This window comes from Novosphingobium organovorum (genome assembly GCF_022832435.1).
Lineage (GTDB): Bacteria > Pseudomonadota > Alphaproteobacteria > Sphingomonadales > Sphingomonadaceae > Novosphingobium > Novosphingobium organovorum.
Window position 1 is genome coordinate 1 of record NZ_JALHLF010000003.1, and the last position, 109,020, is coordinate 109,020.

Annotated in this window: 83 protein-coding genes, 1 tRNA gene, 1 pseudogene and 2 riboswitches; of the genes and pseudogenes, 47 read left to right on the forward strand and 38 right to left on the reverse strand. The window is 66.6% G+C overall.

Annotated elements, in window-relative coordinates:
* From MTR62_RS01495 to lpdA, 4 genes are all read left to right on the forward strand, one after another.
* On the forward strand, nucleotides 1-952 hold a 952-nt coding region (locus MTR62_RS01495), incomplete at its 5' end, for a 2-oxo acid dehydrogenase subunit E2 (protein WP_244016505.1).
* Between the two features lies 1 nt (nucleotide 953).
* The gene (locus MTR62_RS01500) at nucleotides 954-1,373 is read left to right on the forward strand and encodes an acyl-CoA thioesterase (protein WP_244016506.1); all 420 of its coding nucleotides are present in this window, start codon (nucleotides 954-956) and stop codon (nucleotides 1,371-1,373) included.
* A 28-nt stretch (nucleotides 1,374-1,401) separates the two neighbouring features.
* Nucleotides 1,402-1,740: an acyl-CoA thioesterase gene (locus MTR62_RS01505; protein ID WP_244016580.1), complete on the forward strand. Its 339-nt coding sequence runs from the start codon at nucleotides 1,402-1,404 to the stop codon at nucleotides 1,738-1,740.
* 4 nt (nucleotides 1,741-1,744) lie between these two features.
* On the forward strand, nucleotides 1,745-3,157 hold the full coding sequence (gene lpdA / locus MTR62_RS01510) for a dihydrolipoyl dehydrogenase (protein WP_244016507.1): 1,413 nt from the start codon (nucleotides 1,745-1,747) through the stop codon (nucleotides 3,155-3,157).
* A gap of 105 nt (nucleotides 3,158-3,262) precedes the next feature.
* Here the strand turns inward: lpdA and MTR62_RS01515 are convergent, their stop codons facing one another.
* The 5 genes from MTR62_RS01515 to MTR62_RS01535 form a co-directional block, all read right to left on the reverse strand.
* A complete protein-coding gene (locus MTR62_RS01515) occupies nucleotides 3,263-4,039 on the reverse strand; it encodes an SIMPL domain-containing protein (protein WP_244016508.1) in 777 nt (258 codons plus the stop codon).
* Nucleotides 4,040-4,167: 128 nt separating this feature from the next.
* On the reverse strand, nucleotides 4,168-4,440 hold the full coding sequence (locus MTR62_RS01520) for a PilZ domain-containing protein (protein WP_244016509.1): 273 nt from the start codon (nucleotides 4,438-4,440) through the stop codon (nucleotides 4,168-4,170).
* Between the two features lie 241 nt (nucleotides 4,441-4,681).
* Entirely contained in the window at nucleotides 4,682-5,197 is a 516-nt protein-coding gene (locus MTR62_RS01525; RefSeq protein WP_244016510.1) for a GNAT family N-acetyltransferase, read from the reverse strand.
* Between the two features lie 121 nt (nucleotides 5,198-5,318).
* Complete coding sequence (locus MTR62_RS01530) at nucleotides 5,319-6,995, reverse strand: MFS transporter (protein WP_244016511.1); 1,677 nt, start codon at nucleotides 6,993-6,995, stop codon at nucleotides 5,319-5,321.
* Between the two features lie 63 nt (nucleotides 6,996-7,058).
* The gene (locus MTR62_RS01535; RefSeq protein ID WP_244016512.1) at nucleotides 7,059-8,477 is read right to left on the reverse strand and encodes a DcaP family trimeric outer membrane transporter; all 1,419 of its coding nucleotides are present in this window, start codon (nucleotides 8,475-8,477) and stop codon (nucleotides 7,059-7,061) included.
* A 238-nt stretch (nucleotides 8,478-8,715) separates the two neighbouring features.
* Between MTR62_RS01535 and acs the strand changes: the two genes are divergently transcribed.
* On the forward strand, nucleotides 8,716-10,665 hold the full coding sequence (gene acs / locus MTR62_RS01540; RefSeq protein WP_244016513.1) for an acetate--CoA ligase: 1,950 nt from the start codon (nucleotides 8,716-8,718) through the stop codon (nucleotides 10,663-10,665).
* Nucleotides 10,666-10,688: 23 nt separating this feature from the next.
* Nucleotides 10,689-11,333, forward strand: coding sequence for a LuxR C-terminal-related transcriptional regulator (locus tag MTR62_RS01545; protein ID WP_244016514.1), 645 nt, complete (start codon nucleotides 10,689-10,691; stop codon nucleotides 11,331-11,333).
* Here the strand turns inward: MTR62_RS01545 and MTR62_RS01550 are convergent.
* Nucleotides 11,310-14,657 (reverse strand): PAS-domain containing protein, encoded by a 3,348-nt coding sequence (locus MTR62_RS01550; protein ID WP_244016515.1) that lies wholly within the window; start codon nucleotides 14,655-14,657, stop codon nucleotides 11,310-11,312. The two genes, MTR62_RS01545 and MTR62_RS01550, sit on opposite strands and share 24 nt — an antisense overlap.
* A gap of 338 nt (nucleotides 14,658-14,995) precedes the next feature.
* Here MTR62_RS01550 and MTR62_RS01555 point away from each other — a divergent pair, with 338 nt between their 5' ends.
* Both MTR62_RS01555 and katG read left to right on the forward strand, forming a co-directional pair.
* On the forward strand, nucleotides 14,996-15,832 hold the full coding sequence (locus MTR62_RS01555) for an alpha/beta fold hydrolase (protein ID WP_244016516.1): 837 nt from the start codon (nucleotides 14,996-14,998) through the stop codon (nucleotides 15,830-15,832).
* Nucleotides 15,833-16,135: 303 nt separating this feature from the next.
* Entirely contained in the window at nucleotides 16,136-18,331 is a 2,196-nt protein-coding gene (gene katG, locus MTR62_RS01560; protein ID WP_244016517.1) for a catalase/peroxidase HPI, read from the forward strand.
* A 172-nt stretch (nucleotides 18,332-18,503) separates the two neighbouring features.
* On the opposite strand, the gene MTR62_RS01565 is transcribed toward katG, so the two are convergent.
* Nucleotides 18,504-18,593: transfer RNA gene (locus MTR62_RS01565), tRNA-Ser, on the reverse strand.
* Nucleotides 18,594-18,871: 278 nt separating this feature from the next.
* Here MTR62_RS01565 and MTR62_RS01570 point away from each other — a divergent pair.
* The 9 genes from MTR62_RS01570 (at nucleotide 18,872) to MTR62_RS01610 (ending at nucleotide 27,294) form a co-directional block, all read left to right on the forward strand.
* Nucleotides 18,872-19,921, forward strand: a complete 1,050-nt coding sequence (locus MTR62_RS01570) for a lytic murein transglycosylase (protein ID WP_407672568.1) — start codon at nucleotides 18,872-18,874, stop codon at nucleotides 19,919-19,921.
* Nucleotides 19,905-20,984 carry a septal ring lytic transglycosylase RlpA family protein gene (locus MTR62_RS01575; RefSeq protein ID WP_244016518.1) on the forward strand — a complete coding sequence of 360 codons (1,080 nt, stop codon included), beginning with the start codon at nucleotides 19,905-19,907 and terminating at the stop codon, nucleotides 20,982-20,984. Before MTR62_RS01570 ends, MTR62_RS01575 begins: the two co-directional genes overlap by 17 nt.
* Nucleotides 20,985-21,089: 105 nt before the next feature.
* Nucleotides 21,090-22,301: a D-alanyl-D-alanine carboxypeptidase family protein gene (locus MTR62_RS01580; RefSeq protein ID WP_244016519.1), complete on the forward strand. Its 1,212-nt coding sequence runs from the start codon at nucleotides 21,090-21,092 to the stop codon at nucleotides 22,299-22,301.
* Nucleotides 22,302-22,317: 16 nt separating this feature from the next.
* The gene (gene tmk, locus MTR62_RS01585) at nucleotides 22,318-22,977 is read left to right on the forward strand and encodes a dTMP kinase (protein WP_244016582.1); all 660 of its coding nucleotides are present in this window, start codon (nucleotides 22,318-22,320) and stop codon (nucleotides 22,975-22,977) included.
* Nucleotides 22,931-23,944, forward strand: coding sequence for a DNA polymerase III subunit delta' (locus MTR62_RS01590; RefSeq protein ID WP_244016520.1), 1,014 nt, complete (start codon nucleotides 22,931-22,933; stop codon nucleotides 23,942-23,944). Before tmk ends, MTR62_RS01590 begins: the two co-directional genes overlap by 47 nt.
* 32 nt (nucleotides 23,945-23,976) lie before the next feature.
* On the forward strand, nucleotides 23,977-25,536 hold the full coding sequence (gene metG / locus MTR62_RS01595) for a methionine--tRNA ligase (protein ID WP_244016521.1): 1,560 nt from the start codon (nucleotides 23,977-23,979) through the stop codon (nucleotides 25,534-25,536).
* Nucleotides 25,536-26,327: a TatD family hydrolase gene (locus MTR62_RS01600; protein ID WP_244016522.1), complete on the forward strand. Its 792-nt coding sequence runs from the start codon at nucleotides 25,536-25,538 to the stop codon at nucleotides 26,325-26,327. Before metG ends, MTR62_RS01600 begins: the two co-directional genes overlap by 1 nt.
* Complete coding sequence (locus tag MTR62_RS01605) at nucleotides 26,324-27,103, forward strand: MBL fold metallo-hydrolase (RefSeq protein WP_244016523.1); 780 nt, start codon at nucleotides 26,324-26,326, stop codon at nucleotides 27,101-27,103. The genes MTR62_RS01600 and MTR62_RS01605 overlap by 4 nt, the downstream gene beginning before the upstream one ends.
* Nucleotides 27,100-27,294 (forward strand): hypothetical protein, encoded by a 195-nt coding sequence (locus MTR62_RS01610; RefSeq protein WP_244016524.1) that lies wholly within the window; start codon nucleotides 27,100-27,102, stop codon nucleotides 27,292-27,294. The genes MTR62_RS01605 and MTR62_RS01610 overlap by 4 nt, the downstream gene beginning before the upstream one ends.
* A gap of 181 nt (nucleotides 27,295-27,475) precedes the next feature.
* Here MTR62_RS01610 and MTR62_RS01615 read toward each other — a convergent pair whose 3' ends face one another.
* Together MTR62_RS01615 and MTR62_RS01620 are read right to left on the reverse strand one after the other, a co-directional pair.
* On the reverse strand, nucleotides 27,476-29,095 hold the full coding sequence (locus MTR62_RS01615) for a bifunctional aminoglycoside phosphotransferase/ATP-binding protein (protein ID WP_244016525.1): 1,620 nt from the start codon (nucleotides 29,093-29,095) through the stop codon (nucleotides 27,476-27,478).
* Between the two features lie 154 nt (nucleotides 29,096-29,249).
* Nucleotides 29,250-29,636: a c-type cytochrome gene (locus MTR62_RS01620; protein WP_244016526.1), complete on the reverse strand. Its 387-nt coding sequence runs from the start codon at nucleotides 29,634-29,636 to the stop codon at nucleotides 29,250-29,252.
* A gap of 345 nt (nucleotides 29,637-29,981) precedes the next feature.
* Here MTR62_RS01620 and mazG point away from each other — a divergent pair, with 345 nt between their 5' ends.
* Nucleotides 29,982-30,773, forward strand: a complete 792-nt coding sequence (gene mazG / locus MTR62_RS01625) for a nucleoside triphosphate pyrophosphohydrolase (RefSeq protein WP_244016527.1) — start codon at nucleotides 29,982-29,984, stop codon at nucleotides 30,771-30,773.
* On the opposite strand, the gene hflX is transcribed toward mazG, so the two are convergent.
* The 7 genes from hflX to dusB all read right to left on the reverse strand — a co-directional run bounded on the left by hflX (nucleotide 30,750) and on the right by dusB (nucleotide 40,186).
* Nucleotides 30,750-32,105 carry a GTPase HflX gene (hflX, locus tag MTR62_RS01630; RefSeq protein ID WP_244016528.1) on the reverse strand — a complete coding sequence of 452 codons (1,356 nt, stop codon included), beginning with the start codon at nucleotides 32,103-32,105 and terminating at the stop codon, nucleotides 30,750-30,752. The two genes, mazG and hflX, sit on opposite strands and share 24 nt — an antisense overlap.
* A gap of 7 nt (nucleotides 32,106-32,112) precedes the next feature.
* Nucleotides 32,113-32,712 (reverse strand): RNA chaperone Hfq, encoded by a 600-nt coding sequence (gene hfq, locus MTR62_RS01635; protein WP_244016529.1) that lies wholly within the window; start codon nucleotides 32,710-32,712, stop codon nucleotides 32,113-32,115.
* A gap of 135 nt (nucleotides 32,713-32,847) precedes the next feature.
* Complete coding sequence (gene ntrX, locus MTR62_RS01640) at nucleotides 32,848-34,245, reverse strand: nitrogen assimilation response regulator NtrX (RefSeq protein WP_244016530.1); 1,398 nt, start codon at nucleotides 34,243-34,245, stop codon at nucleotides 32,848-32,850.
* Nucleotides 34,246-34,309: 64 nt separating this feature from the next.
* Nucleotides 34,310-36,526: a sensor histidine kinase gene (locus MTR62_RS01645; protein WP_244016531.1), complete on the reverse strand. Its 2,217-nt coding sequence runs from the start codon at nucleotides 36,524-36,526 to the stop codon at nucleotides 34,310-34,312.
* Between the two features lie 101 nt (nucleotides 36,527-36,627).
* Nucleotides 36,628-38,049 (reverse strand): sigma-54-dependent transcriptional regulator, encoded by a 1,422-nt coding sequence (locus tag MTR62_RS01650; protein ID WP_244016532.1) that lies wholly within the window; start codon nucleotides 38,047-38,049, stop codon nucleotides 36,628-36,630.
* Nucleotides 38,046-39,173 (reverse strand): two-component system sensor histidine kinase NtrB, encoded by a 1,128-nt coding sequence (locus MTR62_RS01655; protein WP_244016533.1) that lies wholly within the window; start codon nucleotides 39,171-39,173, stop codon nucleotides 38,046-38,048. Before MTR62_RS01655 ends, MTR62_RS01650 begins: the two co-directional genes overlap by 4 nt.
* Complete coding sequence (dusB, locus tag MTR62_RS01660) at nucleotides 39,170-40,186, reverse strand: tRNA dihydrouridine synthase DusB (RefSeq protein WP_407672571.1); 1,017 nt, start codon at nucleotides 40,184-40,186, stop codon at nucleotides 39,170-39,172. The genes MTR62_RS01655 and dusB overlap by 4 nt, the downstream gene beginning before the upstream one ends.
* A 92-nt stretch (nucleotides 40,187-40,278) precedes the next feature.
* Between dusB and MTR62_RS01665 the strand changes: the two genes are divergently transcribed.
* Genes MTR62_RS01665 through MTR62_RS01675 form a run of 3 tightly spaced genes read left to right on the forward strand, consistent with a single transcriptional unit; the run spans nucleotide 40,279 to nucleotide 42,616 of the window.
* A complete protein-coding gene (locus MTR62_RS01665; RefSeq protein WP_244016535.1) occupies nucleotides 40,279-41,478 on the forward strand; it encodes a bifunctional 2-C-methyl-D-erythritol 4-phosphate cytidylyltransferase/2-C-methyl-D-erythritol 2,4-cyclodiphosphate synthase in 1,200 nt (399 codons plus the stop codon).
* Between the two features lie 36 nt (nucleotides 41,479-41,514).
* Nucleotides 41,515-42,114 carry a hypothetical protein gene (locus tag MTR62_RS01670; protein ID WP_244016536.1) on the forward strand — a complete coding sequence of 200 codons (600 nt, stop codon included), beginning with the start codon at nucleotides 41,515-41,517 and terminating at the stop codon, nucleotides 42,112-42,114.
* Nucleotide 42,115: 1 nt separating this feature from the next.
* Nucleotides 42,116-42,616: a CinA family protein gene (locus MTR62_RS01675; protein ID WP_244016537.1), complete on the forward strand. Its 501-nt coding sequence runs from the start codon at nucleotides 42,116-42,118 to the stop codon at nucleotides 42,614-42,616.
* Between the two features lie 152 nt (nucleotides 42,617-42,768).
* Here MTR62_RS01675 and MTR62_RS01680 read toward each other — a convergent pair whose 3' ends face one another.
* Together MTR62_RS01680 and lipA are read right to left on the reverse strand one after the other, a co-directional pair.
* Complete coding sequence (locus MTR62_RS01680) at nucleotides 42,769-43,215, reverse strand: type II toxin-antitoxin system RatA family toxin (RefSeq protein WP_244016538.1); 447 nt, start codon at nucleotides 43,213-43,215, stop codon at nucleotides 42,769-42,771.
* Between the two features lie 74 nt (nucleotides 43,216-43,289).
* The gene (gene lipA, locus MTR62_RS01685) at nucleotides 43,290-44,216 is read right to left on the reverse strand and encodes a lipoyl synthase (RefSeq protein WP_244016583.1); all 927 of its coding nucleotides are present in this window, start codon (nucleotides 44,214-44,216) and stop codon (nucleotides 43,290-43,292) included.
* Nucleotides 44,217-44,373: 157 nt separating this feature from the next.
* Between lipA and MTR62_RS01690 the strand changes: the two genes are divergently transcribed.
* Nucleotides 44,374-45,027 (forward strand): carbonic anhydrase, encoded by a 654-nt coding sequence (locus MTR62_RS01690; RefSeq protein WP_244016539.1) that lies wholly within the window; start codon nucleotides 44,374-44,376, stop codon nucleotides 45,025-45,027.
* A 224-nt stretch (nucleotides 45,028-45,251) separates the two neighbouring features.
* Here MTR62_RS01690 and MTR62_RS01695 read toward each other — a convergent pair whose 3' ends face one another.
* Nucleotides 45,252-46,577 (reverse strand): hypothetical protein, encoded by a 1,326-nt coding sequence (locus MTR62_RS01695; RefSeq protein ID WP_244016540.1) that lies wholly within the window; start codon nucleotides 46,575-46,577, stop codon nucleotides 45,252-45,254.
* A 374-nt stretch (nucleotides 46,578-46,951) separates the two neighbouring features.
* Between MTR62_RS01695 and gyrA the strand changes: the two genes are divergently transcribed.
* Together gyrA and MTR62_RS01705 are read left to right on the forward strand one after the other, a co-directional pair.
* Nucleotides 46,952-49,738: a DNA gyrase subunit A gene (gene gyrA / locus MTR62_RS01700; protein ID WP_244016541.1), complete on the forward strand. Its 2,787-nt coding sequence runs from the start codon at nucleotides 46,952-46,954 to the stop codon at nucleotides 49,736-49,738.
* On the forward strand, nucleotides 49,735-50,103 hold the full coding sequence (locus MTR62_RS01705) for a DUF952 domain-containing protein (protein WP_244016542.1): 369 nt from the start codon (nucleotides 49,735-49,737) through the stop codon (nucleotides 50,101-50,103). Before gyrA ends, MTR62_RS01705 begins: the two co-directional genes overlap by 4 nt.
* A 52-nt stretch (nucleotides 50,104-50,155) precedes the next feature.
* Here MTR62_RS01705 and MTR62_RS01710 read toward each other — a convergent pair whose 3' ends face one another.
* On the reverse strand, nucleotides 50,156-50,842 hold the full coding sequence (locus MTR62_RS01710; protein ID WP_244016543.1) for a hypothetical protein: 687 nt from the start codon (nucleotides 50,840-50,842) through the stop codon (nucleotides 50,156-50,158).
* A gap of 201 nt (nucleotides 50,843-51,043) precedes the next feature.
* Between MTR62_RS01710 and trmFO the strand changes: the two genes are divergently transcribed.
* On the forward strand, nucleotides 51,044-52,405 hold the full coding sequence (trmFO, locus tag MTR62_RS01715; RefSeq protein WP_244016544.1) for a methylenetetrahydrofolate--tRNA-(uracil(54)-C(5))-methyltransferase (FADH(2)-oxidizing) TrmFO: 1,362 nt from the start codon (nucleotides 51,044-51,046) through the stop codon (nucleotides 52,403-52,405).
* A 90-nt stretch (nucleotides 52,406-52,495) separates the two neighbouring features.
* Here trmFO and MTR62_RS01720 read toward each other — a convergent pair whose 3' ends face one another.
* Nucleotides 52,496-52,972, reverse strand: coding sequence for an EF-hand domain-containing protein (locus MTR62_RS01720; RefSeq protein ID WP_244016545.1), 477 nt, complete (start codon nucleotides 52,970-52,972; stop codon nucleotides 52,496-52,498).
* 66 nt (nucleotides 52,973-53,038) lie between these two features.
* Complete coding sequence (locus MTR62_RS01725) at nucleotides 53,039-53,752, reverse strand: hypothetical protein (protein WP_244016546.1); 714 nt, start codon at nucleotides 53,750-53,752, stop codon at nucleotides 53,039-53,041.
* A gap of 296 nt (nucleotides 53,753-54,048) precedes the next feature.
* Here MTR62_RS01725 and MTR62_RS01730 point away from each other — a divergent pair, with 296 nt between their 5' ends.
* Genes MTR62_RS01730 through MTR62_RS01740 form a run of 3 tightly spaced genes read left to right on the forward strand, consistent with a single transcriptional unit; the run spans nucleotide 54,049 to nucleotide 57,208 of the window.
* On the forward strand, nucleotides 54,049-55,920 hold the full coding sequence (locus MTR62_RS01730; RefSeq protein ID WP_244016547.1) for a pilus assembly protein TadG-related protein: 1,872 nt from the start codon (nucleotides 54,049-54,051) through the stop codon (nucleotides 55,918-55,920).
* A complete protein-coding gene (locus MTR62_RS01735; RefSeq protein WP_244016548.1) occupies nucleotides 55,917-56,534 on the forward strand; it encodes a TadE/TadG family type IV pilus assembly protein in 618 nt (205 codons plus the stop codon). Before MTR62_RS01730 ends, MTR62_RS01735 begins: the two co-directional genes overlap by 4 nt.
* On the forward strand, nucleotides 56,531-57,208 hold the full coding sequence (locus tag MTR62_RS01740; protein WP_244016549.1) for a TadE/TadG family type IV pilus assembly protein: 678 nt from the start codon (nucleotides 56,531-56,533) through the stop codon (nucleotides 57,206-57,208). Before MTR62_RS01735 ends, MTR62_RS01740 begins: the two co-directional genes overlap by 4 nt.
* Before the next feature lie 108 nt (nucleotides 57,209-57,316).
* Here MTR62_RS01740 and MTR62_RS01745 read toward each other — a convergent pair whose 3' ends face one another.
* The 8 genes from MTR62_RS01745 to MTR62_RS01780 form a co-directional block, all read right to left on the reverse strand.
* Nucleotides 57,317-58,684, reverse strand: a complete 1,368-nt coding sequence (locus tag MTR62_RS01745; RefSeq protein ID WP_244016550.1) for a pyruvate dehydrogenase complex E1 component subunit beta — start codon at nucleotides 58,682-58,684, stop codon at nucleotides 57,317-57,319.
* Nucleotides 58,684-59,772, reverse strand: coding sequence for a pyruvate dehydrogenase (acetyl-transferring) E1 component subunit alpha (pdhA, locus tag MTR62_RS01750; protein ID WP_244016551.1), 1,089 nt, complete (start codon nucleotides 59,770-59,772; stop codon nucleotides 58,684-58,686). The genes MTR62_RS01745 and pdhA overlap by 1 nt, the downstream gene beginning before the upstream one ends.
* A gap of 179 nt (nucleotides 59,773-59,951) precedes the next feature.
* Nucleotides 59,952-60,257, reverse strand: a complete 306-nt coding sequence (locus MTR62_RS01755; RefSeq protein ID WP_407672573.1) for an FtsB family cell division protein — start codon at nucleotides 60,255-60,257, stop codon at nucleotides 59,952-59,954.
* A gap of 180 nt (nucleotides 60,258-60,437) precedes the next feature.
* The gene (locus MTR62_RS01760) at nucleotides 60,438-61,958 is read right to left on the reverse strand and encodes an efflux transporter outer membrane subunit (RefSeq protein ID WP_244016553.1); all 1,521 of its coding nucleotides are present in this window, start codon (nucleotides 61,956-61,958) and stop codon (nucleotides 60,438-60,440) included.
* Between the two features lie 66 nt (nucleotides 61,959-62,024).
* The gene (locus tag MTR62_RS01765) at nucleotides 62,025-63,137 is read right to left on the reverse strand and encodes an ABC transporter permease (RefSeq protein WP_244016554.1); all 1,113 of its coding nucleotides are present in this window, start codon (nucleotides 63,135-63,137) and stop codon (nucleotides 62,025-62,027) included.
* A gap of 12 nt (nucleotides 63,138-63,149) precedes the next feature.
* Nucleotides 63,150-64,286 carry an ABC transporter permease gene (locus MTR62_RS01770; RefSeq protein ID WP_244016555.1) on the reverse strand — a complete coding sequence of 379 codons (1,137 nt, stop codon included), beginning with the start codon at nucleotides 64,284-64,286 and terminating at the stop codon, nucleotides 63,150-63,152.
* Nucleotides 64,283-66,130, reverse strand: coding sequence for an ATP-binding cassette domain-containing protein (locus MTR62_RS01775; RefSeq protein ID WP_244016556.1), 1,848 nt, complete (start codon nucleotides 66,128-66,130; stop codon nucleotides 64,283-64,285). Before MTR62_RS01775 ends, MTR62_RS01770 begins: the two co-directional genes overlap by 4 nt.
* Nucleotides 66,127-67,137: an efflux RND transporter periplasmic adaptor subunit gene (locus MTR62_RS01780; protein WP_244016557.1), complete on the reverse strand. Its 1,011-nt coding sequence runs from the start codon at nucleotides 67,135-67,137 to the stop codon at nucleotides 66,127-66,129. The genes MTR62_RS01775 and MTR62_RS01780 overlap by 4 nt, the downstream gene beginning before the upstream one ends.
* Before the next feature lie 201 nt (nucleotides 67,138-67,338).
* Between MTR62_RS01780 and MTR62_RS01785 the strand changes: the two genes are divergently transcribed.
* Nucleotides 67,339-69,219 carry an ABC-F family ATP-binding cassette domain-containing protein gene (locus MTR62_RS01785; protein ID WP_244016558.1) on the forward strand — a complete coding sequence of 627 codons (1,881 nt, stop codon included), beginning with the start codon at nucleotides 67,339-67,341 and terminating at the stop codon, nucleotides 69,217-69,219.
* 139 nt (nucleotides 69,220-69,358) lie between these two features.
* On the opposite strand, the gene MTR62_RS01790 is transcribed toward MTR62_RS01785, so the two are convergent.
* The 5 genes from MTR62_RS01790 to MTR62_RS01810 all read right to left on the reverse strand — a co-directional run bounded on the left by MTR62_RS01790 (nucleotide 69,359) and on the right by MTR62_RS01810 (nucleotide 80,005).
* Nucleotides 69,359-71,185, reverse strand: a complete 1,827-nt coding sequence (locus tag MTR62_RS01790) for a DEAD/DEAH box helicase (protein WP_244016559.1) — start codon at nucleotides 71,183-71,185, stop codon at nucleotides 69,359-69,361.
* Between the two features lie 291 nt (nucleotides 71,186-71,476).
* Entirely contained in the window at nucleotides 71,477-73,546 is a 2,070-nt protein-coding gene (locus MTR62_RS01795) for a glycoside hydrolase family 97 protein (protein ID WP_244016560.1), read from the reverse strand.
* Nucleotides 73,546-75,210, reverse strand: coding sequence for an alpha-amylase family glycosyl hydrolase (locus MTR62_RS01800; protein WP_244016561.1), 1,665 nt, complete (start codon nucleotides 75,208-75,210; stop codon nucleotides 73,546-73,548). Before MTR62_RS01800 ends, MTR62_RS01795 begins: the two co-directional genes overlap by 1 nt.
* Nucleotides 75,211-75,259: 49 nt before the next feature.
* Nucleotides 75,260-77,125, reverse strand: a complete 1,866-nt coding sequence (locus MTR62_RS01805) for an alpha-amylase family glycosyl hydrolase (protein ID WP_244016562.1) — start codon at nucleotides 77,123-77,125, stop codon at nucleotides 75,260-75,262.
* 192 nt (nucleotides 77,126-77,317) lie between these two features.
* Entirely contained in the window at nucleotides 77,318-80,005 is a 2,688-nt protein-coding gene (locus MTR62_RS01810; RefSeq protein ID WP_244016584.1) for a TonB-dependent receptor, read from the reverse strand.
* A 400-nt stretch (nucleotides 80,006-80,405) separates the two neighbouring features.
* On the opposite strand from MTR62_RS01810, the gene MTR62_RS01815 reads away from it, so the two are divergent.
* From MTR62_RS01815 to MTR62_RS01825, 3 genes are all read left to right on the forward strand, one after another.
* Entirely contained in the window at nucleotides 80,406-81,449 is a 1,044-nt protein-coding gene (locus MTR62_RS01815) for a LacI family DNA-binding transcriptional regulator (protein ID WP_244016563.1), read from the forward strand.
* 139 nt (nucleotides 81,450-81,588) lie between these two features.
* Entirely contained in the window at nucleotides 81,589-83,136 is a 1,548-nt protein-coding gene (locus MTR62_RS01820) for an MFS transporter (protein ID WP_244016564.1), read from the forward strand.
* Between the two features lie 198 nt (nucleotides 83,137-83,334).
* Complete coding sequence (locus MTR62_RS01825; RefSeq protein ID WP_244016565.1) at nucleotides 83,335-83,886, forward strand: nucleoside 2-deoxyribosyltransferase domain-containing protein; 552 nt, start codon at nucleotides 83,335-83,337, stop codon at nucleotides 83,884-83,886.
* A 10-nt stretch (nucleotides 83,887-83,896) separates the two neighbouring features.
* Here MTR62_RS01825 and MTR62_RS01830 read toward each other — a convergent pair whose 3' ends face one another.
* A complete protein-coding gene (locus MTR62_RS01830; protein WP_244016566.1) occupies nucleotides 83,897-84,916 on the reverse strand; it encodes a 2-hydroxyacid dehydrogenase in 1,020 nt (339 codons plus the stop codon).
* Nucleotides 84,917-85,055: 139 nt separating this feature from the next.
* Between MTR62_RS01830 and MTR62_RS01835 the strand changes: the two genes are divergently transcribed.
* The 7 genes and pseudogenes from MTR62_RS01835 to fabI all read left to right on the forward strand — a co-directional run bounded on the left by MTR62_RS01835 (nucleotide 85,056) and on the right by fabI (nucleotide 94,531).
* Nucleotides 85,056-87,758, forward strand: a complete 2,703-nt coding sequence (locus MTR62_RS01835) for a cation-translocating P-type ATPase (protein WP_327194365.1) — start codon at nucleotides 85,056-85,058, stop codon at nucleotides 87,756-87,758.
* 143 nt (nucleotides 87,759-87,901) lie between these two features.
* Nucleotides 87,902-88,567 (forward strand): glycoside hydrolase family 15 protein, encoded by a 666-nt coding sequence (locus MTR62_RS01840; RefSeq protein WP_244016567.1) that lies wholly within the window; start codon nucleotides 87,902-87,904, stop codon nucleotides 88,565-88,567.
* Between the two features lie 57 nt (nucleotides 88,568-88,624).
* A pseudogene (locus MTR62_RS01845) lies at nucleotides 88,625-88,882 on the forward strand (M91 family zinc metallopeptidase); the annotation flags it as partial.
* Between the two features lie 361 nt (nucleotides 88,883-89,243).
* Nucleotides 89,244-91,121, forward strand: coding sequence for a PHA/PHB synthase family protein (locus MTR62_RS01850; protein WP_268739608.1), 1,878 nt, complete (start codon nucleotides 89,244-89,246; stop codon nucleotides 91,119-91,121).
* Between the two features lie 11 nt (nucleotides 91,122-91,132).
* Nucleotides 91,133-92,560: a bifunctional enoyl-CoA hydratase/phosphate acetyltransferase gene (locus MTR62_RS01855; protein ID WP_244016569.1), complete on the forward strand. Its 1,428-nt coding sequence runs from the start codon at nucleotides 91,133-91,135 to the stop codon at nucleotides 92,558-92,560.
* A complete protein-coding gene (locus MTR62_RS01860; protein WP_244016570.1) occupies nucleotides 92,557-93,753 on the forward strand; it encodes an acetate/propionate family kinase in 1,197 nt (398 codons plus the stop codon). Before MTR62_RS01855 ends, MTR62_RS01860 begins: the two co-directional genes overlap by 4 nt.
* A gap of 4 nt (nucleotides 93,754-93,757) precedes the next feature.
* Nucleotides 93,758-94,531: an enoyl-ACP reductase FabI gene (gene fabI / locus MTR62_RS01865; RefSeq protein WP_244016571.1), complete on the forward strand. Its 774-nt coding sequence runs from the start codon at nucleotides 93,758-93,760 to the stop codon at nucleotides 94,529-94,531.
* A gap of 23 nt (nucleotides 94,532-94,554) precedes the next feature.
* Here the strand turns inward: fabI and MTR62_RS01870 are convergent, their stop codons facing one another.
* Nucleotides 94,555-96,360: a diguanylate cyclase gene (locus MTR62_RS01870; protein ID WP_244016572.1), complete on the reverse strand. Its 1,806-nt coding sequence runs from the start codon at nucleotides 96,358-96,360 to the stop codon at nucleotides 94,555-94,557.
* 179 nt (nucleotides 96,361-96,539) lie between these two features.
* A riboswitch (cobalamin riboswitch) is annotated at nucleotides 96,540-96,800 on the forward strand.
* Between the two features lie 224 nt (nucleotides 96,801-97,024).
* Here MTR62_RS01870 and MTR62_RS01875 point away from each other — a divergent pair.
* The 4 genes from MTR62_RS01875 to cobO all read left to right on the forward strand — a co-directional run bounded on the left by MTR62_RS01875 (nucleotide 97,025) and on the right by cobO (nucleotide 104,432).
* Nucleotides 97,025-98,953, forward strand: coding sequence for a TonB-dependent receptor (locus MTR62_RS01875; protein ID WP_244016573.1), 1,929 nt, complete (start codon nucleotides 97,025-97,027; stop codon nucleotides 98,951-98,953).
* 85 nt (nucleotides 98,954-99,038) lie between these two features.
* Nucleotides 99,039-100,076, forward strand: coding sequence for a cobalamin biosynthesis protein CobW (cobW, locus tag MTR62_RS01880; RefSeq protein WP_244016574.1), 1,038 nt, complete (start codon nucleotides 99,039-99,041; stop codon nucleotides 100,074-100,076).
* A gap of 1 nt (nucleotide 100,077) precedes the next feature.
* Nucleotides 100,078-103,824 (forward strand): cobaltochelatase subunit CobN, encoded by a 3,747-nt coding sequence (gene cobN, locus MTR62_RS01885; protein WP_244016575.1) that lies wholly within the window; start codon nucleotides 100,078-100,080, stop codon nucleotides 103,822-103,824.
* Nucleotides 103,821-104,432, forward strand: coding sequence for a cob(I)yrinic acid a,c-diamide adenosyltransferase (cobO, locus tag MTR62_RS01890; protein WP_244016576.1), 612 nt, complete (start codon nucleotides 103,821-103,823; stop codon nucleotides 104,430-104,432). The genes cobN and cobO overlap by 4 nt, the downstream gene beginning before the upstream one ends.
* 32 nt (nucleotides 104,433-104,464) lie before the next feature.
* Here cobO and MTR62_RS01895 read toward each other — a convergent pair whose 3' ends face one another.
* On the reverse strand, nucleotides 104,465-105,355 hold the full coding sequence (locus MTR62_RS01895; protein ID WP_407672574.1) for an ABC transporter substrate-binding protein: 891 nt from the start codon (nucleotides 105,353-105,355) through the stop codon (nucleotides 104,465-104,467).
* A gap of 125 nt (nucleotides 105,356-105,480) precedes the next feature.
* Between MTR62_RS01895 and MTR62_RS01900 the strand changes: the two genes are divergently transcribed.
* The 4 genes from MTR62_RS01900 to cobT form a co-directional block, all read left to right on the forward strand.
* Nucleotides 105,481-106,494: a FecCD family ABC transporter permease gene (locus MTR62_RS01900; RefSeq protein ID WP_407672576.1), complete on the forward strand. Its 1,014-nt coding sequence runs from the start codon at nucleotides 105,481-105,483 to the stop codon at nucleotides 106,492-106,494.
* Nucleotides 106,488-107,297 carry an ABC transporter ATP-binding protein gene (locus MTR62_RS01905; protein WP_244016577.1) on the forward strand — a complete coding sequence of 270 codons (810 nt, stop codon included), beginning with the start codon at nucleotides 106,488-106,490 and terminating at the stop codon, nucleotides 107,295-107,297. Before MTR62_RS01900 ends, MTR62_RS01905 begins: the two co-directional genes overlap by 7 nt.
* Nucleotides 107,298-107,318: 21 nt before the next feature.
* Nucleotides 107,319-107,513: riboswitch (cobalamin riboswitch) on the forward strand.
* A 234-nt stretch (nucleotides 107,514-107,747) separates the two neighbouring features.
* On the forward strand, nucleotides 107,748-108,155 hold the full coding sequence (locus MTR62_RS01910) for a DUF1636 domain-containing protein (protein ID WP_244016578.1): 408 nt from the start codon (nucleotides 107,748-107,750) through the stop codon (nucleotides 108,153-108,155).
* On the forward strand, nucleotides 108,152-109,020 hold an 869-nt coding region (gene cobT / locus MTR62_RS01915; protein WP_244016579.1), incomplete at its 3' end, for a nicotinate-nucleotide--dimethylbenzimidazole phosphoribosyltransferase. The genes MTR62_RS01910 and cobT, both read left to right, overlap by 4 nt.

Sequence of the window (109,020 nt, forward strand, 5' to 3'; positions counted from 1 at the left end):
CGCCGCGCCGGCACCCGCCGCGCCTGCCGGTGCAAGCGGTGAGCGTATCGCCGCCTCGCCGCTCGCGCGCCGTCTCGCCGCCGGCAAGGGCATCGACCTTGCCAGCGTCACGGGCTCGGGCCCCAAGGGCCGCATCGTCAAGGCCGATATTGAATCGTTCCAGCCGGGTACGGCCCCCGTGGCCGCTCCGGCTGCGGCGGCCCCCGCGTCTGCGCCTGTCGCCGCTTCGGCCGGTGCCGCTGCGATCCTCGATGCGCGCGTGCCGCACACCATCGAGACGCTTTCGGGCATGCGCAAGACCATCGCCAAGCGCCTCACGCAGTCCAAGCAGGAAGCGCCGCATATCTACCTGTCGGTCGACGTCCAGCTCGATGCGCTCATGGCGCTGCGCGTGCAGGTCAACGAGACGCTCGCCAAGCGCGGGCTCAAGGTCTCGGTCAACGACATGCTGGTCAAGGCGCTCGGCCTCGCGCTGATCGAAGTGCCCGAGTGCAACGTCTCGTTCGCCGGAACCGAACTCATCAAGTATGAACGCGCGGACATTTCGGTTGCGGTGTCGATCCCGGGTGGCCTGATCACCCCGATCGTGCCCGATGCGAACAACAAGTCCTTCTCGCAGATCGCCACGATGACCAAGGACCTGGGCAAGCGCGCCAAGGAAGGCAAGCTCAAGCCCGAGGAATACCAGGGTGGTACGGCCTCGATCTCGAACATGGGCATGATGGGCATCAAGTCCTTCTCGGCGGTGGTAAACCCGCCGCAGGGCATGATCCTGGCGATCGGTGCGGGCCAGAAGCAGCCCTGGGTCATGGAAGATGGCTCGCTCGGCGTTGCGACCGTGATGAGCGCGACCGGCAGCTTCGACCACCGCGCGATCGACGGTGCCGACGGCGCGCGCCTGATGGCCGCGTTCAAGGAACTGGTCGAGAACCCGCTGGGGATGATCGCCTGAGATGACCACAGGGTCGGTGGAGCGCGGTGCGGGTGACCTGGTCATTCGCGTCACCGCGATGCCCACCGACCTCAACCCCTACGGCGGCGTCTTCGGGGGCTGGCTCATGGCCCAACTGGCGCTGGGTGCGGCTTCGCTGGTGACCCGGCGCACGCGGCTCAAGGCGGTCGTCGTGGGGGCCACGGATTTCGCCTTTCCGGACACGATGCAGGTCGGCGACGAACTCAACGTGTTCGCCGAGGTGCAACGGATCGGGCGCACTTCGATGACCGTGCGCACGCGGGGCTTCGGGCGCGCGCGGGCTGGCGAGACACAGCGCGAAGTCGCCAACGGGACATTCACGTTCGTGGTGCTGGGAGACGATGATCGCCCTTGCCGCATCGTGGACGGGACAAAGGAGAGTGCGGGTGACAGAGGATAATCGCGAGCCGACCATTCGCGTGTCGGCGATGCCGGCGGACACCAACGCCTATGGCGATATTTTCGGTGGCTGGCTGGTCAGCCAGATGGACATGGCGGCCGGTCTCATCGCAGCGCGCTTCTCGCGCGGGCGTGCGGTAACGATCGCCATGGATTCCATGCAGTTCCACAAGCCGGTCAGCATCGGTGACGAAGTGACCGTCTATGGTGAAATCAAGAGGGTGGGGCGCACGTCGATGACCATCGCGGTCGAGGCCTGGCGCCGCCATCGTTACGAAGAAGAGCGGGTGAAAGTGACCCAGGCGGTCTTCACCTTCGTCGCCATCGACGACGAGGGCAGGCCCCGCGCAATCGAACAGGAGAGTTAAGACAGTGGCAGCTTCCTACGACGTCATCGTCCTCGGTTCCGGTCCGGGCGGCTATGTTGCGGCGATCCGCAGCGCGCAGCTCGGCCTCAAGACCGCCATTGTCGAGCGCGAGCTGCTCGGCGGCATTTGCCTCAACTGGGGCTGCATTCCGACCAAGGCGCTGCTGCGCTCGTCGGAAATCTTCCACCAGATGAAGCACGCCAAGAACTACGGTCTGGCTGCCGACAACATCACTGCCGACCTCGACGCCATCGTCAAGCGTTCGCGCGGGGTTGCCAAGCAGCTCAACCAGGGTGTCACCCACCTGATGAAGAAGAACAAGATCGAGGTCCACATGGGCACCGGTACGCTTCTGGGTGGCGGCAAGCTTGAAGTTGCGGGCGAGAAGGGCAAGGAAACCCTCACCGCCAAGCACATCATCGTCGCCACCGGCGCGCGGGCCCGCGAACTGCCGTTCGCTCCGGTCGACGGCAAGCGCGTGTGGACCTACCGCCACGCGATGACCCCGACCGAGATGCCGACCAAGCTGCTGGTCATGGGCTCGGGCGCGATCGGTGTCGAGTTCGCGAGCTTCTACAACGATATGGGCGTGGACGTGACGATCGTCGAGATGCTCGACCGGATCATGCCGGTGGAGGACAAGGACGTCTCCGCGTTCATGAGCAAGGCGCTCACCAAGCAGGGCATGAAGATCCTCACCGAAGCGGCGGTGCAGGAGGTCAAGGCCAGCGCGAAGGACGTCAAGGTCACGATCAAGGCCAAGGACGGCTCGGTCAGCACCGAAAGCTACAGCCATGTCATCTCGGCGGTGGGCATCGTTCCCAACACCGAGAACGTCGGGCTCGAGAAGGTCGGCGCCAAGATGGACCGCGGCTTCATCCAGATCGACGATTTCGGCCGCACGGGCGTGGCGGGTTTGTGGGCGATCGGCGACTGCACGCCCGGACCCTGGCTGGCGCACAAGGCGAGCCACGAAGGCGTCACCACCGCTGAGGCGATCGCCAAGGAACTGGGCAACAAGGACGTCCACCCCCACGGCCTCGATCGTGCCAACATTCCGGGCTGCACTTACTGCCACCCGCAGGTTGCCTCGGTCGGGCTGACCGAAGCCAAGGCCAAGGAAGCGGGCTACACCGTCAAGGCGGGGACCTTCCCGTTCATCGGCAACGGCAAGGCGATCGCGCTGGGTGAGCCCGAGGGCTTCGTGAAGACCGTGTTCGACGCCAAGACCGGCGAACTGCTCGGTGCACACATGGTCGGCGCGGAAGTGACCGAGATGATCCAGGGCTTCGTGGTGGGCAAGACGCTCGAGACGACCGAGGCCGAACTGATGCAGACGGTCTTCCCGCACCCCACGATCTCGGAAGCGATGCACGAATCGGTGCTCGCCGCTTACGGGCGCGCGCTGCACATCTGACCGGTCTTGGGTTCTATCCCAGGCAGTGAAAGGGCGGGCCTTGCGGTCCGCCCTTTTGCGTTTGCGGGCACGCGCTTCACCGCCTGCGCCCCCCCGATGGCCGGTTCAGTTAGCCAGAGCGTAGGCGACCGAGATCTGGACGCTGGTGGTGATCGGTGCGGGGCGCAGCGCGATGGCCACGGCCGGAGGCGCTGGCGGCGCGGGCGGGGGCGGGGCCGCGCGGGCCGGCTCGATCATGGGCCTTTTCACCTCGCGGTAGTTGGCATCCTGGATGCGCAGCACCGGGCCGAGCTTCGCCCCTGTGCCTTGCGCAATCAGGTCCGCCTGCTCATGCGCATCGCCAAGGGCCTTGCGCATGGCCTCGCGCTGCGCAGCGCTGGTGTCCGAAAGCTCGAAGCGCACGATGCGCGGGTTGAGCCCTTCGTGCCGCCCGATCAACCCGGTCAGCGTGCCCGCCTGATCGACCCGGTCCGTGCGCAGCGTCATCGCCAGATCGGCGACATAGCCCTGGATGGCGCAGGCGTCCGTCGAGAGCCGGGCTGGTCCGTAGGTGGTGAGCGTACACTTCTCTCCGCGGACCGCCCGGATCGAAAGGTCTCCCGTGTGCAGGTCGGGCTTGGCCTTGAGAAAGCGGGCCAGCGCGCCCTCGATCGCGGTCGCGCGTTGCTGGAGGTGGGTCAGCGCGGCGTCCGAGGTCTGCCCCTCGCCGTGGAGGGTATACGTCACGATTGCGAGGTCGGGCGGCGTCTCGACGCTACCCCTGGCCGAAACCAGGATGCGCGCGGAGGGTTCGTCCTGTGGCGTGTCACGGGCCTGCGCCGCCGCAGCAACGGAAAGGCCCACCGCGCCCGCCAAAGCCATGCTCACCATGGTTCGCTGCATCGTCTTCCCCTTGTGTTCCGCCAGGGTGTGGCGGCATCAGGCAGTCTTGCGAAGACGCGCCGCGATGGCAAGGGCGCGTTCATTACGCTGTTGGCCTGCGGCGAGAGGACGCCCGATGGTGAAAGGGCTCAGACGCACGCCTGGCGCGCGATATGTTCGAACACCGCGACATGGAGCGGTTCGGCGAATTCGCAGCCGATGGCACCGTCGCGCTGCCAGCATATCCGCGCGCTCAGCAGGTGCATTCCGGGGATGCGGATGCGCAGCGGCACTTCGCGCCGCGCCTCGGGCATGGCGGCAATGCGAAAGCCGCCGACCGAAAGATCCTCCAGCTGCACGCGCTTCCACGGTCGCGTGCCCTGACGCACTTCGCATAGCAGCGCGACATCGGCGCGTGGCATCCGCATCGTCTGCGCCGGATGGGCTGGGGCGTCCCCCGTCGCGAATGGAGCGGTGTCGAATGGGGGGCGATAGGGCAAGGGGCTCTCCGCTTTGCGCGAAGAGCCCCTTGCGATCAAACATCTTGCCGCCCGGTTAGGGCGATCCTGCGTAGAGTGTCTCAGCCTGCGGGGAAGGCGCAAAAAGCGGGGTGGACCACGTCTGGCCCACCCCGTTTTTTCCGCTCGTGTGCAAGCCAGCGGCCTAGCGGAAGCTCTTCGACAGGATGACCAGCGTGGGATCGCCTTCGAAGGCTTCGGGGACAAAGCCCTTTTCGCGTTCGAGTTCGATCGCGGCGTGGTTGTCGCGGCTTTCAATCGAGATCGCCCGGCGGCATCCCCGCTCCTGCGCCTGCTTGGCCAGGAAATCGAGCATGGCCCAGCCGATGCCCTTGTTGCGATAAGCGCTGCTCACCGAAATCGCGATCTCGCCGGTGTCGAGCGGACCGTCGCAGGCGAGCAGGCCCGAGGCGACGAGTTCGCCGGTCCCGGTCGCGAAGCCGAGCCAGGATTCGGTACGAAAATGATCGGCCTGGACCATCGGCGCGAGCTGGGCCTGGCTGACGTGTTCCGCCGCGGCCAGGAAGCGGAAGCGGCGGTCTTCCTCGCTCACGCGATCGAAGAAGGCAGCCAGCAGAGCCTCGTCGGCCTCGCTGGCGGGGCGTACGTCCAGTTCGATACCCGAACGGGTGGGAAGGGTCACGGTGGTCGAAAGGGTCATCGTGGGTACTCCGATGGGAGAAGGAATTGACAGGGGGCTTAAAACAGCGGGCCCCGCCGCGCCTTGATTGAGATCAGGCGGGCGGGGAGCATTTCGAAAGATCATCCAGGTGGCGGGGCGCTCATGCGTCGATGTTCCGGCGGAAGGTTTCGGGCAGGAAGAACACGCCCACGAGCACGGTCACCAGCGCCACCACGACAGGATACCACAAGCCGTAGTAGATATCGCCCGTCGCCGCGACCATGGCGAAAGCGGTGGTCGGCAGGAAGCCACCAAACCAGCCGTTGCCCAGGTGATAGGGCAGTGACATCGAGGTGTAGCGGATGCGGGTCGGGAACAGTTCGACCAGCATTGCGGCGATCGGCCCGTAGACCATCGTTACCAGCACCACGAGGTAGAACAGCACCGCGACCACGGTCACGGTGTCCATCTGCTCGGGATCGGCGGCGGCGGGATAGCCCGCATCGGCAAGGGCGGACTTGATGCTCTGCTGGTAGGCGGTGATGGCCGCCGCGCGCGCCTCGCCCGAGACTTCGGCCGGGTTGGGCGCGACGAGCGCAACCCCGCCGATCGATACCGAGGCGATCGTGCCTGCGGGCGCGGCCCGGTTGGTGTAGTTGATGCCGTTCCTGGCGAGAAAGGCCTTGGCGATGTCGCAGCTGGTGGTGTCGAAGGTGTTCTTGCCGATCGGGTCGAACTGGAACGAGCACTCGCCCGCGTTGGCGCTCACCACGACCGGAGCGGTCTGGCCCGCGCGGGCAAGCGCCGGATTGGCCGCTTCGGCAAGCGTGTGGAAGGCCGGAAAATAGGTCACAGCGCCCAGCAGGCAGCCGCCCAGGACGATGTATTTGCGCCCGATCTTGTCCGACAGCCACCCGAAGAAGACGAACAGCGGGGTGCCCAGCGCCAGCGCGATGGCAATCAGGTAATTGGTCGTCGCCCCGTCCACCTTGAGTATCTTTTCAAGGTAGAACATCGCGTAGAACTGGCCCGTGTACCAGACCACCGCCTGGCCGGCGACCGCGCCGAACAGCGCGATGATGACGAACTTGAGATTGCCCCAGGTCCCGAACGCCTCGGTCAGCGGCGCCTTGGAAGTCGTGCCTTCCTCCTTCATCTTCTGGTAGACCGGGCTTTCGTTGAGCTGGAGGCGGATCCACATCGAGACCGCCAGGAGGATCGCCGAGAGCAGGAACGGCACGCGCCAGCCCCAGCCCGCGAAGCTGTCCTCGCCCATGCCGGTGCGCACGCCCAGCACCACCAGCAGCGCGGCGAACAGACCGAAGGTCGCGGTGATCTGGATGAAGCTGGTGTAGAGCCCGCGCCGGTTGTGCGGGGCGTGTTCGGCGACATAAGTCGCCGCACCGCCGTATTCGCCGCCCAGCGCCAGCCCCTGCACGATGCGCAGCGCCACCAGGATGATCGGCGAGGCGATGCCGATGCTGTCATAGCCCGGCAGCAGGCCCACGGTGAAGGTGGACAGGCCCATCAGGCCCATCGTCACCAGGAAGGTATACTTGCGCCCGACCAGATCGCCCAGTCGCCCGAACACCAGCGCCCCGAACGGGCGCACCGCGAAGCCTGCGGCGAACGCGCCCAGCGCCAGAATGAAACCCGTGGTCTCGTTCACGCCCGAAAAGAAGACTTTCGAGATGAAACTGGCGAGCAGGCCATAAAGATAGAAGTCATACCACTCGAACACCGTCCCCAGCGAGGAGGCGGTGATGACCAGCTTTTCGTTCCCGGTCGCCTTGTGGTGTTTGGGCAGCTCGTCGTACGGTTCGTAAGTCGTTGCCATTGCGCACTCTCCCAATGTGCCCCGTGCGACGTGCGCGCGCGCGGGGTGTTTTGAACGTTCCTATCAGAAGCTGTACCGCGCGGCGAATTCGAGGCGGTCGAGCGCGCCGTCATCGCCGTTGACGAGCTGGCGCGTGCCGTGGCGGATCTCGACCCCGAGATCGACGCTGGGCACGGGCGAGTAGAACAGGTTGGCCGCCACGCTCCAGGCCTGCCTGTTGTACGTGCCGATCATCGCTTCGGAGAGCGCGTCGGCGTAGAACACGCGCTGGTAGCTCGCCATCACGTTCGTGCGCAGCGTCCCGCCGAGCGGGACCTTCACGGCGAGCAGCCCGGCCAGCACGTCGACATCTTCGAGCCGGTTGGTCGCCGCGACGTAAACCGCATCGGGCGCGAAATTGAGCCCGATGTAGCGGCTCGCGTTGTGCCCGTAGGTGACCATGGCGCGCAGGTCCGCCGAGCGGGCGGGGTTGAGGAAGAGCTTGCCGCCCGCGCTCACGCCCCATCCAAAGGCCGTGTCGCCAAGCCCGGCATCGTCCACCCGCACCTGCCGGGCGAGCACCGCAAGCGACGCCTCGCCCGCCTTTCCGGCGAGCGCGAGGCGGGCGGCGAAATCGGGCAGGCGATCGTCGCCATTTTCGGTGAGCGTGGCCGAACCCGCGTTCGCGGTGCCCGATTCCGGTTCCTCGAGCGCGGCGTGCAGCGTCAGCGCGCGAGAAAGCGGCGCGCTGTAGCGTATGAGAGGCTGGCGCACGAACACCGTCCCCTCGGTCGTCCCGACGAAATCGGTGCTTTCGGGCAGCGCGCCGGTGTACTGGAAGGTTGACCAGTCCTGGCCCATGGTCACTCGTCCGAGCTTGATCCAGGCGCGGCGCAGCGCGAGGTTGTAGCCGTTGGTGGTGCGCTGCGAGCCTTGCGATCCCGGCGAGGTCTGAAAGTCGACCTCGATGTAGCTGTTGAGCGAATGGCCCGCGACGAGCGTGTCGAAGTTGAGCCACAGGCGGGTCTGCTTGGCGGTAAAATCCTCGACCCGCTGCGCCGATCCGCCACCGGTCGGGATGGTCTGGGGCAGGTAGAAATCGCGTCCCAGCGAATTGGTCGCCACTTCGCCGTCGCTGAAGCGGCTCGTGCTGGCGACCATCTTGATGAAGCCGCCGAGCCGAATGCGCGTCGCGCCGTTGCCCGCGGTAAAGCCGTCCGTTGCTGGCGGCGGACTTGCCGGCGGTGTGGGGGGCGGCGCCAACGACACCGCCGATGCCACCGCGGGGGCAGACGACGCTGGCAGGCTGGGCGGCGCAGCGCCGGGCGTCTCCTCGCGCGCAGCAGCAAGATCGGCGCGCAAGGCGGCCATTTCGCTTTCGAGCTTGGCGAGGCGCGCCTCCAACACGGCCTCGCGATCGCTTGCCTGCGCCAGGGCGACGTGCGGGACGACAAGCCCGCTCGCGGCCAGAAGGGCGCAGGACAAACGCCGTTGGTTCGACATTTTCCCTCTCCTAATGTCGTCCCGACCAGCTCCATTCTCTTGGGCCGAACCAATGGAACGGCCCCTTGGGATTGTCCCGGGACACGCCTATATTCGAAGAGCGTTCCGCCGCGCACTATCCCGACCATCGGCGCAGGCATTCGACCATTGTCTAATGTCGTGACGCCGCGCGGGATGTGTTAGGACCCGTCCAAACCCGGGTTAACCGGAGCGCAACACACCGGAGAGGAGTTTACTGATGGTCGAGGCCCTTTATCCCGTCCCCGCAGACTGGGCCCAGAACGCGCTGATCGACGAGACGCGCTATCAGGAAAAGTACGCCCGTTCGATCGACGATCCCGAAGGCTTCTGGGCCGAGGAAGCGCAGCGGATCGACTGGATCAAGCCGTTCAGCGTGGTCAAGCAGACCAGTTTCGATGAGGCCGACTTCGGCATCTCCTGGTTCACTGACGGCACGCTCAACCTCTCGGCCAACGCGCTCGACCGGCATCTTGCGACGCGCGGCGATCAGGTCGCGATCCTGTTCGAGCCTGACGATCCAACTACTGGCGAGCGCCGCATCACCTACCGTGATCTGCACGCGCAGGTCTGCCGCTTCGCCAACCTGCTCAAGGCACGCGGGGTCAGGAAAGGCGATCGGGTGACGATCTACCTGCCGATGGTGCCCGAAGCGGCGGTGGCGATGCTCGCCTGCGCGCGGATCGGCGCGATTCACTCGATCGTCTTTGCCGGTTTCTCGCCCGATGCGCTCGCCGGACGCATCACAGACTGCGACAGCTCGATCGTGCTCACCGCCGACCAGGGGCTGCGCGGCGGCAAGCGCGTGCCGCTCAAGGCCAATGTCGACGAGGCGCTCAAGGACTGCCCTGGTGTCGGTACCGTCATCGTGCTCGCCCACACCGGCGCGGACGTGCCGATGGTCGAAGGGCGCGACATCGACTGGGCCGCGGGCGTTGCCGGGCAGAGCGCGGACTGCGAGCCGGTCGAAATGGCGGCCGAGGACCCGCTCTTCATTCTCTATACCTCGGGCTCGACCGGCAAGCCCAAGGGCGTGCTGCACACCACGGGCGGTTACAGCGTCTGGGCCTCGATGACCCACGAATACGTGTTCGATTACCGTCCGGGGCAGATCTACTGGTGCGCTGCCGACATCGGCTGGGTGACGGGCCATTCCTACGTCGTTTACGGCCCGCTGATGAACGGCGCGACGACCGTGATGTTCGAAGGCGTGCCCAGCTATCCCGATGCGAGCCGCTTCTGGCAGATCGTCGACAAGTTCGAGGTCGAGATCTTCTACGGCGCGCCGACCGCGCTGCGCGCGCTGATGCGCGAGGGCGATGATTTCGTGAAGGCGACGAGCCGCAAGAGCCTGCGGCTGCTCGGCTCGGTGGGCGAGCCGATCAATCCCGAAGCCTGGTCCTGGTACTACAACGTGGTGGGCGAGGGGCGCTGTCCGATCGTCGACACCTGGTGGCAGACCGAGACCGGCGGCGTGATGATCACCCCGCTGCCCGGTGCCACCGCGCTCAAGCCCGGTTCGGCGTCCAAGCCGATGTTCGGGGTGAAGCCCATGCTGCTCGACGGCGAGGGCAAGGAAATTACCGGAGCGGGCGAGGGCTGCCTCGTCGTTGCCGGCAGCTGGCCCGGACAGATGCGCACCGTGTGGGGCGATCACGAGCGCTTCTTCCAGACCTATTTCAGCACCTTCAAGGGTTTCTACTTCACCGGCGATGGATGCCGCCGCGACGAGGACGGCTATTACTGGATCACCGGCCGGATCGATGACGTCATCAACGTCTCGGGCCACCGCATGGGCACGGCCGAGATCGAAAGCGCGCTGGTCGCGCACCACAAGGTCGCCGAGGCAGCGGTGGTCGGCATGCCGCACGAGATCAAGGGGCAGGGCATCTACGCCTTCGTCACCACCAACGTGGGGGTCGAGGCCGACGAGGACCTGCGCCGCGAGCTGGTCAAGTGGGTGCGCCACGAGATTGGCCCGATTGCCACGCCCGACGTCATCCAGTTTGCACCGGGACTGCCCAAGACGCGCTCGGGCAAGATCATGCGCCGCATCCTGCGCAAGATCGGCGAGAACGACTTTTCCAACCTCGGCGATACCTCGACGTTGGCCGACCCCTCGGTGGTCGACAACCTCATCGCCAATCGCCCGCAGCCCGCGACGGCCTGAAGCCAAGCTGCTAAACCCGGAGGATGACTCGCAGCATCCTCATCGCCGATGACCACCCGCTCTTCCGCCAGGCGCTTGCCCTCGCGGTCGGGCAGGTGGCGCCCGACGCGACCGTGCTCGAGGCCGGGACGCTTGTCGCCGCCTCGGGGATGGTGGCCGAGCGCGGCGATCTCGCGCTCATCCTGCTCGACTTGAAGATGCCCGGAGCGGTGGGCTTCTCGGGCATCGCGCTGCTCCACGCCGAGCGGCCCGACGTGCCCATCCTCGTCGTTTCGAGCGCGGAAGGCGACCACGCGGCCGACGAGGCCCGCGCCTTCGGGGCGCGGGGCTTCCTGCGCAAGGACGCCGATCTGGCTGTAATCGAAGACGCGATTTCCGCTGCGCTCGCCGGACGCACTCCCGCCACGCGGCGAAGCGTGTCCTCGAGTGATGGCGCGTCCGATCTCGACCCGATCCGCGAACGCGTCGCCGATCTGACACCCACGCAGCTCAAGGTGCTGCTCGCCGTGCTCGACGGTCAACTCAACAAGCAGATCGCGCATAGCCTCGGCATCAGCGAGGCGACCGTGAAGGCGCACATGACCGCGATCATGCGCAAGCTCGACGTCAGCAACCGCACCCAGGCCGCGCTCGTCGCGCGCTCGCTAGGATTGCATCTCAGACACTGAGATCGAAGCCAGAAAGCGCTCGATCGCCTCGGGCGGGACCGGCTTGGCGTAGATGCGCACACCCAGCGCCTCGGCGCTCTGGCGGACCTCGCCCTGTGGCTCTGCGGTCAGGATCGCGGCGGCTAGCCCCGGCCGCCGCGCGCGCAGCGCCTCGATGAGAGCGAGGCCGGTTTCGCCATGGTCGAGCCGGTAGTCGGCCAGCACCGCATCCGCCGTATCGGCCACCGCCAGCGCCTCGGCCGTGGTGCGCACGCCGATGGCGCGGTGTCCGAGCTGTTCGACCAGCGCACCCGTCGCCTCGACGATGCGCTGGTCGTTATCGACCACAAGGACCGTCAGGCGATGCGTCCGGGAAGCCGGAGCGGCGGGCAGCTCGACCGCCGCCGCGCTGGGAGCCCGCGTCGCGTGCGCGCGAAGCAGCAGGCTGAACCGGCTGCCGCGTCCCTGGTTCGAGGACACCTCCAGCCGCCCGTCCAGCAGGCGCACGATCCGTTCGACCAGCGCGAGGCCGAGCCCGAGACCTTCCGCCTCAATGGTGCCGAGCCGGGTGAACTCGCCGAAGATGGTCTCGGCCTCCTCGGGCGCGAAACCGACACCGGTGTCGACAACGTCGACACGCAGCCAGCCGCCGCGCCGCCGCACGCCCAGCACCACGCCGCCCTTGCGGGTATAGCGCAAGGCGTTCGACAGGAAATTCTGCATGACCGACCGCAACAGGCCAGGGTCGGTCTCGACCGTGCCGAGCAGCGATCCGATGGTCAGCCGCAAGCCCTTGGCCTCGGCGCTCGGCCGGAAGCTCTCGGCCAGATCCTTGAGAAACGGTGCGAGGTCGAGCACTTGCGGCTCGGGGACGATCCCGCCCGCATCGATGCGCGAGATGTCGAGCAGGGCGCGCAGCAATTCCTCTGCCGCGACGATGGCGTTGTCGACACGGGTGACGAGGCCGAGCGCTTCGGGTGTGGCCTTGCGGCCCAGTGCGGCGGTGAACAGGCGCGCGGCGTGGAGGGGCTGGAGCAGGTCGTGGCTGGCCGCGGCCAGGAAGCGCGTCTTGTCGCGCGTGGCCCGCGCCAGCTGCTGGTTCGCCTCGCGCAGTTCGCGGGTGCGATCCTCGACCCGCTGCTCGAGTTCGGCCAGCGTGCGGCCCAGTTCGTCGCGCACGGCTGCTTCCTCGGTCACGTCGGTGAAGGACATGACGTAGCCGCCGCCCGGCATCGGGCCGCCCACGGTCTTGATGACGCGCCCGTCGTCGCGGCGGCGTTCGAAACTGTGGGGCTGGCGCGCGCGCAAGTGGTCGAGCCGGCGCGCGATGCTGGTCTCGACGTCATCGCCGCCAAAGTCGCCGCGCAGCGCGTTGTGGCGGATCAGCGCCTCGATCGGCATTCCCGCATGGACCAGGCCGGGCGGGTACTTGAGGATCTCCTCATAGCGTGAGTTCCACGCGATGAGGTTGAGTTCGGCGTCGACCACGCTGATCCCGGCGTCGATGTTCTCGAACGTGGCGGCGAGCAACTGGCGCGAAAAGCGCAGCGACTGGCCCCCTTCGTCGAGCAGACGGGTCACGTCGGCAAGGTCCATCTGTCCACTCGCCAGCGCCGAGGCGACGAGCGTACGGGCCGAGGAGGCACCGACCACTTGCGCGATCCGTGCCTGAGCGCGAGTGGCGGCGCGCCGATCCACCGGCAACCCGTGGAGTTCTTCGGGAAACTCGCCCCGCGCTGCGTCCTGGCCAACGAAACTGGCAAGGAAACGCTCAAGTTCTCCCAGGTTCGTCACCCGTCGCGACCCGCCAAGACGCCGCGGCGCGTTGGGCGCGGGCATCGTGCGCGCGGCGACGAGGGCGTGGACCGCAAGGTTGAGCCCCAGGCTCCACAGCACGCCATGGACAAAGGGGCCGGCGGCGCCGATGCCGAGCAGATGAACCGGGTCGAGCTGGGTATGCGCCAGGGCGGCGAGCCAGGGCGCGGGCAGGATCGGGGGCAGGGCCAGCGTGTAGGCCCAGGCGATGAGCCCCACCGTCAGGCTCGCTCGGGCGGCCACCGGATCGCGGTCGCGCCCCAGCGTCGCCAGGATCAGGTGCGGGGTGAACTGGGCCATCGCGGCAAAGGCCACGAGCCCCATCGAGGCAAGCGATTGCTGCCCGCTCACCAGCAGGGCAAAGGCAAGCGCGAGCGCCATGATCCCGGCGATCGACAGGCGACGCGTGAACAGCAAGCGCCGTCCGATCGTGCCCGAGCGCGACCGTTCGGGCGCACCGATCACGGCCCGCGCGAACAGGTCGTTCGAGACCATCGTGGCAAGCGCCGTCGTATCGACGATGGCCATCGAGGCCGCAGCGCCGATCCCGCCGAGCAGGGCAGCGGCCAGCGCCAGGTTCGACCCTGCCCAGTCGGGCAGGCTCAGAACGTAGAGATCGGGCGGCGTGGCGTCGGGCAGCAGCGCACGCCCGGCCAGCGCGATAGGCACGATGAGCAGCGCCATCGCGCCCAGATACGCGGCGAGACCGAGCCGCGCGCGGCTCATGTCTTCCTCGTCGAAGGCTTCGACCAGCCCCATGTAGAACTGTCGCGGCAGCGCGATAATGGCGAACGTGGAGACGAGCAACGTGGCGAGCACGTCGAACGAGAGGTGCTGCGGGGCAAAAGTCTGCGCCACCGCGTGAAGGCCATGCGCGATGCGTTCGTTATCGCTGGTGACGAGCAGCACACAGGCCAGCACGGCGACGATGGCCATCGCCGCGAGCTTGATCAGCGAATCAAGTCCGACGGCGTAGAGCAAGCCTTCGCTGCGCCCCGCCAGTTCGAACCGGCGCGCACCGAACAGCACCGCGAAAAGTGTCAGCAAGCCCGCCGAGACGATCATCGCCGGGGTTGCGATGGTGCTTCCCGAAACGATGGTCAAGGCGCTGCCGATCGAGCGCAGCTGGAGCGCGAGATAGGGGATCGTGCCCAGCAGCGCGATCAATGTGACGAGCCGGGCGACTCCGGCGTCGTGCCCGAAACGCGCGGCGATGAAGTCCGATACGGTGGTGGCCCGCTCGTGCGCGACCGCTTGTCCCAGACGCTGGAGAAAGCGCGGGGCAAGCACCAGCAGCAGGATCGGCCCCAGATAGATCGGCAGGAACGACCAGCCCGCGCGCACGGCCGTCCCGGTCGAACCGTAGAACGTCCAGCTGGTGCAATAGACGCCGAGCGCAAGGGTATAGGCGCGGCGGCGCAGCCGCGAATTCTGCCGCCGCCGGTGGCCGGTCCGCTCGACCAGTGCGGCCACCACGAAGAGCAGCCCCACCAGTGTGAGCGCGGCGAGGATCGACATCGGCAGGCTCATCGCGGGACACCCTCGCGTTCACGCCTCATGGGCCACCTTGCGTGCCACTCTGCCCCTTCCTCTCCTGTCCCTTGCACCGCGACCCTAGCTGCGTGCGAGGCGTCTGTCATGCCCGCAGACATCGGGCTGGCTATACTCATGGATAGTTCCGCGCGCCCATCGCGAAAGGGCGCCTAAGCGCTGGCACGGGCCCGATGCGAACAGGGGTCGTTCGAAAGCTTTTCGAATCGATCGAAAAGATGGGATGAAATTATCCCTCTGAACAGAAAGGCTCGACCCACGCAAAAGGGGGGCATCGGCCTGTCCCGGCCTTGCCATTCGATGAAAGGACTTTTCCCATGCCCACCGTCACCACCACCGATGGCGTCGATATCTTCTACAAGGATTGGGGGGCGAAGGATGCCCAGCCGATCGTGTTTCACCATGGCTGGCCGCTGTCGTCGGACGATTGGGACACGCAGATGCTGTTCTTCCTTGCCAAGGGATACCGCGTCGTCGCGCATGATCGCCGGGGCCACGGCCGCTCGGCGCAAGTGAGCGAAGGCCACGACATGGACCACTACGCGGCCGATGCCGCGGCGGTCATGGAACACCTCGATCTCAGGAACGCGGTCCACATCGGTCACTCGACCGGCGGCGGCGAAGTTGCCGCTTATGTCGCGCGTTACGGCATCCCGCAGGGCCGTGTCGCCAAGGCCGTGCTGGTGAGCGCGGTGCCGCCGATCATGCTCAAGACTGAGGCCTATCCCGGCGGCCTGCCGATCGACGTCTTCGATGGCCTGCGCGCAGGTCTTGCCGCCAACCGCGCGCAGTTCTTCCGCGACGTGGCGGCAGGCCCGTTCTACGGCTTCAACCGGGACGGCGTGGCCCCCATCGAAGGCGTGATCCAGAACTGGTGGCGCCAGGGCATGATGGGCAGCGCCAAGGCCCATTACGAGGGCATCAAGGCCTTCTCCGAGACCGACCAGACCCAGGACCTCAAGGCCATGAGCGTGCCCACGCTGGTGCTTCATGGCGATGACGACCAGGTCGTGCCTTACACGAATGCGGGCGTGCTCCAGGCCGAGATCCTGCCGGATGCAACGCTCAGGATCTACGAGGGCTTCTCGCACGGGATGCTCACTGTCAACGCCGACGTGATCAACCCCGACCTGCTCGCCTTCATCGAGGCCTGAGCGCACGACCGGCCAGCATGGATCGCGCGCAGGCGGCGCTTGCCGCTTGTGCGCGGTCCGTGCCCGGCCTATCCTGTGCGGCGTGTCAGCGCGCCGTTCGTTCCGCGGTGTGGAATGCGCCCCTTGCAGTGCCCCCGCGCGGCAGACCTCCTGGCCTTTTGCCCCGCGCGATCACCCCAGAGGGACGTGCCCGCGCCGCCTGTTCGCCGCGTCGCCCCTGGCATGCCCGCCGTTCGTTCCCAGCTCTGCTCGCGCCGCGCCGAACGCTCCGAAGCGGGAAGAACAAAAGACTGGAGAGCCAAGATGAATGCCGAAAGTCCAAAAGGCCAATGCCCGTTCCACGCCAACCCGGTCCGCGCGCTGACCGGGCGCACCAACCGTGACTGGTGGCCCCAGCAGCTCAGCCTCGACATCCTGGCGCAAGGCGGCAAGGACCCAAGCCCGATGGGCGCCGGGTTCGACTACGCGCAAGCCTTCAAGACGCTCGACCTTGCCGCCGTGAAGGCCGATCTCACCGCGCTGATGACCGACAGCCAGCCCTGGTGGCCGGCCGACTACGGGCATTACGGGCCCTTCTTCATCCGCATGGCCTGGCACTCGGCCGGGACCTATCGTTCGGGCGACGGGCGCGGCGGGGCAGGGGCGGGCCAGCAGCGTTTCGCGCCGCTCAATTCCTGGCCCGACAACGGCAATCTCGACAAGGCACGCCGCCTGCTCTGGCCGATCAAGGCCAAGTACGGCGCCGCGCTCAGCTGGGCGGACCTGATGATCCTCGCGGGCAATGTCGCGATCGAGAGCATGGGCGGGCCGATCTTCGGCTTTGGCGGCGGGCGCGAGGATGTCTACGCGCCCGAGACTGACGTTTACTGGGGCACCGAGGAACAGTGGGTCGGACAGGGTGCCGAAACACGCATCCAGCCCGACAAGCAGATGGATCTCGAAAATCCGCTTGCCGCGATCCAGATGGGCCTCATCTACGTCAATCCCGAAGGACCGGGCGGCAACAGCGATCCGGTCGGCTCGGCGCGCGATGTGCGCGAGACCTTCGCGCGCATGGGCATGAACGATGAGGAGACCGTGGCGCTGACCGCAGGCGGCCACACCTTCGGCAAGACCCACGGCGGCGGTGATGCCGCGCTGGTCGGCGCCGAGCCCGAAGGTGCGGACATCGCGCAAATGGGCCTTGGCTGGGTTTCGACGGCCGGCAGCGGCATGGGCGACGACACGATTACCTCGGGCCTCGAAGGCTCGTGGACGCCCACGCCGATCACGTGGGACATGAGCTACTTCGACATGCTGCTCGACCACGAGTACGAGATCGTCACCAGTCCGGCGGGCGCGCACCAGTGGCAGCCGGTGGGCAACCCGGCCGACACGCAGGCCCCCGGCGCGCACAGCCCCGAGCGGCGCGTGCCAACGATGATGACCACCGCCGACATGGCGATGAAGGTCGATCCCGAATACCGCCGGATCATGGAGGATTACCGCGCGAACCCCGGCAAGTTCGCCGATGCCTTTGCGCGCGCGTGGTTCAAGCTCACCCACCGCGACATGGGCCCCAAGGCGCGCTATCTCGGCCCCGACGTGCCTGCCGAGGACCTGCTGTGGCAGGACCCGCTGCCCGCACCGCGCTTCGCGCCGCTGGGCGATGCGGATGTCGCGACGCTCAAGGGCATGATCGCGGCGAGCGGGCTGTCGGTCGCGGATCTGGTGGGCACCGCCTGGGCCTCGGCCTCGACCCACCGCGTGACCGACCATCGCGGCGGCGCCAACGGCGCGCGCATCCGGCTGGCCCCGCAAAAGGACTGGGCCGTCAACGCGCCAACCGAACTTGCCCGCGTGCTGGCGGTCTATGAAGGCATCCAGGCCGGGTTTGGCGACGTCTCGATCGCCGACCTCATCGTGCTGGGCGGCGGCGTGGGCATCGAACTGGCGGCCAGGGCAGCCGGGCGCGACCTCGAGGTGCCCTTCACGCCGGGGCGGGTGGATGCCAGCCCCGAGCAGACCGATGCCGAAAACTTCGCCTGGCTCGAGCCCAGGGTGGATGGGTTCCGCAACTACCTTGGTGCCAACTATCCCGTCCCGGTCGATGAGCTTCTGGTCGACAAGGCGCAGCTCCTCGGACTGTCCGCACCCGAAATGACGGTGCTGATCGGGGCCTTGCGCGTCCTGGGTGTCAACCACAAGGGCGATGCCCGCGGGGTGTTGACCGAACGTCCGGGCGCGCTCACCACCGACTTTTTCGTCAACCTGCTCGACATGGGGACCGCCTGGACCCGCGATGAGACCTCCGAGGCCGAAACCTATCTCGGCCACGATCGCGCCAGTGGCGCGCCCAAGTGGACCGCGAGCCGCGTCGACCTGGTGTTCGGCTCGAACGCCCAGCTCCGGGCGCTGTGCGAAGTCTACGCCTCGAGCGACGGCGAAGACCGCTTCCTTGCCGATTTCCTCGAAGTCTGGACCAAGGTCATGAACGCGGATCGTTACGATCTGGCGTAAGGATCGGACACCAAGGGGCGTGCCCCTTGCGTCCGACAGGGCAAACCGCACGCTTTCGCCACCGCAAGGTGGCGAAAGCGTGCGGTTTTCCGTGGGCGCCGTAAAGGGCGCTGCCTTGCGCAAGTCGAGCCTGTTTCCGGTTGCCTTAAACAGCGCTAAAATGCGCACGATCTGGCGGAAGCGGTGGGATTCGAACCCACGAACGAGTTACCCCGTCGCTAGTTTTCAAGACTAGTGCCTTCAACCACTCGGCCACGCTTCCATACCCGATCGGGCCCGTACCGCGAGCGCGTGCGAGGGTGGTTTTGGCCCATCGCGGCGTTTTCCTGCGGCGTTGCCCTGCGCATAGACAAACCCGCCGGGAGTGCAAGCGTCTTTGCGCCCTGGGCAAACGAGGGGCCAATGGGGAGCCCGACCCGCGGCCGGGCGCAAGCGTGGCGCCGCCCCATCGGCCAGCGGGCCTGTGAATGCGGCCATCCGCAAGGCCTTGCCCTTGCACCCGGTTTGCAAGGCCGCGCGCATGTGCGAGAACCATCGGCGATGAATTTGCGATTCCATGTCCCGCTCCCCCGTTCTGTGCGTCACGCGCCGACGCTCCTGGCCGCGATGGCTGCCGTGCTGCCGCTCACCGCCATGCACGCCTGCGCGCAAGGGGAGACCTTTGGCAGTTACATGACGACCGTCGCCGCCCACGCCCGTCAGCAGGGTGTGAGCGAGGCGACAATCCGCAGCACGCTCTCGGGGCTCACGCCCAACCAGCGGGTGATCGAGCTCGACACCGCGCAGCCGGGCCGTTCGAACACGCCTCCGCCGATGTCGGGGTATCTCTCGCGCCATCTCCAGCCCTCGCTGATCGCGCGCGGACGGGCCAAGTACCAGAGCCTTGCCTCGATCCTGCCGGGCATCGAGCGGCGCTTTGGCGTTCCGGCCTCGATCCTTTTTGCAATCTGGGGACATGAGACCAATTACGGCGGCTATACCGGGGATTTCGACACCGCGCGTTCGCTGGCCACGCTGGCCTGGGAAGGGCGCCGACGCGATCTGTTCGAAGGCGAACTGATCGCGCTGATGAAGATGATCGATCGCGGGGTTCCGGCCAGCCAGATCAAGGGCAGCTGGGCGGGGGCTATCGGCAACCCCCAGTTCCTGCCCAGCGTGTACCTGCGCCTTGCCACCGATGGCGATGGCAACGGAACGACCGACATCTTCAACAGCCCGGCCGACACCATCGCGTCGATCGCGCATTACTTCCAGGACGCAGGCTGGCGGCCCGGGCAGCCCTGGGGCGTTCGCGCCAGCGTTCCCGCCGGGCTCGATCCCGATCGCTACGCCACCAAGCTCAAGGCGCCGTCGTGCGAGCGCGTTCATGCCCGCCACTCGCAGTGGAAGACGGTGGCCGAATGGCGGGCGCTGGGCGTGCAGCCGCGAGGCTACCTTGCGGACGATGTCCTCGCCTCGCTGTTCCAGCCCGACGGGCCCGGTACCAACGCCTATCTGTTAACCGGGAATTATCGAGTGATCCTGCAATACAACTGCTCGAACTATTACGCGTTGTCGGTGGGATTGCTTGCAGATGAAATTGCCCGTTAGGCCCGCTCTGGGGCTGATTACCGCGCTTGTCCTGATTTCGAATTCAGCCCCCGGCGCACTTGCGCGCGAACGCGCGAAGGACGAGCCGGCCCTGCCGCGCACCGGTCCCGCTGCCGACTATCCCGTGGTGATCGGCGATCCGTTTACCATCGATGGTACCGTGTGGACCCCGCTCGACCAGATGAACTACGATGCCGTCGGGCTGGCCAGCGTGGGGGACGCCTCGCTTGTCGGCGTGACCGGCGCGAGCAAGACGCTGCCGTTGCCAAGCTATGTCGAAGTGACCAATCTCGATACCGGGCGCACGGCCCTGGTGCGGATCGAGCGGCGTGGACCGATGGTCAATTCGCTGCTGATCGAACTTTCGCCGATGGCCGCAAGGCAACTGGGCATTTCGGGCGCGAAGGGCGCTGCCGTGCGCGTGCGCCGGGTCAATCCGCCGGAGCCCGAACGCGCTCTGCTGCGCCAGGACAAGGAAGCGCCGCTGCGCATGGACACGCCGCCGGGCCTGCTTCAGGTGCTGCGCTCCAAGCTGGCCGAACAGTCACCGCTGCTGCCTCCGCCGTCGACCCCGCCGATCCCGCCGCAGGTGACCGAGCAGATGATCGAGCAGCTCGATCACACCGCGCCGAAACCGGCCGCCACGCCGCTGCCCAAACCCCAGAGCAAGCCGCAGGCGCAGGCCAAGACGCCGGTCGCGCCCATCCCGGCGCCCGCTTCGGCACCCCTTGCCCCCAGTCCCAGGATGGAGGCCGTCACCGTGCACAAGGGCGCAGCCCCGTTGGCGCCTGTCCCGGCGCCTGCGGTCAAGCCCGCCGCTCAGCCCGCACCCAAGTCGGCCGGGCCGGGGCTCAAGAATGGCTTCGTCGTTCAGGTCGGCGCGTTTTCGGTCGAACCCAACGCGCGCGAACTGGCGGCCAAGCTGGGCGGTTTCGTCGCCCATCCGGGCAAATTCTGGCTTGTGCGGATCGGACCTTTCGCCGATCGTGCAAAAGCCGCTGCGGCGCTGGAGAAGGCGCAGCGGGCCGGGTATAGGGATGCCCGAATCCAGCATACCGATTGACGGTTCGGGCGCGTGGGCGTGGCGTTGCAGCCCCCGCGCACCGCCCGCCAGTCGCGTGTCGGCAACGGACAAGGCACCGGTCAAGGTGCTGTGGAGTAGCGGGTCTTGGTATCGTATCGTAAGTTCATGCGCGCATCGGCGGTAACGCTGGGTGCGCTGGTTTCGGTTTCATCGGGTGGCGCGCTTCTTGCCGCGCCTGCGGCAAAGACACCCGGCGCAGGCACGGTGGGCAATCCGGTCCCGCCCGCCGAAGTCGCGCCGGTTCCTGTCAGCATCCTCGTCGACCTGGGGTCCGGGCAGGTGCTCGAACAGCGTCAGCCCGACGTGCCGTTTCTGCCCGCGTCGGTGACGAAGGTGATGACCGCCTTCGTTGCCTTCGAGGAGATCGATGCGGGCCGCCTCTCGCTCCAGCGCCGGTTTCGCATGGACAAGGAAACCGAGAAGGAATGGTGGGCCAAGGGCTCGACCATGTACATCACCTCGAACGACAATCCGACGACCGAGGAACTTCTTCACGGCATCATGACCGCTTCGGGCAACGATGCGTGCATCGTTCTGGCCAAGGGGTACGCGGGCAGCGTCAAGGCCTGGACGGACAAGATGAACGCGGCGGCGCGCAGCCTGGGCATGAGCCGCAGCCACTACAACACCCCCAACGGGTGGATGGACGATGGCCAGACTTACGTTACCGCCAGCGACATGGTGAAGCTGGCCGACGCGATGATCATGCGCCACCCCACGCTCTATCACGAATTTTCGGGGGTCAAGACCTACCACTGGCGCGACGTCGCGATGCGCAGCCACGATCCGACGGTGGGCGTGGTGCCCGGCGCCGACGGCATCAAGACTGGCTATACCCACGAGGCGGGCTACAACTTTGTCGGCACCGCCATTCGCGATGGCCGCCGTCTGGTGATGGTGCTGGCCGGATCGTCGACCTTCAAGATCCGCGATGCCGCGGCGCACAAGTTGCTCGAATGGGGTTTTGCCGACTGGACGCCGCGCCACCTGTTCGACAAGGGGCAGACTATCGCCACCGCCAAGGTTCAGGGCGGGGTCGACCTTTCGGTTCCGCTCGTCGCCGATCGCGAGGTCCACGCCACGCTTCCCGCGTCGGCGCCGGGGCGCAAGGTCACGCTTTCGGTGCATTACCGTGGCCCGATCGCCGCTCCTGTCACCAAGGGTGAGCGCATCGGCGACCTTGAAATCGCGGTCGAAGGATTGTCACCGGGGCACGTCCCGCTCTACGCAGCGGCCGATGTCGGCAAGGGCGGCGCACTGGACAGGCTGCGCAACGGGCTTATCACCCTGTTTTGATGAAGACGGGGTTGTGATGAGGACGGGACAGTTCATTGCGTTCGAAGGCGGGGAAGGGGCTGGCAAGTCTACCCAGACCCGCCTGTTGGCGCAGGCCCTGCGCGCACGCGGGATCGAGGTGGTGACCACGCGCGAGCCGGGCGGGACACCCGGCGCCGAGGCCATCCGCAGTCTGCTGCTCGACGGGGTCGAGGGGGACGAGGCAGGCTGGGGTCCGCGCGCCGAGGCGCTGCTGTTCGCCGCCGCGCGCGCCGATCACGTCGACCGCCTGATCCGGCCCGCGCTGGCGCGCGGCGCCTGGGTCATCTGCGACCGTTTCCTTGATTCGAGCCGGGCCTATCAGGGCGGCGGGAGCGGGCTGTCCGATGGCGATATCCTGACGCTGCACCGGATCGGCAGCGAAGGGCTCATGCCCGATCGCACGCTGCTCATCACCGTCGCGCCCGAGGAGGCGATGCGCCGTCTCGCGCAGCGCGATGTCGATGGCAGCGACCGCATCGGCGGACGCGATCCCGCCTTCCACGCGCGCGTCAACGCGACTTTTGCTACCTTTGCCGAGGAAGAAGCGTCCCGTTTTGCCCGGATCGACGGCAACGGCACGCCCGAGGCAATCCACCAGCGGGTGCTCGATGCGCTCGCCTCGCTGCTCGGCGAACCGGGTGACGCGCGTGGCTGACAGCGCGTTTTTCGGTCAGGATGCCGCGTGGCAGGAATGGCTGCGCTCGATCGCCTCCGAGCGCATGCATCATGCATGGCTCTTCGCCGGCGCCCGCGGGCTTGGCAAACAGGCCTTCGCGCGCGCGGCGGCGGCCCGGCTCGTCGGCGGGGTCGATCCGGCCGACGATGCCGCGATCGACAGCCATCCCGACATCCACGTCCTGACCCCGCTTCCCGCGAGCGATGACGACGCCAAGAAGAAGGCGGAAGGCAAGCCCTACCAGACCAAGCGCAACATCTCGGTCGATCAGGTGCGCGAGATGATCCGCAAGCTCGCCACACGCCCCACGCTTGGGGACCGGCGCGCGATCATCGTCGATCCGGCCGACGATCTGGAGAAGGGCGCGGTCAACGCCCTGCTCAAGGTGCTCGAGGAACCACCGGCGGGAACCTACTTCATCCTTCTCGCGCATCAGCCGGGGCGGCTTCTGCCCACGGTGCGTTCGCGTTGCCGGGTATTGCGTTTCGCTCCGCTCGACGAGGCCGCGCTCGACACGATGCTGCGCCGCGAAGTGCCCGAGGCCGATGCACCGAGCCGTCAGGCCGCGATCCGCGCCGCGCAGGGCTCGCCAGGGCTCGCGCGGACCTTCGTCTCGCTCGATCTCGGCACGATACACGATCTGATGGTGCGTATCGTGGAGCGGGGCGATGGCGACTATGTGCTGCGCGGCGCGCTCGCGCGGGAGATGGGGCCGCGTCCCGCCCGCGAGCGCCAGCTTGCCGCAATCGAGCTGGCCCGTGCGGTGCTGCTGGGCTGCATCGGCGAAACGACGCGGCGCCACCAGCTGGCGGTTATCGAGGCGCACCAGAGCCTGGGCCAGCTGCTGGTGCGCGCGCCAACCTACAATTTCGATCCCGGCGTGCTTATAATGGACATTGGCGGGTTGCTGGCTTCGTCGGCAATGCCTAGAGACAGCCGCACCTGATCTCCCTCGAACACAGAAAGCGCGACGCCGCCATGGGCGAGCCCTATTACATCACCACCGCCATTTCCTATCCCAACGGAAAGCCCCACATCGGCCACGCCTACGAGGCGATCGCGGCCGACGTCATCGCCCGCCACCGCAAGGCCGAGGGCTTCGACGTCCGCCTGCAGACCGGGACCGACGAGCACGGCCTCAAGATGATGCAGAAGGCGCGCGACCTGGGGATGGAGGTGGCCGATCTGGCTACGGAAATGTCCGGATATTTCCGTGATATGTGCGACGCTCTTAACATCGATTACGACGTATTTATCCGTACCACGGAACCGCGTCATCACGCGGCCACGCAGGAATTGTGGCGGCGCATGGAGGCCAATGGCGACCTCTACCTCGATCGCTACGAGGGCTGGTATTCGGTGCGCGACGAAGCCTATTACGACGAAAGCGAACTGGTCACCGGGGAAGGGGGCGAAAAGCTCTCGCCCCAGGGCACACCGGTTGAGTGGACCGTCGAGGAATCCTGGTTCTTCCGCCTGTCGAAGTATCAGGACAAGCTGCTCGCGCTTTACGCCGAGGGTGATTTCATCCGCCCCGAAAGCCGCCGCAACGAAATCGCCCGCTTCGTCGAGGGTGGCCTGCGCGACCTGTCGATCTCGCGCACGAGCTTCGACTGGGGCGTGAAGGTGCCGGGCTCGGACAACCATGTCATGTACGTGTGGGTCGATGCTCTGACCAACTATCTGACGGGCCTTGGTTTTCCCGATGAAAGCGGCGATTATGCCAAGTTCTGGCCGGCCAGCCTGCACCTGATCGGCAAGGACATCGTGCGTTTCCACACGGTCTACTGGCCCGCGTTCCTGATGAGCGCGGGCGTGCCGTTGCCGAAACAGGTTTTCGGCCATGGTTTCCTGCTCAACCGTGGCCAGAAGGAATCGAAGTCGCTCGGCAACGTGACCGATCCGATCACGCTGGCTGAGGCCTATGGCGTGGATACGCTGCGCTATTTCTTCCTGCGCGAAGTGGCCTTCGGGCAGGACGGCTCCTGGTCGCACGACGCCATCGTGACCCGCTGCAACGCCGAGCTTGCCAACAGCTTCGGCAACCTCGCGCAGCGCAGCCTCTCGATGATCTTCAAGAACATGGGCGGCACGATCAAGGCCGGTCTTGCGGTGGCCCCGGCCGATACCGCGCTGTTCGAAGCCGTCGCGGGCGGCATCGCCGAGCTGCGCGCCCGTTTTGCCGAGCTCGCCTTCAGCGAAGGGCTCGATGCCTGGATGCGCGCGGTCTTCGCGTGCAACCAGTATGTCGATGAACAGGCCCCCTGGGCGCTGCGCAAGAGCGATCCCGAACGGATGGAAGCGGTCCTCATGACGCTGTTCCAGGTCGTGCGCGATCTTGCCATTGCCGTGCGCCCGGTCGTCCCGCAGGCCATCGACGCGCTGCTCGATCAGATGGGCGTGAGCCCCGAAGCCCGCGACTACGCCGCACTTGCCGACACCGAGTGGTTCGCCACGCTGGCGGCCAGTGGCTACGCTGTCGACAAGCCGCAGGGCGTGTTTCCGCGCCTTGAACTGCCCGCCGACCAGAGCGAATGATGCTGATCGATTCCCACTGCCATCTCGAATACGAAGGCGTCGTCGAGGACCAGGCAGGCGTGCTCGATCGCGCGCGCGCGGCCGGGATCAAGGGCTTCCTCAATATCTCGACCCGCCAGTGCGAGTGGGATCGCGTGATCGCGACCGCTGCGCGCGAAACGGACGTGTGGGCTTCGGTGGGCATCCATCCGCATGAGGCCGACGCCCACGCCGACCTTGGTGCAGCCGTCCTGCGCGCGGCGACCGCGCATCCCAAGGTCATCGCGATCGGCGAAACCGGGCTAGACTATTATTACGACAAGTCCGATCGCGCGGTGCAACAGGCGCTGTTTCGCATGCACATCGGCGTGGCGCGCGAGACCGGTCTGCCGATCGTGATCCACACCCGCGATGCCGAAAGCGACACGATTGCGATCCTGCGCGAAGAGATCGGGAAGGGGGCGTTCCCGGCGCTCATCCACTGTTTCACGGCGAGCGCCGGGTTCGGGCGCGCGGTGCTGGACCTGGGCCTAACGATCAGCCTGTCGGGCATCGTGACGTTCAAGAACGCGGCCGATCTGCAAGCCTTCGCGGCGGAAATTCCGGCCGGGCGGCTGCTCGTGGAAACCGATTCCCCGTTCCTGGCTCCCGTACCGCACCGGGGGCGCAAGTGCGAACCGGCGTTCACGGCGGACACCGCGCGGTTCGTCGCGCAGCTTCGCGGCGTGAGCGTTGAGGACCTGGGCGAAACGACGACGCGCAACTTCTTTGCCCTGTTCAGCAAAGCTCAGCCGCAGGACAGCGCCGCGTGAAGGTCACCATCCTTGGCTGCGGCACGTCGACCGGGGTCCCGCGCCTTGGCGGCGAACACGGTGCTGACTGGGGTCTGTGCGATCCGAACGAGCCGCGCAACCGCCGCACGCGCGTTGCCATCCTGCTCGAAAGCGAAGCGGGCAAGCGCATCCTCGTCGACACGCCGACCGACCTTCGCGCGCAATTGCTCGCAAACGAGATCCATCGCCTCGATGCGATCTTCTGGACCCACGATCACGCCGATCACTGCCACGGCATCGACGACCTGCGGCCGCTGCGGTATGGCCGGGCCGGGCCGATGGCCGGTTTTGCCGCTTCGGAGACGGTGCGACGGCTGCGCCAGCGGTTCGGGTATGTCTTTGCCGGACAATATGGCTATCCCACGCTTGTCTCGCTCGACAATCTCGACAACCTGCGGTTGTGCGAAGGGTACCGCATCGATCATACCCAGATGCCGCATGGCCCGGCGCAGTCGACCGGATTTCGCTTCGATTGTGACGGAAAATCTGTCTGTTACATGACAGACTTCAGTGAAATTACGAGGGACATGGTCGATCTGTGCGACGGCGCCGATCTGCTGATCGTCGACTGTCTGCGCCGTGAACCGCATCCCACCCACGCGCACCTTGGCATGGCGCTTGAACTCGCGCAGCGCAGCGGCGCACAGCGCACCGTCCTGACCCATCTCGACAAGAGCATGGACTACGCAACTTTGAGCGGCGAAGTCCCCGAGGGCGTCGAAGTCGCTTACGACGGGCTGGTTATCGCGCCGTGAGCACGATGGGCACGATAAGCGGGATCATCGCGATCCTGTGCTGTCTGTTCCTGGTCTCGGGCCATTCGGGCTTTCGGCGTCTGGGACTGGGACGCACGGCGAGGCTCGCGTTGATCTGGGCGGTCATCATCGTCGCGCTGGTCATCGTGATCAATCTGTTTCAGGGCGCCGGCGTCCAGTCGTCGCTGTAAGCTTGTTCGTCCGTGTAAGCTGCGCGAATGAATGTGTGGGGGATGGCTTTCGCAGGCTAACGACAGACTTCGTTTTTGCCTCCTGATTTAACATAATATATATTATCAATCTATCGTGTGCCGCAGTGGGGGGCTATCCGGTTCAGTTGCCCCCATTGCCGTCAGTCCCGAACGGCCGGGTTCAGCACGGTGCCAAACCCAGCACGGCAAAAGCCTTTTCGCGCAGCGTGCCGCGCTCTGCGGCGCTCTCAACACCATGCCACCCCGTCAGGTCTCCCGGCGTGCCGGACAGTTGCTGGTCGAGCACGGCGACATTGGCATCGGAGGCATCGCCGCGTCGTTGGGCGATCCGTTCGGCCAGCACCGCGCGCTCGGCCGTCAGCCACAGGCCGTCGAACCGCGCCCGATGCGCCTGGGCCAGATCCTCGACTGCGCGCCGCTCATCCGGATCGGCAAAGACGCCATCCATCAGAACAGAGCCGCCATGGCGCAGCACGGCATCGGCCGCTGCGAGCATCCTCGCGTAGACCGCCTGAGAACTCGCACGGGTATAGGCTTGCGGCGGCAGCGGCGTTTCGGGCGCCTGACCCGCCATGCGCTTGCGCAGGACATCGGTGCGCAGCCAGCGCGCTCCGGCTGCGCCGCCAAGGTGCGCGGCAAGCTGGGCCGACAGCGTTGATTTGCCTGAACCCGACACCCCGCCGACGGCGACCACGCGCGCGCTGTCCGGTCTCAGGAAGTCGCGTGCCCGCGCAAGGTAGCGGCGCGCTTCGGTGACGCGGGCCTGGCGCGCATCGGGGGCTTCGATCCGCAAGGCCGCGCTGGCGTTGACATGCGCGCGCACCGCCGCGCGCATGGACAGGAACAGGGGCATGACCGCAAAAGCCTCGCCATCGGTGTCGGTCATGTCGAGATAGCGGTTGAACACCAGGGCCGCGCCGTCGCGTTCACCGCGATGCCACAGATCCATGACAAGGAAGGCAAGATCGTAGAGCACGTCGCCGCTCGCCAGTTCGTCGTCGAACTCGAGACAGTCGAACAGCGTCGGCCTGCCCTCCCACAGGCAGATGTTGCCCAGGTGCAGATCGCCGTGGCCAAGGCGGACGAGCCCCCTTCCCCCGCGCGCCTCGAGGATTGGCGCACAGCCCTCCAGCGCGCCCAGGCTCAACGCGAGAAGCGCGTCGCATTCCTGCGGAGGCAGGATATCGGGGCCGGTGGCCGCCATGCTGGCCCGATTGCCCTCGATGACCGCCCGAACCCGGTCGGCGGCCGCATGGGGCGGCGTGCATGCAACCGTGTCGGCACGGGCGTGAAAGCGCGCGATGGCATCGGCCAGATCGCGCAGCATTGCGGGTGTCAGCCGCCCCTCGTGGGCCAGGGTGTCGAACAGGTCATGCGCGGCGAAACGGCGCATTTCGATCACCCAGTCAAGCGCGTCCGGCCAATCAAGCACGTGGTGCTCGGCCTCACCGCCGCACGCGGGCGAAATCGGCGGCCCCAGCTGCACCGCCCCATCGCCACCGCGCAGCAAGGGCCGGACCGCACGATAGAGCTCTGGCGCTGTCCGGCGGTTAAGCACGAGTTCGCGCAGGCACATTGCGCGGCGCCTCTCGCGGGTCGAGAAATCAAGGTAGGGATAGCGCACCGCGCGCTTGAGCTTGAAGGCGCGCTCGCCCGTCAGGAAAACGCTCGCACCATGGGTGTCGATCCGTTCGACCGGCTCCCCCCAGATCGCGTCGTCTCCCAGAAAGGCGAGCGCATCGCGTTGGTCGTCATGCGGGGCGGAATTGGCGTTGGGCATTGCATTGGCCTGTCTGGTCTCGGATCGCCGTGAGCGTGCCACACTGGCCGCCGCCACGCCATGATCGAGATCAGCGCCCAGGCCGTGCAAGCCGGTAACGCGCGGATGCGCTGGAGTGCCGGGGGCAATCGCCCCAGCGCATCCGCGAACGGACTTACTTGCCCGGATTCTTCAGGTAATCGATCAGCGACTGGCGGTCTTCGGCCTTGGGCAGACCGGCAAAGGCCATCGAGGTGCCCGGAACAAGCGCGGCCGGCTTGGTCAGCCACTTGTCGAGATTGGCTTCGGTCCAGGTTAGCTTGGCCTTGCTCATCGCCGCGGAGTACTTGAAGCCCTTCTCCGTGCCCGACTTGCGCCCGACCACGCCCGACAGGTTCGGACCGATGCGGTTGGCACCGCCCTTTTCGACCGTGTGGCAAGCCATGCAGCGGGTGAACAGCGTCTTGCCGCGCGCCGCATCAGCCGACGCGACCGAAGGCATCAGCGCCACGGTCATGGCTGCCGCGAATGAAAGCGACGAGATTGCGTGCATCTTCCTCATGGAAATCCTGTATCCTTCTTCTTTCGTTAGGCGCTCTTATGCCGCCTGGACCCTACGAACTGCAGCCGTCTGCAAGCTGAACGAACACCGTGCCCGCGAAACCGCCGGGCGTTGAATGCACCAGAGCGGGCATCGGCGCAACGAATGATCGTACATCATCACGGCTACGAAGCTATTGTATTTAAGGCCAAGGTGAGCCGATCCGGGCATCGCGGCCCGCCAAGCTTGCGAATTGTCCCGATCGGGCATGGACGCGCGGCAGCCCGCCCGGCTAGTGGATGGATGGTACCATTTTCGATGCCCTGGCCGACCGGTTCGGCCCTGCCCCAGCCTTCAAGGAGAATCATGACCCGTCCCGCGCCGCACCAGCAACTCGACCGCCTGCTTGCGATCATGGCGCGACTGCGCGATCCGGTGAACGGATGCGAGTGGGACCGCGCGCAGGATTTCGCCTCGATCGCGCCCTACACGATCGAGGAAGCCTACGAAGTGGCCGATGCGATCGAGCGCGCGGACCTTTGCGCGCTGCGGGAGGAACTGGGTGATCTTCTGCTCCAGGTGGTGTTCCACGCTCGCATGGCCGAGGAAGGCGGCGTCTTCGCCTTTGCCGATGTCGCGCAGGCCATTGCCGACAAGCTCGAAGCGCGTCACCCGCACATCTTTGGCGAGGGCGACGAGGAGACCGGCCAGACCGAACGTTGGGAGAAGCTCAAGGCGAGCGAACGCGCGGCCAAGGGCGAGACCAGCGCGGTCGATGGCGTGGCGCGCGCCCTGCCCGCCCTGATGCGCGCCGAAAAGCTCCAGAAACGCGCCGCGCGCGTCGGCTTCGACTGGCCCGACCCGACCGGCGCCGAGGTCAAGGTGCACGAGGAAATCGCCGAACTGCGTGAGGCTGAAGCGGCAGAAAAGCTTGAGGAAGCGGGTGATCTGCTGTTCGCTGCGGTCAATCTGGTAAGGCTGAACGGCCTTGCCCCCGAAGACGCGCTGCGCGCGGCCAACGCCAAGTTCGAGCGCCGCTTCCGGGCGATGGAAGCGCTCGCCCACCAACGGGGCGAGACCTTTGCGGCGCTCGATCTTGATGCGCAGGAAGCGCTCTGGCAGGCGGTAAAAGCCTCAGAGCGCGCGAAAACGGCCTAGTTCGCGTTCGGCGAGGCGCACTTCGATCCGCATCAGCGGACCGTTCTCGTCCTCGCCCGCAGCCTCTTCGCGAAGCACTTCGCCGCGTGCGTGAAGGAAGGCCAGACGCTGACCATCGGCTGCCGGGAGGACGAAGCTGTAGACCCTGGCATCGGCGTTGAGGCCATGGCCCACCACGTCGAGCAGGGTGTCACACCCTTCCCCGGTTACCGCCGAAAGCGGGATGATCGTTTCCTCGCTGCGGTGCGCGATGACGTCGCGCAGGGCATCGGCCTGTTCTTCGCTCAGCAGGTCCCACTTGTTCCAGACCTCGACGATCGGGATTCCGGGCTCGGCACCCTCTTCCTCGTCGATGTCATCCCCTTCGCCGGGCAGCACGCCGAGATCGGCCAAGACGGCCAGGACCTGGCGCTTTTGCGCTTCGGTGTCCGGGTTGGCGATGTCGCGCACGTGAAGGATCACGTCCGCTGCGGTCACTTCCTCAAGCGTTGCGCGAAACGCCGCGACCAGCTGGGTGGGCAGATCGGAGATGAAACCCACCGTGTCGGACAGGATCGCCTTCTCGACGCCGGGCAGGCGCACCGCGCGCATGGTCGGGTCAAGGGTGGCGAACAGGAGGTCCTGTGCCATGACATCCGCGCCCGTCAGGTGATTGAAAAGCGTTGATTTTCCGGCGTTTGTATAGCCAACGAGGGCAACCACCGGCCACGGCGCCTTCTCGCGCCGGTCGCGGTGCAGGCCACGCGTACGGCGCACCTGTTCGAGCTCGCGGCGAATGCGGCTCATGCGGTCACGGATCATCCGGCGGTCCGCCTCGATCTGCGTCTCGCCCGGCCCGCCCAGGAACCCGAAACCGCCACGCTGGCGTTCGAGGTGAGTCCAGCTGCGCACCAGACGCCCGGCCTGGTAATCAAGGTGCGCCAGTTCGACCTGCAGGCGCCCTTCGGCGGTCGCCGCGCGTTCGCCGAAGATCTCAAGGATAAGCCCCGTGCGGTCGATCACCTTGCGCTTGAGCTTTTCCTCGAGGTTGCGCTGCTGGATCGCCGAAAGCGAACCGTCGACGACGACGAGTTCGGCCTCGTTCAGCGTGCAGGCGATCGAAATATTCTCGATCTGGCCTTCGCCGAATAGCGTACCGGCGCGCGGCTCGCGGATGGGAATGATGAGAGCGTCGGCAATCTCGAGGCCAATCGCCAGGGCCAGGCCCTTGGCTTCCTCGAGACGCGCGTCGGGGTCCAGCTCGCCGCTGCCCCGGTTGCCACGCATGTGCGGATAGACGACGAGGGCACGCGCACCGCGCGTGACCTCGCCCTTCAGGTCTTCGTCGTTCAAGACAGGATCAGTCTTCGGCCTCTTCGTGGCTCTGCAGATCGACCGGGGTTACCGGCTGGATCGTCGAGACCGCGTGCTTGTAGGCCAACTGGACGTAACCTTCGCGTTCGAGCAGCATGCAGAACAGGTCGTAGGCGGCAACGCGCCCCTGGAGCATGACGCCGTTGATGAGGAACATGGTCACCTGCACACCCGCGCTGCGGATGCTGGAGAGGAACACGTCCTGGAGCGCGCGCGTCTTCTTCGAACCTTCACCGCTGCTGAACTGCGCGGCATCGACCGGGGTCGAGGGCATGATCGTCGAGATCGCGTGCTTGTAGACCAGCTGCGACTGACCATCGCGACGCAGCAGGATCGAGAAGTTGTCGAACCACGTCACGATGCCCTGCAGCTTGACGCCCTTGACCAGGAACATGGTCACCGGTGTCTTGTTCTTGCGCAGCAGGTTCAGAAACTGGTCCTGAAGATTTTGTCCCTTTCCGGCAGAGACAGCCGGTGTCGCACCCGCGGTGCTTGTCGTAGGTGCCGATGCCGGAGCGGGCTTGGGTTCCGCCGCCGCCGTCGCTGCACTCGCTCTCGGCCTCGCTGAAAGCGTCCGACCAGCCATTGGTATTCTCCTTCTTTTTGGCGGCCGCTAATGCGGTCCGCGATCTGGCATGCCCGACCCCCGGATCATGCCGTAAGCGAATCGAAATTACCCGCTCGCTGCAGTGCAGTAAATCGCAAAGTTGTGTCAGGCGCGTTACGCGTCGCCCTCACCGCCGCCCTCGCCTTCCTTGCCACTGGACATTCCCAGCAGCTTGAGCTTGCGGTGAAGCGCCGAGCGTTCCATCCCGATGAACGAGGCGGTCTTCGAGATATTGCCGGAAAACCGCCGGATCTGGACGCGCAGATATTCGCGCTCGAAGCTTTCGCGCGCTTCGCGCAGAGGCGCGCTCATCATCACCGTCACGCCGCCGTCACCGCCCGGACGGTTGCTGAAAATTTCCGGGGGCAACATGTCTTGCTCGATCCGGGCCAGTTTCTCGCGCGGGGCCATGATGACCGTTCGCTCGACCACGTTGCGCAGCTGACGCACATTGCCCGGCCATTCGTAGGCCTGCAGCGCGGTCATCGCCTCGGGCGTGACCTGCGGCGGGGCAACGCCCTGTTCGTTGGCATAGCGGGCAAAGAAATGGTCGACCAGCGCAGGGATGTCGTCGCGCCGTTCGCGCAAGGCAGGGATCGCCACGGGCACGACGTTGAGACGGTAGAACAGGTCCTCGCGAAAGCGCCGCTCGGCAATTTCCTTTTCGAGGTCGCGCGAGGTCGAGGACACCACGCGCACATCGACCCGGATCTGGCGCGTGCCACCCACGCGCACGAAAGCCTGATCGGTCAGCACGCGCAGGATGCGCGCCTGGGTCGAGAGCGGCATGTCGGCCACTTCGTCGAGATAGAGCGTGCCGCCATCGGCGGTTTCGAGCAGCCCCGGACGCACCAGCGCACCGTCGCTTTCCTCGCCGAACAGCTCCTGTTCGAAGCGCTCGGGCGTGATCCGCGCCGAATTGACGCTGACGAAGGCCTTGTCGGCGCGTGGGCTCCAGGCGTGGAGCAGGCGCGCGGCCACTTCCTTGCCCGACCCTGCGGGACCGGTAATGAGCAGGCGGCTGCCGGTGTTGGCCACGCGCTTGAGCGTCGCGCGGACCTGATTGATCGAACCGCTGGACCCGGTGAATTCCTCGCCGGTCGAATAGTCCTGCTTGAGCTGGGCGTTCTCGCGGCGCAGGCGCTCGGTTTCGGTCGCCTTGCCGACGAGGTGGATCAGCCGCTCGGCCTCAAACGGCTTCTCGATGAAATCGACAGCGCCGCGCCCGATCGCGGCGACCGCGGTGTCGATGTTGCCGTGGCCCGAGAAGATGATGACCGGCAGTTCGGGCTCGCGCGCCTTGATCGCGTCGAGCACTTCGAGCCCGTCGAGCCGGCTGCCGTGGAGCCACACGTCGAGCAGCACCAGCGAGGGGCGCCGCTTGTCGATCTCCTCAAGCGCGGCGGTGCTGTCTCCGGCGGTGCGGCATTCGTAGCCTTCGTCGCTCAGCACGCCGGCGACCAGTTCACGAATGTCGCGTTCGTCGTCGACGATCAGGATTTCGAGTGCCATGGCCGTGTCTTCTTCTGCTTGATCGATGGATTTGAACGAAGGGTGGTGACGATCGGGAGAGGTCTCATTCGGCCGCTTCCTGCTTTCTCTGGCGCGCCACAGGGTCGCTGGCGAAGCGCATGGTCACACAGGTCCCTCCCCCCTCCGCCGGGGAGAAGGTCATGTCGCCGCCATGCTCCTCGACGATCTTGTTCACGATCGCAAGGCCAAGGCCAGTGCCCTTTTCGCGGGTGGTGACGTAAGGTTCGATCAGCCGTTCGCGCGATTGGGTAAGGCCGATGCCGTTATCGACGATGCGCACCACGATCGTCTCGTCGTCGAGTGAGACGTCGACCGCAATGCTGCCGCGATAACCTTCGGGCGCGTCCTTGGCCTTGGCCTCGGTCGCTTCCACGGCGTTCTTGAGCACGTTGGTCATCGCCTGACCGAACTGATGACGGTCGCAGTCGATCATGCCGATGTCGGGCTCGGCGTGGAAACGGAACGAGACGTCGGGCCGCGCGACTTCCTGGAGAAACAGCGCCTGGCGGGTCAGTGCGACCGGGTCTTCGGTGCGGAACACCGGCTTGGGCAGCCGCGCGAAGGAGGAAAATTCGTCGACCATGCGCCGCAGATCGCCGACCTGGCGGATGATCGTCGCGGTCAGGTCCTCGAACAGCTCGGGATTGTCGGTGATCTGCTTGCGGTAGCGCCGGCTCAGGCGTTCGGTGGCGAGCTGGATCGGGGTCAGCGGGTTCTTGATCTCGTGCGCGATGCGCCGCGCGACGTCCGACCAGGCAGCGGTGCGCTGGTCGAGCAACTGGCGGGTGATGTCCTCGAAGGTAATGACATAGCCGGTCGCATCGCGGCTCGTCTTGACCGCAAGGGTAAGGAGTTCGCCGCCCCGGCTGAACTGGACGATGCCGTTCTGGTCGCCCTTTTCGATGAGCGCGCCGATCGCGGGGGCAAGATCGCTGATCGGCATACCTTCGGGCACGGCGGTCTGGGCGGTGAGCTTGAGCGCGGAACTGTTCATCAGCAGGATCGCGCCCGTCGCATCGAGCGAGATGATCCCCGAGGTGACCGATTCGAGCACCGCCTCGATGAACAGGCGCCGCTCGTGCAGCTGGAGGTTGGCGCCGAGCAGCGCCTGGGTCTGCTTGTCGATCTGCGCGGTCATGCGGTTGAAGGCGCGGTTGAGCAGGCCGATCTCGTCGGTCCCGGTGCGCCCTTCAAGCTGGAGCGCGTAGTTGCCCGCCCCCACCCGGCGCGCCGCTTCGACGAGTTCGTAGAGCGGCTGCACCTGCCGGTCGGCAAAGCGCAGCGCGAACCACACCGACAGGCCCACCAGCACCAGCGCGACGATGAACAGCGCGACGTTGAAGCGCAGCTGCGTCACCCGCGCCCGGCTCGTCTGGAATTCGTAGGCTTGCACGATGCTCTCGGCGCGCTGGCCCTGACTGAGCGAAAGCAGTTCGGAACTGCGCGCCACGAGCAGATAGACGCCCGCGTTCATCTCGATCGGTGCGGCCGCTACGATGCGGTCCTTCTTCGCCTCCACCGCATAGGGCTGCCCCTTGGCGAGGTGGTCGAGCATGTCCTTGCTGAGCCGATTATTTTCGGATTCGTTGTCGGGGTCTGCGATGATCGGGGTGCGCTGCTCGCCGCTCGCATCGATCTGGATGATCGCGGCGAAGGACAGGCTGCGGCGCAGCACCTCGGACGCCAGGAAGCGCTGGAAACGCGGGCTGACGACCGGCGACTTTTCCATTTCCTTACGCGCATCGATCGCCGCAGCGACCGACTGGTAGCCAACGTCGAGCACCGTCTGTTCGTAATAGCCGCGCGCCAGCTTGTTCGCGTTTTCGAGCAGCCCGCGCGAATTTTCCGAAAACCAGAACTCGACACCCGACTGGAACAGCCAGGACGCAAAAATCACCACCAGGAGCGTGGGAATGGCCGAAATCAGCGAGAAGATGAACACCAGGCGCACGTGCATCTGGCCCGTGCCGCCAATGCTCTGCGCGGCGCGTTGCAGGGCGATGTAGCGCCCCAGCAGGACCACCAGCGCCATGGCCGGAACCAGCATCCCCACCAGCAGCGTTGCCGTGAGGTTGGAGGGCAGCGGCTTGGTCGAATTGGTTCCGCCGTTGAGCGCAATCCAGGTGATCGTGCTCATGACCACGAAGGCGACGACGCAGACCGCCGCGATAACGGCAAAAAAATTGGCGCGGTGGGCGGCGATCTGGAAGCGCCGCCACCACCGTGGCCAATTGCGTCGAAGTACGGGCGAGGCAGTCATCGTTGCGCCTATACAACACCCCTGTTGCTCAAGAGCAAGGGTGAAATGACAGGCAGACGACCAAATGCCCCGATTGCCCGTCTGGCCGACCTAGACCATCGTTAGCGGCGCGTAAACTCTTCCGGGTCGAGCGCGAGTTCGCTCAGCCGTTTGCGCAAGGTATTGCGGTTGATGCCGAGCGCCTGCGCGGCGCGCAGCTGATTCCCGGCGGTTTCTTTGAGGATCGAGGCGAACAGCGGCCGCTCGAGCGCGGCGAGCGCGCTGGCGTAGATCGTGCCCGAGGCGGGATGCTCGCGCTCGAGCCAGCGGCCGATGGCGGTCTCGATATCGAGCGCGGCGACGCTGCCCCCCTCGTCCTCGGGCGGGGCGTCCCGGCGCAGCAGCGGCGCGACGGCGTCGGCATCGATGGTGTCTTCGCGCGCGAGGAGGACGAGGCGGTAGATGAAGTTCTTCAACTCGCGCACGTTGCCCGGCCAGGCCTGCTGGCTGAGCAGCTGGGCCGCCGATGCGGTCAACTGGCGACGCGGCAGCCCTTCCCTGGCGGCGAGCTGGAGGAAGTGGCGGGCGAGGACCTCGATATCGTCGCTGCGTTCGCGCAGCGGTGGCATGTCGATCGGCACCACGTTGAGCCGGTAGTACAGATCCTCGCGAAAGCGCCCTGCGGCAATTTCGGGTTCGAGATCCTTGTTGGTCGCCGCGATGATGCGCACGTCGAGCCGGACTTCCTCCTGCCCGCCCACGCGCCGGATCGTACCCGACTGGAGCGCGCGCAACAGCCGCGTCTGCGCCTGCATCGGCATGTCACCGATCTCGTCGAGGAACAGCGTGCCCCCGGCGGCCTGTTCGAACTTGCCGATATGGCGCGCGACCGCGCCGGTGAAGGCGCCCTTCTCGTGCCCGAACAGCTCGCTTTCGATGAGCTCGGCAGGAATTGCGGCGGTGTTCACCGCAATGAACGGCCCGTCGCGGCGGTTGCCGAGCTGGTGGATGGCTTCGGCGACAAGCTCCTTGCCGGTGCCCGATTCGCCCAGCACGAGCACGGTCAGGTCGTTGCGCAGCACGCGGGTTATCATGCGAAAGACCGACTGCATGGCCTGGCTGCGCCCGACCAGCGGCAGCCCTTCGGTCACCAGCGGGTCGTTCTCCAGCGTCTCGCCCGTGGCCAGGTTGCCCGCCGCCTTGCGCACGGTGCGCGCCAGTTCGTCGATGTCGAAGGGCTTGGGAAAATACTCGAAGGCCCCGGTGTCGGTCGCGCGCACTGCGGTGTCGAGCGTGTTCTGCGCGGACAGGATCACGATCGGCATGTCCGGGCACACCGCGCGCACCGCGCCGATCGTCTCGATCCCGTCGCCGTCGGGGAGCATCACGTCGGTCACCAGCGCGTTGAAGCGCCGTTCGCGCAGCATACGGTCGCGTTCGGCCAGGGTGTGGACGTGGGTGACCCGTGCGCCTTCGGCACCAAGCGCGGCGTCGATGACGATGGCGATCGAGGGATCGTCTTCGACCAGCAGAACCTCGATCATCGCGGTGTCTCTCCCATCAGCGATTTTCGCGTTTCGGTGGCGAGTGGCAGGTGGACGCGGAAATGGGTCAGCCCCTGGTCCTCGTCGCGTTCGTGGGTGATGCGCCCGTTCATCTCGCGCACGAGCTTGCGCACCAGTGGCAGGCCAAGCCCCTGCCCGGTCTTCTTGCTGCTCACGAACGGTTCGAAGATATGCTCGCGAAGGCTGGGCGCGACCCCTTCGCCGTTGTCGGTCACGCGCAGTTCGACCGGCAGGCGCAAGGGGGCGCCATCGGTCGCGGTGTGGAGCTGCAGGCCGCTGGCAAAACGCGTGCGCACCGCCACGCGCGGCGCACGTGCGTGCCCCTCGCACGCCTCAAGCGCGTTCGACAGCAGATTGATGATGACCTGGACGAGCGCATCGGGGCTGCCCAGCACCGGCGGGAGCGAGGGGTCGAACTCTTCGACGATGCCGGTGAAGTCGGGGCTCTGGCTGCGCCCGGCACCGATCACGTCAATCGCCCGGCGCGCCGATTCGTGCAGATTGCAGGGCACCACCGGAGGCGCCGTGCGGCGGCTGAGGTCCTGCATGCGCCCGATCAGGTCGGCAATCCGGTCGACCTCTCCGGTGATGAGATCGGTCAGCGCGCGGTCCTTGTCCGCGACCTTGCGCGCGAGCAGCTGTGCGGCGCCGCGAATGCCCGCCAGCGGGTTCTTGATCTCGTGCGCCATGATCTCGGGCCCGCGCAGCGCGGCGGCATCCACTCCGCCCGAATCGTCGCCCAGCGCCTCGGTCGCGCTGTTGTCGTGGATGGTCAGGATCTGCCAGCCCGGCATGTCCGAAATCGGCGCGACGTTGAGATCGATCCGGCGCCCGCCCATGCCCTTGACCCCGACCACCAGCTCGTGCGCGGAGACCGGCGTCTCGTAGTCGCTCAGCCGGTCCAGTACCCGTGGACTGCCCACCTCGAGCAGATCACGCAGGTCCATCCCCACCACCCGGCGCAGCGACTGGCCGAAGAACTGCTCGGCCGCCGGATTGAGCGAGGCGATGCGCAGGCCCGGTTCGAGCAGAACCACCGCCAGCGGCAGGCTGGCGAGGACCCGGATCGCTTCGGGCAAGGCCGTCCCCGCGCCCTGCGTCATGCCGTCTGCGTGTTGCGGTAGGGGGCGTAGAATTCGGCGAGCGCGTCGAGCACCGCGCGGGGGTCCTCGATGAAGTTGGCGCGGTTGCGGAACTCGGCCGAACCCTTGATGCCCTTCACGTACCAACCCAGGTGCTTGCGCGCCATCTTCACGCCGGTGTCCGCGCCGTAGTGCGAAAGCATGGCCTCGTAATGTTCGCGGATGATTTCGTACTGCTGGCCAAAGCCGGGTTCGTCCATCACCGTCTCGCCGCGCCACCACTGCATGATCTGCGCGAGCACCCAGGGTTTGCCGTAAGAACCGCGCCCGATCATCACCCCGTCCGCGCCCGACTGTTCGAGCGCCTGCGCGGCGTCGTCGATCCCACAGATGTCGCCATTGACGATGACCGGGATCGACACCGCCTGCTTGACCCGGCGCACGAAGCCCCAGTCGGCCTCGCCCTTGTACATCTGGTTGCGGGTGCGGCCATGGACGGTAATCATCCGAGCGCCCAGATCTTCCGCAATCCGCGCAAGTTCCGGGGCGTTGAGGCTGTCGTGGCACCAGCCCATGCGCATCTTGACGGTGACCGGCACCTGGACCGCCTTGACCGTCGCCTCGATCAACCGGGTGGCGAGCGGCACGTCACGCATCAGCGCCGAGCCGGCATCGCCGTTGACGACCTTGCGCACCGGGCAGCCCATGTTGATGTCGATGATCGCCGCGCCGCGATCCTCGACCAGCTTGGCGGCCTCCGCCATCTGTTCGGGCTCGCAGCCGACCAGTTGCATCGAGACCGGGTCCTCGATCGGGTCCCACATCGCCTTTTGCACCGAAACGCGCGTCTCCCGGATGGCGGCCGGACTGGCGATCATCTCGGTGACGTTGAGGCCCGAGCCGAAGCGGCGCACCATCGTGCGGAACGGCAGGTCGGAAACCCCCGTCATCGGCGCGAGCACGACCGGACAGTCGATCCGGATCGGACCGACGTGGATGGGCTTGAGCGCCGGGGCCACCGGCTGGGGGATCATTTCACGAGTCATATTTTGCGCAACTGTGCCTAAAAAACAGGCAGCGCATAGTGGATTGCCCTCGTCGCAGCAAGCGATTACCCGGTGGCGCGATGTCCGCAAGCGCCCCAGCCCCGTCCCCTCCCCCCCTTTCCCGCCCCCGCGTCGCCGCGATCGTCGTGGCCGCAGGCCAGGGTTTGCGCGCGGGACAGCCGCTGCCCAAGCAGTTTGCGCCCTGGCGCGGCAAGCCGGTGGTGCGCCATTCGGTCGAATCGCTCGCCTCGGTGGGAATCGCCCCGATCGTCGTCGTCATCCCCGCCGATGCGGAGGAAACGGCGCGCAGGCTTCTTGCCGGGATCGACGGCCTCATCTTCACCGCCGGCGGGGCGACCCGCCAGGAATCGGTACGGATCGGGCTTGAGGTGCTGGCCGGTTCGCAGCCCGACAAGGTACTCATCCACGACGCCGCGCGGCCCGTGCTCCCCGAAGCGGTGATCGCGCGGCTGATCGCCGCGCTCGATCGCCATCGCGGCGCCATTCCCGTGCTGCCGGTGGTCGATAGCTTGGCCCACTGCGAGGCCGGGGCAGACGGAGCGATGATGGGCGCTGCCGCCCGCCGCGAGAACCTGCGCCGGGTGCAGACCCCGCAAGCCTTCGATTACGCCACGATCCTCGCCGCCCATCGCGAATGGGAAGGCCCCGCCAGCGCCGGGGACGATGCCCAGGTCGCGCAGGCCTGGGGCTGCGCCGTCGCTCTCGTCGAAGGAGACGAAGCCCTGCACAAGCTCACCTACGGTCACGATTTCGCCCCGTCCGGCGGCTCCGCCCCCCTGCCCGCGTTCCGGGTCGGCACCGGCTACGACGTCCACCGGCTCGAAGCGGGCGAAGACCTGTGGCTGTGCGGGGTGAAGATCGACCACAGCCACGGCCTGGCCGGGCACAGCGACGCCGATGTCGCGATCCACGCCCTCGTCGATGCGCTGCTCGGCGCGATCGGCGCGGGCGACATCGGCCAGCATTTCCCACCCAGCGACGCGCGCTGGAAAGGCGCGGCCTCGGACCAGTTCCTGTCCCATGCCGGGACACTCGTGCGCGAGGCCGGATACGCCCTTGGCAACGCCGATGTGACCATCATATGCGAAGCGCCCAAGATCGGACCGCACCGCGATTCCATGCGCGCGCGCCTGGCCGAAATCCTGGGCGTCGAAACCGATCGTATCAGCGTCAAGGCAACCACGACCGAAAAACTGGGTTTCACCGGGCGGCGCGAGGGCATTGCCGCCCAGGCCGCGGTAAGCCTCATTCGGGCGTAATCAGGGCGCAAGGAGAACCTTTCGTGGTGCAGTTGCATGATCGTTCCTGACCAAATCCGGCCCTCGCGTCGCTGCCTGGCTGGCCTGGTCGCCTTCGCTGTGGCGCTGTGTCCGGCGCTTGCCAGCGCGGCGCAGACAAGCCTCGACACCGCTTGCCTGACCCGTGACGAAGCCCGTTCTGTACTGACTTATTCGCTGCCCCAGGTGATCGACGGAACGGCGCGGCGCTGCCGGGCGGTGCTGCCCGCCAACGCTTTCCTGACCACCCATGGACAGGACGTTGTCCAGCGCTATTCAACCAACCGCCAGGCCTACTGGCCCGACGCCCGTGCCGCGTTCGTCAAACTGGCTGCCCGGCGCGACGCCAGCTTTGGCCGGATCGCCGCGCAGATGGACGATGCCGCGCTCAAGCCCCTCGTCGATGCGACGGTCTCCGGACTGGTCGAGCAGGCGATCAAACCCGAAACGTGCCAGCAGATCGATCTGGCGATCGACCTTCTCGCTCCCCTCCCCCCCAGGAATACCGCAGGCCTCATCACGCTCTTCATCGAGCTGGCCGCCCGCGCCGACAAGCTCGCCACGCAGCACGCCGAAAAGCCCGTGCTTCCGCGCGAACTTGCGATTTGCAAGGACTGACATGGGCAAACAACTTCTCTTCCCGACCGACCTGTTCGAGCTTGCCGAGCGGGTCATCATCGAAAACAAGGCGCTTGGCCGGATGATCGCGGTGGCCGAAAGCTGCACCGGGGGTCTCGTCTGCGCCGCGCTTACCGAAGTGCCCGGCTCCTCGGCGGTGCTCGATCGCGGGTTCGTGACCTATTCGAACGAGTCCAAGCAGGACATGCTCGGCGTGCAATCGGACCTGATCGATGCCTTTGGCGCAGTCTCTCCAGCTACGGCCTGGGCCATGGCACAGGGTGCGATCAAGAAGAGCAAGGCGGACGTCGCTGTCGCGATCAGCGGCATTGCCGGTCCCGATGGCGGCACCGAGCTCAAGCCCGTGGGCACCGTGGTCTTTGCCCGCGCCTTTCGGGGTGACGACGAGGTCAACGCCGAACAGCAGCACATCGAGGGTGAGGATCGCGCCGCGATCCGCCACAAGGCGGCGCTGACCGCGTTGAATTTGCTGCTTCCGTAGAAAAACTCTGCCTGAAAAACAGGCAGATGGAAGTGTTCGGTTACTCTTGGCAACCGCAAACGGCAGGGGCCGGGTTACACAATGTAACCCGGCCCCTGCCGTTTCAGTCACTTTTTCCCACTTCAGTTACAAAGTATAACTGAAGCGCGCGTTCACTCGCCCGCCGGCGCACCGTAAAGTTCCGCGGCGCGGGTCTCGAACGCGGCGACCATCTTGCGGAAGGCCTTGTCGAAGTACTGTCCGGCCAGCTTCTCGAACAGCGCGTTACGGAACGAGAAGCGCACGTCGAACTCGACATCGCAGGCGTGGTCACCCGCCGGATGGAACCGCCACACGTTGTCGAGGTCCTTCATCGGGCCATCGACGTAGTGGACGCGCAATTCCTGCGGACGGATCTTCTCGACCCGCGAGGTGAATTTCTCGCGCAGCGCCTTGAAGCCCACGAGCATGTCCGCGATCATCTCGGTCCCGCTGTCCGAACGGACCCGCGTGGCGACGACCCAGGGCAGAAACTCCTGGTAGCGCCCCACGTCGGCGACGAGATCGAACATCTGCTCCGCACTGTAGGGAAGGCGGTGCGTTTCATGAATTCCGGGCATGTGTCAGGCTTTCCACGCGCCTTTGGACGCGCGCCGTTGTCCAGCGTGCGCCCGAACCTGTCCAAGGGTGGACATCAGCGCTTTTCCTTGGCGAGACGCGCTTCGCGCGCGGCGCGCATCTGGGCGAAATCGTCGCCCGCATGATAGCTCGAACGCGTCAGCGGCGAGGAGGCAACCTGGAGGAAGCCCTTCGCGCGGGCAATCGCGCCGTAGGAGTTGAACGCCTGCGGGGTCACGAATTCCGCGACCTTGGCGTGCTTGGGCGTGGGCTGGAGGTACTGGCCCATGGTCAGGAAGTCGATGTCCGCACAGCGCATGTCGTCCATCACCTGGTGCACTTCGAGACGCTGTTCGCCCAGCCCCAGCATGATACCCGACTTGGTGAAGATCGAAGGATCGTGGGCCTTCACTTCCTCGAGCAGACGCAGCGAGGCGTAGTAGCGCGCGCCCGGACGGATCGTGGGATAGAGGCGCGGCACGGTTTCGAGGTTGTGGTTAAACACGTCGGGACGCGCCGCGACGATCGCCTCGATCGCAGCGCGCATCTTGCCACGAAAGTCAGGCGTCAGGATCTCGATGGTGGTCTTGGGCGTCGCCGCGCGCAGCGCCTCGATGACTTTCACGAACTGCTGCGCACCGCCGTCGGGCAGGTCGTCGCGGTCGACCGAGGTGATGACGATATGTTCGAGCCCGGTCTTGAGCGCCAGCTCGGCAACATGATCGGGCTCGGCCGGATCGACCCGGCCGGGCATCCCGGTCTTCACATTGCAAAAAGCGCAGGCGCGCGTGCAGGTATCGCCCAGGATCATCACGGTGGCGTGCTTCTTGGTCCAGCACTCACCGATGTTGGGGCAGGCGGCTTCCTCGCACACGGTGTTCAGATTGAGGTCCCGCATGAGCTGGCGAGTCTCGCCGTATCCCTTGCTGGTCGGCGCCTTGACGCGGATCCAGTCGGGCTTGCGCTGACGTTCGGGCTTGGGAGCGGAGGACAGATCGTTCATTCCGCCCAGATAGTCGCTCATGGCCGGGCTTGCCACCCCCAATATGAAGCCTATTTGGATTGCGCTGTTGCTTTGTTTCGGCCCCGCAACGATCAGCAAGAAAGCCTGTTGTATCGTTTGCAGCCCAACCCATCGAGAATTCCAAGAAGGAGCCCCCATGAGCGAAACCCTGTCCCCCGTGCTGGATGGCCTGATCGACGGCTACCGTCGCTTCCGGTCGACCGGCTGGACACCGCACCGCGAACGCTGGGCCAAGTTGAAGGACGGCCAGGAGCCGCAGGTCATGGTGATCTCGTGCTCGGACAGCCGTGTCGACCCGACCCAGATCTTCGACGTCGATCCCGGTGAGATCTTCGTCGTACGCAATGTCGCCGCGCTCGTTCCGCCCTATGAAACGACGCCGGGCCATCACGGTGTTTCGGCCGCGCTCGAATTCGCGGTCCAGGTGCTGGGCGTGAAGGAAGTCGTGGTCATGGGCCACGGGATGTGCGGCGGCTGCAAGGCGGCGCTGAGCCAGAGCGTCAAGGACAAGGAGCCCGGTGCGGGCGGCTTCGTCGCCAACTGGATCGCGCTGCTCGACGAGGCGCGTGAAGCGGTCGTCCACGAGCACGGCACCACCGGCCGCCCGGCCGAAATCCAGATGGAGCAGGCTGGCGTGCGTGTGAGCCTGGCCAACCTGATGACCTTCCCCTGGGTGCGCGAGAAGGTGGAAAGCGGCGAACTGACGCTGCGGGGCACGTTCTTCGCCATCTCCGACGGTGTTCTGCACCTGATGGACAAGGAAACCGGCGCGTTCGAACCGATCACCTGACCGGCAGGCCGCGCCCTTTGTCCTACGCCTGACAGGGTTTTCGTCGCACGCAGGACAAGCACTGCAGAACACGGCGCATCGCCAAAAAAAGGGGCGCTGCGAGACCTGATGAAGGTCCTCGCAGCGCCCCTTTTTCGTGTCTGGATCGAACCGATCCCCGCGCATGGCGGGGGGGGGGGGGGGAGCAGCGCCGCAGCGCCCTGCCCCCCGCGCCGTGTTCGCAATCAGGCGCCCTTGCTGGCGGCGAAGGCTGCCCACAGGTCCGCGACCGGCTTGGTCGCGCCGGTCACCTTGGCGAAGCTCGCCTGCGCGTCGGCGTACTTGCCTTCGCGAACCTGCGCGATGCCCAGGCGCATGGCGACCTTGTTGGCATCGACGCCAGGCATGGCCAGAGCGCGCGCATAGAACCCTTCGGCCTTGGCGGGCTGGTCGTAGCTCAGGAACACGTCGCCCGCATCGGTCAGCACCTTGACCGAGGCACCGGGCTTGTTGGCTTCGGCTTCCTGGCCGGGAAGCGAGGCCCTGTCGGACTTGGCGCGCGCTTCGGTGTCGGCCTTTTCGGTGCCCAGATCCGATGCGGCCAGCTTGCCCTTGGCAAGGCCGGCGTCCATCACCTTGAGCGCTTCGCCCGGATAGGCGCGCGGATCGGCATCCTCGAGGTATTCGAGGAAGTCACGCTTTTCCTTGAGCGCGCCGGCATCGAACATCAGGCGCATGAGATCGAGGTTCTGCGCGGGCGGCAGGCTGGTCAGCTCGCGGATCATCGCGGCGGTCACGTACCATACGTCGGGCGAGGGATAGTTCTTGCCCAGCAGCGGCGAATACTGTGCGACGGTGGCCAGGTCCTTGGCGTCGAACGCGGTCTGCAGCGCGCGGCGCAGCAGCGTTTCGTTCGGCTTTTCGCCCGCGGCGATCTCGGCGTCGAGCTTGGCCTTGATGATCTGGTTGGCCGAGGCGGTGTCGCCGCTCTGGCGGTAGGCTTCGGCGATCAACATGTCGATATCGTTCTGCTGCGCGACGAAACCGGCGTCCTTGGCCGCCTTGAGGTACTGGATCGCGTGCGGCCAGTCCTTGGTGTTGAAGTAGCTCGCGCCGATTTCGTAGTTGAGCGCGCCGGCATCCTTGGCATCGACCTTGCCGCTCTCGAGGCGCAGCTGCGAGGCGTGGATCTTGAGCGCGTCATCCTGCGAGACGATCGCGAAGAAGCGCATCATGTCACCCAGCAGGTTCTTCTCGTCACCCGACTTGGCCAGTTCCTCGGCCTTCGCGAACGCGCCCTTGGCATCGCCGCCAAGCTCGGTGTTGATCGTGTCGGCGGCGGCCTTGATGGTGGTCTCGTTCGGGGTCGCGGTCAGCGCGGTGCGCCCCGCCTGCACGGCCTTCTGGATCGGCATCACCGCTTCGACGAACGGCTTGGAGTATTCGCCGGCGGCGCCCTTCTGCTCTTCCTTCTTCTTCGCGAAGGCGGCGGTGGGAGCCATGGTGGCGATCATGCCGCCCGAAAGAGCGACAGCCAGGGCAACTCGGGAAATCAGGAACGTGCGAGCCATAAACAGGCTAACTCCTCTTGTGCGACAGGAAGGCGCGCCGTTGCGCGATACTCCCGGAAAAAATCGGCTTACGTGCCGCGTGATGGCGGCGAAATTTCAAATTGGCAACCGTTGCGGCGCAATAGGCTTCACCGGCTGAACGCGTATTGAATGCCGCTGGTCGCATCAACGGGGCTCGGCTCGTCGCACCGGCAAGGCGGCGTAGCCTTGCAGGTACCCCTTTCGGCGCGAAAAAGCGGCGCTCCGCCCTTGAATTTGTGGAAAAGAGCGCCCCAAACGGCCCCTCGGGCAAGGTTGCAGTGGCAATCGCCCATGCCATGCCCTAGGGCAGACTATCCGTTCTGGAAAATTGCAGCAAAAGACGACAAAAGCGCGTGAGCGACGACACCGAAAAGACACCGCCGAGTGGCCCCGAGGGCGAATACGCCCGCGTCGACATCGTCGATGAAATGAAGTCGAGCTATCTCGATTACGCGATGAGCGTGATCGTGAGCCGCGCGCTCCCCGACGTGCGCGACGGTCTCAAGCCGGTGCACCGGCGCATTCTCTACGCGTGCCAGGAAGCGGGCTATGTCGCGGGCAAGCCGTATCGCAAGTCGAGCCGCATCGTCGGTGACGTCATGGGTAAGTACCACCCCCATGGCGACAGCGCGATCTACGACGCGCTGGCCCGTCTGACCCAGCCCTGGTCGATGCGCCTGCCGCTGGTCGATGGCCAGGGCAACTTCGGTTCGATGGACCCCGATCCGCCGGCCGCGATGCGTTACACCGAGGCCCGCCTCGACAAGAGCGCCAACGAACTGCTGTCCGACATCGACAAGAACACGGTCGATTTCGCAGACAACTACGACGGTTCGGAAAGCGAACCCACCGTTCTTCCCGCCCGCTTCCCCAACCTGCTGGTCAACGGCGCGGGTGGTATCGCGGTCGGCATGGCGACGAACATTCCGCCGCACAATCTGGGCGAAGTGATCGACGGCTGTTTTGCCCTGATGGACAATCCCGCGACCACGGTCGAGGAACTGTGCGAAATCATTCCGGGCCCCGACTTCCCGACCGCACCGCTGATCCTGGGCAAGAGCGGCGCGCGCAACGCCTATGTCACCGGGCGCGGCTCGATCGTCCAGCGCTGCCGCCATGAAATCGAGGAAGGTCGCGGCGATCGTCGCTCGATCGTGCTCACCTCGATCCCCTATCAGGTCGGCAAGAACAACCTCGTCGAAAAGATCGCCGAAGCGGCCAAGGACAAGCGCATCGAGGGTGTCTCGGACATTCGCGACGAGTCCAACCGCGAAGGCGTGCGCGTGGTCATCGACCTCAAGCGGGACGCTTCGCCCGAGGTCGTGCTGAACCAAGTCTGGCGCAACACGCCCGCGCAGTCGAACTTCGCGGCCAACATGCTCGCCATTCGCGGTGGCCGCCCGGAAATCATGTCGCTGCGCGACATCCTCAAGGCCTTCATCACCTTCCGCGAGGAAGTGATCACCCGGCGTACCAAGTTCGAATTGAACAAGGCGCGCGACCGGGCGCATATCTTGCTCGGCCTCGTCGTCGCGGTGTCCAACCTCGATGAAGTGGTGCGCATCATCCGTGGCTCGCCCAACCCGGCCGAAGCGCGCGCCAAGCTGATCGCCAAGGAGTGGCCGATCGGCGAGATCGCGCCCTATATCCGCCTGGTCGAGGCGATCGAGCCCAACGCCGAGGAATCGGGCGGTGTCTACCGCTTGTCCGAAATCCAGGTGCGCGCCATCCTCGACCTGCGCCTGCACCGCCTGACCGCGCTCGGCCGCGACGAGATCGGCGACGAGCTCAAGCAGCTGGCCGCCGCGATCGAGGAATACCTCTCGATCCTGGCCGATCGGGTAAAGCTCTACGAAGTCATGCGCGGTGAATTGAAGGCCGTGCGCGACGCCTATGCGACCCCGCGCCTGTCCGAGATCACCGCCGCTTTCGACGGGATCGACGACGAAGACCTGATCGAGCGCGAGGATATGGTCGTGACCGTCACCATGGACGGCTACATCAAGCGCACCCCGCTTTCGACCTTCCGCGCCCAGGCGCGCGGCGGCAAGGGCCGTGCGGGCATGGCGACCAAGGACGAGGATGCGGTGACGACGATGTTCGTCACCTCGACGCACAACCCCGTGCTGTTCTTCTCGACCGCGGGCAAGGTTTACCGTCTCAAGGTCTATCGCCTTCCCGAAGGCGGTCCGGCAACGCGCGGTCGACCGATCGTCAACATGTTGCCAGCGCTGGACAAGGACGAAACGATCCAGACCGTCCTCGCCCTCCCCGAGGACGAGGACGAGTGGGGCAAGCTTTCTGTCGTGTTCGCCACTTCGAAGGGCAACGTGCGCCGCAACTCGATGGATTCGTTCGCGAACATTCCCTCGAACGGCAAGTTCGCGATGAAGTTCGACACCAATCCCGACGGCACCCCCGGCGACGACTGGCTGATTGGCGTGGCCCTGCTCGACCCAAGCGACGACGTGCTGCTCGCCACGCGCAAGGGCAAGGCCATCCGCTTTGCCGGTGACGACGTGCGCGAGTTCACGAGCCGCACCTCGACCGGTGTTCGCGGCATGACGCTCAAGGACGACGACCGGGTGATCTCGCTCTCGATCCTGCACCGCGTGGGGACCGATTCGGACGAACGCGACGAGTACCTGAAGTTCGCGCCGTGGAAGGGCGAACGCGAAGGCACCTGCGCCCTCCCCGATGATCGCTTTACCGAGCTCGCCGAGCGCGAACAGTTCATCCTCACCGTCTGCGCCAACGGTTACGGCAAGATGTCCTCGGCCTACGAGTACCGCCGCACCGGCCGTGGCGGCCAGGGCATCACCAATATCGATAACATCGCCCGCAACGGCGACGTGGTCGCAAGCTTCCCCGCCACCCGTGAGCAGCAGCTCATGCTGGTCACCGACCAGGCCAAGATGATCCGCCTCCCGCTCGAGACGATGCGGGTGATCGGGCGCGGTTCGGCCGGTGTTCGCCTGTTCAACGTTGCCAAGGACGAGCATGTCGTCAGCGCGGTCAGCCTGAACGAAACGAGCGAGGACGACGAAGCCGAAGCGGGCGCCGCCGTCGATGCACCGGTTGCGGGCGACGGACAGGCTCTGCCTCCGGCCAGCGAAAGCGAAGGAGACGCCGAGGCATGAACGAAATCGCCTCGACCGGGATCGCCTACAAGATCCTGACCGCCGAGCAGATGGACGAACTGTTGGGCAAAGGCACCTTCGCCGGCGCACCGATCGACGTCACCGATGGGTACATTCACCTGTCCGATGCAGGACAGGTGAATGGCACGCTGGACAAGCATTTTGCCGGACAGGACAATCTGTTCCTCGCCGCGGTCAACCTCGACGCGCTCGAAGGCGCGATCCGTTGGGAAGTCGCGCGTGGCGGGGCGCTGTTCCCGCACCTTTACGGCGAACTGCCGTTGAGCGCGATCATCGGCTATGGCCCGGTGACGCGTAGCGAAACCGGTGAACTTGTGCTTCCCGGACACGCCGGACAGGCTTGAACCGCCCGGTTCCACGGGGCCGCGCGCCGCGTGAACCGGCGGAGGCAGCCTTTTAGAAGTTGTCCCAGTCGGTCAGTGCGCGCGCGTGGCGCAGACGCAGTTCGCCGGTCACGCCTGTCGCCAGGACAAGGTTGCCGAAATAGAACGCCAGCCAGGCAATCGGCGCCTGTCCGTTCTGGGCCGAGAGGTAGTCGGGCACGGTGATCTGCAACACCCCGCCGAAGACCACCAGCACCCCGCCGATCCCGACGCGCCCTTGCGCGAACGTGCTCATCCACGCGCTCGCAGCCAGGGCGCCGAGCAGCAGGCCATAGAACAGCGGCACGCTGGCATCGCTCTGGCTGGCCGCGACATAGCACATGGCCGGGGTCCCCAGCAGCAGCGCCGCAGCGCCTATCCGCCGGTTGAGATCGGGTGTTGCCGCGCGGTGGCGCAGGAAAAGCGTCAGCCCGGCTGCCCAGCCAAACAGCATCACCATCATCGTCGCGTCGGGAAAGACAGATGAAAGCCCGGTCGCCACGCCTTCGAGGCCCAGCATGAGCCCGAGCCCTTGCGTGTCGCTGCCCTTGTGGCGCAGCAGCGCATAAGCGGCCAGCAAGCCGAACGGCGCGCCCGACAGCGCCATCAGATAGAGCCCTGCAAGCGGCGTGCGGGTCAGCAGGACCCACCCGTAGAGGAACGCCAGCGCCAGGCTGCAAAGCAGCCATGGCCGGCGTTCGATGAGCGCGCGTCTGGGCATGGACCTTCGACCCCTTCTTCATTCGAGCGAGCGCCGGTGACGCGCGCCCGTTTGCGCGTCATTCCATGCGCTGTCCTTCAGGACAAGTCCCAGGGCGGCAGAAAGCCCCCGCGGCGCCTCGACCAAAGGGGGGGGTAAGCGGTACGTCCCCCACCAATCAGTCCCTTCCCGTCGGCTTGCAGAAGGGCTAGGCGCGATTTCATGACACAGAAGGTTCACATCATCGGCGGCGGCCTCGCCGGAAGCGAAGCCGCCTGGCAGCTGGCGCGGCGCGGGTTTTCGGTGCGCCTGTCCGAAATGCGCGGCACGGGCGAGCGCACGCCGGCCCATCAGGGGGACGGGCTTGCCGAACTCGTCTGCTCGAACTCGTTCCGTTCCGACGATGACGAAAAGAACGCGGTGGGCTTGCTCCACCATGAAATGCGCGCCTGCGATTCGCTCATCATGGCCGCCGCCCATGTCGCCGCGGTCCCCGCCGGGTCCGCGCTTGCGGTCGATCGCGAGGTCTTTTCGGCCGAAGTCGAACGCCGCCTGACCGCGCTGCCCAACGTCGAGATCGTGCGCGAGAGGATCGACGTCCTGCCCACGCAAGGCACCACGATCATCGCCACCGGGCCGCTCACCGCCGAGGCGCTGGCGCACAGCATCGGCGCGGCGACGGGATCGGACAGCCTCGCCTTCTTCGATGCCATCGCCCCGATCGTCTACCGCGACAGCGTGGACATGGACGTGTGCTGGATGGCCTCGCGCTGGGACAAGCCGTCCAAGACCGGCGGCGGGACCAAGGACTACATCAACTGCCCGATGAACAAGGAGCAGTACCTCGCCTTTCACCAGGCGCTGATCGACGGCGAAAAGACCGTGTTCAAGGACTGGGAAGCCAGCACCCCCTATTTCGACGGCTGCATGCCGATCGAGGTCATGGCCGAACGCGGGGTGGAAACGCTGCGCTTCGGGCCGATGAAGCCGGTCGGGCTCGACAACCCGCACTGGGCGACCGAGGAACACCCCAACGGACGCTGGCCCTACGCCGTCGTCCAGCTGCGCCAGGACAACAAGCTGGGCACGCTGTTCAACATGGTCGGCTTCCAGACCAAGCTCAAGCACGCCGAACAGGTGCGCCTGTTCCGCACCATCCCAGGGCTTGAAAACGCCGAATTCGCGCGGCTTGGCGGCCTGCACCGCAACACCTTCCTCAACTCGCCGGTCCTGCTCGACCGGCAGCTGCGGCTCAGAAGCGCGCCGCACGTTCGCTTCGCCGGCCAGATCACCGGATGCGAGGGCTATGTCGAAAGTTCGGCCGTAGGGCTCATGGCCGGTCTGATGACGGCCGCCGAACTCGCCGGTCGTCCCTGGACCACGCCGCCGCGCACCACCGCGATGGGTGCCCTGCTCGCGCACATCACCGGCGATGCCGAGGCCGAGACCTTTCAGCCGATGAACGTCAATTTCGGACTGTTTCCGCCACTCCACGACGTCAAGAAGAAGGCCCGCAAGGAAGCCTATACCGCCCGTGCCAAGGACGAAATCGGTCCCTGGCTCGAAACGCTCACCCACGCCTGAGGCCCTTGGCGGGGCGGCTGTCCAGCGCAAGACCGATTCGCCCTGCCCCCTGTCCAGCGGCAGACACCGTGTGGACAGCCCCCCGCGCGGTCACTTGCACGAACAGCGCGGCTTGGGTTTGGACGGAGGCGGTGCGGTACGGCGAAATTCGGCCGGGGTCAGCCAGTCGTCATGATTGGTATCGGCGTGATCGAACTTGTCGACCGTGGCCACCGCCCATTCCTCGAACGTCAGCAGGTTGTTGCCGTCCTTGTCGAGCTTGCGGAAAGCCTCGGTGCGGGGCGATAGCATTTCGTTGCGGGTAATGCGGCCGTCGCTGTCGCGATCGTAGCGGCCAAAACGCTTCTGTTCACGGCTGAGCTCGGTCGCCTCGGGCGGGGCGGGGCCGACCAGCCCGACCATGTCATCGCTGGCGACCGATGGGAGCGCATCGGGATCGCCGCTCCGGGTGGGCGCGGCTTCGGGCGGGGGCGCGGCGCGTTCCACTTCCGCGCGTCCCTGCCACCAGAACAGCCCCAGCCCGACGAGGCACAACGCCCCCAGAGCGCCCAGGACAACCCGGTTCATCGCACACCCCCCTGCTTGCCCGGCAAGGGTGGCGAAGAACGTGCCTTACGTAAAATTACAGATCGTTCACCGCCCCAGCAGGCCAACGCGAAGCGCCAGCAAAACCGCCCTCGGGGAGCGTGCCGCTTCTTCGGAGCCCTTTGCGTGGCGCCGTGCGGAGAGAACTTCAAGCACCTTGAGCGGGCGCAGCGCCCTGGGAACTGCCCCGGTGCCCGCGCCGTGCCCCAGTTCGATCAGCGCGGCGACATGCGCGCGCTCCTCGGCGTTGCGCAGCCGCACGGAAAGATCGGTCAAGCCCCAGGCCAGCCCCATCCGGCGCGCGGCCTCTTCATGTGGCGCACAGCCAACGCAGCGGGCAAAGGCCGCGAACGCGTCGCCGCGTCCCTGCGCCATCGCCAGGAGCGCCTCGGGCGCGAGCGGTGCCGGACGGGTCAGCGCTTCCCAGCCATCGACCAGCGCGATCGCGCCGCGGTGATCGCCATCCCAGTGGCGCATCGCGGCGAGCAGCGGTTCGCCGCCCGGCCAGGCCTCGCGGTCCTGCCCCAAGGTCTCGCGCCACCACGACAGGCGCAACTGCGCGAGCATCGGCTCCTTGGAGTGGCGCAGCAGATTGGCAAGCCGCGCGTCGAGCGCGAACAGACCCAGCGTCGCCATGCGATGGGGCTTGGGGGCATAGGCCAGTGCCAGGCGTGCGAGCGGCGAGAGCGATGCGCTGAGCGCATCCTCGATCTGTTCGTCGGACAGGACGGACGGGCGGGGAGCGGGGCTATCGGTAGACACAGTCCGCCTCTTACCCGTGCGCGTTAAGGTTTCAAGAGCCGTCAACCCCACGACCGCCACAAGCGGGTGCGTGCGCGACCCCGCCGAAAGCGGCCTTGTCTGCAATGTTTGACTGCAATCGATATCATTCGCCCTTTCCCTAGCTGCCCAAGCCTCCCTGTTAACCGTTGTTTTGGCGCTATTGTTAGGGTTTTAGGCCTATCGCCGGGGGCGACATCGTGGCGGACGTTTACCAAGCAATGATTTTCAAGGGGCGCAGGCGGATAGGGTTCGCGACCGGGCGGGCGAAGCGGGGCGTGCGCGCCCTGCTGCGGAGCCTTGCGGGCAACACGTTCATGATCTTTGCCGCCGCCATCGCGCCGCTGCTTGCCCTGGTCGGCGGCGGGATCGACATGGGGCGCAGCTATCTTTCCGAAACCCGCCTCCAGCAGGCCTGCGATTCGGGTGTGCTTGCAGCGCGCAAGGCGCTCGGTTCGCAAGTGGTCACCACCGGCACCGTCCCTTCGAGCGTGTCGGTGATCGGCAACCGTTTCTTCAATCTCAATTTCGCCAGCGGCGCCTACGGTTCGACCGCGCGCCGCTTCGCCATGACGCTGGGCAGCGACTACACCCTCTCGGGCACGGCCAGCGCTTCGGTGCCGACAACCATCATGCGCGTGTTCGGACAGGACGCCATCGACGTAAAGGTCGCCTGCGCGGCCAAGCTCAACTATTCAAACACCGACGTGATGATGGTGCTCGATACCACCGGATCGATGGCGCAGACCAATTCGGGCGACAGCCAGTCCAAGATCGCGATCCTGCGTCAGGTTGTGAAGGACTTCTACGCCCAGCTCGAAGGCAGCAAGACCCCCGGCGTGCGCATCCGCTTCGGCTTCGTGCCCTATTCGACCAACGTCAACGTCGGCTACCTGCTCAAGTCCGAATGGCTCGTCGACACCGGGTCCTACGAAGGGCGCGTGGCCAAGGACACCGGCAAAGTCGAGACGGTGACCAAGTACAAGTACACCTATACCACGATGAGCGGCACGCAGAGCGCCATCGCCGCCTATTTCGCCGCCGCCTGTCCCGGCAGCACCGCGACCTGGACGATGATCGCCTACGGATCCGGCAACGGCTACGAAGTATGGGACACCCGCGTCACCGGGACCAGCTACAGCTGCACCAACCACGATGGCGGCTACACCGTCACCGGCACCAACTACAATACCTACGTCTACCGCACCCTGAAGCAGCAGGACGGGACCGAGACCAAGGAGGTCTACAAGTGGCAGTACAAGGCGCTCGACGTCGACGTCAGCGCGCTCAAGGGCTCGACCGGCAGCGCGGCGTACAACGGCGGCACGGTGTGGGTGCGCATGTACGGCAACCCCTCGCCTACGCCGGACTACATGTCGGCCACGTTCAAGGGCTGCGTCGAGGAACGCGCGACCTACACGATCTCCGACTATGACAATGTCGACCTGACCAAGGCGCTCGACCTCGACATTGATGCGGTGCCCGATCCGAGCAAGCCGTCGACACAGTGGACCCCGATGCTCCACGAAATCTCGTTCGAGCGCGCGTGGAAGCCGACCGGAGGCGCCTGGTCGAAGACCCCGGTGATGACCACCGACGATTACCTCCAGGCCAGCAACTACGGCTTCACCACCTGCCCGGCCAAGGCCCGCAAGCTGGCCGAGATGACCGCGAGCGAGGTTGCCGCCTACGTCGATGCGCTCAGCCCCGATGGCAATACGTACCACGACGTCGGCATGATCTGGGGCGGCCGCCTGCTCTCGCCCACCGGGCTGTTTGCCGCGGAAAACGCCGATCTCGGCAGCGCCGCAACCTCGCGTCACATGATCTTTCTGACCGATGGGGAAACCGCGCCGTCCGAGTTCAGCTACGGCACCTATGGCATCGAGCCGCTGAGCCAGCGGCGCTGGTCATCCTCCTCGCCCTACACGCTCACGCAAACGGTCGAGAAGCGCTTCACCTTTGCGTGCAACGAGGTCAAGAAACGCAACATCACGGTGTGGGTGATCGGCTTTGGCACGCAGATGACCGACATGCTCAAGAACTGCGCGGGCAACGGCCACTGGTACCAGGCGGACAACGCCGTCCAGCTCAACGCCGCCTTTGCCTCGATCGCCAAGTCGATGGGCGATATCAGGATCGTGAAATGACGCCGCGCGCCCTGCCCCTGTTCGTCCTGCGGCGGGCCAGACGCCTCGCCCGTGCGCAAGACGGCGTGAGCGCGGTCGAATTCGCGCTGATCGCACCGATCATGCTCATCACCCTGTTCGGGCTCTTCGATCTTGCCTACAACGTCTACACCGCCGAATTGCTCGAAGGCGCGATCCAGCAGACCGCGCGCGATTCGACGATCGAAGGCGCCTCAAGCAAGGCCGCGGCGCTCGATGCGCGGGTGTCCACGATGATTCACGCCGTCGCGCCCGCCGCCACGCTGACCTTCACGCGCAAGGCCTATGCCTCGTTCGGCGACGTGGGCAAGCCTGAAGATTTTACCGATCTCAACGGCGATGGCCGCTGCGATGCGGGCGAGCCGTTCGAGGATGCCAACGGCAACGGCGCCTGGGACGAAGACCAGGGCAAGACCGGCCAGGGCAGCGCCCGCGATGCGGTGCTCTATACCGTGCGCGTGACCTACCCCCGCCCCTTCCCGGTGACCGCGCTGTTCGGTTTCGAGGACACATACACCATGGTCTCGCGCACGGTCCTGCGCAACCAGCCTTACGACATCAGCGAGACCAGCCCGAGCATAGGAAACTGCCCATGAGCCCGCTTACGCCGCTCTGCGCCGCTGCGCTGCGCCAGCTCTGGCGCGATCGCAGCGGCCTTGCGGTCACCGAAACCGCACTGGTGCTGCCGTTCTTTCTGGGCGCGGGGCTGTGCGGGGTGGAGCTGGCCAACTATTCGCTCGAGACGATGCGCGTGGGCCAGCTGGCGGTCTCCATCGCCGACAACGCCTCGCGCATTGGCGACACCTCGACGCTCGAGAACCGCAAGATCTACGAATCGGACATCAACGACCTGCTGCTCGGCGCGTCGATCGAGGCCGCTCAAGGGATGGGGCTCTTCGAGCATGGCCGGGTCATCGTGAGCAGTCTCGAGGTCAATGCGAACGGCAACCAGTACATCCACTGGCAACGCTGCATGGGCAAGCTCGCCGCGTCTTCCAATTACGGCAACCAGGGCGACGTGCTGACCAACGGGATGGGGCCAAGCGAGCGCGAGGTCATCGCCCTCACCGGCGAAGCGGTGATCTTCGTCGAACTGCAGTACGATTATCAGCCGCTCGTCTCCGACGCTCTGATCGGCACACCCCGGATTTCCACGGTCGCCTCCTTCACCGTGCGATCGAGCCGCGACCTGACCCAGATCTACCAGGCGGACAGCGACAAGCCGGACCCGATCTACACCTGCAACCTCTTCATCGACGCCTTTGCCTGACGCGCAGGGGACGCCGGAACGAAAAAGGGCCGCGCGGGGATTGCCCGGCGGCCCTTTTTTTTCGGCCGAACATGCCCGGACCGCAAGGCCCGAGCGGCTCGTTTCGGATCAGCGGTAGCACACCTTCTTGACCGCCGCGATCACGCGGTCGGTGTCGATCAGCGCGGCGTGCTCGAGGTTCGCGGCGTAGGGCAGCGGCACGTCCTCGTTGCACACGCGGGTGACCGGCGCATCGAGGTTGTCGAACCCTTCCTCCATGCAGATCGCCGCGATTTCCGAAGCGATCGAGCAGACCGGGAAGCCCTCTTCGGCCACCACGATGCGGTTGGTCTTGGCAAGGCTCTCCAGAACCGCTTCCTTGTCGAGCGGACGCAGCGTGCGCAGGTCGATGACTTCGGCGTCGATGCCTTCCTCGGCCAGCTTCTCGGCGGCTTCGAGTGCGAGCCCGACGCCGATCGAATACGACACGATGGTCACGTCCGAACCTTCACGCATGGTGCGCGCCTTGCCGATAGGCAGGACGTGGTCGTCAAGCTCGGGCAGTTCGAACGAACGGCCGTAGACCAGCTCGTTCTCAAGGAACACGACCGGATCGTCGCTGCGGATCGCGGCCTTCATCAGGCCCTTGGCGTCCGACGCGTCATAGGGCGCGATGACCACCAGGCCGGGAACGTTGGCGTACCACGGCCCGTAGTTCTGCGAGTGCTGCGCGCCCACGCGCGACGCAGCGCCATTGGGACCACGGAACACGATCGGGCAACGCATCTGGCCGCCCGACATGTAGTTGGTCTTGGCGGCCGAGTTGATGATGTGGTCGATCGCCTGCATCGCGAAGTTGAAGGTCATGAACTCGATCACCGGGCGCAGGCCGCCCATCGCGGCGCCGGTGCCGATGCCGGCAAAGCCGTATTCGGTGATCGGCGTGTCGATCACGCGCTTGGGGCCGAATTCGGCGAGCAGGCCCTGGGTCACCTTGTAGGCGCCCTGGTACTCGGCAACTTCCTCGCCCATCACGAAGACGCGTTCGTCACGGCGCATTTCCTCGGCCATGGCATCGCGCAGCGCGTCGCGCACGGTCGAGGTCTTCATGTTGGTGCCGTGCGGGATCTCGGGGTCAGCGGCGCGCGGCTTGGGTGCCGGAGCGCTGGCGGCCGAAACGTCCTGGATCACCGCCGAAGCGGGCGCAGCGACCGGAGCCGAAGCGGCAGGCGCTTCGATCGCCGAGGCGTCCTCGCCTTCACCAGCCAGCATCGCGATCACGGTGCCGACCTTCACCCCGTCGGTGCCTTCGGGGATAAGGATCTTGCCCATGGTGCCTTCGTCGATGGATTCGAACTCCATCGTCGCCTTGTCGGTCTCGATCTCGGCGAGGATGGTGCCCGAGGACACCTCGTCGCCTTCCTTGACCAGCCACTTCGCGAGCTTGCCCTCTTCCATCGTGGGAGAGAGCGCGGGCATCTTCAGTTCAATCGCCATCAGTAGCGCTCCACCAGGACGTCAGTATAGAGTTCGGACATTTCGGGCTCGGGCGAGCTTTCGGCGAAATCGGCGGCTTCAGTAACCAGCTTGCGGACCTGCTTGTCGAGATCCTTGAGAGCCTCCTCGCTCACGCCCATGCCGACCAGTTCGGCCTTGGCGTGTTCGATCGGGTCGCGCTTGTCGCGCACGCCCTGGACTTCCTCACGGCTGCGGTACTTGGCCGGGTCCGACATCGAGTGGCCACGGTAGCGGTAGGTGTTGAGCTCCATGAGCACCGGACCATTGCCGGCGCGCACGTATTCGAGCGCGACTTCGGCGGCCTTGCGCACTTCGAGCACGTCCATGCCGTCGACCTGCATGCCCGGAATGCGGAACGCGGTGCCGCGGCGGTAGAAGTGGGTCTCGGCCGACGAACGGTTGACCGCGGTGCCCATCGCGTACTGGTTGTTCTCGATCACGAAGATGATCGGGAGCTTCCACAGCGCCGCCATGTTGAAGGCTTCGTAGACCTGGCCCTGGTTGGCCGCGCCGTCGCCGAAGTAGGCCATCGCGACGCCGCCGTCCTCGTTGTACTTGTGCGCAAAGGCGAGGCCCGCGCCGAGCGGAACCTGCGCGCCGACGATGCCGTGGCCGCCGTAGAACTTGTGCTCGACGCTGAACATGTGCATCGAGCCGCCCTTGCCCTTGGAAATGCCGGCGGCACGTCCGGTGAGCTCGGCCATGATGACCTTGGGGTCAATGCCGTAGGCCAGCATGTGACCGTGGTCGCGGTAGCCGGTGATTACCGAATCCTTGTCGCCGTCGAGCGCCGACTGCAGACCGACCGCAACCGCTTCCTGACCGATGTAGAGGTGGCAGAAGCCACCGATCAGGCCCAGGCCGTACAGCTGGCCGGCCTTTTCCTCGAAGCGGCGGATGAGCAGCATCTGCTCGTAGAGCTTGAGCAGCTCTTCCTGGCTCGCCTTGTAGCGCTTGTCCGCAGCAAGGGCGGTCTGCAGGGTGTCGAGGGCGAAATCGTCTTCGGCGGCTGGCGTTACCGTCGTCTCCGGCGTGCCGGACGCGGCGTCAGTCTTTGTTTTACGCAATGCTGCTCCCCCTGGGGTAAGGATGGCTTGTGCCAGTCGATATAGGAAAATCGACCGCGCAGAGAAAGCGTTCCAAGCCCGAAATTGCGCCATTTCATAGCACTTTTTGTACCATTCGACGCAACTATGGTTGCAATAAAGTGCATCATCGCGGTTTTGTGCGGGGCGCGCCCACCCGATCAGTGGGGCAGCAGGAGAACCTTTTCGTCCGGACGGGCGACATTGAGATTGCTGCGCAGCAATTCGCCCGCCAGATCGGGATCGACGTGATCGGGCGCAAGCAGGTTCACACGATTGCGCAACTGGTCGCGCTGATCCTGCAACTGCACCAGACTGAGCTTGCGGGCTTCGAGCAGGCGCTGGTTCTCACCCCAGGCGAGCAGCCCACTGGGCCCGGCCACCGCGAAGCCGCCCATGAGCAGGAGCAGCGCCAGAGGCAGCCCCTGGACAAGCCGTTCACGGATGATGGAAGTGTCGCGGTGCATCGTCCTCATGCAATCGATAGAATCACAAGCGATTCGCGCTTGCAAGCCTTAATTCTAGGCGATTCGCAAAATCGGCGACAGAGCCCGGCGGTTCGGTCCGGCCCATCCGCGAAACGATTTGTGTCGATAACTGGCTCACAACCCCGAAACTGTTCCGCTCCCGCCCTGGGGGCGGGACCATCACTTGGCCGGTTCGCCGTCGGTTCGCGGCCCGTTGCCGATCGCCTTGTTGATCGCGATGAAGCGCGTGCGCAGATCGCCCTCGCACGCGACCAGATCGCGGCGGGCGGCGAGGACGCCGCGCTGCGCGTCGAGCACGGGCAGCGCGTTGACGTTGCCTGCCGCGTTCTGCGCCTCGACCAGCGCGAGGGTGCGCTCCGCGCTGGCGAGGCGCGCGGACAGCGCGGCATGGCGCTGGCGCTCGGCGGCATAGCCGTTGAGCGCATCGTCGATGTCCTGCCAGGCCTTGAGCACGGTGTTCTGGAAAGCGACCGCCGCCTCGCGCTGTTCGAGCTTGCGCAGCTTGACGACGGCACGCCGCCGCCCGCCATCGAACAGCGGCAGGTCGAGGCTCGGCCCGATCGACCAGCTACGGCTGCCCCAGTCGAACAGGTTTTCGCTCTTGTACGATTCGAGTGCAAAGCTCCCGCCGAGCCGGATGCTGGGATAGAGGTCGGCCTGCGCCACCCCGATCTGCGCTGTCGCCGCATGGAGCTGCGCCAGGGCGGCGCGCACGTCGGGCCGCGCGAGCGCCACTTGCGAGGGCAGGCCGGGTGAGAAGTCGGGCTCGGTGCGGGGCAGCGCGGCCCCCGCGTCGCCGAGCAAGCCCTGAAGGGTTCCGGGATGATCGCCCACCAACACCGCCAGCGCGTTGAGCCATTGCGCCTCGCTGGCCTGAAGCGTGGGCAGGTTCGCGCGCAGTGCGGCGAGCTGGTTGTGTTCGGTCTCGAGCGCGGTGTGATCCTCGAGTCCGCCCGCAACGCGCGCGTCCACGATCGCCTCACGCTCGCTCAACGCGGCGATATCCTGCCGGGTGTAGCCGATCTGGCGCTGGACCGTGCGCAACGCGACGTAGGCGCGCGCCACTTCGCTCGCCACTGAAAGCCGGGTGAGGTCGAGCAGCGCGGCCTCGCCCGCGACGTGCGCATCCCCGGCCTCGAGCGAGCGGCGCACCTTCCCCCACAGGTCGGGCTCCCACCCCGCGTCGAACCCACCCTGAAACAGCGTGAACGGATTGGCGAGGAACTTGGCCATCTCGTCACGCTCCGCCGAGGTGCCGATGACGTCGAACAGACGGGTGGAGGAACCGTTCTCGCTCAGGCGGTTGCGGGTGACGGACCCTTTGGCGTCGACCTGGGGCAGGAGCGCGGAGCCCGCGCTCTGGCGTTCGAGGCGCGCCTCGGCGAAATGCAGCGCGGCGCTGGCAAGATTCGCGTTGGCGGCCAGCGCCCGCGCTTCGAGCCCGTCGAGCACGGGATCACCCCAGAGCGTCCACCAGCTTTCGGGCAAAGCCGCGCCGTGCGGCAGGGCCTCGTGCAGCGCCGCGTCACCTGAACGCCAGCTCGACCAGTCGGCCGGCGCCGCGACCTGCGGCTTCGCGAAGTCCGGCCCCATGGTGCAGGCTCCGACCAGCAGCAGGGCCGCCGCCGCGACCGTACGGCGCAGACCGGGCGCGGAACGAAGGAGGAGAAGCGAAGGCATGGCAGGCATCCTGGTTACGCGGTTCGTGGCGAAGGGTTCGAACATGGTCAGACAGGCCCCTTGCGATCAGGCCAGGCGGTGGCGGAACAGCCAGCCCGCCAGTGGAAGCGTGACCGCCGCCACCGCGAACATGGGCAGGAAGTCGGGGTAGATATCGCCGAGCCCGGCGCCTTCGAGATAGACCCGGCGAACCAGATCGACCCCGAACCTCAAGGGGTTCACGTAAGTCGCGATCTGGAGCACCTGGGGCATGTTGCGGATCGGCGTGATGAGGCCCGAAAGCAGGGTCAGCGGCATAATCAGCAGGAAGGTGTAGAGCATCGCCTGCTGCATGTTGAGCGCCAGCGCCGAGAGCGACATGCCGATCCCGACCGAGGCTCCGGTAAAGGTGACGAGGCCCAGATAGAGCAGCGCGACCGAGCCGCTCATCGGGATGTGGAACCAGAACAGCGAGATCATCAGCACGATCGTTGATTGCAGCATACCCACCATGATCGAGGGGATCGACTTGCCGATGAGGATCTGGAGCGGGGTCAGCGGGGTGACCAGAAGCTGGTCGAATGTTCCCTGCTCGCGCTCGCGCGCGACCGACAGCGCGGCGAGCAGGAGCGTCTGGAGCATACTGAGGGTCGCGACCATCGCGGGCACGATCTGCCAGCGCGACTGCAGGTTGGGATTGTACCAGGCCCGGCGCACCAGCGTCACGCCGCCGCCGCCGCCGTGCCGCGCGTTGAACGCCGTGGCAACTGAGGCGACATAGCCCGAAGCGGAACCCGCCGTAGTCGAATTGCGCCCGTCGAGGATCAGTTGCACCGGAGCGCTGCGCCCCTGCGCGAGCCGGTCCGCAAAATCGGCCGGGATGCTGATCGCCATGAGCGCGCTGCCCCCGTCGATGACCCCGGCGATCTGATCGGGGGTAGTCAGCGTGGCGGTGCGGCGGAACACGCCCGTTCCGTCGAGATGCGCAAGCAATTCGCTCGAGGCCGCGCTGCGGCTCTGGTCGAGCACGGCGTAGGGCACGTTGGTCAGGTCGAACGAGGCGGCGTAGCCGAACAGCAGCGTCTGCACGAAAGCCGGGGCAAACAGCACGATGCGGTTTGCCGGGTCCTTGAAGATCGCCAGCAGTTCCTTGCGGATCAGCGTCAGGATCATGAACAGGACGGAAAGGATGCGGTCCATGGATCGGCTCCCTCAATCGAGCCGCTTGCGCACGGTGCGCCGGGTCAGCACGGTGAGCACGAGCGCGTAGCCCCCCAGGATCAGCACGCTTCGCATGACCATCGCCCAATCGGTCCCGGCAAGGAACAGCGTCTTGATGACCGCCATGAAATGCGTCGCGGGTACGATCTGCGCGGCAATCTGCACGCCCACGGGAACGTTGCGCAAGTCGAACACGAAGCCTGAAAGCATCATCGCGGGCATGAAACTGGTCAAGAGCGCGACCTGGCTCGCGGCGAACTGGTTGCGCGTGGTGCCCGAGATGAACAGCCCGAGGAGCAGGGAAACGATGAGGTACATCGTCGAGGAAAGCAGCACCGCGAACAGCGAGCCCCGGATCGGCACGTCGAACAGCAGCCGCGCGGCGACCAGACACATGGCCAGATCGATCAGCCCGACGAGCACGTAGGGAACCAGCTTGGCGAGCACGATCTCGAGTGGGCGCACCGGGGTCACGAACAGCGATTCGAGCGTGCCGCGCTCCCACTCGCGCGCGACCAGCAACGAGGTGAGGAACGCGCCCACGAGCGTCATGATGAGCACGACGAGGCCCGGAACCAGATACCACGTGCTGTTCGAGGTTTCGTTGAACCAGATGCGCTGGACGATCTCGACCTGCCCCGCTTCGCCGCCTGTCGCCTGCCCGCGATCCATACGGTGCGCCAGGGCCTTGCTCACCGCGCCCGCGATATAGGCCTCGAGCGTGCTGGCGGTAACCGAATCGATGCCGTTGAGAATGAGCTGGACCGGCGCGTGTCCCTGCCCCTCGCGGCGCGCGAAGTCGACCGGAATGCGCACGATTGCATCGACCTTGCCACTGCCAAGCAAATCCTCGGCCTGGGCCATGGTCGCGACCGGACGCGCCGAGAGGTAGGCTGACCCCTCGATCCCCGCGACCAGTTCGCGCGCGCCGAGCGATGGCTGGTCGGTGACGATCGCCACCGGCGCGTTCTTGACGTCGAACGACAGGCCGTAGCCGAACAGCAGGATCAGCGCGACGGGCAGCAGGAACCCGACCAGCAGGTTCGAGCGGTCGCGCAGCATCTGGCGCATTTCCTTGCGCACGAGCGCGACGATCCGCACGCGAAAGCCCGAGGCGGAGGCGCTCACGCCACGCTCTCCGCCCGCTCGCCTGCCCTGCGCTGTTCCAGCGCCTCGGCCTTTTCCCGGCGCGACTGCTCGACGATGGCGATGAAAGCGCTGTTCATGTCCCGCCCCGCATCGCCCGCCTTGGCGCGAACCTCACGCGGGGTGCCCAGGGCGAGCAGCTTGCCCGCATCCTGGATCGCGATGCGGTCGCAGTATTCGGCTTCTTCCATGAAGTGCGTGGTGATGATGATCGTCACCCCCGATTGCGAGAGCGCGGTGATGGTGCGCCAGAACGCGCGCCGGGCGAGCGGGTCGATCCCGCTGGTCGGCTCGTCGAGAAAGAGGATGCGCGGTTCGTGAATGAGCCCGGCGGCCATGGCTAGGCGCTGCTTGTAGCCGTGCGGCAAAGTCCCGCTCTGCGCTGCCGGTTCGAGTTCGAACTGCGCTTCGATCGCGTGAATTCGCGCGCGCAGCGCGCGCCCGCGAAGGCCGTAGGCGCCGCCGAAGAACTCCAGGTTCTCGCGCACCGAAAGATTGGCGTAGAGCGCGAATTTCTGCGCGACATACCCGATCCGCTTGCGCGCCTCGGCCCGCGCCTTGCGCAAGTTCACGCCCGCCACCTCAAGATGGCCGCTGCTGGCTGGAAGCAGACCGCACAGCATCCGGAACGTGGTCGTCTTGCCCGCGCCATTGGGGCCCAGAAGGCCGAATATCTCGCCTCGCCGCACGTCGAAGCTGGTGCTGGCGACCGCGGTGAAATCGCCAAAAGTGCGCACCAGATCCCGGACCACGATCACGCTTTGCGGGTCCTGTGCCCCGAAGTGCGTTGCGCTTTCCATCGTCAGTCCACTTGCCGGGCGCGCCGCATCGGCCTCATCGGCGCGGCGCGTCTCGTGTTCGCGCAAAAGCAGCATGAAGGCGTCTTCGAGTTCTTCCGGCCGCGCACTGGCCGGGGATGCACCCAGCAGATCGCCCAGCGTATCCAATGCGCATTCAGGGCGGCGAATGAAGCGGACCTCGCCCCCGCTCGGCACCGCATCGACGACGCGTTCGGGCGCGTCGATCAGCCGGGCCTGAAGATCGCGCGCGGGTTCGTCTTTCGCGGGCGGGGCGACGTAGGTCAGCCCACGGACCCGCCGGCGCAGTTCATCGGGCGTCCCCTCGGCCAGCTGCTCGCCCTTGTTGAAGACGTGCACCCGGTCGCAGCGCTCGGCCTCGTCCATGTAGGCGGTGCTGACGACGACGCTCAGCCCCTCCTCAGCGATCATCTGCGCGATGATTTCCCACAAGTCGCGCCGCGATAGCGGATCGACCCCGACGCTCGGCTCATCGAGCAGCAGCAGGTCAGGCACGCGAACGAGCGTGCAGGCCAGCCCCAGTTTCTGCTTCATGCCGCCCGAAAGCTGCCCGGCGGGCCGCGCGGTGAAGCGCGCCAGGTCGGTCATTTCGAGCAGGCGGGCAAAGCGCGCGGCGCGGATCGCGCGATCGACCCCGTGCAGATCGGCGTAAAGGTCGAGGTTTTCCTGAATGCTCAGGTCCTCGTAAAGACCGAAACGCTGGGGCATGTAGCTGATGCGGTTCTGGATCGCCTGCGCCTCGCGCCGGGTGTCGTGGCCCAGGACCGAGAGCGATCCGCCGTCGGGATGGAGCAGGCCCGCCATCAGGCGCATCAACGTCGTCTTGCCCGCCCCGTCCGGTCCGACCAGCGCGGTCAGCCGCCCGGCCGCGACCTCGAAGCTCACCCCGCCAAGCGCGTCGAACGGCTTGCCGTCGGGTCCTGTAAAGCGCTTGCAGAGCCCCTCGGCGCGCACGACGAAGGCCCCCTCCTCGCTCGGCCCGAACCGCGCCGCGTGGGCCGTGTTCACCGCGCCGCTCCCGACACCGCCGTATCGAGCCGGACCGTGACCGGCTGACCGAGCCGCAGCCGATCGTCCTTGTCGGTGACCATGATGCGCACTTCGTAGACCAGCGCGGTGCGCAAATCCTCGGTCTCGACCGACTTGGGCGTGAATTCGGCAACCGAAGAAATATAGCCGACATGCCCGGTAACGGGCGCATCGGGTGCCGCGTCGGTCGTGACCTGCGCCGCCATTCCGGGGCGGATACGGCCAAGATCGGTCTCGGTGACGTAGACCCGCACCCATTTGGGGCTGGTCAGCGCAATGTCGTAGACCGGCGTCTGGGGCGAGGCCATGGCCCCCACTTCGAGCAGACGCGAACGCACCACGCCGTCCGATGGCGCGATGAGCGTGCCCTTTGCGATGCGGTGGCGCAACAGGGCCAGCTGGGCGCTTGCCGCATCGACCTGCGCCGATCCGGCCGCAATCTGTTCCTCGCGCGGGCCCTTGCGGGCAAGAGCCAGACCTTCGCCCGCTTCGCGCGCCCTGGCGGAAGCGGCGGCGGCGGCGCTGCGCGCGGCGTCGAGATCGTGCGCGCTCACGCCGCGTCCGTTGGTCTTTGCCGAAACGGTTTGCAGGCGCGCGAGGTCGCTTGCGGTACGCGCCACATCGGCCTGGGCGGCGGCGAGCGTGGCGCGCGCCTGCGCGATTTCCTCGGGCCGCGAGCCGTTGCGCAACTGGCGCAGCTGATCCTGCCGCCCGGCCAGGTCCGCTTCGGCCTGCCGGGCCTGCAAGGCAAGCGTCGTGGTGTCGAGCCGGGCGAGCCTATCGCCCTTGCGCACGCGATCGCCCTCCTCGACCGCGAGCGCATCGATCCGCCCGCTATCCTCAAACGCGAGCGAGACCTGGCGCAGGTCGACATTACCGTGGAGGGTAAGCGTCCCGTCGTAGGCCGGGCCGCGCGTCAGGAGCAAGACCGCGCCGCCGACCACCAGAGCCAGCACCACGATTGCCGCCACAACGGTCTTCTTCATTGCCAAAGGCCCCTCTGATTCGTCCCATTCGCCGCAAATGCGGATCGAGTGTTGCGCGTTGCCGCACCGAAATCAAACCGCACAGGCGCCTGGTCACGTTCTAAGCGGCGCTGCAATCGATAAAATCTGTCCGGCATCAAAGCCCGGCGCGCCCACGATGGGCCCTTGGGAAATGCCTGCGGGCCTGCTAGGCGCGCGGCTATGCTTACCATTCGCGATCTCACCGTCCGTCTTGGCGGCCGAACCATTCTCGACCAGGCCAGCGCCACCATACCGCAAGGCGGCAAGGTGGGTTTGATCGGGCGCAACGGGGCGGGAAAATCCACGCTGGTCAAGACCGTGATCGGCGAGCTCGAACCCGACGGCGGTTCGCTCGACATGCCGCGCCGCGCGCGTCTGGGCTATATCGCGCAGGAAGCACCAAGCGGGACCAGGACCCCGTTCGAAGCCGTGCTCGATGGCGACAAGGAGCGCACCGCGCTGCTCGCCGAGGCGGAGACCTGCACCGATCCCAACCGGCTTGGCGACGTGCACGAGCGGCTGATCGCCATCGACGCCTATTCGGCTCCGGCACGCGCGGCGCGCATCCTGGTTGGCCTTGGCTTCGACGAGACGATGCAGGGCCAAGCGCTGGACAGCTTTTCCGGCGGGTGGAAGATGCGCGTGGCGCTTGCCGCGCTGCTGTTCTCGCAGCCCGACGTGCTGCTGCTCGACGAACCTTCGAACCACCTCGATATCGAAGCGACGCTGTGGCTGGAAAGCTTCCTGTCGAGCTATCCCGGCACGCTCATCGTCATCAGCCACGAACGCAGCCTGCTCAACAGCGTGGTCGACCATATCCTCCACCTGCAGAACGGCAAACTGACGCTCTATCCCGGCACGTACGACAGTTTCGAGCGGCTGCGCGCCGAACGCGCGGCGCAGGCCGAGGCGGCCAAGGCCAGCCAGGAGGCCCAGCGCAAGAAGCTCGCCGATTACGTCGCGCGCAATTCCGCGCGCGCCTCGACCGCCAAGCAGGCCCAGTCGCGCGCCAAGATGCTGGCCAAGATGCAGCCGATCGTGACGCTCGCCGAAGATCCCTCGATGCGCTTCGATTTTCCCAGCCCGGACGAACTGCGTCCACCGCTGGTCACGCTCGACAAGGCGGCGGTCGGGTACGAGGACGGCAAGCCGATCCTGCGCCGGCTCAACCTGCGCATCGACCCCGACGACCGCATCGCGCTGCTCGGCCGCAACGGCAATGGCAAGACCACGCTGGCGCGCCTGATCGCCCGCCAGCTCGAACCGATGGAAGGCGAGACCAGCTTTTCGCCCCGCATCCGCATCGGCTACTTTACCCAGTATCAGGTCGAGGAACTGCCCGCCGGTTCCACCCCGCTCGAACTGATGACCCGCGCCATGCCCGACAAGCCACCGCTCGCGGTCCGCAACCAGCTTGGTCGGTTCGGGTTCTCGGGCGACCGGGCGACCTCGGACGTGCGCACGATGTCGGGAGGCGAGCGCGCGCGTCTGGCTCTGGCGCTGGTGACGCGCGAGGCGCCGCACATGCTCATCCTCGACGAGCCGACCAACCACCTCGACGTCGACGCGCGCGAGGCGCTGGTGCAGGCGCTCAACGCCTTTGAAGGCGCGGTGATCCTCGTCAGCCACGATCGCCACATGGTCGAGATGGCCGCCGACCGGCTGGTGCTGGTCGATCAGGGCGAGGCGACGCCCTACGACGGCTCGATGGATGACTACATCGACTTCGTCCTGGGTCGTAACCAGCCCCGCAAGGACGAGCCTGCGGCCCGCGCCGAGGCTGCGCCGGCGCGCAAATCGGGCAGTGTCGCGCGCGAGGAGCTCAAGGCGCTGCGCCGGCAGGTGACCGAAGCCGAAACCGCGATGAAGCGGCTCCAGACACAGCTCGACGCGCTCGACGCCGCGCTGGTCGATCCCAATGCCGCCAAGGGCGATCTCAAGGGCCTTGCCATCGGCGAGCTCGGCAAGCGCCACACCACCGTCAGCGCCGCGCTCGAAGAGGCCGAGATGGCCTGGCTCGAAGCCAGCGAAGCGCTCGAAGAGGTCATGGGCGGACGCTGACACCGCGCCCTTGTCCTGCGCGAGACAGATTGCTGTCCTGCGCTGGACCGTTTCCCGAAAAGCACCGGACAAGCAAAAGGGGCAGAAGCGCAAATCGCGCCCTGCCCCTTTTCTCTATCCCGGCATGGGAGGACCGTTATCAGCCCTTGCGGTGCTTGGTCTTGTGCGTCGGTGCGCCGCCACCGGGGCCTGCCGGGCCACGGCGCGGCCCTTCGCGGCGGTTGGGCTTGCCACCGCCCGTGCCGCCGCTCGAATAGGGACGCGGCTTGTGCGGGCCGGTGCGGCCTTCGCCGCGCGGTCCCTGGCCGTACCCTTCGCGCGGGCCACCACCCGAACGATGACCGGGGGTCCGCGCGGGCGGCGGGGTCAGCGCACGCTCGAACTGGATCGCCTTCTCGAAGTGATCCTCGTCCGACCCGGCGGTCTTGGCGAGGGTCTGCTCGAACCGGTCGGCCAGCGCGCCGGGAATTTCGATGAAGGTTTCGTGGACGAGGATGCGGATCTGCCCGATCACGTCGCTCGACACGTGGCCACGACGGCACACGACCGGGAGAACCCAGCGCGGCTCGGCCTGGTCCTTGCGACCGATGTTCATCTTGAACCAGACCGAATTTTCAAAGCCTTCACCGCTGCGGCCACGGCCCGGCTTGTCGATCCGGCCGATCAGTTCCTCGGGCTGGGGCATCGTGGCGCGCTGCGCGGCGACGAGCGCGGCGGCGATGTCCTCGGCCGGAATCGTCTGGAGCAGTTCGCGCGCGATCTCGCGGTCATCCTCGGTGATCTCGCGTTCGACGGTCAGCGCCTCGATGATCCGCTCGCGGTCCTTGGCGCGGATCACTTCGGGGCCGGGCACTTCGGTCCACTCGGCCGGAATGCGCGCGTCGCGCAGCATGTATTCGACCTTGCGGCGGCGCGAGTGCGGCACCAGCAACACCGCGGTGCCCTTCTTGCCCGCACGGCCCGTGCGGCCCGAACGGTGCTGGAGCGTTTCGGCATCGCGCGGCAGTTCGACGTGAACCACCAGCGTGAGCGAGGGAAGATCGATGCCGCGCGCGGCAACGTCGGTCGCCACGCACACCCGCGCACGGTGATCGCGCAGCGCCTGGAGCGCGTTGTTGCGTTCGTTCTGCGAATGCTCGCCCGACAGCGCCACCGCCGAGAAGCCACGCTCGACGAGCGCGGCGTGGAGGTGCTTGACCTTCTCGCGGGTCGAGCAGAACAGGATTGCGGTTTCCGCCTCGTGGAAGCGCAGGATGTTGATCGCCGCGTTCTCGACGTCGGACGGCGTAACCGTCACCGCCTGGTAGCTGATGTCGCCGTGACCGCGGGTTTCACCCACGGTCGAAATGCGCAGCGCGTTGTTCTGGTACTGGCGCGCGAGCTGTTCGATACCGCGCGGCATCGTGGCCGAGAACAGCAGCGTGCGGCGCTCAGCCCCGGTCGCGTCGAGCAGCGTCTCGAGGTCTTCGCGAAAGCCCATGTCGAGCATTTCGTCCGCTTCGTCGAGCACGGCGACGCGCAGTTCGGAGAGGTCCAGCTTGCCGCGTTCGAGATGGTCGCGCAGGCGGCCGGGCGTGCCGACCACGATCGAGGCGCCCTTCTCGAGCTTCTTGCGCTCGGCCACCGGGTCCATGCCGCCAACGCAGGTGACGATCCGCGCGCCGGTCGAACCATAGAGCCAGCTCAGCTCCCGGCTGACCTGCATCGCGAGTTCGCGCGTCGGCGCGATTACCAGTGCGAGTGGGCAGAACGAGCGCGCGATCGAATCGCCCTCGAGCAGCTCCTGCGCCATGGCGAGGCCAAAGGCCACGGTCTTGCCCGAGCCGGTCTGCGCCGAAACCAGCAGGTCGCGGCCCGCAGCGTCGGCCTCGCACACAGCCTCCTGAACGGCGGTGAGCTTTTCATAGCCCTGGCCGTCAAGGGCAGCAACGAGGGGCGCGGGAAGGTGATCGAAATGGGAAGCCATGAACGGTTTTTGCCGCCAAAAAGCGGCCTCGCGGTCTGAGTGTTCGGGAAGCTGAGCCCGCACATCGGGCAACCAGTCGGCGCCCCCATAGACCAAAGCGCAGGATAATGCGCGCAAGAAATGCACATCACCTGCCGATTTTCCTATGATGTCCCGATTTGCGCCGTTTTCAAGGAAGATTTTCGGCATTTTTCAAGCTGCACGAAACGCAAGAGGCCGGGATGACGTGCTTCCCGGCCCCGGTTTTACGCCGTTTTCGCGGACCGGTTGCCCTGGTCCATCACAGGAAAGTCAGTCGCGCGGGACCAGCCGCATGGCCGCCCCGCCGCCGGGCGCCAGCCACAGCGACATCGTATCCCCCTTGCGCACGGTGCGCGTCTCGTAGGCAATCGCGTGGCGCGCTTCGGTCAGGTAGGTCGCGCCCTCCCCGTCCTTCCAGATCTTCACCTCATAGGCCTTGCCCGGATCGAGGAAGGCGAAGTCGACCGTCACGCTGCGCGCGCTCGCATCGTTGACCGCGCCGATGAACCAGCGCGCGCTCTGACGGTCCTTGCGCGCGAAGACCGCATAGTCCCCCACTTCGCCCGCGATCAGGTGGCTCTCGGCCCAGTCGGTCGGCACGCTGGTGATGAAGTCCATCTCGCGCGGATGCTTCTGCAACTCCTCGACGAAATCGGCGGCCATTTCGATCGGCGAGTAGATCGTCACGTAAAGTCCGAGCTGCTTGGCCGGCGTCGAGGCCAGCGGCACGCCCTCGGCCCCCTTGAGACTGAGGATGCCGGGCGTGAAGTCCATCGGGCCCGACAGCATACGCGTATAGACCAGGGTGGGTTCATGATCGGGTCCGTTGGCGAACGCGCCCCAGGCGTTGTATTCCATGCCGCGCGCACCCTCGCGCGAGACCCAGTTGGGATAAGTGCGGCGCAGGCCGGTGTCCTTGACCGGCTCGTGGCTGTCGACCGAGACATGGTGCGTGGCGGCGACCTTCACCACGTCGAGATAGTGGTTCACCATCCGCTGCCCATCGTGCCAGGCGGTGAACGGCGCGCCCGGTTCATCCCCGTAACGCCGCGTATCGGCGAGGATGCCGCCCGCATCGGCGACGTAGCCGGTCTTGACCACATCGACACCGAGCTTGCCGTAAAGCGCCATCGCGGGTTCGAGCTGGGCTTCGTAGTTGGCGATGTTGCCGCCGGTTTCGTGGTGACCGATCAGGCGCACGCCCTTGGACCGGGCGTAATCGGCCAGTCCGTCGAGATCGAAGTCTGGCGTTGCCTGGGTATAGCTGAAGTCCTGCCCGTGGCCGAACCAGTTGCCGTTCCACCCCTTGTCCCACCCTTCGACGAGCACGCCGCGAAAGTGGTTCTTGGCGGCGAAATCGATGTACTGCTTGGTGCGCGCGGTCGTCGCGCCGTGGCGCGGGCCTTCGGCCCAGGTCCAGTCGCCCCGGATCATGCCCCACCAGATGCCGATGTAGCGGCCCGGCTGGACCCAGCTGACATCGCCCAGCTTGTTGGGCTCGTTGAGGTTGAGTTCGAGGTCGTTCTCGACCAGCCCTTTGGCGTCGTCGGCGATGCGGATCGTGCGCCAGGGCGTCGCGAAGGGCAGGTCGCGCACGACGGCGGGCCCTTGGGAGGACGGCGCGAGCGTGGTGCGGAACGACTGCCCGTCGGCGCGCTTGAACCAGTAGCCTGCGTAATCGACCAGCGCGGCCTCATGAAACGAGAGATGGGTGCCATCCTCGAGCTTCATGGTGATCGGCGTGTGCGCGGTCGATACCGCATCGATCGCGGTGTGCTGGTAGACCTGTTCGTAGCGGTTCCACTCGCCACCCGCAATCCACCACGCCTCCCCTTTGGGGGCGATGGTAAAGCCGGTCACCTCGTCGGTGATCTTCATCGTCTTGAGGCCGGGCTGCTCGGGCAGTTCGTAGCGAAAACCGATGCCGTCGTCGAACAGGCGGAAGCGCAGGTTCATCGCCCGCGCTCCGTCTTCCTGGGCCTGGACGAAGCGCACCACGAGTTCGTTGTGCCTGTCGTGGACGAAGCGGCGTTCACCCCAGGGCTGTTCCCAGGTCTCCTCGCCCTGGCTCGTCTCGCTGCTCGCGATGGTGAAGCCGCGCACCATGTTGATCCCATCGGCGAGCAGGAAGCCCAGGCGACTGGGCGCGATCAGCAGCCTGCCCTTGCGCGAGAGCGACCATTCGGGCCGCTTGTCGTTGTCGGTCGTGACGCTGAGCACCAGGCTGCCATCAGGAGAGCTGGCATGGACGACCGGATTGGTCTCGGCTCTGGCCGAACCGACAGCGGGCATGGCCAGCGCTAGACAAGATAGCGCCGCCAGGCGCCAGGGCATTTTCATCAGGTCTCTCCCGTATCGATCCAAAGCGCGGCATGGGGAGGCAAGCTTTTGACTTTGCCCGCTTCCACATCCGCCTCTTGGGCAAAATTGACACTCGCCAGGACCCGCCCGCGCAAGCCAAGGTCGGCAGGCCAGGGCTGCTCCTCACCGCTGAAATTGAACACCGCCTGGACCTGCGACGCGCCCTTTGTCCGACGCAGGACAAGGCGTGTCTCGTCGGCCAGATCGACCGTGCAGTCACCGCTCATCAGCGTCGCCGTAGCCTTGCGCAACCGCAGCAGCGCGGTGGTCAGGCGCAGCAGCGAGGCCGGATCGGCGCTCTGCCGATCGACCGCACGCTCCCTATTCGCAGCACTCACTGGCAACCAGGGATCGCCCTGGGTAAACCCGCCATGCCCATCTTCGGCAACCCAGGGCAGCGGCGTGCGCACCCCATCGCGCGAGAGTGTAAGCGGCCAGTTCGCGATCGCCTCGGGGTCCTGAAGGCTCTCGAAGGGAACCTCGTCCTGCAACAGCCCGAGTTCCTCGCCCTGGTACACAATGAGATTGCCGCGCAGCGAAAAGAACAGCAGCGCCTTGAGCCGGGCGAAGGCCGCCCGATCCCCCTCATCGGCCCAGCGCGAGAGGGCGCGCGGGGCATCATGGTTCTCGAACGCCCAGCTTGGCCAGCCCGAGGCGACAGGCCCACTCCACGCCGATAGCGCGCCCGCCACCAGAGCGGGCGTTAACTGCGGCGCGTAGAGGAAATCGAAACCGTAAGCGCTGTCGAGCCTCTGCGATCCCTGGGTAAAGGCCTTCATTTCGGCCAGCGCGTTGCGCCCGCCCACTTCGGCAAGCGAGAACGTATCGGGATAGCTGGCGATCAGGGCCTGAAGACGCTCGATAAAATGGACGATGTCGGGGTGCGACTGGTTGTAGGTTTGCAGCTGGAAATCGAACGGACGCGTGCGCGGCTTGCCATCCTCGGGTGCGGGCGGATTGTCGCGCAACTGCGGGTCGTGCATCGTGAAGTTGAGCGCGTCGATGCGAAAACCCGAAACGCCCCGGTCGAGCCAGAACTTCGCCACCTCCAGCAGCGCCTCCTGCACCGCCGGGTTGTGGACGTTGAGCTGCGGTTGCTCCTTGAGGAAATTATGCAGGTAATACTGCCCCCGCCGCGCGTCCCAGCACCACGCTGGCCCCCCGAAGACCGATTGCCAGTTGCTCGGCGGCGAACCGTCGGGCCGGGCATCGGCCCAGACGTACCAGTCCGCGTGCGCGCTGGAACGGCTCGAGCGGCTGTCCTGGAACCAGGCGTGCCGATTCGACGTATGCGCGTAGACCTGATCGACGATCACCTTGAGCCCAAGCTCGCGCGCCCGCGCGACGAGGGCATCGAAATCCGCCAATGTTCCGAAGATCGGATCGACGTTGCAATAATCGGCGATGTCGTAGCCGAAGTCCGCCATGGGTGAGGTGTAGAACGGCGAAATCCAGATCGCATCGACGCCCAGCGCCGCGACATGATCGAGCTTCTGGGTGATCCCGGCCAGATCGCCGATGCCATCGCCGTTGCTGTCCATGAAACTGCGCGGGTAGATCTGGTAGATCGTCGCGCCAAGCCACCACGGCGTAACCGCCTGCGCGCTATCCTGGGCCGTGGAACCGTGTGAAGTCAATTTCATCGAACCTGACGTCCTCTTGTCGCAAGCCGCCATGCGGGGGGAAGGCGCATCATGGCAGGGCCTGGCAAACCGCGAAATCCAGACCGTCGAGACGAACCTCCAACGCGCCCGGTGCAATCGATTGTGTAGCACAGCCCTTCCCGCCGATCTGCGCAAAGCGCGTCGACTTCGGGTCAACGGCTACACGGCCTTGTAGCGGCTCGGTCGACGTATTGAAAACCAAGACAATTTCCCGGCCTGAATGCGGATCGAAACGCGATAGGGCGACCAGCCCCGCGCCTTGCGAGGGAACCGCGCGGACAAGGCTCTCCCCCTCCTGCAAGGCCGGGGTCGCACGGCGCAGACGAGCCAGGTCGGAAATGAAGCGGTAGAGCGGATGATCCGTTTCGAAATTGGCCGCACCCGCGGTCGTATCGGTTCCCAGCAGGGCTTCCTCGCGGAACTGCGCAACCTGCGAGGGGAACATGTCCTGACGCGAATCCTTGTCGCCCCCCGCCCCGACAAAGCCCTGTTCGTCGCCCGAATAGATCGTGGGCACGCCCCGCAAGGTCAGCAGCATCGCGTGCGCCAGCCGTACCCGGCGCAGCAGCTCTTCGCGCCCGATGCCCGGATTGCCCTTTTCCAGCAGCATGGCGATGCGGCCAGCGTCGTGGTTGCCCAGGAACGTGGGCAGTTGTCGCGCCGTGGCACTGCCGCCGGCGTAAAGCGTATCGTCGAGCGGCATACGCGCAAGGTCCTGTGCCTTGCCCCCGGCCGACAGCGCTTCGATCACCGCTGCGGCCAGACCAAAGTCGAGCACTGCCGGAAAGCCCGCATCGCGAGTCCACGAAGCCAGCAGCGCCGGATCGTATGTCTCAGTCGCGACTTCGCCGAAGATATGGAAGTTGGGAATGCCGTGGGCCGCCGCGCGCGCTTGCATCGCGGGGACAAAGGCGCGCCAGAACGCCGGGTTCACGTGCCGGGCGGTGTCGATGCGAAAACCGTCCACGCCAAAGCGATCGATCCAGCCGCCGTAAATCGCGATCATGCCCGCGACGACACGCGGATGTTCGGTCGCCAGATCATCGAGGCCGATGAAATCCCCGTACTGCGCGCTTTCACCGCTCCAGTTGGTATCGCCCCGGTTGTGGTAGTAGATCGGATCGTTGAGCCATTCGGGCACCTTTTCGTGCCGCTCGGCCTCAGGCACGATCGGGGTATAGGCGAAGGTGGGGTCGGTGAGCCGGGCCCAGTTCGCGGGCGAGGCGTCGCGGTCTCCCGCAAACCCGGCGTTGATTGCCGGACCCGAGGCATCGCCGCGGGTCGAGAAGGGGTAATCGGCCTTGGAGCGATAGGCGAAGCCCGCCTTCGCACCCTCGGCGTAAGTAATCACATCGGCCGTGTGGTTGACGATGATGTCCATGTAGACCTTCATGCCGCGCGCGTGCGCGGCATCGACAAAGGCCTTGAAATCGGCGTCGGCGCCAAGGTGCGGATCGACGTGGGTGAAGTCGGTGATCCAGTAGCCGTGGTAGCCCGCGCTTTCCTGCCCCGGCGCTCCCTGCACCGGCTTGTTGCGCAAGACCGGGCCAACCCAGATCGCGGTGGCGCCCAGCCCCTGGATATAATCGAGATGCTCGGTCAGTCCCTTAAGATCGCCACCGTGATAGAACGCCTTGTCGGTCGGATCGAACCCGGTGTGCAGGCGATCGCCCGAAAGCCCTCCCCGGTCGTTGGCGGGATCGCCGTTGGCGAAGCGATCGGGCAGGACGAAGTAGATCACCTCCTGCTCGGGACGGCGCGCGCGTAGTTGCTCCAGCTGGACGCTTGCCGCCGTACGCGCGTCATCGCGGGCCACTGCCGGGGTAGCGGCGAGCCCCAGCAGGGCAACGCCGAGCGAGACAGCCAGGGCTTGGATGGAAGAACAGGAACGCATCGCAATCCTCAAGACCGGTCGGAAGCACGAAGGGCAGGCACGGCGGGGCCGATGAAAGGGGCCGATGAAAAACGTACCGCCTTCGCACGGCCCCGCCGATGGCCCCGGTCCGGCAACAGGAGGAGGGTGTGCCGGGCCGGGACGCAAGAGGTAAGGCAAGGCGCGCGAGGCGCCTTGCGCGGTCAATGTCGATCAGAACTTGTAGGTGAAGCCCGCGAGGAAGCGGCGCCCGTAGCTCTGATAGTCGATAACCTGGCGCGAATCGCCCGGATTGGCGGTGATGAACGGCTCGTCGGTGAGGTTCTGCCCCTGAACGTAGAGCGAGAGCCCCTCAAGCGGGCTACCGGGCTGGAAATCGTACCCGATCTGCCCGTCGACGATCATCTCCTCGGCCGCGCGGCGCCGCACGCGGCTGGCCCCGAAGCCCGAGACTTCGCCCACGAAAGTCGAGCGATAGCGCACCGAACCGCGCATGTTGAAGCCCGCCTTCTCGAAATAGCCCGTGCCGTTGACGACCCACTTCGAATAGCCCGGCAGATCCTCCGCCGCGCCGCCCGGCGTCGGGGTGATGCGCGTCTTGGTATAGGCCACCGAACCGGTCACCCCGAACCCTTCGAGCGCGTCGACGAAGGCGTCGAACGGCAGCGTGGTCGCCAGTTCCACGCCATAGAGCTTGCCGCCCTTGCCGTTGATCGGAATGTTGAGCTGCGCGGTGTCCGAAATGGTGATGCCATCGCCGGGGCTCGGCAGCGCGAGCGAGGAGGTGGGCACCGTGACATCAAGGTTGTAGATGTAGCTCTTGAGGTCCTTCCAGTAGAACTGCGCGGCGACGTAGCCCTTCCGGGCAAAATACTTCTCGAAAGTGAGGTCGAGCGCGTTGGCGCGCCAGGGCCGCAGGTCCGGATTGCCCGACGAGCCGGTAACCTGCGCCACGTCGCCGGTGATCGTGTACCCCCAGCTGAGCGAGGCGCGCATGTCGTCGAGGCGCGGACGGATGATCTCGCGCGCCGCGGCAAAGCGGATCACGAAATCGCTCGGGAAGCGCAGCGAGAGGTTGAGGCTGGGCAGCACGTCGAGATAGCCCGTGCTTTCGTTGCGGGCCGAAGCGCCGATGTCGGGCGAACCGTTGGCGTTGGTGCCCAGGTAAACCGCGGTTGCGCCCTTCGAATTCTGGTCGGTCCAGTTGGCCTGCACGCCCACGTTGCCGGTCAGGACCGCCGAACCCACATCCGCATCGATGTTCGCCTGGGTATAGGCGGTCATGATCTTCTCGCGGATGGCGTAGGCCTTGACCACCACGTCGCCATAGGGGTTGGCGACAAGGTTGTAGACGCCCGCGTCGAGCAGCTTGAGCGGATCGTAGGCGACCATCGGACCGAGCCCGAGATAGCTGAGGTTGGTCGTGCCCATCCGCGCGTATTCGGGGATCGTGACCGAGACGGTGCCATCGGTGTTGTCCGCAAGGCCGAGGAAATATTCTTCGGGCACCAGCGACTTGGAGCGCGTGGTGTAGTTCCAGCCCGCCTGCAGCGAGCTGAACGGACCACCGCTCAGCTCCTTGCCGACCTCGACCCGGAACTGCCACAGCTCGTCGTTGATCTTGCGGTTGTTGTAGTAGCCGTCCTGCCCGCCGGTGATCGTCGTGCCGTCGGCCGCGACCTGCGTGCCCCCCCAGCCCTGCGGACTGGTCAGCTTGATGAGATCGTAGTCGCTGTAGTCGAGCTGGTGGGTGAAGGTGGTGCCCTTGGACGAGCTGGTAAAGCCGATGGTGTCGGTTGCCCCTTCGCCCGAACGGCCGGTGCCCGAATAGGTCTCCACCACCAGTTCGTTGCGGTCGGTGCGCGAATAGCTCACGTCGGCCATCGCGCTCCAGCCGTCATCGCCCTTCCAGGCGTTGTTCCAGCCGAACGAATAGAGCTTGGCGTGGCGCTGGAACACGTCGTTGCGCAGCACGCCCTTCACATCGCTGAACGAACCCTGGGTAATCAGCCCGTCCGACGCGGTCGAACCGTCGTCGAGGGTCGCGCTCGACCAGTAGAGCGGCAGTTCGATGCCGCGCTTGTACTGGTCGTCCTTGAAGTCGGAATAGAACCCGTCGAAGGTCGAGGTGAAGTTGGGCGACGGGCGCCATTGCAGCGTGCCGTTGAAGCCCATGCGTTTGAGCGTGGTCGACGTGACGTAGGACTTCGAACCGCCGATCACCTTTTCGCCGCTATCGGTATCGGCATAGCCCCAGGCGTTGAACTCCTCGACCTGATACGGTTCGTTGAGATAGCTGGCGCCCAGCGCGATGCCCAGCGTGTCGTTCGCAAACTGGTCGACGTAAAGCGCGTTGAAGCGATAGCCCTTGTCGCGCGAACCGGCGTTGAGTTTGCCCTGATCGGTGTACGTGCCGCGTGCGCCCACGCTGACGACGCGCTTGCCGGTATCGAGCGGGCGGATCGTGCGCATGTCGACGGTACCCGACAGGCCCTGCCCGATGAGACTGGCCATCGGCGTCTTGTAGACGTTGACCGCATTGACGATTTCCGAGGGATACTGGTCGTACTCGACCGCGCGGTTGTCGCCAGTGGAAGTCTGTTCACGCCCGTTGAGCAGCGTGGTCGAAAAATCGGGCGCGAAGCCGCGGATCGAGATCGCGTTCGACCGCCCGTTGACCCGCTGCGAGGTCAGGCCGGGCAGGCGTGCGATCGATTCCGCGATCGAGGCGTCGGGCAGCTTGCCGATGTCTTCGGCCGAAATCGATTCCACGATCTGCTCGGAGCGCAGCTTTTCGCCCACCGCGCTTTCAAGGCTGGCCCGGTATCCGGTGACGATGATGGTCTGGTCGCCGCTCAGCGGCTCGTCCGCCTCCTGCGCCCGTGCGCTTGCCGGCACCATGGCGACCAGGGCGCCGAAGAGGCCACTGGCCAGCCCGGTTGCCAGAGCGCTGCGCGAAAGTGCCGAATGCTTCAGAATGTCCCTGTGAAGCGTCATTGTCCGTGCCCTTTATGTTTACCGCTCGCCAATTGTGACCAGGCAGCGGCATCCTCCTCCAAAACAAGAGCCCGATGGTTGGCATCGCGACTCATCTCTTGCTTTGCGCTTAGACGGTGAAAGCGTTACGCATAATATGGCATACGTATACGTAGAGCGGAGTTAGTCCGTGGTGGTGTCCCATGGGACACATCAGGATTTCTGCGGTATCGGGGCGTTTGCGGCGCTTTCGCCGGCGCGCTTGCGAAGGGTGCGATGCCGCGGGGCTCAGCCTCGCAGGGAAGAGGACATAAAGGGAACATCGATGGGGCGAAAACCGTCCAACCGGCCTACGAGCTTCGATATCGCCTATCGGGCGGGGGTCTCTCAGCCCACGGTCAGCCGCGCGCTGCGCGGCAGCAAATCGATCAGCGAAGCCACGCGCAAACGGATCGAGGCCATCGCGCGCGAGCTCAACTATTCGGTCGACAAGAACGCCTCCTCGCTGCGCTCGCAGCGCTCGAACACGATCGCGCTGCTGTTCTTCGAGGAGGACACGCCCGACGACGCCAAGATCAACCCCTTCTTCCTCGCCATGCTGTCCTCGATCACCCGCCACTGCGCGAGCCGGGGGCTCGACCTGCTGATCTCCTTCCAGCGCATGGAGGACAATTGGCACACCCGTTACCTCGACAGCCACCGCGCCGACGGGCTGATCCTCCTGGGTTATGGTGACTATACGCTCTACCGCAGCCGCCTGCGCGAACTGGTCGACCACGGCACCCATTTCGTACGCTGGGGCGCGGTCGACGATCCGGCCTTCGGGGCGGCGATCGGCTCGGACAACCGGCAGGCGGGACTCATGGCGGGGGCGCATCTGATCGGACTGGGGCGGCGGCGCATCGCCTTCCTCGGCCAGGCCGACGAGCACTACCCGGAATTCGCCGAACGCTACGCTGGTCTGTGCGAGGCGCTGGAAGCCGCAGGGATCGCACCCGATCCGGCGCTGCGCCGGGACACGATCAGCCACGAGGCGCTCGGCCGCGCGGCGATGGAAGACATCCTGGCCAGCGGCACGCGCTTCGACGGCGTCTTCGCGGCGAGCGATCTCATCGCGCTTGGCGCCATGGCCGCACTGCGCGCCGCCGGGCTTTCCGCGCCCGAGGATGTGGCGCTGATCGGGTTCGACGATCTACCTGCGGCCGCAATGAACAGCCCGGCGCTGACCACCATCGCGCAGGACATGAAAGGCGCCGGTGAGCGCCTCGTGGAAACCCTGCTCGCCCGGATCGAGGATCGCGAGCCCCCTTCCCCGCTGCTCGAAACGCGCCTCGTCCTGCGCGAAAGCGCGCCTGAATGCCCTGCGTGAAAGCGCGCCTGAACCGGGGACCTAGGTATTCGTATGCATGTTGCACTGGCGCGCGCGCCGTGCGACCCGAACGGGACCGAACGATACGGCGTGCAAGGGCACACGAACGCCGAGGCAAGAGGGAAAGGAACCAGGGGGCATGGCCAGGGCCGAAGCGTCACACCCGCACGAGGATAACCATGCAGCCAGTCCGATCGAAAAACCCCGCCAGAACTGGCTGGGGCTCGGCGCGATCAGTTTCGGCTTTTTCGGCATCCAGGTGGGCTTTGCGCTCCAGAACGCGAACATGAGCCGGGTCTTCCAGTCGCTCGGTTCCTCGATCGACGATCTGGCCGCGCTGTGGGTTGCCGCACCGCTGACCGGATTGCTGGTCCAGCCGGTGGTCGGCCACCTGTCCGACCGCACCTGGCTTGGCCGCTTCGGACGGCGGCGCCCCTACTTTCTCGCAGGGGCGGTGCTCGCCGCGCTGTCGCTGGTCGCCATGCCCGCCAGTTCCGGGCTGCTCATGGCCGCGCTGCTGCTCTGGACGCTGGATGCCAGCCTCAACGTGTCGATGGAGCCGTTTCGCGCCTTCGTCGGCGACATGTTGCGCAAGGACCAGCACACGAGCGGCTACGGTGTGCAGACCGCCTTCATCGGCGCGGGCGCGGTGATCGGTTCGCTGTTTCCCTACCTGCTCGATCATCTGGGCATTGCCAACACCGCAGCCGATGGCGCGCTGCCCGATACGGTGCGCATCAGCTTTCGCATCGGCGCGCTGCTGCTGCTTGGCGCGGTGCTCGTCACGGTGTTTTCGACGCGGGAATATTCGCCCGAGGAACAGGCCCGCTTTGCCGGGACCCAAACCACCGAGGGGCCCGATGAAGCGCAGGCCCGCCTTGCCGCGCGCCCGGTCCATTCGGGCCTGCGCTGGGTCGCGGCGGGCGCCATGGTGGCGCTCGGCGTCGCGCGCTGGAACCTCGAGAAGGAAGTCTATCTCCTCGCGGCGCTGCTCGCCGCCTATGGCCTGGCGGTGATGGGCGCGATCATGCTGGCGCGCAAGGGAATTTCCGCCAGTCTCCTGACCGGCATCGTCGGGGACTTCGCCGGGATGCCCGCGCTGATGAAGCGTCTCGCGGTGGTCCAGTTCTTCAGCTGGTCGGCGCTGTTCATCATGTGGATCCACACCACGCCGGTGGTCGCCGCGGTTCACTTTGGCGCCCGCGATCCGGCGAGCGCGGCCTACCAGGCGGCGGGCAACTGGGTCGGCGTGCTGTTCTCGGTCTACAACGGCGTGGCCGCGCTGGCTGCGCTGCTGCTCCTGCCCCCGCTGTCGCGGCGTTTTGGCGCGGTGCGAACGCACGCGTTGTGCCTGACCCTGGGCGCCCTGGGTTTCGGCGGCTTTCTCATGGTGCACGATCCCGACTGGCTGGTAGCTTGCGAGATCGGCATCGGCATTGCCTGGGCCTCGATCCTGGCCATGCCCTACGCGATCCTGGCGAGCAGCCTGCCGCAGCACAAGCTTGGCATCTACATGGGGCTGTTCAATGTCTTCGTAGTGCTCCCCCAACTGCTTGTCGCCACCATCATGGGTACGATCATGAAGGCGTTCTTTCCCGGCAGCCCGATCTGGACCATGGCCTTTGCGGCGGCCAGCCTGCTGATCGCCGCGCTCGCCGCCTTGCGCGTGGGAGCCGATAGCCGCTAGAGCGGTTTTCGATCAGATTGCATCAGATCTACCGCTCTAGACTTTTGTTTTGACACATTTTCTGAACCGTCAGGTGATTCCACCTGACTGGAAAATGCTCTAGGGCGCCGCAATGTTATCGCTCCTGCCGTCCATCGCGCTCGCCCTTGCAGCGCCATCCGCGCCCGGTCACGCCATTTCCGGTCACGCCNCGCCGCAATGTTATCGCTCCTGCCGTCCATCGCGCTCGCCCTTGCAGCGCCATCCGCGCCCGGTCACGCCATTTCCGGTCACGCCGAGGTTGTGACCTCGCCCGAAGCGCTCCCCGCCACGCACGAGCGCGTGCGCGTGTTCCTGGGCGGCACTATCGACATGGGTAGCGCGCCCGACTGGCAAAAGCAGATGATCGCGGCCCTCGACAACGAGAACGTCGTCATCCTCAACCCGCGCCGCGCCGACTGGAACCCGGCCTGGCGCCCCGAGGCGGACGAACCGAACTTTCGCCAGCAGGTCGAATGGGAGCTGGCCGCGCTCGACAGCGCGGACGTGATCGTACTCTATCTCTCGCCCGGTTCGAAAAGTCCGGTCAGCCTGCTCGAAATGGGGCTCCATGCGCGCTCGGGCAAACTGATCGTGCTGTGCCCGCAAGGGTACTGGCGCAAGGGCAACGTCGATATCACCGCCGCGAAATACGGGGTCGAGCAAGTCGACGACCTCGCCGCCCTGATCGCCGCCACCCGTCGCCGGATCGCCTCGCTCGAACAGCGCTGAGCGCCGCCCGTCAGGAACCGGGCGCGAGTTTCTCCACCGAAACCGGGTGAAGCGGCGCGCCGGTCTTTGCAAAGGCGGTCAGGTTGCCGAGCGTCGTTGCCGCGATGGCGCTCATCGCCTCGCGCGTGAAGAAACCCTGGTGCCCGGTGATCAGCACGTTGGGAAAGGTCATCAGTCGCACGAAGATGTCGTCGCGGATCACGGTGTCGGATAGGTTCTCGAAGAACAGGTCGCCCTCCTCTTCGTAGACGTCGAGCCCGACATGGCCGATCTTCCCACTCTTGAGCCCGGCGATCACCGCGCGCGCGTCCATCACCGCCCCACGCGAGGTGTTGATGAGCATGACCCCCGGCTTCATCCGCGCGATGGCTCCGCGCCCGATCAGGTGGTGCGTCGCGGGTGTCAGCGGGCAATGCAGGCTTATGATGTCGCTCTGCCCCAGCAACTGGTCGAGCGCGACGTAGCGCCCACCAAGCACGGCAAGCTCGTCCGCAGGCGCCGGGTCACTCGCCAGCACGTCGCAGCCGAAACCTTTGAGGATGCGCGCCACGTTGAGCCCGATCCGCCCGGTGCCCACGATGCCCGCCGTCTTGCCGCGCATGTCGAAGCCGAGCAGCCCGTCGAGCGCGAAATTGCCCTCGCGCACCCGCGCATAGGCCTTGTGGATGCGCCGGTTGAGCGAAAGCATCAGCGCAACCGCGTGTTCGGCAATGGCGTCGGGCGAATAGGCCGGCACCCGCGCCACCGCGATACCGAGGCGCGCCGCAGCCCCGAGATCGACATTGTTGAAGCCCGAACAACGCAGCGCGATCATCTTCACGCCGTGATGCGCCAGAACCTCGAGCTGCGCCTTGCCCAGTTCGTCGTTGACGAAGGCGCAGACCGCCTCGGCGCCCTTGGCGAAGGGGGCAGAATGGCGCGTCAGGCGGGTGTCGAAATAGGTAAGATCGAGTGGACCGCCCGCCTGCGCGTTCGCCGCGTCAAGAAAGCGGCGGTCGTAGGAGCGGGTACTGTAGACGACGACCTTCAAGCGCCGGTCTCCTCAAGCCTGGGGTTCCAGACTGCGATCGTACCAAGCGCGCTGCATCGCACAAGCGCTGCGTTGCAGCGGCGAAGATCGGCGGCTACCCTGCAGGCGAACCACAAGGACGAGAGGAAGGATGCCCGGCGTGCCCCAAGGCGCAGGAAACCCTCAGGACCCGCCCGCCTGGCACAGTCTGGACAGTGCCCTCGTGCGCGATCGGCTCGACGCTCCCGCGCAAGGCCTGCCCAGCAAGGAAGCGCAGGACCGGCTCGCACGCAGCGGCCCCAATCGCCTTCCCGCTCGCAAGCCGCCCAGCCCGCTGTGGCGCTTTCTCGCGCAGTTCAACAACGCGCTGATCTATTTCCTGCTGGCCTCCGCGCTCGCCGCGCTGGTGCTCGATCACGCGGTTGATGCCGGGGTCATCCTCGCCGTCGTTCTCATCAACGCCGCGGTCGGCGTGCTGCAGGAGGGCAAGGCCGAAAAGGCGCTGGCGGGAATGGAAGCCCTCGTCGGCGAGCACGCCCTTGCGCTGCGCGACGCCGAGCGCGCGAAGATCACGGCCGAAACGCTGGTGCCCGGCGACACGGTGCTGATCGAGGCGGGCGACCGGGTCCCGGCCGACTTGCGCATCGATCAGGCCCGCGCGCTGGCGATCGAGGAGGCCGCGCTCACTGGCGAATCGCTTCCCAGCGACAAGCGGACCGATCCTGTCGCGCGCGAAGCCCCGCTCGCCGAACGCTCCTCAATGGCCTATTCGGGAACGCTGGTGGTGCGCGGGCAGGCGCGCGGGATCGTCGTGGCGACAGGTGTGCACACCGAGATCGGCCGCATCGGTGCGTTGCTCCAGTCGGTGCCTCGCCTCGTCACCCCGCTGCTGCGCCAGATCGACCGCTTCGGCTCGCTCCTCACGCTGGTGATCCTCGTCGGCAGCGTGGCGCTGTTCGCCTTTGCCGTGCTGGCGCGCGACTACCCCTGGGTCGAGGCTCTGATCGCGGTCGTGGCGCTGGCGGTGGGCGCAATCCCCGAAGGGCTGCCCGCAGTCATCACCATCACGCTCGCCATCGGTGTCCAGCGCATGGCCCGGCGCAAGGCGGTGATCCGCAAGCTCCCCGCGGTCGAGACGCTGGGGGCAACCTCGGTCATCTGCACCGACAAGACCGGCACGCTGACCCGCAATGAAATGACCGTGACACGGCTGTTCACCCCGCTTGGCGAGTGGTGGGTGAGCGGCAGCGGCTATGCTCCCGAAGGCGAGGTTTCGCCGGGTGATGGAAATCCGGGCGCCCCGAGCGAGGAAGCGCTGGGCGCGCGCCACGAACTCATCGCCTGCGCCGCGCTCTGCAACGATGCGCGGCTGCGTCACGATGCGGCCCGCTGGAGCGTGCTGGGCGATCCGATGGACGGCGCTCTCCTCACACTGGCGGCCAAGGCGGGAGAGGACAGCGCCACACTGACCCGGCTGTGGCCGCGGATCGACGCGATCCCCTTCGATGCCGCCTACCGATTGATGGCAACGCTCCACCGCGCCCAGGACGGGACACGCTGCGCGTTCATCAAGGGAGCCCCCGAGGCCATCCTCGCGCTGTGTCCCGATGGCGGCGCCGATCCCCACTGGCCAACGGTGATCGAGCGCACCGCGAGCGAGGGCGAACGCCTGCTCGCCTTCGCCCGGATCGATCTTCCTGCGGAAACGGTCGCCTTCGATCTGGCCACGCTTGGCGGTGCACGCCTGCTCGGCCTCATGGCCTTCGTCGATCCCCCGCGCGAAGAAGCGCGCCGCGCGATCGCGCAGTGCCGCTCGGCAGGCATCGCGGTCAAGATGATTACCGGCGACCATGCCGCCACCGCGCTGGCCATTGCCCGCCAGCTCGATCTCGCGCCCGAACCAAAGGCGCTCACCGGCGCCGAAATCGAAGCGATGGACGATGCCGAATTGCGCCGCTTAGTACCTGAAACCAGCGTGTTCGCCCGCTCCAGCCCGGAACACAAGCTGCGCATCGTGCGCGCGCTTCAGGCCCATGGCCTGACCGTGGCGATGACCGGTGACGGCGTGAACGACGCGCCCTCGCTGCGCCAGGCTGACGTGGGCACCGCGATGGGACGCAGCGGCACCCAGGCCGCGCGCGAGGCGGCCGGGATGGTCCTGCTCGACGATAATTTTGCCTCGATCGTGGCCGCCGTGCGCGAGGGCCGCACCGTCTACGACAATATTCGCAAGGTCATCGCCTGGACCCTTCCCACCAACGGCGGCGAAATCCTCGCCGTGGTGATCGCCATCGCGCTCGACCTGGCCCTCCCGATGAGCGCGACGCAGATCCTGTGGATCAATCTCGTCACCTCGGTCACGCTCGGCCTGGTTCTGGCGTTCGAACCCGCCGAACCGGGCATCATGGAGCGGCCTGCGCGCGCGCGCGATGCTCCGCTCCTGTCGGGCTTCATCGCCTGGCGGGTCGGCGTGGTCTCGGTGCTCTTCGCTGTGGCCTTGCTGGGCGTCTACGGCGTCTCGCGCCGCGCGGGCGATCCGCTCGAGGAGACGCGCACGCTCGTCGTCAACATGCTGGTAATCGCCGAAATCTTCTACCTGTTCAACGTGCGCTACATCCACGTCCGCTCGTTTTCGCTGCGCGGCCTGCTGGGGACACCCGCCGTGCTGGGCGCGATCGGCGCGGTCACCGCTGCGCAGATCGCCTTCACCTATTTCGCGCCCTTGCAGGCGATCTTCCATACCCGCGCGGTTTCGCTTGGAGATGGCGCGGGCCTGATCGCCATCGGGTTTGTCCTGTTCGTCTTGCTGGAACTGGAGAAGATCGCGCTGCGCCGCCTGCGCTGGTTCGACGATCTCATCTGAACGGGCAGATTCTGCCCAGCGAATGCACCATTTCCGTACGCGTTGCCGGGATCGTATGGCGCGATAGTGTGTTATCGTTGCGGCGCCTGATCGGGTTCAAGGATCACACGGTAAAAAGGCAAGACGAAAAAGGGGGGCTAGCGGTGGGCACAGCCATCGGCGAACACGGAATGATCGGCGATACCCGTACACGCGGTTTCGTTGATGGTGAGGCCGTGCTGCGGCGCATCGGCTGGGAGGCCCGTTCCACGCTTCCGCGCTCGGTCGACGCCGCAGGCTGGCCCGATGGCCTGTCGGCGATCGAGCTTGATGGCGCACGCCGCGTGGCACAAAGCTATCGCGCCGGAACGACGATCCTCGACACCTATTTCTCCGGGCCAGAGGGCGCGCTCAAACTGACCGACTTCATGCCGGTCGAGACGCCGTCGGTGGACACTCTGGCCGCCGGGCACGATGCGCGAACCGTCCTTGCCCGCGTCGTGCGTTTCCTTACCGGCACGCGCGGCTCGCTCTGCGGCACCCTCACCTTTGCGCGGCCCGTTGGTGGTGCGTCGATGCACAGACAAGGGCCGGCGGCCTGGTCGATCGACCAGGACCCGCTGGTGATACACATCGAAGGCGCGCAGGGGCTCACGCAGGACGCGCAAGGGCTGCACATGGCGTTCGCGCTCAAGGCGGGCGAACAGGCGCACTTGGCGATCACGTGCGCCTGCACCGAGCCCGCTTTTCCAGGAACCTCGCTTTCTGCCGCCCGCAAAGCGCTGGCGCAGTGCGATGCCTATTGGCGCAGCGGCGACCATTCCGCCTGAGAGCCGGCCCGGCAGAGACATGCGGGAGCGGCATGAAGGAGGAGCAGTGTCCCGACCTGCATCACCCTTGGCCATGAACTGTCGCACGCCGGCAGGATGATGCGCGGTCGCTCGCTGGTCGGGGTGGTGGGCAAGACCGCACTGCCTGCCTATAGCGCCAGCGTCCCTGGCACCGGTTACCAGATCATGGTCGATATCGAACATATCGAAACGGTGGGTTTCCGGTCTACGCAGTGGGTGCTGCGCGACCCGGATGTGATCACCGAGAACCAGATGCGCGCCGAACACCGCCTACCGCCTCGGGTAAACTACTGAGGATTTTCTGGGCGCGGCCTGTCAGGACATGGGATAAGCCGATCGCCCAATCCAGCCCCGCCAGCACCGATCACGCGGTAACTTTTCGTTATCGAGGTTACTTTTCCATCCTTACGATCGCTCAGCGGCGCGAGACTCACCCTCGTACCGCGCTCGTGCAAGACGCCTTACCTTGCGCCGCAGCACGCCCCCTGACGGAGCGTGAAGCCCCGATTCCCATCAAAAATCGCGCACCTGGCCGCAATGCGATCGATTGTCTTTGATCGAGGACATTGCACGGCACCATTTCGGGTTCCATGATCCGCTTCGCCCCCCGCGCGTTGCTCGCCGGCACGCGCTGCTATCCAAGCGGAGCGTGTTGATGAATTTCCCCGCGAATGTGCCCGGCGTTGCCGCCACGGGCGTTCCTGCCGCCGCTTCTTCCGCCAGCCCCCCCATCCCCACCGCGCCTGCGCGTTCCGGCCGCTGCGATCCGCCCAATCCGCGCGAGCCGCTGGACGGGATTGCTCAGACGCTTGACCGCTCGGCGACCGCCGCCATCGCACAGATGACCGGCGGACTTTCCCCGGCAACGATGATGCTCGCCGCCACCGACTGGGCGATCCATCTCGCCACCGCGCCCGGCAAACAGATGCAGCTTGCCGCCAAGGCAATGGGCAAGTCGATGCGCCTGTTCGACTATGCGCTTCGCGCCAGCCACGAACTTGGCGGCCCCACCGGTACGGCCGAGCCGGCGTGCCCGGTCGTCGCACCGCTCGCGCAGGATCACCGTTTCGACGCACCCGAATGGCACCAGGCCCCCTATAACGTGATGACGCAGGCCTTCCTGCTCAACCAGCAATGGTGGCAGGCGGCGACGACCGGCATCGGCGGTGTCTCCCGGCATCATGAGGACATGGTCTCCTTCGCCGCACGCCAGATTCTCGACGTGATGGCCCCGACCAATTTCATCGCGACCAACCCCGTGCTCCAGAAACGCATCGCCGAGACCGGGGGCAAGTGCCTGGCTGATGGCCTTGGCTTTTTCCTCGACGACCTTCGCCGCGAACTGACCGGCGCGGCGCCAGCGGGAACCGAGCGCTTCGTGGTGGGCGAGAACATCGCCACCGCCAAGGGCACCGTGGTCTATCGCAACCGCCTGATCGAGCTGATCCAGTACGCCCCCCGTACCGAGACCGTGCGCCCCGAACCGGTGCTGATCGTGCCCGCGTGGATCATGAAATACTACATCCTCGATCTTTCGGCGACCAACTCGCTGGTCAACTGGCTGACAGGCCAGGGCTACACCGTCTTCATGATCTCCTGGCACAACCCTTCGGGCGAGGATCGCGAGCTTACGCTCGACGATTACCGCCGGATGGGTCCCATGGCCGCGCTCGACGCGGTCGAGGCGATCACCGGGGCGGAAAAGATCCACGCGGCGGGCTATTGCCTGGGCGGTACGCTGCTCTCGATCACCGCCGCCGCAATGGCTGGCGAAGGCGACACGCGATTGGCGAGCGTCACCCTGCTCGCCGCGCAGACCGAATTCAGCGAGCCGGGCGAACTGGGCCTGTTCATCGATGAGAGCCAGCTCCACGTCCTTGAAAACATGATGTGGAGCCGGGGCTATCTCGAAAGCGGGCAGATGGGCGGCGCGTTCCAGATCCTGCGATCGAACGACCTCATCTGGTCGCATGTACTCGAAACCTACCTCATGGGCGAACGCGCGCCGATCAACGACCTCATGGCGTGGAACGCGGACGGCACGCGGATGCCCTTTGCCATGCACAGCGAATACTTGCGCGCGCTGTTCCTGCACGATGACCTTGCCGAAGGGCGCTTCCGGGTCGACGGACGGGTGATCTCGCTCGAGGCGCTGCGCGCGCCGATGTTCGTGGTCGGGACCGAGCGCGACCATGTCGCGCCCTGGCACTCGGTATATAAAATTCACCTCCTCTCCAGCGCCGAAGTTACTTTTGTCCTGACGAGCGGCGGGCACAACGCGGGGATCGTTTCGGAACCGGGCCATCCACGCCGCCACTTCCGCATCGCCACGCGCGCCGAGGATGCCCCCCCGATCGCCGCCGAGGAATGGGTCGAGCGCGCCACGCCGATGGGCGGTTCGTGGTGGACGCAGTGGGGCGCCTGGCTCGACGCCCGCTCGGGCGAACCCGTGCCGCCGCCGATGATCGGCAACGCCGCCAGGGGCTACCCGCCACTTTGCCCGGCCCCAGGGCGCTACGTGCTCGAAAAATAACGGAACTTTTCATGACCAATGCCCCCCAGTCCGCCCCCGCGATGATCGAGAACCGCACGTTCGAGGAAATCGCCGTCGGCGACAGCGCAAGCGTGGTCCACACCCTGACCCAGCGCGACATCCACCTCTTCGCGCTCGTTTCGGGCGACGTGAACCCCGCGCACGTCGATGTCGAGTACGCGCAGAGCGACATGTTCCACCACGTCATCGCCCACGGCATGTGGGGGGCGGGGCTGATCTCGGCCGTGCTCGGCACCGAGCTGCCCGGTCCCGGCACGATCTACCTCGGCCAGTCGCTGCGCTTCACGCGGCCCGTCGCGCTGGGCGACACGATCACCGCGACGGTCACCGTCAAGGAGCGCAACCCCGAGAAGAAGCGCCTCCTGCTCGACTGCGCCTGCACCAACCAGAACGGCGAGACGGTGATCACCGGCGAGGCCAACGTCATCGCGCCGAGCGAGCGGGTCTGCCGTCCGCGCGTGGCGCTGCCGGACATTCGCCTGTCCGACCACAGCCAGTACGCCCGGCTGATCGAGGCCGCCAAGGGCGGCGCGAACGCCCCCTGCGCGGTCGTCCACCCCTGTTCCCCCAGCGCCATCGCTGCGGCCTGCGAGGCGGCCGAGGCGGGTTTCATCGCGCCGATCCTGATCGGCCCCGAAGCGCGGGTGAAGGCCTCGGCGCAAGCGGCGGGCAAGGACATCTCGGCCTACCGTCTGGTCGACAGCGAACACAGCCACCACTCGGCCGAGCGCGCGGTCGAGCTGGTCCGCGCGGGCGAGGCGCTGCTCATCATGAAGGGTTCGCTCCACACCGACGAGCTGATGGGCGCGGTGGTCGCGCGCGGATCGGGGCTGCGGACCGAGCGGCGCATCAGCCACGCCTACGTCATGGACGTGCCCGGCCATGGCGAGCCGATCATCATCACCGACGCGGCGATCAACATCGCGCCCACGCTCGAGGAAAAGGCCGACATCGTGCGCAACGCGATCGATCTTGCCCATGTCATCGGCAAGGACCAGCCCAGGGTCGCGATCCTGGCCGCGGTCGAGACGGTAAATCCGGCGATGCCCGCGACGCTCGACGCCGCGGCGCTGTGCAAGATGGCCGATCGCGGGCAGATCACCGGCGGCCTGCTCGACGGCCCGCTCGCCTTCGACAACGCGGTGAGCGAGGCCGCCGCGCGCGAGAAGGGCATCGTCTCACCGGTCGCGGGCAAGGCCGACGTCTTCGTCGTGCCCGATCTCGAGGCGGGCAACATGCTCGCCAAGCAGCTGACGTTCCTCAGCGATGCGGATGCGGCGGGCATCGTCCTTGGCGCGCGGGTGCCGATCATCCTGACCAGCCGGGCGGACAGCCTGCGCACCCGCCTCGCCTCCTCGGCGCTGGCGGTGCTGATGGCCCGCGCCGCCACGATGGCCGCGCCCGGCCTCAAGCCGTGAGCGAACCTGCCAAAGCCGTCGTCAGCCTCAACTCAGGCTCGTCGAGCATCAAGTTCGGCGTCTACCGGCTCGACGCGGAGCATCGCCCGATCCACTCGGCAGGCGGAAAGTTCGAGAAGATCGGCATCGCGCCCTCGCTGCGCATCGCCACCGACACCGGCGAGGTCCTGCTCGAAAAGAGCTGGAGCGACGGCGCCGGGTTGACCCACGCCGACCTGCTCGATTTCCTGTTCGACTGGGCGCATGACCATGTCGAGCCGCATTCGATCGCCGCGATCGGCCACCGCGTGGTTCATGGCGGCACGCGCTTCGTCACGCCCCAAAGAGTGACGCCGGACCTGCTCGACGAGTTGGAAACGCTTGCGCCGCTCGCACCGCTGCACCAGCCGCACAACCTCGTCGCGATCCGCACGCTGCAGCGCCTCGCCCCCGATCTGCCGCAGGTCGCCTGTTTCGACACCGCGTTCCACCACGCCCGCCCCGAGGTCGCCACGCGCATGGCGATCCCGCGCGAGCTGCACGCGAGCGGCATCCGGCGCTATGGCTTTCACGGCCTTTCCTACGAATATATCGCGCGCAAGCTGGCGCAGATCGATCCCGTGCTGGCGAGCGGGCGGGTCATTGCGGCGCACCTGGGCAACGGGGCGAGCCTCTGCGCGATGCTCGGGGGACGAAGCGTGGACACCACGATGGGCTTCACCGCGCTCGACGGGCTGATGATGGGCACGCGCTGCGGACAGCTCGATCCGGGTGTGGTGCTGCATCTGCAGCGCCAGATGGGCTACAGCGCCGAGGCAGTCGAAGCGATGCTCTACAAGCATTCCGGTCTGCTGGGCGTATCGGGTATTTCGAGCGACATGCGCGTGCTCGAAGCCGACCCGAGCGCGGCGGCGAAGGAGGCTATCGAACTCTTCACCTACCGGGCCGCGCGCGAGGCCGGGGCGCTCGCCGCGTGCCTCGAAGGGCTCGACGGGCTCGTCTTCACCGCCGGGATCGGCGAGAATGCCCCCGCCGTGCGCCAAGCCATCTGCCAGCGGCTCGCCTGGCTCGGCATCACGCTCGACGAGGCGGCCAATGCGGCGGGCGCGCCCGTCATCAGCACGCCCGAAAGCCGTGTCACGGTGCGCGTGCTGCCCACCGACGAAGAGCGCATGATCGCGCTGCACACCGTCCGCCTGCTAACCGGAGCCTGAGCCTATGCCCCCCCTCGTCGATCTCACCGGAAAACGCGGCCTTGTCATCGGCATCGCCAACGAACATTCGATCGCGGCGGGCTGCGCCGAGGCATTCGCCCAGGCCGGCGCACGGCTTGCCGCGACCTATCTCAACGACAAGGCACAGAAATGGGTCGCGCCGGTAACCGAGAAGCTGGGCATCGAATGGACCGCCCCGCTCGACGTGCGCGAGCCCGGCCAGCTCGAGGCCCTGTTCGAAGAGGTCCGGGCGCGGTGGGGCGGGCTCGACTTCCTGCTGCACTCGATCGCGTTCGCCCCGCGTGAGGACCTGCACGGGCGCGTGGTCGACTGCTCGGCCGAGGGTTTTGCCCTGGCCATGGATGTCTCGTGCCATTCGTTCCTGCGCATGGCCAGACTGGCCGAGCCGCTGATGAACGAGGGTGGCGCGCTGTTGTGCGTGACGTTCTACGGCTCCGAACGGGTGGTCGAGCATTACAACCTGATGGGCCCGGTCAAGGCCGCGCTCGAAAGCACCAGCCGTTACATGGCCGCCGAACTCGGCCCCAAGGGCATTCGCGTCCACGCCATTTCGCCGGGCCCGATCGCGACGCGCGCGGCCAGCGGGATCGATCGTTTCGACGAACTGCTCGAACGCTCGGCCGACCATGTGCCGGTGCATGAGCGGGTCGAAATCGCCGATGTCGGAGCGCTCGCCGCGTTCCTCGCGAGCCCCGCCGCGCGGCGCATCACCGGCACGGTGATCCCGGTCGACGGCGGCGAGCACATCCTGGGATAGCGACGAGAGCCCCGCCCGATAGTTCAGGCCGCGCTGCGCGAGGCCCGCGCGCTTGCCTGAACGACCTGATCGCGCCCTTGCGCCTTGGCCCGGTAAAGCGCCGCATCGGCGGTCTGCACCAGCGTTGCATAAGTGCAGTGGTCGGGCGCGGTGGCGATGCCGACCGAGACGCTGACCGGCGCGAGCCGTTCGCCGTGGTGGGCGATTTGCAGTCCGGCAATCCGCGCGCGCAAATCCTCGGCGCGCAGCTGCGCCTGTTCGGCGCTGGCGCCTGGCAGCATGACCAGAAACTCCTCGCCGCCATAGCGGAAGACCTGCGTGTTCTCGCGCGTTGCCTGGCGCAGCACCGCGCCGACCTCGCGCAGCACCGTATCGCCCGCCTCGTGGCCGTGGCTGTCGTTGATCCGCTTGAAATGGTCGATGTCGATCATCAGGCACGACAGCGCGGTGCCCATGCGTTCGGCGTCGATCAGCCGGGTACGCAGCACCGCGTCGAGCTGGCGGCGGTTGGGCAGCCCGGTCAGGGCGTCGGACATCGCCATGTCCTCGAGCGTCTCACGCAGTTGCAGGTTGGCGAGCGCGAGGCTGATGTTCTCGGCCAGGATCTGGAGATAGACTTCGGAGACCCGCGCGTGCGGATCGGCCGCGCGGAATTCGAAATAGAGCAGACCCAGCGTCTTGCGCTGCGCCATCAGCGGCAGGCACAGCGTGTCGGGTATCGCCCCGTCCGCATGGTCGACATGCTCGCACGGCACGTCGATCGCCTCGCCCGAGGGGCGGTGCGGCATCCCCCGGCGCAGCGCCCAGCACGACAGCGGTGAGAATTCGGGCCGCGAATGCGCAGGCTCGAGCCAGTTGCACGCTTCCACCATCGCGTTGCTCGCAGGATCGGCGAGATAGAGCCGCCCGGCGAGCCCCGGCGCGATTTCGGGCACGAAGCGCTGCACCACGTCGCGCAAGTTGAGCAGCGTGTCGCAGCCCTGCATCCGCTGGGTCATGCGCGCGAGGAGGTCACGCACCGCCCGGTCGGCGTCCTGTTCAGCAGTCAGGCGCTGGCGCTCGATCCCGTTCTCGCGAAAGATGCGGATCGCCTGGGCCATGTCGCCGATCTCGTCGATCTCGTCATAGGCCGGGGGCTCGACCCCGAAATCCTGCGCGGCAAGCCGGTTGACGACGTCGGAGAGGCGCACCACCGGGCGCAGCACCCGGCGCTTGAACACGAAATAGAGCACGCACAGGAACAGGAAGCCGGTAATCGCCAGCATCGCCTCGGACATCGAGCGCCACAGGCGGGAAATGCGGATGGCCTCGGCGATCTCGATCTCGGTGCGTTCGTCGAGCTGGTCCTGAAAACGTTCGACCGAGGTGCGCGCACGATCAAGTTCGCGCTCGTATTCGGCCCCGAACAGGATCTGGCGGGCGCGGCGTTCCTCGCCGCGGGCATGGGCCGCGAGCGCTTCTGCCTGCTCGTCGTGGAGCGCATCGGCCCACGTCATCGCATCGCGCAGGATCGCGAGCTCATCGCCCCGCGCGCCGGCATCGCCCAGCGCACGGATGTGCTTTTCCGCATCGCTCAGTTCGGCCAGCTCGCGCTTGTAGAGCACCGCATACGTCGGATCGCCGGTGTTGAGATACTGGCGCGCGCGGTCGGTCAGGCCCGAAACACGCTCTTCGAGATGCTCGGTCGCCTGGTCGAGCGCAAAGCGCTGCGCGACAGCGCTGCGCTCCGCTTCCTGCGCCGATGCGGCGAGCAGCATGGTCGTCCCCGAGACGAGGGTGAGAACGAGGGTGGCCCCGTAGGCCCAGTTGGTAATTGTGGCGAGACGCATGATGGAGTGGCCTATAGCAGCCCAAGTCTAAACGTTGCGCTAAGTCGATCGCCCTTAGCACCTTCAGAATTTCGCTTACCAAATCGGTGGCGATCCCACCCGGTTGCCTTTTGCCCATTGGCAAGGGGGCGCTGTGCGTCTAGGAGCCCGATCCGGACGCCGTGGAGGACCCCTTCACGGCGCGCCAGACATGCGCCGGTGCCCGAGAGGGCTTAATTCGGGAACACGGTGAGGGAACCGGGCACGATGCCTGGCCCCCAAATCCGAGGCTGTCCCTGCAACTGTAAGCGGCGAGCGCGATGCGTAGGCGTCTTTTTTCGGACCGACCGGAAAAGGAAGCAGCCACTGGACCCAGCACAGCGATGTGCGCCGGGCCTGGGAAGGCATGCATCAAGCTTTGACCCGCGAGCCAGGAGACCTGCCAGCGCCTTGTCGCTCTTGCCGCGATCCAGGGGGTGATCATGGCACGGTGTGTTTTTCCGTCTGAGCGACGAACCGATGCGGCCGGGGCCGCACGGCTTCGTGCTGCGCGGACGTCATGCGCCCGTCCGCCGGTACGTGGCCGACCGTTCGTTCGTCTGCCTCGGCGCCCTTGTCCGGGTCCGTTGCGCCGGTTCGTATCGGTACGCCCCGCCTGAAGTTGCTCAGGCGCCGGGGCCAACCCATGACGACCAATTTCCGTTTTGCCGCCACCAGCGCGCTTGCGCTCGCGGCGATCACCGCCACCGTCGCCGTTCCGGCCATGGCCGATGAAGCCGCCGACACGACGACCGACGCCACGACCGACACTGGCGATTCCGCGATCGTGGTCACCGCCAGCCGCATCAAGCTCGCCCCGCGCGAAGTCGGCAGCGCCTACACCATCGTCACCGACAAGGAGCTTCAGGCGAAGCAAGTCACGTTTCTCAAGGAAGCGCTGCAGGACGTACCCGGCGTCCAGATCTCGAGCGATCGCCCCGGCGATGCGACCTCGATCTCGATCCGTGGTTCGGACAACGACGAGGTCGTCTGGCTGATCGACGGCATCCAGCTCGGCGATCCGAGCGCGACGAGCACGCAGTTCGCCTCGGACCACCTGACCTCGCAGGACATCGCCCGTGTCGAGGTGCTGCGCGGCAACCAGAGTTCGCTCTACGGCGCCGACGCCATCGGCGGTGTGGTCAACATCATCACCCAGCGCGCCACCCACGAAGGTCTCGCGCTCAACGCCGAGGCCGAAACCGGCTCTTACGGCACGCTCAACGGCGGTGCCTCGCTGCTGGGCAAGTACGGCCCGCTCGACTTTCGCCTGACCGCGACGGGCAATTCGCACGAAGGCCCCTCGCTCGCCGATCCGCGCACCGCCAGCACGGCCGGTTCGATCACCGAGGACGACGAATACTGGCGCTACGGCTTCAGCGGCCGCACCGGGCTTGCGCTGAGCGATACCATCAGCCTGCAGGCGCTGGGCTTCTGGCAGAAGGCCTTCTCCGATCTCGACGGCACCACCTCGGACAGCAGCAACACCGTGCTCAAGCGCGAATACGCCGCCGCGCTCCAGGGCCGCTACGCCAGTCTCGACGGACGCTTCACCGCGGACGCCAGCGTCAACCGCTACCAGGCCAAGCGGCTCTATTTCGGCACCTACTATTCGGATGACGGCGACCTCTACCGGGGCACCAAGGACGCGGCGAACCTGAACCTGGGCTATGATGCCGGGATTTTCGCGATTTCGGCAGGTGGCAAGCTCGAAGAGGAAAAGTCCGACCAGGTCACCTACTACAGCGGCGATCTGCACAAACACGTCACCACCCGGTCGGGCTACGGTGAACTGGCGCTGCGCCCGTTCGAAGGGCTGACGCTGACCGGCGCCGCGCGGGTCGACGACAACAGCCGCTTCGGCACCTTCGACACCTATCGCGGCACCATCGCCTATGCCCTGCCCACGGGCCTCCTGGGTGCGGACAGCATCAAGCTGCGCGCCAGCTACGGCACCGGAGCCAAGGCGCCGGGGCTCTACCAGCTGTTCGACCCGACTTACGGCAACCCCGATCTCAAGGTCCAGACCAGCAAGGGCGGCGACCTGGGCGTCGACGTGGTCTATGGCTGGGCCAGCGCGCAAGTCTCCTACTTCTACACCCACACGCACAACGAGATCGTCTACGACAGCGGCATCGGCACCTACGGCGGCTACACGCAGTACGGCCGCACCCGCAAGGACGGCTTCGAGATCGCGCTGGCGCTGGCGCCCGCCACGTGGCTGCGCCTCGACCAGAACTTCACCTTTCTCACCGCCGAGGAAGATGACGACGAGGACGGTACCTACACCGACATGGGCAACCCCAAGCGCTCGGGCTCGACCGCGGTGACGGTGCTGCCGGTCGAAAGCGTCTCGCTCACCGCGCGGGCGCGCTACCGCAGCCGCAACGCCTCGAGCTACGGTGGCACCACCGCGGCCTATGCGGTGGCCGACGTGCTCGCGTCCTGGCGTGTCGCACCGCAGTTCGAGCTCTACGGTCGGGTCACCAACCTGTTCGATAAGTGGTACCAGATGAGCTACGGCAAGAACGCGCTGGGCCGCGCGGTCTACGCCGGGGTGCGCTACAGCTTCTGATCTTCGCCACGAGGGCGGCTCCTGCGGGGGCCGCCCTCGTCCGTTTCGGGGCCCTGCGGCCCCCAGCGAACGAAGGACCCTTCGCATGAACAAGATACCGGCCACGGTCATCACCGGGTTTCTCGGCGCAGGCAAAACCACGCTCCTGCGCCATATCCTCACCCACGCGGGCGCGCGCCGTCTCGCGCTCATCATCAACGAGTTCGGCGATGTCGGCATCGACGGCGAACTGGTGCGCGGCTGCAACGAAGAGGCGTGCGGCGAGGACGACATCGTCGAACTGGCCAATGGCTGCATCTGTTGCACCGTGGCCGACGACTTCCTGCCCACCATGCAGCGTCTGCTCGACCGCCCCGAGCCGCCCGAGCACATCATCATCGAGACCTCAGGCCTTGCCCTGCCCAAGCCGCTGATCAAGGCGTTCCAGTGGCCCGCGATCCGCACCCGCGCGAGCGTCGACGGGGTGATCGCGCTGGTCGATGCCGACGCCTTGGCGCAGGGACGCTTCGCGCACGACGAGGCCGCGCTCGCGCTTGCCCGCGCGGCCGATCCCACGCTCGACCACGATACCCCGCTGGAGGAACTGTTCGAAGATCAGCTCGCCAGCGCCGACCTGGTGGTGCTCAACAAGACCGATCTGGTGTCAAACGAAACGCTGGAAAGGCTCGAGACCGAACTCGCCACACAGGTACGCCCCGGCGTGCGACGGCTCAAGGCCCGCCATGGCGCGCTCGACCCTGCCGTCCTGCTCGGACTGTGCGCGGCGGCCGAGGACGATCTCGACGCGCGCCGCTCGCACCACGACGGCGCGGACGATCACGATCACGACGATTTTGACAGCTTCGTGCTGACCGGCGGACCGGTCGCCTCCCCCGAGGCGCTGCTGGCAGCGCTCGAACCGGTGATCCGCGCGCACGACATCCTGCGCGTCAAGGGCACCGTCGCGGTTGCCGCAAAGCCCGCGCGGCTTGTCCTCCAGGGTGTTGGCCCGCGCCTGCAACACCACTTCGACCGCGCCTGGAAGCCGGGCGAGGCGGTGCGAACGCAGCTGGTCGTGATCGGCGAGAAAGGTCTTGACGAAAGCGCGATCCGACAGGCGCTCACCCGCGTGATCGCGTCCTGACATGCACCTGCTGTCCGCGACCCCCGGCACGATCTCCAACGGCGAGGAGGCGATCGACCTTGCCCAGACGCCGGGCGACATCGTGATCCTGACGGTCGCAGACAGCGAACTGGCCTGCTTTGCCCGCGCCACAGCGCAGCTGCCCGAAGCAGGGCCCAGCGTGCGGCTCGCCAACCTGCTCCAGCTGCGCCATCCCTACTCGGTCGATCTCTATGTCGAAAAAGTGATCGCGCACGCCAGGTTCGTCTGCGTCGTGCTGCTTGGCGGGCGTTCGTACTGGCCCTATGGGATCGATGAGATTGCTCGCGTCGCACGCGAGAAGGGCATCGCCTTCGCCGCGCTCGAAAACGGGCCCGAGGAAGACCCCGCGCTGGCGCGGGCCTCCACCCTGCCCGCCGTCCTGCGCGCGCGTCTCGCCGCCTATCTGCGTCAGGGCGGTGTGGCCAACGCGCTCGGCTTTCTCCACAGCGCCGCGGCGATCATCGGTCAGCCGGTGTGCGAACCCCAAGCGCCGTTCGCCATCCCCGATGCCGGATATTACCATCCCGGCGCCGATAGTCGGCGAGACGAACGCGCTGACCACGACGCCGTGCGCGCCGATTGGCAAGAGGGACGCCCGGTGCTGGTGCTGGTGTTCTACCGCGCGCTGCTCATCGCGGGGACACTGGAGGCCGTCGATGCCGCGATTGCGGCGTTCGAAGCGCGCGGGCTCAACGTGGCGGCGGTCTTCGTGCGCGCGCTGCGCGCCCCTTTCGCGCGCGACTGGCTGGGCGCGGCGCTGGACGATCTCGCACCCGACGTCATCGTCAACACCACCGCCTTTGCCGCCTCTTCCTCGGGCGAACCGCGCCAGCCCGCCGTGCTCGAAACCGCCGACTGTCCGGTGCTGCAAATGGTCTTTGCCGCCATCGGGGAGGACGAGTGGCGCGCCAGCGCGCGCGGGCTCTCGCCGCGTGATCTGGCGATGAACGTCGCGCTGCCCGAACTCGACGGGCGCCTGTTCACCCGCGCCGTGGCCTTCAAGGCCAGCGCCGCGATCGACGCGCGGACCCAATGCGCCATCGTCGTGCCGCGCGTGGTTCCAGACCGGCTCGCTTTCGTGGCCGATCTCGCCGCCAACTGGGCGCGGCTTCGCCGTATACCGCCGGGCGAGCGGCGCGTCGCGCTGGTGCTGGCCAACTACCCCAACCGCGATGGGCGCATCGGTAACGGTGTCGGGCTCGACACACCCGCGAGCGCCGCCGCCATCATCGGCCTGCTCGATGAAGCAGGCTACACCACCGGCGCCGCGCCGCGCGACGGCGCCGCGCTGATGGCGCAGCTGACGGGCGGCGTGACCAACGCCCTCTCCGGGCTAGACACCAGGACCGTACACGAAACACTCCCGCTCGACGCCTACAACGCCGCCTTCGCCTTGCAACCGGCAGCCCTGCAGGAGGCCATCACGCAACGCTGGGGTGCGCCCAAGGACGATCCCTTCGTGCAGGGCGGCGCGTTCCGACTTGCGGTCCATCGCTTCGGCAACCTCGTTCTCGCGGTCCAGCCCGCGCGCGGTTACAACATCGATCCCAAGCAAAGCTACCACGACCCCGCGCTGCCCCCGCCGCACGCCTACTTTGCCGTTCACGTGTGGCTGAACACCGTTTTCGGCGCGCAGGCGCTGGTCCACGTGGGCAAGCACGGCAATCTGGAATGGCTGCCCGGCAAGGCGGTATCGCTTAGTGCCGACTGCTTTCCGGAAGCCTGCGCCGGGCCGGTGCCACAGGTCTATCCCTTCATCGTCAACGATCCAGGCGAAGGCACGCAGGCCAAGCGGCGCATCGGCGCGTGCATCGTCGACCATCTCACACCCCCGCTCACCCGTGCGGAAAGCTATGGCGCGCTCAAACGGCTCGAAGCGCTGGTCGACGAATACTACCTCGCCGCCGGAATGGACCCGCGCCGGCTTGAGCGGCTGCGCACCGAGATCCTCGCGCTTGCCCGTGCCGAGGGGCTCGACCAGGACGCGGACGCGCGCGGCGATGACGAGCAAGCGCTCGCCGCGATCGACAACTACCTGTGCGAGCTGAAGGAACTCCAGATTCGCGATGGGCTCCACGTCTTTACCCGCACGCCCGAGGGGCGCTTGCGGCGCGATCTCCTGCTCGCCCTCGCCCGCGTCCCGCGCGGATACGATACACCGGGCCAGGCCTCGCTCCAACGCGCCATCGCAAGCGACCTGGGCCTCGATTTCGATCCCCTCGACACGGTGATGGCCCAGCCCTGGAACGGCCCGCGCCCGGCGCCCCTCACGGCGGTTTCGGACGACCCCTGGCGCACCTGCGGCGACACGGTCGAGCGGATCGAACAGCTCGCCGCCCGCCTTCTCGGCGGTACCCCGGCGCCGGGGCCGCACAGCGCCGCCGTGATCGCGGCGATAGATCAGGACCTCGCCCCGCGCGTCGATGCCTGCGGGACGGCCGAAGCGCACGGCCTCCTTGCCGCGCTTGACGGGCGTTTCGTGGCGCCGGGACCTTCGGGTGCGCCCACAAGGGGGCGGCCCGACGTGCTGCCGACCGGACGCAATTTCTTCTCGGTCGACACCCGCGCGGTGCCGACCGCCATCGCCTGGGACCTGGGCTACCGTTCGGCGCAGTTGCTGGTCGAGGATTACCTCCAGCGCGAGGGTGACTACCCCCGCGCGATGGCGCTTTCGGCCTGGGGTACGGCGAACATGCGCACCGGCGGAGACGACATCGCGCAGGCGCTCGCGCTGATGGGGGTGCGCCCACGCTGGGACTGGGCCTCTGGCCGGGTCACCGGGTTCGAGATCATGACCCTGGCCGAACTCGGCCGACCGCGGGTCGATGTGACCTTGCGCGTCTCGGGCTTCTTTCGCGATGCCTTTCCCGAACAGATGGACCTCATCGACAGCGCGGCGCGCGCGGTCATGGCGCTCGACGAGGCCGAGGGGGACAACCCCGCCGCGGCGCGCCATCGCCAGGAGAGCGCAGCGCTCTGCGCTGCGGGCGCCAAACCTGACGAGGCGGCCCGGCGTGCGGGCGCGCGCGTGTTCGGATCGCGCCCCGGCGCCTATGGCGCGGGGCTTCAGGCGATGATCGACGAACGCCTGTGGCACGAGCGCGCCGACCTCGCCCAGGTGTACCTCGACTGGGGCGGCTACACTTACGGCGGCGGCCAGCAGGGCGAAGCCGCAAGCGCCTTGTTCGAAGCCCGCTTGCGGCTTGCCGATGCGGTCGTGCAAAATCAGGACAACCGCGAGCATGATCTGCTCGACAGCGACGATTACTACCAGTTCGAAGGCGGCATCGCAGCGGCGGTCGAGCACCTGTCGGGCCGCACCCCGCTCTCCTACCACAACGATCATTCCCGTCCCGAGCGCCCGCTCGTGCGCACGCTGGAAGACGAGCTGGGACGGATCGTGCGCGGCCGCCTGACCAACCCCAAATGGATCGCCGGCGTCATGCGCCACGGTTACAAAGGGGCGTTCGAGATAGCCGCCTCGGTCGACTATCTCTTCGCCTTCGCGGCCACCACGCAGGCCGTGAAGGACCACCATTTCGACGCCGTCTACACCGCCTTCATCGCGGACGAGACCGTGCGCGCCTTTATGGCGAAGGCTAACCCCGCCGCGCTGCGCGAAACCGCCGCCAGGCTCGCCGAAGCGCGCGATCGCGGCCTGTGGCGGCCACGCTCGAACAGCGCCGCCGACACGCTTGACCATCTTATCCGGGAGATACCGCAATGACCGACAAGACCCGCAGCGACGAACAGCACAACGCCAAGATGAAGAAGCTTCAGGCCGCGCACGACAAGATCCTGGAGACCAAGACCATCGAAAAGGGCCTGCTCGTGGTCCACACCGGCAAGGGCAAGGGCAAGACCACGGCCGCGCTCGGCATGGTTGTGCGCGCGATCGGGCACGGCAAGAAGGCGGGCGTGGTCCAGTTCGTCAAGGGCGCGATGGCGACTGGTGAAAAAGCCGTCTTCGACGCCTTCCCCGATCATGTCGAATTCAAGCCGATGGGCGAAGGCTTTACCTGGAACACGCAGGACCGCGCGCGCGACATCGCGGTGGCGCGCGAGGCCTGGGAAGAGGTCAAGCGGATGATCGCCGATCCCGCCTACGACATGGTCCTGGCCGATGAACTCAACATCGTGCTGCGCTACGATTACCTGCCGCTCGACGAGGTGCTCGAAGCGGTCACCGCGCGCAGCCCGATGAAGCACGTCCTCATCACCGGGCGCAACGCACCCGAAGCGCTGATCGAGGCCGCCGATCTCGTCACCGAGATGACGCTCGTCAAGCATCCCTTCCGCAGCGGGGTGAAGGCCCAGCCCGGCATCGAATTCTGAGCCGTTCGATGTCCCGTGTGCCGATTGGACGCTCAGTGCCGGGCAAGCTGCGCGTCGAGGCTGCGCGCGGCCGCCACGTAGGCCGGACTGCCGCACACCGTCCAGGCCTGCGGCAAAGTCAGGCGCGGGATGTCCTTCAGCGCGGGATGGTGCAGCATTTCGGTGCCCTGGTCGCGCACCGTGTCGGTCGCGGATTCGACGATGATGAAGTCCGGGCGGGCCGCGATCAGCTCCTCGATCGACAGGCGCGAAAGCGCGGGTTTGTGCAGTTTTTCTGCAAGATTGACGAGCCCGACGCGGTGCATCAGATCATCGACCAGCGTGCCCGTTCCCGTCAGATAGCCGCGCCGCTGGTAATAGGCGGCAACCCGGCCATGTCCATTGCGCGGCAAGGCGGCCAGCGCGCGTTCCATGTCCGCGATCATCGCCGCGCCGCGCGCGGGCTTGCCCACGGCGTTCGACACCGCCCGCATCTGCTCCTCGATGTCGGCAAGGCTCTTCGCACTGGCAAGGTCGAGCGTGGGATAGCGCTGTCCGGCGAGCGCGGTGACCACCGCGCTGCGCCGCGCGGGCATCCCCACGATCAGATCGGGATCGATCGCCAGCACTTCCTCCGCCGAGCCCGAGAGCAGTCGCATCCCCCTGGTGCGCGCCGCATAGGCCGACATCTGCGGATCGGCGGCGTTGCGCGTGAGCCCCGCGATCTGCCCCCGATCGGCAAGCGCCAGCAGGTATTCGTCGGCGCACATGTTGAGCGAGACGATGCGGCGGGGGCCAACCTTTTCCGACGCCTTTTCCGGCGCCTTTTCCGCAGCGGCCATGGCGCCGCTCCCCGCCATGCACCACCATCCCGCACCGGCGAGCATGGCCAGGACAAGCGTGGCGTGAAGGCGAGCGGGGCGGCGAGCGTTTTGGCGTTGCATTTCGCCGCGGTTCCTACCAGCACACCGGGCCGAGACAAGGCCCTAACACCGCTCCTTTCGCACGGCATTCCTGCCGCGCCTTCCCGCATGAGGTTTTCGTGAACGCTCCGCCTTCCGGCACTGCCCTGTCCAGCGCCGTCCTTCACCGCGAACCGCGCGCCCGGTTGCTCCTGCCCGTACTGGCGCTGGCGCTGGTGCTCTCGGCCGGAGCCTCGCTCGCGCTGGGGCCGGTCACGCTCACGCCGGCGCGCCTCATCGCCGCCCTGCTCGGACATGGCGACCGCATTGCGGACGCCATCGTGCTCGACCTGCGCCTGCCCCGGCTGCTGGTCGGCCTGCTCGTCGGCGCGGCGCTGGGGCTGAGCGGCGCGGTGCTGCAAGGCTATCTACGCAATCCGCTGGCCGAGCCTTCCGTGCTCGGCATCTCCAACGCAGCGGCGCTCGGCGCGGTCATTGCGCTCTACTTTGGTCTATCGCAGTGGCATTCGGCAATGGTGCCGGTGATGGCCGTTACGTGCAGCATCCTGGCTTTGTTCGCGTTGTTCGCACTGGCGGGCAAAGCGGGCGGATCGCTCACCCTGATCCTGGCCGGGATCGCGGTTTCCACGCTCGCGGGCGCAGGGGTCAGCCTGGCGCTCAATCTCTCGCCCAACCCTTTCGCGGCGATGGAGATCATGAGCTGGCTGCTGGGCTCGCTCGAGAACCGTTCCTTCGAACATGTCCTGCTCGCCGTGCCCTGTGTGGTCCTGGGCAGCGCGCTGCTGCTCGCCACCGGGCGCGATCTCGACGCGCTGACGCTGGGCGAGGATGGCGCGCGTTCGCTTGGCGTTGCGCTGGGCACCACGCGCCTGCGCGTGCTGCTGGGCTGCGCCATCGCGGTGGGCGGCGCGGTGGCGGTGACCGGTTCGATCGGTTTCGTCGGGCTGATCGTGCCGCATCTCATCCGCCCGTTTACCGACCGCAGCCCTTCGGCCGTGCTGGTGCCCTCGATGCTGGGGGGCGCATTGCTGCTCACGCTCGCCGACGTGCTGGTCCGCCTCGTGCCGACCTCCAGCGAGCTCAAGCTCGGCGTCGTCACCGCCTTTCTCGGGGTGCCGGTCTTCCTTGTCCAACTGCTGCGGGAGCGTCAGCCATGGTAACCTTCACCACCCGCGCGCTCGAAGTCCGGCTGGGGCGCGAAACCGTTCTGCGCGGCATCGATTCCACGCTCGAGGCGGGCCAGTTCATCGGCGTCATCGGACCCAACGGCGCGGGCAAGTCCACCTTCGTGCGCGCGCTGCTGGGGCTGGTCGAACCCAGTGCGGGCACCGTCATGCTCGACGGCACCGACCTTGCCGCCTGGACGCGCCCGGACATCGCGCGCCAGCTTGCCTATCTGCCGCAGGGCCAGACCCTGCACTGGCCGCTCAGCGTCGAGCGTGTGGTTGCGCTTGGCCGGATACCCCACCTGCCCGCTCGCGCACCGCTTTCGGCGCACGATCACGCCGCGATCGAACAGGCGATGCAGCGCGCCGACGTCACCGCGCTACGCCAGCGCCGGGTCGACACGCTGTCGGGCGGTGAGCGCGCGCGGGTGCTCTTTGCCCGCGCGCTCGCGGTCGAAGCGGCCGGGCTGATCGCCGACGAGCCGCTCGCCTCGCTCGATCCCGGTCACCAGATCGACGTCATGGCCCTGTTGGCCCAGGAGGCGCGGCGCGGCAAGCTGGTCATCGCGGTCCTGCACGACCTGACGCTCGCCGCGCGCTACTGCGATCGGCTGCTCTTGATCGACAACGGGCGCCTGTGCGCCGACGGTGCCCCGCTCGACGTGCTTACCCCCGCGCGGCTCGAAGCGGTCTATGGCATCCGCGCCTTCATCGTGCGCGATCCCGGCGGGCCGATGATCGTTCCGCTGGAACGCGATCGAAACGCCCGCCCGCTCCAGCCCGCGCTTGGCGATTGACCCCTCTCGCGCCGCGACCTAAAGGAACCGGCAGCGACAGGTTCCCCACAAAACGGGGATGAAAACGGGAATGGGGTGCAAGGCCCCGGCTGCCCCTGCAACTGTAAGCGGAGAGCCGCGTGCCACGCGCCATTGGGAGGATGCGCCTCCTGAGAAGGCGGCACGTTCCGGCATCGACCCGCGAGCCAGGAGACCTGCCTTTCGCCGTCGTCTTTCGCGCGGACAGGGTGTGCCATGCGAACGGGGGTGAACCCGCTTGACGGCAAGTCCGGCCCCGCGCGGCACGCGGCGGTTCGGGGGATCGCCGCAGGCCGTGTCGCCCTGGCGAAACCTCTTGACCGTTCGTTTCGTGCACGGCCCTGTCGTGAGGGTTTCTGCCATGCGCTTTGCCGCGCGCCGATCCAATGTCCACGCCGCCGCGCGTTGCACGCTGCGCTGTGCAGCATGACCATGTTCGAGACTGTCGACGAGGGCCCCGCGCTCGTCGTGTGCAGCACCTGCCGCCATTCGCCGCAAGCGCGCGAGGATGCCCATGGGCACCGTGGCGGGGCCGCCCTGGCCCAGCTCCTCGAAACGCTGCGCGAACACGATCCGCGTTACGCGCCCGTCGCCATCCAGCAGACCGCCTGCCTCTTCGCCTGCGCCGAACATTGCACCGTGCATCTGCGCGCGCCGGGCAAGGTCAGCTACGTTATGGGCCGCTTCGAGCCCACCCCGGACGCCGCACGTGCGCTGCTCGACTACGCGCTTCATTATGCCCGGAGCGAGGAAGGCTCGGTACGCTACGCGCTCTGGCCTGATGGCGTGAAAGGCCACTTCATCACCCGAACCCCGCCCGCAGGATGCGTAAACCGATGATCTATCCGCACGCCGACGCGCTCGATACCGCGCTCGCCACACTCACCGTTCCCCACAGAGAAGCCATCGCCGCAGCGCAGGCGCGCCAGGACCGGCTGACCAAGCCGCGCGGTTCGCTTGGCCGGCTGGAGGAAATCGCGGTGTTCATGGCCGGTTGGCAAGGCCGCGAAGTCCCCCGCCTCGACCGCGCGGCCTGTATCGTCTTTGCGGGCAACCACGGCGTCGTCGCACAAGGCGTCAGCGCCTTTCCGGCCGAAGTCACAGCGCAGATGGTCGCCAACTTCGAGACCGGCGGAGCGGCCATCAACGCGCTCGCCGGAGCCGCCGGAATGGAACTGGCGATCGTACCCATCGCGCTCGAAAACCCGACCCAGGACTTCACGCAAGGCCCCGCGATGAGCGCGATCGAATGCCTCCAGGCGCTCTCGATCGGCGCCGCCGCGGTCGATCCGGGGCTAGACCTGTTGCTGGTGGGCGAAATGGGCATCGGCAACACCACGGCTGCCGCCGCGCTTTGCGCGCTGGCGCTGGGAGGCTCGGGATCGGGGTGGGTCGGTGCGGGCACCGGGCTCGACGAGCACGGCGTGCGGCGTAAGGCGCGCGTCGTCGACCAGGCGCTTCAGCTCCACCACGACGCGCCGCGCAAGCCACTGGAAACGCTGCGCCGGGTTGGCGGACGCGAAATCGCGGCGATGGCCGGTGCCATACTGCGCGCGCGCGAACTGCGCATTCCGGTCATGCTCGACGGGTTCATCGCCACTTCGGCGCTGGCGCCGCTGGTGGCTACCGCGCCCGGCCTTGCCGCGCATTGCCTCGCCGGGCACACCTCGCGCGAGCCGGGCCATGCGCGCCTGCTCGCGCGGCT

Excerpts from the sequence above, each read along its gene's own strand:
- MTR62_RS01500 (WP_244016506.1), top strand. The coding sequence starts at position 954 with ATGACCACAGGGTCGGTGGAGCGCGGTGCGGGTGACCTGGTCATTCGC.
- MTR62_RS01505 (WP_244016580.1), top strand. The coding sequence starts at position 1,402 with ATGCCGGCGGACACCAACGCCTATGGCGATATTTTCGGTGGCTGGCTG.
- MTR62_RS01515 (WP_244016508.1), bottom strand. The coding sequence starts at position 4,039 with ATGCAGCGAACCATGGTGAGCATGGCTTTGGCGGGCGCGGTGGGCCTT.
- MTR62_RS01520 (WP_244016509.1), bottom strand. The coding sequence starts at position 4,440 with ATGCCACGCGCCGATGTCGCGCTGCTATGCGAAGTGCGTCAGGGCACG.
- MTR62_RS01525 (WP_244016510.1), bottom strand. The coding sequence starts at position 5,197 with ATGACCCTTTCGACCACCGTGACCCTTCCCACCCGTTCGGGTATCGAA.
- MTR62_RS01530 (WP_244016511.1), bottom strand. The coding sequence starts at position 6,995 with ATGGCAACGACTTACGAACCGTACGACGAGCTGCCCAAACACCACAAG.
- MTR62_RS01535 (WP_244016512.1), bottom strand. The coding sequence starts at position 8,477 with ATGTCGAACCAACGGCGTTTGTCCTGCGCCCTTCTGGCCGCGAGCGGG.
- acs (WP_244016513.1), top strand. The coding sequence starts at position 8,716 with ATGGTCGAGGCCCTTTATCCCGTCCCCGCAGACTGGGCCCAGAACGCG.
- MTR62_RS01545 (WP_244016514.1), top strand. The coding sequence starts at position 10,689 with ATGACTCGCAGCATCCTCATCGCCGATGACCACCCGCTCTTCCGCCAG.
- MTR62_RS01550 (WP_244016515.1), bottom strand. The coding sequence starts at position 14,657 with ATGAGCCTGCCGATGTCGATCCTCGCCGCGCTCACACTGGTGGGGCTG.
- MTR62_RS01555 (WP_244016516.1), top strand. The coding sequence starts at position 14,996 with ATGCCCACCGTCACCACCACCGATGGCGTCGATATCTTCTACAAGGAT.
- katG (WP_244016517.1), top strand. The coding sequence starts at position 16,136 with ATGAATGCCGAAAGTCCAAAAGGCCAATGCCCGTTCCACGCCAACCCG.
- MTR62_RS01570 (WP_407672568.1), top strand. The coding sequence starts at position 18,872 with ATGAATTTGCGATTCCATGTCCCGCTCCCCCGTTCTGTGCGTCACGCG.
- MTR62_RS01575 (WP_244016518.1), top strand. The coding sequence starts at position 19,905 with ATGAAATTGCCCGTTAGGCCCGCTCTGGGGCTGATTACCGCGCTTGTC.
- tmk (WP_244016582.1), top strand. The coding sequence starts at position 22,318 with ATGAGGACGGGACAGTTCATTGCGTTCGAAGGCGGGGAAGGGGCTGGC.
- MTR62_RS01590 (WP_244016520.1), top strand. The coding sequence starts at position 22,931 with ATGCGCTCGCCTCGCTGCTCGGCGAACCGGGTGACGCGCGTGGCTGAC.
- metG (WP_244016521.1), top strand. The coding sequence starts at position 23,977 with ATGGGCGAGCCCTATTACATCACCACCGCCATTTCCTATCCCAACGGA.
- MTR62_RS01600 (WP_244016522.1), top strand. The coding sequence starts at position 25,536 with ATGCTGATCGATTCCCACTGCCATCTCGAATACGAAGGCGTCGTCGAG.
- MTR62_RS01615 (WP_244016525.1), bottom strand. The coding sequence starts at position 29,095 with ATGCCCAACGCCAATTCCGCCCCGCATGACGACCAACGCGATGCGCTC.
- MTR62_RS01620 (WP_244016526.1), bottom strand. The coding sequence starts at position 29,636 with ATGAGGAAGATGCACGCAATCTCGTCGCTTTCATTCGCGGCAGCCATG.
- mazG (WP_244016527.1), top strand. The coding sequence starts at position 29,982 with ATGACCCGTCCCGCGCCGCACCAGCAACTCGACCGCCTGCTTGCGATC.
- hfq (WP_244016529.1), bottom strand. The coding sequence starts at position 32,712 with ATGGCTGGTCGGACGCTTTCAGCGAGGCCGAGAGCGAGTGCAGCGACG.
- ntrX (WP_244016530.1), bottom strand. The coding sequence starts at position 34,245 with ATGGCACTCGAAATCCTGATCGTCGACGACGAACGCGACATTCGTGAA.
- MTR62_RS01645 (WP_244016531.1), bottom strand. The coding sequence starts at position 36,526 with ATGACTGCCTCGCCCGTACTTCGACGCAATTGGCCACGGTGGTGGCGG.
- MTR62_RS01650 (WP_244016532.1), bottom strand. The coding sequence starts at position 38,049 with ATGATCGAGGTTCTGCTGGTCGAAGACGATCCCTCGATCGCCATCGTC.
- MTR62_RS01655 (WP_244016533.1), bottom strand. The coding sequence starts at position 39,173 with ATGACGCAGGGCGCGGGGACGGCCTTGCCCGAAGCGATCCGGGTCCTC.
- dusB (WP_407672571.1), bottom strand. The coding sequence starts at position 40,186 with ATGATCCCCCAGCCGGTGGCCCCGGCGCTCAAGCCCATCCACGTCGGT.
- MTR62_RS01665 (WP_244016535.1), top strand. The coding sequence starts at position 40,279 with ATGTCCGCAAGCGCCCCAGCCCCGTCCCCTCCCCCCCTTTCCCGCCCC.
- MTR62_RS01670 (WP_244016536.1), top strand. The coding sequence starts at position 41,515 with ATGATCGTTCCTGACCAAATCCGGCCCTCGCGTCGCTGCCTGGCTGGC.
- MTR62_RS01675 (WP_244016537.1), top strand. The coding sequence starts at position 42,116 with ATGGGCAAACAACTTCTCTTCCCGACCGACCTGTTCGAGCTTGCCGAG.
- MTR62_RS01680 (WP_244016538.1), bottom strand. The coding sequence starts at position 43,215 with ATGCCCGGAATTCATGAAACGCACCGCCTTCCCTACAGTGCGGAGCAG.
- lipA (WP_244016583.1), bottom strand. The coding sequence starts at position 44,216 with ATGAACGATCTGTCCTCCGCTCCCAAGCCCGAACGTCAGCGCAAGCCC.
- MTR62_RS01690 (WP_244016539.1), top strand. The coding sequence starts at position 44,374 with ATGAGCGAAACCCTGTCCCCCGTGCTGGATGGCCTGATCGACGGCTAC.
- MTR62_RS01695 (WP_244016540.1), bottom strand. The coding sequence starts at position 46,577 with ATGGCTCGCACGTTCCTGATTTCCCGAGTTGCCCTGGCTGTCGCTCTT.
- MTR62_RS01705 (WP_244016542.1), top strand. The coding sequence starts at position 49,735 with ATGAACGAAATCGCCTCGACCGGGATCGCCTACAAGATCCTGACCGCC.
- MTR62_RS01710 (WP_244016543.1), bottom strand. The coding sequence starts at position 50,842 with ATGCCCAGACGCGCGCTCATCGAACGCCGGCCATGGCTGCTTTGCAGC.
- trmFO (WP_244016544.1), top strand. The coding sequence starts at position 51,044 with ATGACACAGAAGGTTCACATCATCGGCGGCGGCCTCGCCGGAAGCGAA.
- MTR62_RS01720 (WP_244016545.1), bottom strand. The coding sequence starts at position 52,972 with ATGAACCGGGTTGTCCTGGGCGCTCTGGGGGCGTTGTGCCTCGTCGGG.
- MTR62_RS01735 (WP_244016548.1), top strand. The coding sequence starts at position 55,917 with ATGACGCCGCGCGCCCTGCCCCTGTTCGTCCTGCGGCGGGCCAGACGC.
- MTR62_RS01740 (WP_244016549.1), top strand. The coding sequence starts at position 56,531 with ATGAGCCCGCTTACGCCGCTCTGCGCCGCTGCGCTGCGCCAGCTCTGG.
- MTR62_RS01745 (WP_244016550.1), bottom strand. The coding sequence starts at position 58,684 with ATGGCGATTGAACTGAAGATGCCCGCGCTCTCTCCCACGATGGAAGAG.
- MTR62_RS01755 (WP_407672573.1), bottom strand. The coding sequence starts at position 60,257 with ATGCACCGCGACACTTCCATCATCCGTGAACGGCTTGTCCAGGGGCTG.
- MTR62_RS01760 (WP_244016553.1), bottom strand. The coding sequence starts at position 61,958 with ATGCCTTCGCTTCTCCTCCTTCGTTCCGCGCCCGGTCTGCGCCGTACG.
- MTR62_RS01765 (WP_244016554.1), bottom strand. The coding sequence starts at position 63,137 with ATGGACCGCATCCTTTCCGTCCTGTTCATGATCCTGACGCTGATCCGC.
- MTR62_RS01780 (WP_244016557.1), bottom strand. The coding sequence starts at position 67,137 with ATGAAGAAGACCGTTGTGGCGGCAATCGTGGTGCTGGCTCTGGTGGTC.
- MTR62_RS01785 (WP_244016558.1), top strand. The coding sequence starts at position 67,339 with ATGCTTACCATTCGCGATCTCACCGTCCGTCTTGGCGGCCGAACCATT.
- MTR62_RS01790 (WP_244016559.1), bottom strand. The coding sequence starts at position 71,185 with ATGGCTTCCCATTTCGATCACCTTCCCGCGCCCCTCGTTGCTGCCCTT.
- MTR62_RS01795 (WP_244016560.1), bottom strand. The coding sequence starts at position 73,546 with ATGAAAATGCCCTGGCGCCTGGCGGCGCTATCTTGTCTAGCGCTGGCC.
- MTR62_RS01800 (WP_244016561.1), bottom strand. The coding sequence starts at position 75,210 with ATGAAATTGACTTCACACGGTTCCACGGCCCAGGATAGCGCGCAGGCG.
- MTR62_RS01805 (WP_244016562.1), bottom strand. The coding sequence starts at position 77,125 with ATGCGTTCCTGTTCTTCCATCCAAGCCCTGGCTGTCTCGCTCGGCGTT.
- MTR62_RS01810 (WP_244016584.1), bottom strand. The coding sequence starts at position 80,005 with ATGGTGCCGGCAAGCGCACGGGCGCAGGAGGCGGACGAGCCGCTGAGC.
- MTR62_RS01815 (WP_244016563.1), top strand. The coding sequence starts at position 80,406 with ATGGGGCGAAAACCGTCCAACCGGCCTACGAGCTTCGATATCGCCTAT.
- MTR62_RS01820 (WP_244016564.1), top strand. The coding sequence starts at position 81,589 with ATGGCCAGGGCCGAAGCGTCACACCCGCACGAGGATAACCATGCAGCC.
- MTR62_RS01825 (WP_244016565.1), top strand. The coding sequence starts at position 83,335 with ATGTTATCGCTCCTGCCGTCCATCGCGCTCGCCCTTGCAGCGCCATCC.
- MTR62_RS01850 (WP_268739608.1), top strand. The coding sequence starts at position 89,244 with ATGAATTTCCCCGCGAATGTGCCCGGCGTTGCCGCCACGGGCGTTCCT.
- MTR62_RS01855 (WP_244016569.1), top strand. The coding sequence starts at position 91,133 with ATGACCAATGCCCCCCAGTCCGCCCCCGCGATGATCGAGAACCGCACG.
- fabI (WP_244016571.1), top strand. The coding sequence starts at position 93,758 with ATGCCCCCCCTCGTCGATCTCACCGGAAAACGCGGCCTTGTCATCGGC.
- MTR62_RS01870 (WP_244016572.1), bottom strand. The coding sequence starts at position 96,360 with ATGCGTCTCGCCACAATTACCAACTGGGCCTACGGGGCCACCCTCGTT.
- MTR62_RS01875 (WP_244016573.1), top strand. The coding sequence starts at position 97,025 with ATGACGACCAATTTCCGTTTTGCCGCCACCAGCGCGCTTGCGCTCGCG.
- cobW (WP_244016574.1), top strand. The coding sequence starts at position 99,039 with ATGAACAAGATACCGGCCACGGTCATCACCGGGTTTCTCGGCGCAGGC.
- cobN (WP_244016575.1), top strand. The coding sequence starts at position 100,078 with ATGCACCTGCTGTCCGCGACCCCCGGCACGATCTCCAACGGCGAGGAG.
- cobO (WP_244016576.1), top strand. The coding sequence starts at position 103,821 with ATGACCGACAAGACCCGCAGCGACGAACAGCACAACGCCAAGATGAAG.
- MTR62_RS01895 (WP_407672574.1), bottom strand. The coding sequence starts at position 105,355 with ATGCAACGCCAAAACGCTCGCCGCCCCGCTCGCCTTCACGCCACGCTT.
- MTR62_RS01905 (WP_244016577.1), top strand. The coding sequence starts at position 106,488 with ATGGTAACCTTCACCACCCGCGCGCTCGAAGTCCGGCTGGGGCGCGAA.
- MTR62_RS01910 (WP_244016578.1), top strand. The coding sequence starts at position 107,748 with ATGTTCGAGACTGTCGACGAGGGCCCCGCGCTCGTCGTGTGCAGCACC.